Origin of the sequence: Larkinella punicea (genome assembly GCF_003334855.1) — a bacterium.
In the GTDB taxonomy this organism is placed as follows: Bacteria; Bacteroidota; Bacteroidia; order Cytophagales; family Spirosomataceae; genus Larkinella; species Larkinella punicea.
Genome location: NZ_QOWE01000021.1, coordinates 1 through 115,343, shown reverse-complemented (window position 1 = coordinate 115,343; position 115,343 = coordinate 1). Strand labels below are relative to the sequence as shown.

At 52.8% G+C, this 115,343-nt stretch carries 84 protein-coding genes and 1 pseudogene (1 of these 85 running past the window's edge); 37 read left to right on the top strand and 48 right to left on the bottom strand.

All coding sequences use genetic code 11. The annotated features are described in order from the left end of the window. From DUE52_RS23145 to DUE52_RS23105, 9 genes are all read left to right on the top strand, one after another. Positions 1-1,034 carry the 3' portion of an alpha/beta hydrolase family protein gene (locus tag DUE52_RS23145; RefSeq protein ID WP_114408444.1) on the top strand. It extends 259 nt beyond the left edge of the window, so the window shows 1,034 of its 1,293 coding nt (coding positions 260-1,293); its start codon lies beyond the left edge, outside the window; its stop codon occupies positions 1,032-1,034. 109 nt (positions 1,035-1,143) lie between these two features. After that, on the top strand, positions 1,144-1,683 hold the full coding sequence (locus DUE52_RS23140) for an RNA polymerase sigma-70 factor (protein ID WP_114408443.1): 540 nt from the start codon (positions 1,144-1,146) through the stop codon (positions 1,681-1,683). A gap of 76 nt (positions 1,684-1,759) precedes the next feature. Beyond that, positions 1,760-2,431, top strand: coding sequence for a hypothetical protein (locus DUE52_RS23135; RefSeq protein ID WP_114408442.1), 672 nt, complete (start codon positions 1,760-1,762; stop codon positions 2,429-2,431). Between the two features lie 9 nt (positions 2,432-2,440). Next, positions 2,441-3,670: a DUF4374 domain-containing protein gene (locus DUE52_RS23130; protein WP_114408441.1), complete on the top strand. Its 1,230-nt coding sequence runs from the start codon at positions 2,441-2,443 to the stop codon at positions 3,668-3,670. 82 nt (positions 3,671-3,752) lie between these two features. Beyond that, positions 3,753-6,149 (top strand): TonB-dependent receptor, encoded by a 2,397-nt coding sequence (locus tag DUE52_RS23125; protein WP_114408440.1) that lies wholly within the window; start codon positions 3,753-3,755, stop codon positions 6,147-6,149. A gap of 29 nt (positions 6,150-6,178) precedes the next feature. Beyond that, positions 6,179-7,396 (top strand): DUF4374 domain-containing protein, encoded by a 1,218-nt coding sequence (locus DUE52_RS23120; protein ID WP_114408439.1) that lies wholly within the window; start codon positions 6,179-6,181, stop codon positions 7,394-7,396. A gap of 117 nt (positions 7,397-7,513) precedes the next feature. Then, positions 7,514-8,668 carry a PepSY-associated TM helix domain-containing protein gene (locus DUE52_RS23115; RefSeq protein ID WP_114408438.1) on the top strand — a complete coding sequence of 385 codons (1,155 nt, stop codon included), beginning with the start codon at positions 7,514-7,516 and terminating at the stop codon, positions 8,666-8,668. Continuing rightward, positions 8,658-11,096 (top strand): TonB-dependent receptor, encoded by a 2,439-nt coding sequence (locus DUE52_RS23110; protein WP_114408437.1) that lies wholly within the window; start codon positions 8,658-8,660, stop codon positions 11,094-11,096. The genes DUE52_RS23115 and DUE52_RS23110 overlap by 11 nt, the downstream gene beginning before the upstream one ends. Before the next feature lie 80 nt (positions 11,097-11,176). Beyond that, positions 11,177-12,253, top strand: a complete 1,077-nt coding sequence (locus tag DUE52_RS23105; protein WP_114408436.1) for an alpha/beta fold hydrolase — start codon at positions 11,177-11,179, stop codon at positions 12,251-12,253. A 36-nt stretch (positions 12,254-12,289) separates the two neighbouring features. Here DUE52_RS23105 and DUE52_RS23100 read toward each other — a convergent pair whose 3' ends face one another. Together DUE52_RS23100 and DUE52_RS23095 are read right to left on the bottom strand one after the other, a co-directional pair. Next, complete coding sequence (locus DUE52_RS23100; protein WP_114408435.1) at positions 12,290-15,400, bottom strand: ligand-binding sensor domain-containing protein; 3,111 nt, start codon at positions 15,398-15,400, stop codon at positions 12,290-12,292. Then, entirely contained in the window at positions 15,397-16,017 is a 621-nt protein-coding gene (locus DUE52_RS23095) for a response regulator (RefSeq protein WP_114408434.1), read from the bottom strand. Before DUE52_RS23095 ends, DUE52_RS23100 begins: the two co-directional genes overlap by 4 nt. Before the next feature lie 298 nt (positions 16,018-16,315). On the opposite strand from DUE52_RS23095, the gene DUE52_RS23090 reads away from it, so the two are divergent. The 5 genes from DUE52_RS23090 (at position 16,316) to DUE52_RS23070 (ending at position 26,647) form a co-directional block, all read left to right on the top strand. Continuing rightward, a complete protein-coding gene (locus DUE52_RS23090; RefSeq protein ID WP_114408433.1) occupies positions 16,316-16,933 on the top strand; it encodes an RNA polymerase sigma-70 factor in 618 nt (205 codons plus the stop codon). An 84-nt stretch (positions 16,934-17,017) separates the two neighbouring features. Then, the gene (locus DUE52_RS23085; protein ID WP_114408432.1) at positions 17,018-18,010 is read left to right on the top strand and encodes a FecR domain-containing protein; all 993 of its coding nucleotides are present in this window, start codon (positions 17,018-17,020) and stop codon (positions 18,008-18,010) included. An 11-nt stretch (positions 18,011-18,021) separates the two neighbouring features. Continuing rightward, a complete protein-coding gene (locus DUE52_RS23080) occupies positions 18,022-21,546 on the top strand; it encodes a SusC/RagA family TonB-linked outer membrane protein (RefSeq protein ID WP_114408431.1) in 3,525 nt (1,174 codons plus the stop codon). A 46-nt stretch (positions 21,547-21,592) separates the two neighbouring features. Continuing rightward, positions 21,593-23,113, top strand: a complete 1,521-nt coding sequence (locus DUE52_RS23075) for a RagB/SusD family nutrient uptake outer membrane protein (RefSeq protein WP_114408430.1) — start codon at positions 21,593-21,595, stop codon at positions 23,111-23,113. Positions 23,114-23,224: 111 nt separating this feature from the next. Beyond that, positions 23,225-26,647, top strand: coding sequence for a VCBS repeat-containing protein (locus DUE52_RS23070; RefSeq protein WP_114408429.1), 3,423 nt, complete (start codon positions 23,225-23,227; stop codon positions 26,645-26,647). A gap of 305 nt (positions 26,648-26,952) precedes the next feature. Here DUE52_RS23070 and DUE52_RS23065 read toward each other — a convergent pair whose 3' ends face one another. The 3 genes from DUE52_RS23065 to DUE52_RS23055 are packed head-to-tail and all read right to left on the bottom strand — an operon-like array spanning position 26,953 to position 30,759. Further along, a complete protein-coding gene (locus DUE52_RS23065) occupies positions 26,953-28,413 on the bottom strand; it encodes a TolC family protein (protein WP_114408428.1) in 1,461 nt (486 codons plus the stop codon). Further along, a complete protein-coding gene (locus DUE52_RS23060) occupies positions 28,410-29,762 on the bottom strand; it encodes an HlyD family secretion protein (RefSeq protein ID WP_114408427.1) in 1,353 nt (450 codons plus the stop codon). The genes DUE52_RS23065 and DUE52_RS23060 overlap by 4 nt, the downstream gene beginning before the upstream one ends. Then, entirely contained in the window at positions 29,755-30,759 is a 1,005-nt protein-coding gene (locus tag DUE52_RS23055) for an ABC transporter transmembrane domain-containing protein (protein WP_114408426.1), read from the bottom strand. Before DUE52_RS23055 ends, DUE52_RS23060 begins: the two co-directional genes overlap by 8 nt. A 116-nt stretch (positions 30,760-30,875) precedes the next feature. Here DUE52_RS23055 and DUE52_RS23050 point away from each other — a divergent pair, with 116 nt between their 5' ends. Further along, positions 30,876-31,586: a TetR/AcrR family transcriptional regulator gene (locus DUE52_RS23050; RefSeq protein WP_114408425.1), complete on the top strand. Its 711-nt coding sequence runs from the start codon at positions 30,876-30,878 to the stop codon at positions 31,584-31,586. Between the two features lie 13 nt (positions 31,587-31,599). Here DUE52_RS23050 and DUE52_RS23045 read toward each other — a convergent pair whose 3' ends face one another. Beyond that, positions 31,600-31,992: a YidH family protein gene (locus tag DUE52_RS23045; protein WP_114408424.1), complete on the bottom strand. Its 393-nt coding sequence runs from the start codon at positions 31,990-31,992 to the stop codon at positions 31,600-31,602. 118 nt (positions 31,993-32,110) lie between these two features. Here DUE52_RS23045 and DUE52_RS23040 point away from each other — a divergent pair, with 118 nt between their 5' ends. Beyond that, complete coding sequence (locus tag DUE52_RS23040) at positions 32,111-32,305, top strand: hypothetical protein (protein WP_114408423.1); 195 nt, start codon at positions 32,111-32,113, stop codon at positions 32,303-32,305. Positions 32,306-32,366: 61 nt separating this feature from the next. Here the strand turns inward: DUE52_RS23040 and DUE52_RS23035 are convergent, their stop codons facing one another. From DUE52_RS23035 to DUE52_RS23020, 4 genes are all read right to left on the bottom strand, one after another. Beyond that, positions 32,367-32,651, bottom strand: a complete 285-nt coding sequence (locus DUE52_RS23035) for a hypothetical protein (protein WP_133299922.1) — start codon at positions 32,649-32,651, stop codon at positions 32,367-32,369. Positions 32,652-32,722: 71 nt separating this feature from the next. After that, on the bottom strand, positions 32,723-33,829 hold the full coding sequence (locus tag DUE52_RS23030) for an efflux RND transporter periplasmic adaptor subunit (protein WP_165841010.1): 1,107 nt from the start codon (positions 33,827-33,829) through the stop codon (positions 32,723-32,725). A gap of 4 nt (positions 33,830-33,833) precedes the next feature. Next, a complete protein-coding gene (locus DUE52_RS23025; RefSeq protein WP_114408421.1) occupies positions 33,834-37,034 on the bottom strand; it encodes an efflux RND transporter permease subunit in 3,201 nt (1,066 codons plus the stop codon). 21 nt (positions 37,035-37,055) lie between these two features. Further along, a complete protein-coding gene (locus DUE52_RS23020) occupies positions 37,056-38,426 on the bottom strand; it encodes a TolC family protein (RefSeq protein ID WP_165841009.1) in 1,371 nt (456 codons plus the stop codon). Positions 38,427-38,604: 178 nt separating this feature from the next. On the opposite strand from DUE52_RS23020, the gene DUE52_RS23015 reads away from it, so the two are divergent. Both DUE52_RS23015 and DUE52_RS23010 read left to right on the top strand, forming a co-directional pair. Next, positions 38,605-39,282 (top strand): response regulator transcription factor, encoded by a 678-nt coding sequence (locus DUE52_RS23015; RefSeq protein ID WP_114408419.1) that lies wholly within the window; start codon positions 38,605-38,607, stop codon positions 39,280-39,282. Then, positions 39,279-40,646 carry a sensor histidine kinase gene (locus DUE52_RS23010; RefSeq protein WP_114408418.1) on the top strand — a complete coding sequence of 456 codons (1,368 nt, stop codon included), beginning with the start codon at positions 39,279-39,281 and terminating at the stop codon, positions 40,644-40,646. The genes DUE52_RS23015 and DUE52_RS23010 overlap by 4 nt, the downstream gene beginning before the upstream one ends. A gap of 184 nt (positions 40,647-40,830) precedes the next feature. Here the strand turns inward: DUE52_RS23010 and DUE52_RS23005 are convergent, their stop codons facing one another. The 16 genes from DUE52_RS23005 to DUE52_RS22935 form a co-directional block, all read right to left on the bottom strand. Next, the gene (locus tag DUE52_RS23005; protein ID WP_165841008.1) at positions 40,831-44,322 is read right to left on the bottom strand and encodes a T9SS type A sorting domain-containing protein; all 3,492 of its coding nucleotides are present in this window, start codon (positions 44,320-44,322) and stop codon (positions 40,831-40,833) included. Positions 44,323-44,552: 230 nt separating this feature from the next. Continuing rightward, complete coding sequence (locus DUE52_RS23000; protein WP_114408416.1) at positions 44,553-45,608, bottom strand: serine hydrolase domain-containing protein; 1,056 nt, start codon at positions 45,606-45,608, stop codon at positions 44,553-44,555. Between the two features lie 171 nt (positions 45,609-45,779). After that, complete coding sequence (locus DUE52_RS32180; protein WP_133299921.1) at positions 45,780-46,025, bottom strand: hypothetical protein; 246 nt, start codon at positions 46,023-46,025, stop codon at positions 45,780-45,782. A gap of 212 nt (positions 46,026-46,237) precedes the next feature. Next, entirely contained in the window at positions 46,238-48,496 is a 2,259-nt protein-coding gene (locus DUE52_RS22995; RefSeq protein ID WP_114408415.1) for a TonB-dependent receptor, read from the bottom strand. 193 nt (positions 48,497-48,689) lie between these two features. Then, positions 48,690-49,250, bottom strand: a complete 561-nt coding sequence (locus DUE52_RS22990; protein ID WP_229312276.1) for a Pycsar system effector family protein — start codon at positions 49,248-49,250, stop codon at positions 48,690-48,692. 10 nt (positions 49,251-49,260) lie between these two features. Further along, positions 49,261-51,600, bottom strand: coding sequence for a GAF domain-containing protein (locus DUE52_RS22985; protein WP_114408414.1), 2,340 nt, complete (start codon positions 51,598-51,600; stop codon positions 49,261-49,263). A gap of 137 nt (positions 51,601-51,737) precedes the next feature. Then, entirely contained in the window at positions 51,738-53,279 is a 1,542-nt protein-coding gene (locus DUE52_RS22980) for an ArnT family glycosyltransferase (RefSeq protein ID WP_114408413.1), read from the bottom strand. 26 nt (positions 53,280-53,305) lie between these two features. Then, entirely contained in the window at positions 53,306-54,274 is a 969-nt protein-coding gene (locus tag DUE52_RS22975; protein WP_114408412.1) for a GDP-mannose 4,6-dehydratase, read from the bottom strand. A 71-nt stretch (positions 54,275-54,345) separates the two neighbouring features. Then, on the bottom strand, positions 54,346-54,591 hold the full coding sequence (locus DUE52_RS22970; RefSeq protein WP_114408411.1) for an acyl carrier protein: 246 nt from the start codon (positions 54,589-54,591) through the stop codon (positions 54,346-54,348). Positions 54,592-54,881: 290 nt separating this feature from the next. Then, positions 54,882-58,028 (bottom strand): efflux RND transporter permease subunit, encoded by a 3,147-nt coding sequence (locus DUE52_RS22965; RefSeq protein WP_114408410.1) that lies wholly within the window; start codon positions 58,026-58,028, stop codon positions 54,882-54,884. 126 nt (positions 58,029-58,154) lie between these two features. Further along, positions 58,155-59,204 carry an efflux RND transporter periplasmic adaptor subunit gene (locus tag DUE52_RS22960; RefSeq protein WP_114408409.1) on the bottom strand — a complete coding sequence of 350 codons (1,050 nt, stop codon included), beginning with the start codon at positions 59,202-59,204 and terminating at the stop codon, positions 58,155-58,157. A gap of 21 nt (positions 59,205-59,225) precedes the next feature. Continuing rightward, the gene (locus DUE52_RS22955) at positions 59,226-60,545 is read right to left on the bottom strand and encodes a TolC family protein (RefSeq protein ID WP_114408408.1); all 1,320 of its coding nucleotides are present in this window, start codon (positions 60,543-60,545) and stop codon (positions 59,226-59,228) included. 101 nt (positions 60,546-60,646) lie between these two features. After that, positions 60,647-61,270 (bottom strand): TetR/AcrR family transcriptional regulator, encoded by a 624-nt coding sequence (locus tag DUE52_RS22950; RefSeq protein ID WP_114408407.1) that lies wholly within the window; start codon positions 61,268-61,270, stop codon positions 60,647-60,649. Positions 61,271-61,426: 156 nt separating this feature from the next. After that, on the bottom strand, positions 61,427-62,143 hold the full coding sequence (locus DUE52_RS22945) for a methyltransferase family protein (protein WP_114408406.1): 717 nt from the start codon (positions 62,141-62,143) through the stop codon (positions 61,427-61,429). Further along, complete coding sequence (gene cmoA / locus DUE52_RS22940) at positions 62,140-62,910, bottom strand: carboxy-S-adenosyl-L-methionine synthase CmoA (RefSeq protein WP_114408405.1); 771 nt, start codon at positions 62,908-62,910, stop codon at positions 62,140-62,142. Before cmoA ends, DUE52_RS22945 begins: the two co-directional genes overlap by 4 nt. Before the next feature lie 92 nt (positions 62,911-63,002). Then, the gene (locus DUE52_RS22935; RefSeq protein WP_114408404.1) at positions 63,003-63,626 is read right to left on the bottom strand and encodes a TetR/AcrR family transcriptional regulator; all 624 of its coding nucleotides are present in this window, start codon (positions 63,624-63,626) and stop codon (positions 63,003-63,005) included. Between the two features lie 246 nt (positions 63,627-63,872). Here DUE52_RS22935 and DUE52_RS22930 point away from each other — a divergent pair, with 246 nt between their 5' ends. The 6 genes from DUE52_RS22930 to kdpA all read left to right on the top strand — a co-directional run bounded on the left by DUE52_RS22930 (position 63,873) and on the right by kdpA (position 69,345). Continuing rightward, positions 63,873-64,829, top strand: a complete 957-nt coding sequence (locus DUE52_RS22930; RefSeq protein ID WP_114408403.1) for an aldo/keto reductase — start codon at positions 63,873-63,875, stop codon at positions 64,827-64,829. After that, entirely contained in the window at positions 64,822-65,859 is a 1,038-nt protein-coding gene (locus DUE52_RS22925) for a zinc-binding alcohol dehydrogenase family protein (RefSeq protein WP_114408402.1), read from the top strand. The genes DUE52_RS22930 and DUE52_RS22925 overlap by 8 nt, the downstream gene beginning before the upstream one ends. Further along, positions 65,859-66,671, top strand: a complete 813-nt coding sequence (locus DUE52_RS22920) for a sugar phosphate isomerase/epimerase family protein (protein WP_114408401.1) — start codon at positions 65,859-65,861, stop codon at positions 66,669-66,671. The genes DUE52_RS22925 and DUE52_RS22920 overlap by 1 nt, the downstream gene beginning before the upstream one ends. Before the next feature lie 86 nt (positions 66,672-66,757). Then, the gene (locus tag DUE52_RS22915) at positions 66,758-67,099 is read left to right on the top strand and encodes an L-rhamnose mutarotase (RefSeq protein WP_114408400.1); all 342 of its coding nucleotides are present in this window, start codon (positions 66,758-66,760) and stop codon (positions 67,097-67,099) included. Between the two features lie 438 nt (positions 67,100-67,537). Further along, positions 67,538-67,618 carry a potassium-transporting ATPase subunit F gene (locus tag DUE52_RS32970; RefSeq protein ID WP_114408399.1) on the top strand — a complete coding sequence of 27 codons (81 nt, stop codon included), beginning with the start codon at positions 67,538-67,540 and terminating at the stop codon, positions 67,616-67,618. 11 nt (positions 67,619-67,629) lie between these two features. Next, positions 67,630-69,345 carry a potassium-transporting ATPase subunit KdpA gene (gene kdpA / locus DUE52_RS22905; RefSeq protein WP_114408398.1) on the top strand — a complete coding sequence of 572 codons (1,716 nt, stop codon included), beginning with the start codon at positions 67,630-67,632 and terminating at the stop codon, positions 69,343-69,345. Here the strand turns inward: kdpA and DUE52_RS33220 are convergent. Both DUE52_RS33220 and DUE52_RS22900 read right to left on the bottom strand, forming a co-directional pair. Beyond that, positions 69,334-69,453: pseudogene (locus tag DUE52_RS33220) on the bottom strand (hypothetical protein); the annotation flags it as partial. The gene kdpA and the pseudogene DUE52_RS33220 sit on opposite strands and share 12 nt — an antisense overlap. An 82-nt stretch (positions 69,454-69,535) precedes the next feature. After that, the gene (locus DUE52_RS22900) at positions 69,536-69,832 is read right to left on the bottom strand and encodes a hypothetical protein (RefSeq protein WP_114408397.1); all 297 of its coding nucleotides are present in this window, start codon (positions 69,830-69,832) and stop codon (positions 69,536-69,538) included. A 31-nt stretch (positions 69,833-69,863) separates the two neighbouring features. On the opposite strand from DUE52_RS22900, the gene kdpB reads away from it, so the two are divergent. The 7 genes from kdpB to DUE52_RS22865 all read left to right on the top strand — a co-directional run bounded on the left by kdpB (position 69,864) and on the right by DUE52_RS22865 (position 78,245). Next, entirely contained in the window at positions 69,864-71,927 is a 2,064-nt protein-coding gene (gene kdpB / locus DUE52_RS22895; RefSeq protein ID WP_114408396.1) for a potassium-transporting ATPase subunit KdpB, read from the top strand. A gap of 12 nt (positions 71,928-71,939) precedes the next feature. Further along, positions 71,940-72,503 carry a K(+)-transporting ATPase subunit C gene (locus DUE52_RS22890; protein ID WP_114408395.1) on the top strand — a complete coding sequence of 188 codons (564 nt, stop codon included), beginning with the start codon at positions 71,940-71,942 and terminating at the stop codon, positions 72,501-72,503. Between the two features lie 226 nt (positions 72,504-72,729). Continuing rightward, the gene (locus tag DUE52_RS22885) at positions 72,730-73,827 is read left to right on the top strand and encodes a porin (protein WP_229312275.1); all 1,098 of its coding nucleotides are present in this window, start codon (positions 72,730-72,732) and stop codon (positions 73,825-73,827) included. Positions 73,828-73,927: 100 nt separating this feature from the next. After that, positions 73,928-75,055 carry a sensor protein KdpD gene (locus DUE52_RS22880; RefSeq protein ID WP_114408393.1) on the top strand — a complete coding sequence of 376 codons (1,128 nt, stop codon included), beginning with the start codon at positions 73,928-73,930 and terminating at the stop codon, positions 75,053-75,055. After that, positions 75,052-76,791 (top strand): sensor histidine kinase, encoded by a 1,740-nt coding sequence (locus DUE52_RS22875; RefSeq protein ID WP_114408392.1) that lies wholly within the window; start codon positions 75,052-75,054, stop codon positions 76,789-76,791. The genes DUE52_RS22880 and DUE52_RS22875 overlap by 4 nt, the downstream gene beginning before the upstream one ends. A 59-nt stretch (positions 76,792-76,850) precedes the next feature. Further along, positions 76,851-77,444, top strand: coding sequence for an SGNH/GDSL hydrolase family protein (locus DUE52_RS22870; RefSeq protein WP_114408391.1), 594 nt, complete (start codon positions 76,851-76,853; stop codon positions 77,442-77,444). A gap of 72 nt (positions 77,445-77,516) precedes the next feature. Further along, positions 77,517-78,245, top strand: coding sequence for an esterase family protein (locus DUE52_RS22865; RefSeq protein WP_114408390.1), 729 nt, complete (start codon positions 77,517-77,519; stop codon positions 78,243-78,245). On the opposite strand, the gene DUE52_RS22860 is transcribed toward DUE52_RS22865, so the two are convergent. Together DUE52_RS22860 and DUE52_RS22855 are read right to left on the bottom strand one after the other, a co-directional pair. Further along, positions 78,240-79,175, bottom strand: coding sequence for a ring-cleaving dioxygenase (locus DUE52_RS22860; protein ID WP_114408389.1), 936 nt, complete (start codon positions 79,173-79,175; stop codon positions 78,240-78,242). The genes DUE52_RS22865 and DUE52_RS22860 overlap by 6 nt on opposite strands. 74 nt (positions 79,176-79,249) lie before the next feature. Then, a complete protein-coding gene (locus DUE52_RS22855; protein ID WP_114408388.1) occupies positions 79,250-80,710 on the bottom strand; it encodes a serine hydrolase domain-containing protein in 1,461 nt (486 codons plus the stop codon). 202 nt (positions 80,711-80,912) lie between these two features. Here DUE52_RS22855 and DUE52_RS22850 point away from each other — a divergent pair, with 202 nt between their 5' ends. The 3 genes from DUE52_RS22850 to DUE52_RS22840 all read left to right on the top strand — a co-directional run bounded on the left by DUE52_RS22850 (position 80,913) and on the right by DUE52_RS22840 (position 84,218). Then, entirely contained in the window at positions 80,913-82,382 is a 1,470-nt protein-coding gene (locus DUE52_RS22850; RefSeq protein ID WP_229312274.1) for a serine hydrolase, read from the top strand. Between the two features lie 235 nt (positions 82,383-82,617). Further along, positions 82,618-83,181 carry a hypothetical protein gene (locus DUE52_RS22845; protein ID WP_133299920.1) on the top strand — a complete coding sequence of 188 codons (564 nt, stop codon included), beginning with the start codon at positions 82,618-82,620 and terminating at the stop codon, positions 83,179-83,181. Between the two features lie 152 nt (positions 83,182-83,333). Then, positions 83,334-84,218, top strand: coding sequence for a T9SS type B sorting domain-containing protein (locus tag DUE52_RS22840; RefSeq protein WP_165841007.1), 885 nt, complete (start codon positions 83,334-83,336; stop codon positions 84,216-84,218). A 116-nt stretch (positions 84,219-84,334) separates the two neighbouring features. Here DUE52_RS22840 and DUE52_RS22835 read toward each other — a convergent pair whose 3' ends face one another. Together DUE52_RS22835 and DUE52_RS22830 are read right to left on the bottom strand one after the other, a co-directional pair. Next, positions 84,335-86,389: a tetratricopeptide repeat-containing sensor histidine kinase gene (locus tag DUE52_RS22835; RefSeq protein WP_114408385.1), complete on the bottom strand. Its 2,055-nt coding sequence runs from the start codon at positions 86,387-86,389 to the stop codon at positions 84,335-84,337. Between the two features lie 226 nt (positions 86,390-86,615). Then, positions 86,616-87,602, bottom strand: coding sequence for a sensor histidine kinase (locus DUE52_RS22830; protein WP_165841006.1), 987 nt, complete (start codon positions 87,600-87,602; stop codon positions 86,616-86,618). 344 nt (positions 87,603-87,946) lie between these two features. Here DUE52_RS22830 and DUE52_RS22825 point away from each other — a divergent pair, with 344 nt between their 5' ends. Genes DUE52_RS22825 through DUE52_RS22815 form a run of 3 tightly spaced genes read left to right on the top strand, consistent with a single transcriptional unit; the run spans position 87,947 to position 93,369 of the window. Then, complete coding sequence (locus DUE52_RS22825) at positions 87,947-88,342, top strand: sugar 3,4-ketoisomerase (RefSeq protein WP_114408383.1); 396 nt, start codon at positions 87,947-87,949, stop codon at positions 88,340-88,342. Between the two features lie 56 nt (positions 88,343-88,398). Then, positions 88,399-91,758, top strand: coding sequence for a putative type IX secretion system sortase PorU2 (gene porU2 / locus DUE52_RS22820; protein ID WP_114408382.1), 3,360 nt, complete (start codon positions 88,399-88,401; stop codon positions 91,756-91,758). An 18-nt stretch (positions 91,759-91,776) separates the two neighbouring features. Next, positions 91,777-93,369 (top strand): capsule assembly Wzi family protein, encoded by a 1,593-nt coding sequence (locus DUE52_RS22815; protein ID WP_114408381.1) that lies wholly within the window; start codon positions 91,777-91,779, stop codon positions 93,367-93,369. On the opposite strand, the gene DUE52_RS22810 is transcribed toward DUE52_RS22815, so the two are convergent. The 16 genes from DUE52_RS22810 to DUE52_RS22740 form a co-directional block, all read right to left on the bottom strand. Further along, entirely contained in the window at positions 93,327-94,349 is a 1,023-nt protein-coding gene (locus tag DUE52_RS22810) for an MraY family glycosyltransferase (protein ID WP_114408380.1), read from the bottom strand. The two genes, DUE52_RS22815 and DUE52_RS22810, sit on opposite strands and share 43 nt — an antisense overlap. Further along, entirely contained in the window at positions 94,346-95,482 is a 1,137-nt protein-coding gene (locus DUE52_RS22805) for a glycosyltransferase (RefSeq protein ID WP_114408379.1), read from the bottom strand. Before DUE52_RS22805 ends, DUE52_RS22810 begins: the two co-directional genes overlap by 4 nt. Positions 95,483-95,491: 9 nt before the next feature. Continuing rightward, positions 95,492-96,487, bottom strand: coding sequence for an NAD-dependent epimerase/dehydratase family protein (locus tag DUE52_RS22800; RefSeq protein ID WP_114408378.1), 996 nt, complete (start codon positions 96,485-96,487; stop codon positions 95,492-95,494). Further along, complete coding sequence (locus DUE52_RS22795; RefSeq protein WP_114408377.1) at positions 96,420-97,667, bottom strand: glycosyltransferase family 4 protein; 1,248 nt, start codon at positions 97,665-97,667, stop codon at positions 96,420-96,422. The genes DUE52_RS22800 and DUE52_RS22795 overlap by 68 nt, the downstream gene beginning before the upstream one ends. Continuing rightward, entirely contained in the window at positions 97,664-99,223 is a 1,560-nt protein-coding gene (locus tag DUE52_RS22790; protein WP_114408376.1) for a heparinase II/III family protein, read from the bottom strand. Before DUE52_RS22790 ends, DUE52_RS22795 begins: the two co-directional genes overlap by 4 nt. Next, the gene (locus DUE52_RS22785; RefSeq protein WP_114408375.1) at positions 99,220-101,397 is read right to left on the bottom strand and encodes a bi-domain-containing oxidoreductase; all 2,178 of its coding nucleotides are present in this window, start codon (positions 101,395-101,397) and stop codon (positions 99,220-99,222) included. Before DUE52_RS22785 ends, DUE52_RS22790 begins: the two co-directional genes overlap by 4 nt. 3 nt (positions 101,398-101,400) lie before the next feature. Continuing rightward, the gene (gene asnB, locus DUE52_RS22780; protein WP_114408374.1) at positions 101,401-103,308 is read right to left on the bottom strand and encodes an asparagine synthase (glutamine-hydrolyzing); all 1,908 of its coding nucleotides are present in this window, start codon (positions 103,306-103,308) and stop codon (positions 101,401-101,403) included. Between the two features lie 116 nt (positions 103,309-103,424). Beyond that, positions 103,425-104,231: a class I SAM-dependent methyltransferase gene (locus tag DUE52_RS22775; RefSeq protein WP_114408373.1), complete on the bottom strand. Its 807-nt coding sequence runs from the start codon at positions 104,229-104,231 to the stop codon at positions 103,425-103,427. 112 nt (positions 104,232-104,343) lie between these two features. Beyond that, a complete protein-coding gene (locus DUE52_RS22770) occupies positions 104,344-105,078 on the bottom strand; it encodes a hypothetical protein (RefSeq protein WP_133299919.1) in 735 nt (244 codons plus the stop codon). A gap of 32 nt (positions 105,079-105,110) precedes the next feature. Continuing rightward, positions 105,111-106,265: a glycosyltransferase gene (locus DUE52_RS22765; protein ID WP_165841005.1), complete on the bottom strand. Its 1,155-nt coding sequence runs from the start codon at positions 106,263-106,265 to the stop codon at positions 105,111-105,113. Further along, positions 106,262-107,164: a hypothetical protein gene (locus tag DUE52_RS32475; RefSeq protein ID WP_165841004.1), complete on the bottom strand. Its 903-nt coding sequence runs from the start codon at positions 107,162-107,164 to the stop codon at positions 106,262-106,264. The genes DUE52_RS22765 and DUE52_RS32475 overlap by 4 nt, the downstream gene beginning before the upstream one ends. A 419-nt stretch (positions 107,165-107,583) precedes the next feature. Further along, complete coding sequence (locus DUE52_RS22760) at positions 107,584-108,720, bottom strand: glycosyltransferase family 4 protein (protein WP_114408370.1); 1,137 nt, start codon at positions 108,718-108,720, stop codon at positions 107,584-107,586. 8 nt (positions 108,721-108,728) lie between these two features. Continuing rightward, the gene (locus tag DUE52_RS22755) at positions 108,729-109,940 is read right to left on the bottom strand and encodes a glycosyltransferase family 4 protein (protein WP_114408369.1); all 1,212 of its coding nucleotides are present in this window, start codon (positions 109,938-109,940) and stop codon (positions 108,729-108,731) included. After that, positions 109,937-111,286, bottom strand: a complete 1,350-nt coding sequence (locus DUE52_RS22750) for a lipopolysaccharide biosynthesis protein (protein WP_114408368.1) — start codon at positions 111,284-111,286, stop codon at positions 109,937-109,939. The genes DUE52_RS22755 and DUE52_RS22750 overlap by 4 nt, the downstream gene beginning before the upstream one ends. Before the next feature lie 60 nt (positions 111,287-111,346). Further along, positions 111,347-112,426, bottom strand: a complete 1,080-nt coding sequence (locus DUE52_RS22745; protein WP_229312273.1) for a Wzz/FepE/Etk N-terminal domain-containing protein — start codon at positions 112,424-112,426, stop codon at positions 111,347-111,349. A 12-nt stretch (positions 112,427-112,438) separates the two neighbouring features. Continuing rightward, entirely contained in the window at positions 112,439-114,745 is a 2,307-nt protein-coding gene (locus DUE52_RS22740; protein WP_114408367.1) for an SLBB domain-containing protein, read from the bottom strand. Between the last annotated feature and the right edge of the window lie 598 nt (positions 114,746-115,343).

Below are 115,343 nucleotides of genomic sequence, written 5' to 3'. Positions count from 1 at the left end.
CGCGCCCGAAGGCAATGCGGTTTCACGCAGTTGATCCGGGAACGTCGGTTTTCAATGGCAAGGCGATTCGGAAGCAGGTGGTCGTGTATTTTACCAGCGATACAGCCGACCACAAGATGAATCTGGTGATTTACCTGCCGAGCGCGGTCAAAAAACCGGTGCCTCTGTTGATGAATATTTCTTTTTCGGCTTACAATCAGATCATCGATGATCCGGGCTTGCGGGTTGGTACGATCTGGTCGAGAGAAGGCAAAAAGGTTCGGGCCGACAAACCGACTCCCTTTGGCAAACTAAATGTGGAGCAGTTTCTGGAGGCCGGAATGGGCTTTGCCACCGTGTATTACGGAGATATTGAACCGGATTTTAAGGAGGGGATTCAGTACGGTATTAGAAAAACGTATTTAAAACCGAATCAAACCGGACCGGCTGCCAATGAGTGGGGAGCGATTTCGGCCTGGGCCTGGGGACTTAGCCGGGCGATGGATTACTTTGAAACGGATAAACAGATTGATGCGACCCGCATTGCCCTTCAGGGCGCTTCCCGTTTGGGGAAGGCGGTTCTTTGGGCAGGCATTCATGACACCCGGTTTAAGGTGGTGGTCGCCAGCATTTCGGGCGAAGGAGGGGCGGCTTTGAGCCGACGCAATTTCGGAGAAACCATCGGGCATATTACCGATCCCTCGCGGTATCTGTACCAGTTTGCTGCCAACTACCATACCTACTCTGACAAGGTGAACAGCTTACCGATTGATGGGCATGTGCTGGTTGCTCTGATGGCTCCCCGGCCTTTACTCCTCCAAACCGGCAGCACGGATTACTGGTCGGACCCAAAAGGGGAATTTCTGTCGGCAGTGGCCGCGGCCCCGGTCTATAAGCTTTTCGGAAAAACCGCTCCGGAAACCACCGTCATGCCCCCGGCGGAGGATACGTCTTTGCTGATGAATCACCTGGGGTATTTTATGCACGAGGGAGGCCATGCCGTTCTGCCCACGGATTGGCCGCGTATCATTGCCTACCTGAAAAAGTACCTTTGAGTGGGTGAATGACCAATCATGCACTGAAAATCAAAAAGAAGTAAACTATTTAGAATTAATCTATATAAAAACAAAGTGAGGGCTTATATTTGCGCTTTCTCCGCATTCAATGCCCGAAGCGCAGCCGCATACCGCCCCTTTTAAAATCGACGAAAAATCGTTTCGGGAGGTGTATTTGCGGCATTGGGAGCAGGTTTTCGGGGTCTGTTACAACAACCTGCGCGATCGGGAGGTCGCCAAAGGAATGGTGCAAGACATTTTCAAGTCGCTCTGGGAACGGCGTGACGAACTGGAAATCACGGTTTCCATTGAACGGTATTTGCTCCGCTCGGCCAAATTCAAGGTTTTTGAGTACCTCAGAAACAGCAAGATCCGGCAGGAACACGCCCAGGAAGCTGTTGACTACGACTGTGCCGCGGCCAACTGCACCGAAAACGACGTGCTCTACAACAGCCTGAAAGAAAAGGTCATCGGTCTGGTCGACACCCTGCCTTGCCAGTGCCGGAATGTGTTTAAAATGAGCCGTGAGCAGGGTTTATCCAACAAAGAAATTGCATCTTCGCTACTGATTTCGGAACGGGCCGTCGAATACCACATCACCCGCGCGCTCTCAACCTTGAAAACAAATCTTTCCGAATACCTCACCTAGTTTTTTTCCCGGCTTACGGTATATCCTGATTTATGCTACTTTTACCAAAAGCAGTTCTTTTGCCGAAAGTGCATTCATGAAGATTAGTAAGGAACTTATCGAAAAATACCACAGCGGACACTGCACGCCCGACGAAAAAAAGGCGGTCGAAGCCTGGCTTTTCGATGATGAGGCTACCACAGAACCGACCCTGCCACTGCCCACCGGCGAAAGCAAGTTCGAGATCCGGGAGGAGATGTGGAACGAAATTGCGACGGTGCTTCCGTCCCGGCAAAAACCGGCGGTTCTGGCTTTTTTCAGGCCCTTCTGGCGACAGGCGGCTGCTGTCCTTCTGATTTGTCTGGCCGGTGTTGCGGTTTTTTATCTCAAAAACCGGGAGGCTGACAGCGGGGTGATTGTGGTCAATAACGTGTCCGATACCGCCAACCAAAACCTGCACGAAAGCGCATACTCGATCGCTATTGGTCCGAAAAGCAATGTGGAAATCAATCACGAAACCGGGCGAATCGATTTTTGCGGTGCGATGATGATCAACCCCAACCGCGACATCGAGTTGACGATCCAGGGGATTTGCGCCCGGCCTGACGAGAAAAGTGAGAAAAGGATCCTGAAAAAAGGCCAGAATTACATTGCCCTGAACTACGGCAATGCCGCCAATCCGAACGAGGTGATCATTCTTCCACAAGGCTCTCTCACGGGCCTGCCGCCTTTGATGCAGCGGCAACTGATGATGCAGTTTGATATTTGAGAACACGGTATGAAGGGAAACTCCTGGAACGGTTTGGGTGCGTGGTTGCTGCTGTTGGGGCTGGTTCAACTGGTCGGCTGTGCCCCTAAAAAAACCGGTAACGATCCGGGCGTCCAAAAAAAATACAGCCTGTATGTGATGATGAAAGACGGGACGGAGTATCTCGTTCAAACCGATCGCATCGACTCCGGCCACATCGACCCGCTGGTTCAGGGTGCCAAAGTAGTGCCTTCCCGGATTTTTTACGAATTGATCGTTCATCAGAATCACTATTACCGGCTCGACTGGAAAACCGGAAAGTTTCTGCGACATGTCGTTGAAAACAAGGCGTATACACAAACCGGTTCTCTGCCGCTCACTGGCAATTGGGCCGTTGATAATCACACCTGGCTCGGCGATACCCTGCTGATTCTGGGTCACGATTCTAAAAACACGAAGCTACGCTACGCCAAAATCACCCTCGACCCGATGAAGGCGATTGAGGGAATTCTTGACATCCCGGCACCGACGGGCGGTTTTAATAACATGACCATCGGCTTTTCCACGTTTTTGAAGGGCAATCTGTACCTGGGTTATACGTATCACAAGATCGGCCTGAACACCTACACCACCAGCGATACGATGTACATTACCGAGTTGACGTACCCCGGCCTGAAAACCGTCCGCACCTTCAAAGACACCCGCTCGGCGTATCCCGGCGGCATCAATACCCGGCAGTCGCATTCTTTTACCGACGAGAAAGGCGATTTCTATTTTATCTCGTGTCCGGGCATTGCGCTGGGTGATCATCCATCCAAACCGACCGGTATTTTCCGCATCAACAAAGCCGACGGCTCACTCGATCGGGATTATTTTTTCAACCTGTCGGCTTCGCCGATTCAGAACCACGGCTACGGTTTCTGGTCCATCGGCAACGGCAAAGCCATTGTCCGCACCGAGCGGAAGGGGCTTTTTAAGGGAATGCAGGACCATTACCTGATTCCCCATTTTGATTTTTACGTGCTGGATCTGGCTCGGCAAACCACATCGCGTCTGAACCTGCCACTCGATAAAGGAACCGCCCGCAACTGCATTCTGGTCGAAAACGGTCTGGTTTACATTACCGTCAATCCCAACACCGAAGGGAGCTACGTCTGGATTTACGACCCCCAAACCGGCTCACTCCGCAAGGGACTCCACTTCGACGCCCAGGTCGATTATGTTTTGCGGCTGGAACGGCTGAATTCTCTCTCCGACTAATTTTTACTTTTTTTCCAACCCAACCTTCGGGAATAGGCCGGTAACGCTACTGATTGATTGATACCCCATTTTAGATCAGTCAATGCAAGCTGGCAAACTTCTCCTGTACACATTCGTTACGGCTCTCTGGTTTCTTTCAATCCCGGTTGCTGCGCAAAAAACCGCCGTGATTTCGGGCTATGTCAAATCCGAATCGGGTGGCGCAATTCCCGGCGCAACGGTGGCCGTTAAAAACACCCCGCACGGCACCACCTGCGATGCCGACGGTTTCTATTCCTTTCCGGCCCCCAAACCCGGCAGCTACACGCTCACGATTTCCGCCGTAGGTTACCACCCGGTTTCCGAAAAAATCGTGATCAAAGCCGACAAACCGCTGGTTCTGACGGTTCGACTATCGGAAAACCGGGAGGAGTTGCAGGAAGTGAATGTGTTCGGAAAAACCGAAACCCAGCAGGTGAAGGAGCAGGCCTTTACGGTCAACGCGATTGAAACCAGACAATTTGCCAACACCACCGCCGACCTCAATCAGGTCCTCAACCGCAGCACCGGCGTGCGCATCCGGGAGCAGGGCGGTTTAGGCTCCAATTTTAATTTTTCGATCAACGGGCTGTCGGGCAAGGCGGTCAAATATTTTATCGACGGCGTCCCGCTGGAGTTGCTGGGCAGCGCGGTTTCGCTCAACACCATTCCCGTCAACCTGGCCGAACGCATCGAAGTCTATAAAGGCGTGGTTCCCGTCCAGTTGGGTTCCGACGCGATGGGCGGGGCCGTGAACGTAATCACCAACCAGAACCAGCGCAACTACCTGGACGTCAGCCATAGCTACGGCTCGTTCAATACGCACCGCTCGGCGCTGACGGGGCAATATGTGCACCAGCCGACCGGCATCACCGTCAAAGCCAGCGGTTTTTACAATTACTCGGACAACAACTACAAAATGAAAGGGGTGGAAATTCTCCGGGGCGGACAGCGCAACGGGAACGAAATCACCGACCTGACGGGTGCCAATTTCGTCGTGACCGATGTGCGCCGGTTTCACGACAACTACCAGTCGGCGATGGGGCAGGTGGAAGTCGGTATTTCCAACAAACGCTGGGCGGATGTCCTCTACGCCGGTTTTGGCTATTCGGAAGGGCGGCAGGATCTGCAAACCGGTTTCGAGCAGGCGATTGTCTACGGAAATGTGACCCGAAAAAGCACAGCTTCCAATGCGACGCTTCGGTATAAAAAGAATAATCTGTTCGTGAAAGGGCTGGATCTGAGCCTGTTTGCCTCGCGATCAAAGGATACCTACATTACCGCCGATACGCTGTTCCGGCAATACTACTGGGATGGTGCCTGGACGGCGAAAGGAGCCAGCGAAATGGGGTCGATCCGGTCGGTTTCGCACATCGTCCGCCCCCGGAGTTTTGTGCGCGCCAACCTCAGCTACGTGCTGAACGACCAGCATTCCTTTAACCTGAATTATACCCTCGACCACCTCAAAAACGAGAGTTTCAATGCCTTGCAGACTTCCGGGGATGATATGCCGGGCGCCATGAACAAGCAGATTCTCGGCTTTGCCTATCAGCAGGAGTTTCTGGACAAACGGTGGACCAACACCTTTTTTGCCAAATACTACGGGTTGGGGCTGGAGCGAAAGAAATGGGTCGACCTGGGCTATCAGACCCTGAACACCCAATTCAATAAATACGGTTATGGCCTTGCTTCCCGCTTCAAAGTGCTGCCGGATCTGGGCGTTAAACTATCGCTCGAACGGGCGTTCCGTTTGCAGGAAGTGGAGGAGGTTTTTGGTGATGGTCTGAACATCCAGCCGAACCCCGACCTCAAACCGGAAAGCAGCTACAATGCCAACCTGGGCGGTTACTACGGTTTTCGGATCAACAAAAACCGCTTTTTTGCGGAGGCTTCCGCGTTTTACCGCGATGCGCAGGATTTTATTTATCCCGTGCCGGATCAGCGGTCGAAGGCGTTGAAAAACGAAAACAAGTCGAGTGTGAAGGTCACCGGTTTTGAAGCCGAGTTGCGGTACGACTATGCCGATCTGCTTTCGGTCAATGTCAATGCGACCTACCAGAGTGCGGTCAACATGACCAAATTCGGCAATACCGCATCGACTACTTACGAGGCTACGTATAAAAACAAGATCCCGAACCAGCCCTGGCTTTTTGGCAATGCGAACCTGAGTATTGGCAAAAACAACGTGTTTGGAAACGATACCCGCCTGCAATTCAACTGGTACACCCAGTACGTACACTGGTTTTACCTGACCTGGGAAGCGTTCGGCAATGTGAACGGGAAATCGACCATTCCGAATCAACTGATCCACAACGCGACGCTGAGTTATTCGTTCAAAAACGGCCGCTACAACCTCTCCGCCGAGAGCCGCAACCTGACCGACGCCCTGGCCTTCGACAATTTCCGCCTGCAAAAACCGGGTCGTGCCTTCTCGGTGAAGCTCCGCTATTTTCTTAAATAAAACCGTCCAATTTTTCAATCACTACCTCAATGAGCCGATTACTCAATTACCCAGTCAAAACCATCCTGATTGCCTTGCTGGCCTTGACTCTGAACAGTTGCAGCAAGGATGACGTGACCGAACCCGTCGTCGAAGCGGGTCAATATTCCGCGATTCTGTGTGTGGGTTCGTGGCCCAATACCGCTTATTACATCGCCGATGTGCCTTCGCTGACCTCCGGCACCATCAGTCTGCAAGGCAACGGTGCGGAAATGACCGGCAAAGTGTATGCGCAGGACGTGATCCAGAAGGACGGTTTTTACTACCATGCCAATTTCGGCAGCGGCCGGTTGGGTAAATACCACGTCGAAAACGGTGCCCTGCTGGTTGATAAAGAGGTGCCGTTTACGTACCTCAACTGGAGTTCTTACGTTTGGGCCGACGCGCAGACGCTGGTGATTTTCGGCACCGGCGAAAACGCGGGCAAAACCGAAGGTCGCTACGCCATCATCAAAGTGACCGACATGACTGTCACGACTGGCAAACTCGATTTGCCGGCCTTCCCGACCGGTTTCGACCAATACGCCATGGGCTTTGCGGAATACCGCGCCGGTAAGATTTTTCTGGGCTATAGCGTCGCTTCGTCTGACTTTACGCTGTATCCGAATATGCCGGTCTATCAGCAGCTCAATGTGTCGGTGATCAACTATCCGGCGATGACCGTCGAAAGCACGATGACGGATGCCCGAACGACCAATCCGGGTGGCCCAACCGTCTACGCCCCGGCGTCGTTTCAGGATGAAACCGGTGACATTTACTTCATGACCGACCCGGTTTTTAACTACGATTACAAATCACCCTCGGCGATTTACCGGATCAAAAGCGGCACCACCACGCTGGACCCGTCGTATTACTTCAACTTTTCGTCCAAAGTCAACATGGAAATGGGGGCGGCCATGTGGTATGTCGGCAACGGCAAGGCCATCGTTCGCACCCGGGTTGCGGGCCAGTCCATCGACGCCGATCATTCGTTCTCGCTGATTGATGTCAAAACCGGAACCTTTATCAAAAAACTGGCGCTGCCTGCCGACAAGGGCGAGCGCATGGTGCAGGCCATTGTCATGGAAAATGGCAAAGCCTACATCGCCGTCAATGCGGCTGACAAAGACTACATCTGGGAGTATGACGTCGCGGCCGACAAGCTGACGCCCGGTGCCGAATTCGTAGGGGGTATCGACTACATTCTGCGACTCGAAAAAACGAAATAACAATTTTCTGCCCCCAACCCCCTAAAGGGGGCTAAATTATCCGGGTCTGAAAGCCCCCTTTAGGGGGTTGGGGGCAGAAAATGAAAAATTTAATCCATCGTTCAAGTCAACACTACCATGATATTGATCTTGAAAAAAATCAACGCCTGGCTCCATTTGTGGTTGGGGCTGGCATCGGGGATCGTGGTCGTCATCGTGGCCCTCACCGGCTGCATTCTCGTGTTCGAGCAGGAACTCAAGCCGTTGATCCAACCCTGGCAAAACGCGAAACGGCCCGCCGGGGCGGCCTACCTGCCGCCATCGGCGATTTACCGGAGTATGAAAACCGTGTTCCCTGATAAAAAGGTGTCCAGCATCTGGTATTATGGTCATGAACGGACGGCCAAAGTGACGATTGATGCCGATTCGCTGGTTTATGTCAATCCGTATACGGCGGAGGTGGCGGGTATTGTCGATCATGAAGATTTCTTTCACTTTATCCTGGACGGTCACGTCGGTCTCTGGATCGAAGGGGAAGTGGGGCATCAGATCGTGTCGTGGGCGACGCTGATTTTTTTCGTGTTGCTGATCACCGGGCTGATTTTGTGGTGGCCCCGAAAATGGAACCGCAGCAACCGGGATAAGAGCTTTAAAATCAAGTGGAAAGCGCGGTTTAAGCGGCTTAATTACGACCTGCATAATGTGTTGGGCTTTTACGCGCTGATCGTGGCCCTGATCATGACCATCACCGGGCTGGTGATGGGATTTGCCTGGTTCAACAAAGGCGTCTACTGGCTGACATCGGGCGGTGGTTCGCCAGCTCCCTATCAGCGGGGCGTGTCGGATACCACGCAGATGGCACCCCAAAACCGCCTGGTCAACGTGGATCGGGCGTTCAAAATGGGGATGGAAGAACTGGGCGTCTACAACAAAGATGCGATCATCATTTCGTTTCCGAGCAAACCCGCCGATGCGATTTACGTCTGTACCGACATGGACAAAGGCGCCTGGCGCGACATTTACCTCGACCAGTACACGCTCCGTGAATTACCCTCGACGGGCGTGCAGATCGACCAGCTTGGCTTTGCCGACTGGCTCCGGCGCACCAACTATGCGCTGCACGTGGGCGCAATCGGGAATTTGCCCACCAAGATAATCTACTTTATTGCCAGTCTGATCTGTGCCAGTTTGCCCATTACCGGTTTTTACATCTGGTGGGGCCGCCAGGGATTCGGCCTTCGGAAAAAAAACAAACCCGTTCCGCGTACCATTGCCATTCGTCATGAAGTATAACCCCCTCTTTTTTGTACTTGCCTTCTTCATCTATTTAACGTCTGCCAACGCCCAAAGTACCGCGCCTTATCTGGTCAAAGGTACGCTCATGGATTCGATCAGCCGGAAACCGATCGAGTTTGCGACCATCGGGATCCTGAATTCGGAGAAAAAGATTGTGGCGCTTACCTACTCCGACGAAAATGGGGTGTTCAAATCCGCCGACCTTTCGGCAGGCTCCTATTTCCTGAATCTGACCTTTTTGGGGTATGCGTCGAAAAATATTCCTTTTTCGGTTAGCCCGGAATCGCCCGTCGTTGAAACGGGTATGCTTTACCTCAAACCCGAAGCCCGGCAGTTGAATGCCGTCACCGTAACGGGCACGCGTCAACTGGTGGAGCAACAGCCGGGTATGCTGATCTACAATGCCGAAAAAGACATCAGCAACCAGGGCGGAACAGCCGCCGACGTGCTCAGGAAAGCTCCGATCCTGAACGTGGATGCTGCGGGTAATGTGACGATGCGGGGGAACTCCAATCTGCGCATCCTCATCAACGGGAAATATTCGGGACAAATGGCGCGGAGTGCGGCCGATGCGCTGAACATGATGCCCGCCAATTCGATCAAATCCGTGGAAGTGATCACCAGTCCATCGGCGCGGTATGATGCGGAGGGTGCTGCGGGTGTGATCAACATCATCACCAAAAAAGGACAGCAGAAGGTGAGCGGCACCGTGGAAGCCGTGGCCGGTAACCTGGAACAGGCCGTGAACCCGCGTATTTCGATCAACCGCGACCAATGGACCATCAGTTCGTACCTCCATATTCACCGGTTTCGAAACCGGGAGGAAGTGACCCTCGACCGGCTGACGTTTGAAAACGGGGCAAAAACCGGTCGGATTCAGCAGGATGTGGTGCGGGACAACGGAAAGCCCCACGGGTCTGGAGACCTGCAAATCGAGTTTACGCCCAATGCCGCCAACCTGTTTCACTTTTCGGCCAACGGCTGGCTGGGAAACTGGCCCGACAACAGCGAGCAGCACAACCGGCGGTTTGCGGCTGACGAAACCATCCTGGAAGATTTCCGCCAAAACGTGACTACGCAATCGCCCCATCGTGGTATTGACCTGAACCTGGGCTATACCCACAAATTCAAAAAACCGGGCGAGGAGTTATACCTGATGGCCCAGCATACCAACTCGGCGGATGACTACGATTATGATGCGCGTCAGACGAATGCCGACCGGACGCTGATGTACCGGGAAGTCAACGAAAACCGCAATGCAAACCGGGAGTGGACGTTTCAGACGGATTATATTCTTCCTTTTTCGGCCAGCGGCAAACACGCGCTGGAAAGCGGGGCCAAACTGATCCTGCGCGACAACCGCAGTACGTATCAGGTACAGGCCAGGAGCGATGCAAACCCGGCCCAGCTCGTGCCGGTCACTTCGCGCAGCGATCGCTTCCAGTATACCCAAAATGTGGCTGCGGCTTACAGCCAGGTTAAGTTCAAAGGACAGAACGGCTGGGCACTGCACGCGGGAATGCGGCTGGAAGGAACGTTCCTCAACGGTCGCCAGCAGAATCTTAACACCACGTTCAGCAACGACTTCTGGAACGTTGTTCCGAGCGCAACTTTATTTAAAAAGCTGAATGCCAGCAACAACGTGGCACTGAGTTACACCAAACGCATTTCACGGCCTTCGATCTGGGATCTGAATCCCAACCGGAATGCGCAGGACCCCAAAAACATCGTGATCGGTAATCCTTCGCTCAGGCCGGAGGAAGTCAACCAGGTGGAGTTGACTTATGCGCTGCAAACCGACGCGGATTTCTTTCTCAATGCGTCCCTGTTCGGTCGGGAAACCAACAATTCCATCGAAAGCGTGGTGCAGATCGACCCGGCGGGCATCGCTACGATCACCCGGCAGAACCTGGCGTCGAACCAACAATATGGGATCAACCTCTCCACATCGCTCTCGCTGCTGCCGGGCTGGAAAGTCAACAGCAATGCCAATGTTCGCTACGCCCGGTTCCGCAGTGGCGCCCTGGCGATCAGCAACGACGGACTGGCGTGGGGAATCAACGTCAACAGCAGTTGGAAACTGCCGAACCACTTCAGCGTCCAGGCTTACACCGACTATGATGCCCGAAGTGTGACCTTACAGGGGTATAAAGGCGACTGGTTTTATTACAGCTTTTCCGCCAAAAAAGAGCTGCCGACCCGCAAGTTGACCGTCACGCTCACGACCGTCAGCCCGTTCGGCAGCTATCGGGCCCAGACGGAATTCATGCGCGCGACCGACTTTGAAAGCACCGTTCGTAACCGGTATCTGATGCGCTCGGTCCGCCTTTCGCTGAACTGGGAATTCGGCAGCATTTTCAAAACCGGCAGCGGTCGGAAGATTACGAATGATGACCAGAAGAATACGAAGGGCGGGGGATCGTAGCGGTTTTTAAGGCCGATTGTGGCGGATTCTGGCGATTCCAGGCTTACTTTGTGCGGAATAGAATCGAAAATCCTGATGATATGCTGCTGAAGGCTTTCTCCATTATGGCTCTGCTGCTGATTGGCGGTGTTCATATCAGAGCGCAACAAACTCCTCTGACCGGTCGGCAAACGCCACTGGAACAGGCCTTTGCTGACGCCAAGCGAGAGTTTGTCAACTTTGAAAAAGCGCATGGCCATTTTGTTACGACTAAGAATGGTCGTATGCATTACCTGACCTGGGGAAACCCTGCTGCTCTTCCACTCGTCTGGTCGCACGGCAGTTTAACGAATGCACTGGAACTGTTGCCGCTGGCTGCGGGGCTGGTGAAAGCCGGTTATTATGTGATTGCCATTGATTATTATGGACATGGCCAAACCCCGATTCCGGCGCATGAAGTTTCGCTTCATCACGTGGCCGACGACATCAAAGTCATGCTGGATGAGCTGAAGATCAAAAAGGCCGTTATTGGCGGCTGGTCACGAGGGGGAATGATCAGTACGGCTTTCTATGATGCCTATCCTGATCGGGTTGCCGGGTTGATTCTGGAAGATGGCGGCTCTGTGTCTACCAATACGCATTATCATTCGATGAAACCCATTCAGCTCACCACGCGAATAGGGGCCATTTTTAAAGACCGATTGCCCGATACTACCTACAAGAGCGAGTTTGAAGCCTATCGCGCCTACTACGATACCACGCAGAAAGGGAATCAATTTGAGTTGCTGGCCTGGATAGCCCCCACCAAAGAGGGCCGATGGGCCATTAGCCCGGGCGTGTTGGAGTTGTTTAACATGCATACGCCGGAGCAATTCCTGGATAACATCCTATATCCCACCCGCGTACCGCTTTTTGCCGAATCGATGTCGATTCTGGAACCGAAAATTATCTTTCGAAATTTGTCGGTTCCGGTCCTAATTCTGGACCCGACCGGCCCCGATGATTTGTTTCCTTTCGAAACCCGTAACGCAGCCCTTCAGCAGGCACACCCTAGTCTCATTGATCACAAAGTATACCCCAACACGGGGCATAACATTCATTATGAACGTCCGGAGCAATTCCTGAAAGACGTCGCGACGTTCATGGCCAAAGTGAAATCGCATAACCGGCTAAAATAAGCGTAGACTACCCGGAAGCTGGTGGATCAGAAAGCATCAGGACGCAACCGGAACCGAAATCACGACGGTCGTTCCCTCATTTTCGGCCGAATGGACTGAAAATTCACCTTTGAGCAGTTCAATCCGCTGTTTGATATTGACCAGTCCGTTGCCCGACGGCTGGTGGGCCAGCGCCGGATCAAAACCCCGCCCGTTGTCGCGGTAGGTCAGGGTCAGCGTCCCGGTTTTGTAAAGAAGCTGGAGCCACACCTCGCGGGCGTTGGCGTGTTTCACGGCATTTTGCAGCAACTCCTGCACCACCCGCAACAGGTTGATTTCAACCGCCGAGGGTAGTTTTTGGGGCACATTCCGGGCTTCGAAGCTGACGGCCAGGTGGTTGCTTTCGTTGAGCAGAACGACCAGTTCATAAATCGTTTGTTCCAGTCCCGCTTCGGTCAGGCTGCGCGGATGCATGTTGCGGATGATGCTGCGGATGTCGTCGATGGACGATTTCAAAACCGCCATCGAGCGTATTTTCAATTCGTCAACGGAAATGGTGGGCGAGCCCAGCGAGGAGAGATACAGCTTCAAAACCGCCAGGTTGGCGCCCACGCCATCGTGCAGTTCTTTGGCAAACCGCTGTCGTTCCAGTTCCTGGGTTCGGATAGACACCGCCAGTTCGTGCGCCTGACGGCTTTTCAGATCCGTGATCCGGTAGCGGTACACCCCATATAGCCCCGCCAGCAGCAAAGCCATCAACCCCAGCCGAAACCACAGCGTGGCCCAGAAAGGCGGTTCGATCACGATGATGAGGGAGGCTCCCGTTTCGTTCCAGACGCCGTCGTCGTTGCTGCCCTTCACCCGAAACACGTAGTTGCCCGGTGGCAGATTGGTGTAGTGAGCCACCCGGCGATGCTGCGACAGCACCCAATCCGGGTCGATCCCATCCAGTTGGTACTGATACCGGTTTTTTTCGGTATTGGAATAATTCAGCGCGGCAAACTCAATGTCGATGAAGTTCTGGTTATACCGGAGCGTCAGTTTTTTTTGATTGGGCGGGTAGACGCTGTCCAGCACCATCACGTTTGTGATCCGGACAGATGGCACCACGGTGTTTTTCCGGAGTTGATCGGGCTTGAAAAAATTGATGCCGTTGATGCCCCCAAAAAACAACGTGCCGTCGGGGTGGCGGTAGCACACGTTGGTATTGAATTCGTTGCTCTGCAAACCGTCTTTCAGGTCATAGTTTTTGAGGACGCCCTGTGTGGGCGAAAACCGGGTCAGACCCAGGTTGCTGCTGAGCCACAAAAATCCCTGATTGTCTTTCAGAATCCCGTAAATGACATTGTTGGGCAGGCGGAACGAGACCGGATTCGTCTGGTCGGAAAAGTGCCGTTTGACGCGGAGGGTCAGCCGGTCGATGGCAAAAAGGCCGCAGTCGGTGCCTACCCAAATCGTGTTTCCATCCGCAAGCATCGATCGGATGTTGGCGCAGGTTAGCCCGTTTTTGTCGTCAAACGATACGGTTTTTTTTGTTTTTTCCTCATACCGGATCAACCCGTGTCCCAACGTTCCCAGCCACAAATTTTGCTGGGGATCAACGTACATCAGCCGGATGGTGTACGTTTCAATGGCCTTCAGGGCCGGCAGGTCGTCCCAGTTTTTCCACTGTTTCGTCGCGACCTCGAAACGCGCCAGGCCCGCACCCCCGCCGGTCCAGATTTCCCGGGTTCGTCCGGCCGAATCGGTCACCAGATGAGCGGCATAGACGTACAGTTGCTGCCGTTTTCCATCCGTTTTGTAGGTGTTGTAGGTTCGCCGGACCGGATCGAAATGGACAAGGCCGCGCGAGTTGGCGAGCCAGAGTTTTTTGTTACGGTCGGCAACAATAACCCGAACCTCATTGTTGACAATCGGATCGGGGTTGCGATCGGGAAGATTGGTTTTGCTCAATACCGGCGTAACCTGTTTGGTTGTCAGCGAGTACTGCGCCATTCCCCCGGTTCCGGTTCCAATAAAGACGGTTTCGTCCTGACCGAACAGCCTGAAAATCATGTTGTCGGGCAAGGACGAAAGGGGACGGTCGTTGTCACGCTGAATGAGCTGGAACGAAAACCGGTTGGGGTCATACTTGTCGATTCCGTGGCTGCTGAACCCAATCCAGACGATGCCGTTCCGGTCTTCAAACAAACTCCAGACGCTGTTTTCGGCCAGACTGTAGGTTTGGGCGGGGGAGTGGCGGAGATGGGAAAAAGAGCGTTTTTCCGGATTGTAAATGGAAATGCCGCCCGTACGCGATCCAATCCAGATGCGCCCCGAGCGGTCGCGCAACAAGGCCGTTGCTTCATTGCTGCTGAGCGAATGGTTGGTGGCGCCATGCTGGTAATGGATGATGTTTCGAAGGGCTGCATCCGGTTTCAAAACGAAGACGCCGTCTTCGCGGGTGCCGATCCACCCATTTCCCTGCCCGTCGAACAGAATGCTGCCGAGTGGGGACTGCGTACCCAACTGCTGCTGGTTGATCACTTCCCGAAACGTGTTTGCAGCCGGGTCAAACCGGTAGATGGCATGGTAGATGGAAAGCCAGAGCGCACCGCCCGCATCCAGGCAAAAACCGTAGAGCGAGTTGTCGTTCGGGAAATACCGGTCGATTTGATGGGTCGAACTGTTGACACAAAACAGCCCTTTTTCGTCGGTCATGACCCAGATATTTCCCGATTTATCTTCCAGCAACTTCTCAATCGAGACGCTGTCGAGCGTGTGTTCAAACCCGGATAAGGTACTGAACCGATTGAAGCGCTCGTTTTCTTTATCATACAGGTTTAAACCGCCCCCCGTTCCGACCCAAAACCGCCCGTGAGAATCGGGCAGGAGGGCCTGCACAATGCTGTTGTTCAAGCCGAATTGACCGCCTGGCCTGAACACCGTAAAGGCATACCCATCGAACCGGTTCAAACCGTCCTGGGTGGCAAACCACAGGAAGTCATCGTACTGCGCAATCGCGTAGCCTGTTCCCTGCGAAAGCCCTTTTTCCTGCGCATAATGCTCCAGCAGAATCGCATCGGTGAAGGCATCGGAAGGAGGAGTAAGCCCGGTTTTTTGTCCCCAGGCCACCGCCGTTGCTAACACCCATACGAAGATTGTGCCAAGTTTAATGCAGTAATTCATCCGATCATGCGATTGTTCCTGGCGTAGAGGGTCAGTTCAACGTTGGTGTGAACCCCTAGTTTACGGTAAATATTTTTCCGGTGGGTTTCCACCGTTCGTTCACTAAGATACAACTTTTCGGCAATTTGTCGGGTACTGATTCCATTGACAATGAGCTGGATAATCTCGGTTTCGCGCCCGGTAAGAACGGGGCGGTCGGCGCTGTTTTTGGACTCTCGGGATTGGGTGAAATACTCGACGGGCAGGGAGTGTCCACCGTCTCCCACGGCCTGAATGGCGGCAACCAATTCATCCCGGCTCACACTTTTGACGCAGTAGCCGGCAGCTCCGGCATCGATCATCCGGTCGATCGACTGATTATCGTTGAGCATCGACAGAGCCAGTATTTTGATTTCAGGATCGGTTTGCTGAATGGTTCTGGCCAGTTCAAACCCCGTGACATCCGGCAAATCGATGTCCAGCAGCACAATATGGACCCTGTGAAGGGCCAGAAACGGAAGGACTTCAGCACCCGTGTGCAACACGCCGACAACTTCGTAATCCGTTGTGTGCTCCAGTAGAAACCGGATGCTGTCGGCGAACAAACGATGGTCATCAACAATCAATAATTTTTTCATGGGAATTCCTTCATCAGGGCGTGGAAAGACTTGCTCCGTTCGTTTTCGGGAAGATCGCTAAACTATAAAAATAAGTAAGATTCGCTATGTATTTATAGACGCGTGTTTAAAAGAATTGCTGCTTATTCGATTAAGTAATTACCAATTGAATTATTCTTAAAAAAATAAGTGTTAAATTGACAGTAAACTTAGATTAAAGAGAATTTTTTATTGGAATAGTACGGTTTTAATGCCTACTTTAGCTATTTGTTACAAAGCATTCCGTCTCTTTCATCGAAAATAGCCAAAAGGTCAGTTCATGCGGATTCGAAAACTACCCATCCGGTTGGGTCAAGACGCTGAAAAGGAGATCACCCTGCGGTTGAAAGCGGGTGACGAAAACGCTTTTGAGGAAATTTTCTACCGCTACTACAAACACCTGCTTGCGATTGGTATCAAGTTTTTGAAAAACCCCGACTTGGCCGAAGATGCCGTTCAGGACATCTTTCTCAAACTCTGGGACCACCGGGACGCCCTGAATGAGTCGTATTCCATTAAAAACTTCCTGTCGGTTTCCATGAAGAACCACGTCCTGAACGTGATTCGCAACAACCACCAGTCGATCTGGGAATATCTTTCTGCCGAAATGGAAGAACTCAACGGGGAAGATACCACCAGCGACGCGTTTCAATTGCAGGAATATGGGACTATTCTGGAGCAAGGGATGCAGAAACTACCGCCCCAACGGGAAAAAGTGTTCCGGTTGCGGGTGTTCAGTGGCCTGGACAATGAGCAGGTTGCCAGACAATTATCCATCTCGGTCAATACCGTCAAGTCGCAATTCACGCAGGCTACCCGGTTTTTAAAAGACTACCTCAGCAAACACGCCGACCTGGAAGGTATTCTTCCGGTTCTCCTTTTTATTCTATTCCATTAATATTTTTTCTCCGATCAGTAATACTTCCGGTCTGCTTATGTGTATCTAATTAGGAATGAATAGAACATTTCCTAATCTCTATTAATGGATACACAACTTCTACAGAAGTACGTACGGAATGAGTGTACTCCGGAGGAGGCTCGGATCGTGTTGTTGCATCTGGCAACGGTTAACGGACAACGCCAGTTGCAGCAACTGCTCGATGCTGACCTGACCGAACCGGCAGCGATTCCGCTCAATGCCGCCGAGCGACTCGACGCCCAGCGGTTGTTTAGCCGAATCCAGTCGACCAAGCGCAACGCAGCCGGCACCCGGACCGAATCTCCCTTTCGCCGAATGAGACCGCGCTGGACCTGGATGGCTGCGGCTACCATTGGCGTGCTGCTGCTGGCCACCGGCTCGCTCTTCTTCTACCGCAAAACCGCCACGCCCGAACTGCTTTCCCTGCATACCGATTTCGGCCAGACCCGCCGGGTCGTGCTGCCTGATCAATCCATTGTAACGATGAACGGAAACTCCTCCATCCGGTTTGCCGACCACTGGCAGGCCGACCAGCCCCGCGAAGTGTGGGTGGAAGGGGAGGCTTTCTTCGAAGTCGTTCACACCAAAAACCACCAGCGGTTTCAGGTGCATCTGCCCAGCCAGATGAACGTCGAAGTGTTGGGAACGCGCTTCAATGTTTACACCCGCAAAACCCAGACGAAAGTGGTGCTCAACGAAGGCCGTATTGAGATGCGGGTTTCCGACAAGCCCGGCAACCACCTGGAAATGAAACCCGGTGAGATGTTTTACGCGGATACGCAAACGAAAAACTTTTATAAAAAGCCCGTCAATGCAGTGGCCCAGTCGTCCTGGCGCACGAACAAACTGATTTTTGACGGAACAACCCTGTCCGAAATTGCCCAGCTTCTGAAAGATACCTACGGTTTGGAGGTCGAAATCCGGGATCGGGACTTGCTGCAACAAAAGTTTTCCGGCACCATTCCGGGCCAAAATGCCGACACGATTCTGAAAGGGCTTTCCGGCCTCTTTGACTTAAAAATTACCCGAAAATCCAACTATATTTTAATTGAATAACCTATATACGCATGAAAAAAATAGTCTTGTTTCTGTGGGGAGTGTTAGTGGTCGGAACCCTGCCGACCTACGCTCAACTGATTGCATCGAACGGGCAGCGGGTAAGACAACAGGAGAAAGACATTGCCGCGCCGGTGGTTACACTCAAGGCGGCTTTGTCGGAACTGGAAAAACACTACCGGGTTTCGTTTATCTACCGGACGGATCTGGTCGATACGAAGGTGGTGATGACCGGACGGCGGGATCGGACGGTGGAGGAAGCGTTGACGAATTTGCTGTCGGACAAAGGGTTGACTTTCGAGAAAATTCAGTCCAACTTCTACGTCATTGTAGCCACGAAAGAAAAAGGTACCCGGTTTTTTCGAAAAATTAATCAGATCGAAAAGAAAGTCTTCGAACCCCAAACCGGCACAGAACCCGTAACGTCGGCCGACCTGAACATCACTAAACTTGAGCGAATCGGGTATTCGGTTCTTTCGGCGGAGCGGGCTTTGGAAGACATTCGCGGAAAAGTGACGGATGCCACCGGCGAAGGATTGCCGGGTGTGAGTGTGGTGATCAAAGGATCGACGCGGGGAACGACCACCAACGGACAGGGTGAGTTTTCCATCAATGCCCCCGCCAATGCCACGCTGGTTTTCAGCTTTGTCGGGTATGCGTCCAAAGAAATGCAGGTGAACGGACAGACCATGCTGAATGTATCGCTGGTGCAGGATGAGCGGGCACTGGAAGAGGTCGTCGTCGTGGGATACGGAACCCAGAAACGGGCTTCGGTAACAGGGGCGGTTTCGTCCGTAACGCCCAAAGAGCTAACGGCTTTGCCCGTTATCAGTGCCGAGTCGGCCATGCAGGGCCGGGTGCCGGGCGTTCGGGTTGTCAACAACGGTAGCCCCGGCCAGTCGCCGATCGTGCGCATCCGGGGGGTCGGTTCCATCAACTACGCATCCGGGCCACTCTATGTCATCGACGGTGTGCCATCGGGTGATCTGAACAACCTCGACCCGAAAGACATCGAATCGCTGGAAGTCCTGAAAGACGCCAGTGCTGCTGCCATCTACGGTTCGCGGGCGTCGAACGGGGTGGTGATCATTTCGACCAAAAAAGGCTCGAAAGACGGCAAACTGCACGTCAGTCTGGATACGTATTTTGGAACCCAGAGCGCCTGGAAGAAACTGGATCTGCTCAACACGCAGGAATACACCCAATATGCCACGGCGCTGCTGGGGAATGCCGGGATTGCGATGCCCAGCCGCCTGAGCAACCTGAACACGCCGATTTATGACGGTGCAACGCAGACCTTCGCCCAAACCGCTACCGACTGGCAGGACGTTTTGCTCCGCACGGCACCGATTCAGCAACACCAGCTTTCGGTTTCGGGTGGTAACAATGTATCCCGGTTTTTTACCTCCGCCGGGTATTTCGATCAGGAAGGTATTCTGATCGGAACCAACTACAAACGGGCCAACGTTCGGCTGAACTCGGATCACCAGGTGACTAAATTCCTGACGTTCGGTCAGACGTTGATGTTCTCGTATGACAAGATGCGCGGTGAGCAGGGCTTTGGGGGCGGTCGTACGGCGATCATGCAGGCCATCCGGAACTTGCCCTACTGGCCGGTTTCCGATCCGACCAAAGTGGGCGGTTATAGCTCGCCAACGGCAGCCGATGGTACGGACCCCGACAACCCGGTTCGGATCGCGTTGCAGGATAAAAGTTATACACAGCGCATCAAGTTGCTGGGTACGATTTTTACGGAAATCAAATTTACCAGCTTCCTGAAATACCGGTTCAGTTTTGGGGCCGATGTCGTTACCAATATCGGTTCCAACATCTTTCCGATTTATAATGATGGCTACAAAAGTCGGGTGCAAAATGAAGTTCAGGACAATCGCTCGTCGTACTATTCACCCATCCTGACCAACCAGTTGACCTTCGACAAGACGTTTGGCAAGCACTACGTCAACGTGACCGCCGTTGCTGAAAAACAGAACTTCCGGAGTTCCAATTTGAACGGAAACGGTTTCCGCCCGAACAACGACATCGACGTGTTGCAGGGTATTTCGAATCCGGGCGTGACGAGCACCCGCGACGAAAGCAGCCTGATTTCCTACATCGGTCGGGTCAACTACGATTTTGCCGGTAAATACCTGATCAGTGCCTCGGTTCGCCGGGATGGTTCGTCGCGGTTTGCACCGGGCAACAAATGGGGAACCTTCCCCTCGGCGTCATTGGGCTGGCGGGTGAGCGAAGAAGCATTCATGAAATCCGTTCCCGCCATCTCGGAACTGAAAATCCGGGGGAGTATCGGGCAGACCGGTTTCAATGGCATCGGTAGCTACGCCTGGCAATCGCTGATTCAGGCCGACAACACCAACTACGTCTTCGGTGCCAACAAAGTCCTGGGTTCTTATTTCAGTGCCCTGGGCAACACGGACCTGAAGTGGGAAACCACCACCATGACCAACGTCGGGGTCGATCTGGGTTTGTTGAGTAACAAACTGACTTTCACGGCGGAAGTATACAACCGCAAAACCGACGGCCTGTTGCTGAATGTCCCGATTCCGAATTCCATCGGGTATGCGTCTCCGCCACTGGCCAACATCGGGAGCATGAAAAACTGGGGCTACGAGTTCCAGGTGGGCTACAACCAGAACGAAGGCGATTTCCGCTGGAATGTGTCGGCCAATATGGACGTGACCCGCAACCAGATCACCAGTCTGGCCACGCCGAGTGCCACGCTCTACTCCGGATCGAATGCAGATTTTGGTGGCTCTGATATTACAAAAACAGAAGCCGGTCAGCCCATCCAGTCATTCTTTGGCTATCAGGTGGAAGGGATTTATCAATCGATCGATGAGGTCTATAACTCACCCAGACCCCAGTCCCGCCCCGAAAATCGCGAGGATCATGATCCAACCAAGAACACTTCGGCAGGTGATATCAAGTTTAAAGACGTCAATGGTGACGGGGTGATCGACGCCAATGACCGGGTCTACCTCGGCAGCTACATTCCAAAGTTTAGCTACGGCGTTAACTTGGGAGCCAACTATAAGAATTTTGACTTTACGGTTTATCTACAGGGGGTTTACGGCAATAAAATCTACAACGGCACGAAAGTGATCGAAGAAGGGATGCTGCGGTTGTTCAATGCCGGGAAAGGCGTTCTGGATGCCTGGACCCCAACCAACACCGGCACCGATATTCCGCGGGCCATCAGTGGCGATCCGAACAATAACAGCCGGACGTCCGATCGTTTTATCGAAAGCGGTTCATACATGCGGGTGAAAAACATCAGCATCGGTTATACCATTCCGGCGACGATCCTGGGTAAACTCACCATGAATACCTTGACGAAAGCACGGGTCTACGTTTCGTCGACCAACCTGCTGACCTTTACAAAATACACCGGTCTCGACCCGGAAATCGGGATCAACGGAACGGCGGGTGACAATACCAAATTGTTGACGAACGGGATCGACTACGGCCAGTATCCGCAGCCCCGGACGCTCCTGATCGGTTTGAATATCGGTTTCTGATCCAACCGGCGAAGTTTCAGTGAATAGATTTAAACGAAAGATTCTGATGAAAAATAAATTTCTTTTATCCGGGGTGCTTTTTCTGGGTCTGATGGTAGGCTGTCAGGAAAGTGATTTGGACAAACTAAACCCAAACGGTGTCACGGTCGACACCTTCTACAAAAACGGTGCGGAACTGAGCAGTGCGGTCAACGCCGTGTATGCCATGGCGAAGGCCAATACGCTCACCTCGCGGGAGTGGTTCTTTCTCCATGATTTACGCAGTGACGACGTTGCGGCTGGTGGTGGGCAACTCGAAACGCCCCGCAATCAGATCCTGATCGGGAGCTACACGACGGACAACGGTGTTGCGAGTGGGGTTTGGCAAGGGTTTTACCGCCTGATTCACCGGGCCAATGTCGTGCTGGATTTGTCGGAGAAAGTGACCGACATCCCGGCGGCCGACAAAGCCCGGCTGCTGGCCGAAGCCCGCTTTCTGCGTGCCTGGTCGTATTTTGATCTGGTGACGATGTGGGGCGGTGTTCCGCTGTACAAAAACTACGTAACATCGGTGGAAGGCTCTTTGCCCCGCTCGACCGAAAAAGAGGTGTATGATTTTATCATTGCCGATCTGAAAGCAGCCGCTGAAGCCCTGCCAGCCACCTACAATGCCGACAACCTGGGCCGGGCCACCAAAGGGGCCGCTCAGATGTTGCTGGCCCGGGTATATTTGCAACAGGCCGATTATACGAATGCGAAGGTGGAACTGCAAAAAGTAATCACCTCAGGTACGTATAGTCTGGTAGATGAGTTTTCGGATAATTTTATCGAAGAAACCGAGTTCAACAAGGAATCCATCTTCGAAATCAATTTCTTCCCGGCGGGTGGCAACTACAACTGGGATGCCGACGGAAACGGCGCAACCGCCGGCACCGAAACCGTGCGGACGCAGGAGTATTCGGCCATCGGCTGGCGGAACGTGATCCCGTCGAACGGTTTGCTGAATGAGTTTGAGAAAGGCGACCCCCGGTTTGCCAAATCGTTTTACGTAACCGGTGACAAGTATAACCTGGACAAAAACGTGCTGACGGATGCCGCCCAAAACGGTAACTCGTCGGTGGTCGACGGCAAAACGATGAAGGTAAGCTGGCGGAAATTCTCGCTGATGTATAAAACCGATCAGACGTTTCTGACCGGCGGCATCAACCAGCGGATCATGCGCTATGCCGAAACCCTGCTGGCGATGGCCGAGGTAGAAAACGAAATCGGTTCCATCACAGAAGCTGTCAAATACCTGAATATGGTTCGCGCCCGCAAGAGTGTCGCGATGCCGGCTTATCCGACGGCGGCCTATCCCGTTGGTACGAAAGATCAGGTTTTTGCGGCCATCATGCACGAACGACGCGTTGAACTGAGTGGCGAACAAATCCGCAACCGCGACATTCTGCGCTGGCGGAAAGCGGGTAAACTGAAAACCGAACCGTTTACGTATTTCCAGAAAAATAAGCACGAATTGCTGCCCATTCCGCAGCAGGAAGTGGACAATAACCCGAAAATTGAGCCAACTGATCAAAACCCGGGGTATTGATTTTTGATAGTTAACCTGATGAAGTAGTATAGAAGGCGGGGGGCAACGGTAAATAACCGCTTGCTCCTCGCTTTATTCGCTTTCAGCCAGTCGTTATTGCCCGTGAAATCCATGCGTTTTCCCTCTTTTTTATACCGGATTTTTCTTCTGTTGATGGTCGGATGTACGGCCTGTCGGCAGTCGGAGCCGACGCTTTTTGAACAGATACCGACCGGTCAGACCGGGATTTCCTTTGCCAATACCCTTAAACCGACCGATTCGTTAAACGCGTTTTCATTCACCAATTTCTACAACGGCGGGGGCGTCGGTGTCGGCGATGTCGATAACGACGGCAAACCGGATGTGTTTTTCGGCGGAAATCAGGTCAGTTGTAAGTTGTATCTGAACCGCATCGATTCCACGACGCACGACTGGAAATTTGAAGATGTTACCGAAGCCGCCGGATTAACCACCAACCGCTGGTGTACCGGTATTTCCATGGCCGACGTAAACGACGATGGCTGGCTGGATATCTACGTCAGCGTGGCCAAACACCCGGCCATGCCTCATTCGGAGAACCTGCTGTTCATCAATCAGGGTGTTCAGAATGGCCACCCGGTTTTCAGGGAAATGGCCGCAGCCTACGGTCTGGCGGATGCTAACTTTACAACCCAAACCGCCTTTTTTGATTACGACCTCGACGGCGATCTCGATGCCTATCTGCTCAATACCGGCCCTGATCTGCAAAATCCAAACTATTTGCGGCCCACCATCAACGACGGTTCATATCCCAGCACCGGCAAATTGTACCGCAACGACGGTGTGGGTCCGCAGGGCCACCCGGTCTTCAAGGATATTTCCCGAGAGGCCGGTATTGTCTACGAAGGACTGGGCTTGGGCCTGGCCATCAGCGATTTGAACAAAGACGGGTATCCCGACATTTATTGTTCGAACGACTTCATCAGCAGCGATATTCTGTATTTGAATACTGGAAAAACCGCCCCCCAGAATCCTGCGTTCACCAACGTAATCCGGCAAGCGACGGCGCACACGAGTCTGTACGGCATGGGTGTCGATGTGGCCGATTTTAACAACGACGGTTTGCCCGATATTTTCCAGCTTGACATGCTGCCGGAAGAAAACGCACGGCAGAAAACGATGCTGGCCGGGCAGGATTACGACCGTAAGGAATTGAGCATTTCGGAACCGTATCGCTACCAGATGCAGTACATGCGCAATTCGCTGCAACTGAATCTGGGGGTTGATGGGGGCGAAGCGGGGAAAAATACAGTGCCTCTGTTCAGTGAAATCGGGCTGTTGGCGGGCGTTGCCAAAACCGACTGGAGTTGGGCCGCGCTCCTGGCCGATTATGACAACGACGGTCGCAAGGATCTCTACATTACCAACGGCTACCGCCGGGATGTGACCGACCGCGATTTTATTCAGTTTACCGAGGAGTTTTCCGGTTTCGGTACGGCGGAGTTTCAGAAGGACAAACGCGAGGAATTGATCCAGAAAGTGCCGGAGGTGAAAGTGCCGAATTATGCCTACCAAAATGCTGGTGATCTGTCGTTTATGGATGTCTCGAAAGCCTGGGGCCTGGCCGATCTGTCGTATTCCAACGGCGCGGCTTATGCCGATCTGGACGGCGACGGCGATCTGGATCTGGTCGTCAATACGATTGATTCCGAAGCACTGGTGTACCAAAACCAGGCGCAGCAGCAGCAAAATCCGGCGCCGTATGTGTCCATCAAACTGGAGGGCCAGGCAGGAAACCGGCAGGGCATTGGTACCAAAGTGACGCTTTGGGCGGGCGGACAACCGCAATACGCCGAACTCTCGGTGGTGCGCGGTTTTCAGTCGTCCGTCGAGCCGCTGTTGCATTTTGGACTCGGAAAATCGGCGATGATCGATTCGTTGCTGGTGGAATGGCCGGGCGGCTTGTCCGAAAAGCAGTACCGGATTCCGGCGGACCAACGCCTGACGCTTCGGTTTAGTCAGGCCCAAAAAGGCGTCATTAAAGCTACTCCGAAAACCGACAACCCGTTTTTTGCAAATGTAACGGATGAGATTCCGATGGATTTTCAGCACCGTTCTTCGGGGTTTGTGGATTTCAAACAGACGGCGGCTTTGCACAAAATGCTGTCGCGCACCGGTTTTGCGCTGGCTTCCGGTGATGTCAACGGCGACGGTCTGGACGATTGCTTCGCGGGAGGAACCTACCGGGGCAGTGAAGCCTGTTTTCTGATCCGGACCAAAACCGGCGGTTTTACCAAAAAACCGTTCCCGATTCACCCCAACCACGACGATACGGCCGCCTTGCTGTTCGATGCCGACGGCGATAAAGACCTGGATTTGTACGTGGTTGGCGGGGGAGCCGAACGGCCTGCGTCCGACAAACTCTTTTACCAGGATCGGTTGTACGTGAACGACGGAAAGGGCAATTTTAGTCCGGCTCCGGCCAATGCCTTGCCGGATGTGTCGGGCAGCGGTTCCTGCGTGGTGGCGGCTGATTACGACCGTGATGGAGACCTTGATCTGTTCGTCGGCGGTCGGCAGATTCCCGGCCAGTATCCGCTTCCGGCCCGGAGTTATTTACTCCGCAACGACACCAAAAACGGTTCCGGCAAGTTTACGGACGTCACCGCCCAGCTTTGCCCATCGCTCCTGAAAGCCGGTCTGGTCTGCACCGCCCTCTGGACTGACACCAACAACGACCAGTGGCCCGACCTGCTAATCGCCGGCGAATGGATGCCCTTAACTCTGTTGCAAAACATGAGTGGCAAGCAACCTTCTACCCGTTTATTCACTCATTCGCTCATTCGCTCATTCGCTCATTCAAAAGGTTGGTGGAATTCCCTCGCGCAGGGCGATTTCGACAATGACGGCGATCTGGACTACATCGCCGGCAACGAAGGGCTGAACACGCTTTACCGGGCGTCGGAAAAAGAGCCGATCATAATGATTGCGAAAGACTTCAACAAAGATGGCACGTTCGATCCGCTGATGGGGTATTTCATCAAGGGTGTTCAATATCCGGCTATCCCCCGCGATGCGTTGAACCAGCAGGTGATTCAGTTCCGGCGCAAATACCAGCGGTATGCCGACTATGCGAAGGTGACGTTTGACGAACTACTGACGAAAGACGACCTCGACGGAGCTTATGAGGTTGAGGCCACGTACCTGGAAAGTGCCTACATCGAGAACCTGGGCAATGGTGAATTTAAAGTAACGCCCCTGCCGCGCCTGGCGCAGCAGTCACCGGTTTTTGAGATTATTCCGCAGGATGTGAACCACGATGGCAAGCTGGATGCGGTATTGACCGGCAATTTTTACCCGAACGAAGTCAACATGGGGCGCCAGGATGCTTCGTTCGGGCTGGTGTTGCTGGGCGACGGCCACGGCCATTTTAAACCGCTCATGCCCCGCGAAAGTGGCTTGCGCATTACCGGCGACGCCCGGAAGTCGCTGGTGGTTTCCGGCAAAGGCCTGGACCCATTGCTGGTCACGGCGGTGTATGGGCAGGGATTGCAGTTCAACCGGTATGTGCGGTAGGTTCACCTTTCAGGTCGAAACCGGGGGCTACAAGATGGGTCATCCCTACGGGATTGATTTTAAAACGACCTCGATCTTTACCCCCGGTTTCGACCGGGGGCTACAAGATGATTCATCCCTACGGGATTTTTGGATTGTCCAATCCCGTAGGGATGAATCATCTTGTAGCGGTGGGTTTTAACCCGCCGAAAGCGCAAGCCCACAAGCAATGAATCCCGTAGGGATGACTCATTTTGTAGGGCGGTTTAACCCCGCCGAAACGATCAACCCCGCAAGCAATGAATCCCGTCGGGATGACCCTATCATTACAACGATCCCGAGTTGGTTCCGGCTGCATACCAGAGCGCGGCAACGGCTTTCTGATATTTGGCCCGCAATTCTTCCAGTTTGACTTGTAAATCGATTAGTTTGGTTTCCCGGCTGTTGATCAGAAAGAGCGAACTTTCACCGATGTCGAACTTCTGCTGCTCGGCCCGTACCAACGTTTGCTGGTTGGCAACCGTCTGTTGTTGAACGGTAATCAGCCCCTCCAGCGTTTTTAGTTCGTTCCAGGCGGCCTGTACGTCGTTGGCAATGTCACGGCCGGTTTGCTGCCGTTCGAGGTTCAACTGCTGGCTTTTGATCTGCACCTGCCGGAGTTTGCCGCGCTCTTTGCGCAGGAAGAGCGGAAACGTCAAATCCAGACCGATTTTGTGGTTTTCGGGCCGAAACGCGTAGTAGCTGGGGCCATCGTAACCCAATCCCGGCAAAGGTGTACGACTCAATAGGCTGGCATTCAGCGTGATCTGGGGTTGCAGCAGCGACCGCCGAAACCGCTCTTCCACCGCCAGTTGTTGCCCTTTGGCCGCCAGACTCAACAATTCGGGGTGCTGTTCTGCCGCCCGACTCAGCAGATTTTGCAGTTGGGCTTCGGTGGTTCGATCAAGCGGAGCAGTCTGCGGCACCACCGCGAGGGGCAGGTCAACCGGTTTGGGCGGTGTATTCGCATCATCGCTGATCCACAGAAAAGCCGTCAGCCGCAAGCGGGCGTTCTGCCAGTCGACTTCCGCCTGTTGGAGTTGCACCAGCCGATCCTGCACCGTAATCAGGGCTTCGGTGGTATCGATGGGAGCCACATCGCCCAGGGCGGCCCGTTCCCGCATGGCCCGAAACCGGGTGTCGGCCAGTTGGTAGCCCTGCCGGATCAACTGATACTGCTGATAGGTCATATACCAGTCCCAATACGTTTTGGCCGCGTCGAACAGCGTTTTGTTGATCAGTTTCAACCGATCGGCATCCGCCAGATTGACCGCCAACTGCGCCTGACGCAAGGCATTGCGCCGAGCGTCGATCAACAAACCCTGCCCGATCGGGACGCTCAGACCCACAGCCGCCAGACCGGAAGACGGCACCCGGTATTCCGGATTCAGGTACTCGCCCCGGTTGCGGTCATAGGTCATCTTGACGTCGATGCCGCCGGGCAAAACCGGAATCGCCAACCCGGATTGCCACTTGTCGTAATACAGGTTATTGCCGAATTCCTTGCGGTCATAGGCCGAAAACAGCTTCGGGTCGAACGCACCCTGCGCCTGACGGATTTCCTGCCGGGCTTCCTCATTCAGCAAAGCAGCCTGCCGGACGATCGGGTGATGCTGGGCCACCACCCGATAGAAATCAGCCGCCGAAAAAACCGTCGTATCCGGGGAGGGCGTCGGAGTTTGCCCGAACGTTGTGCTGAACACCGCGCCACGCAGCAAGAGCCCGTAGAGTAGGATGAGACGTTTCATGCCTTCTTTTCCTCTTTAGGTTCTTCTTTCAAACTGGGCGGAAAACCGTTCAACTGCCGCCAGATCTCATACCAGATCGGTACGTCGTCGAGCATCACCCAGCCATACACCCCGGAGCCGACGCGCAACTGTTTGGGCCAGGGCTGGTCGCTGGGCCGGGCTTTGGGCCGCACCAGCAGGCGGTATTTCCCGTTGACACTGCTGACGGCATCGATAACGGCCACTTCGCCCCCGAACGTGCCGACGGCCACCGTCGGCCAGCCCGAAAACTGAATGGCCGGCCAGCCATCGAACTGAATCCGGACTTCGCGCCCGCGTTGAATCAGCGGCACGTCCATTGCCCGGACGTAGAGTTCGACGGCGATGGATGGGTTGGCGGGTTGCAGACTGGCGATGGATTCGCCTTCCTTGATGGTCTCGCCAATTCCGAATTTCAACGAGCGAACCACGTAGCCATCCTGCGGAGCGCGCACGACATACAACCCCCGCCGAACGTCCACACTGCTGATTTTATTCCGGATTTTGGAAATCTCGCCGTCGGCTTCGGCCCGGTACGAAACCGCCGAACTGCGATCCGAGAGGGCTTTGGCAATTTTTTCCTGGTAATCGGCCTGAATCGTGTTCAGGTCGAGCCGGGCGTTGACCAGTTCCTGCCGCGAGACGTTGAGCTTGTTCTCCCACGCAATCACCTTGGCATAGTCCTGCTGCACTTTCAGCCGCCGGGATTCGAGGTCGGTGAGTGAAAACAGACCGTTTTTGTAGCCTTTCTCGTAACGCTCCAGCCGGTCGAGGGCAATCTGGTAATTCTTCCGTTCGGCGAGCAGGTCTGTGCTGTCGCTGGTCACTTTGAATGCGCTCTGGCGAATCTTGTTCCGGGCCGACGCCAGTTTGACCTGCAAACCGGTTTTGAGGGCGGCAATCTGTCCGTCGAGGGCCGAGATTTTGGCATCGGTGGCTTCCAGGCTGCCTTGTTTGGCGTCGAGTTGTTCGTCGAGCCGCTGGGGAAGTCTGGGGTCGAAATATTCGTCTTTGATTTCGGAGATCACCAGCATCGTATCTCCTTTTTTGACGTACTGGCCTTCCTGAATTTTCCAGCGTTCAATCCGGCCGGCGATGGCGTTCTGGATGGTTTGCGGGCGATCCTGGGGCGTCAGGGCCGTGACGGTTCCTTCGCCGTTGAGGTTCTGCTGCCACGGCAGAAACATGACAATCAGGCCGATGAGCAGCATGACCAGCATCCAGCGACCCAACCGCCGACCGCTCTCGGGCTGGGGCAGGGTTCGGAGGGTTTTGAGCGGGTAATGGGTGAGTAGTGCCTCATCGACCCGTTGATTGGATATATTAAGCATGGGTTGCTGAGTCGGTTTCGAGTGGTAAATCCGTAACGTTGGCAATTTTTTCGACGGCGGTCAGCATATCGAAAACCGTGTCGATGCCCGAAATCAGTTTCTCCACCGATCCGGAAATCAGGACGATCACCAGTTCGGCCGCCACAAACTGTCCCAGCGTCATTTCCCGGCTGATGACCAGCGATGTACCCAGGATGAGCAAACCACCGGTGATCAGGGTCCGGAAGGCGATGGCGCTGTAAAAGAACCGTTTCAGGACGCTAAAGTGCGAATTTCGATTGGATACATAATTGGCCACCAATTCGTCGATCCGGTCGATCGGCTCCGGGTCGTTCTGGTGTCGGTAGCGGGGGAGATCATGGGCGAATTCTTCCAGGCAACTGACCACCTTGTATTTGTATTTGGATTCATCCAGGCTCGTACGAATGCCCCGCGGCCCGTAGAGCCAGCTAACGCCAAAAATGACCAGCAGGGTGAAAAAACCAAATCCGAGAAAAACCGGGTGGTAGAACGAGAGCAGGATGAGCCCAAACAGAATTTGTACTGCGGCCGCCGTCAGGTCGATCAATAATTTGGGTAATCCCTTCTGAATCGTCAGTACGTCGAAAAACCGGTTCATCAACTCGGGCGGGTAATACGCCGAGAGTGCTTCGGGCTGAATCCGGGGGAGCCGGTAGGCAAACTCAAAAGCTGCTTTGGCAAAAATGCGTTGTTGCAGCACTTCCACCAGCGTCATTTGACCCACCACCAGCAGCCCGGCCGCCAGCACACCCACCACGACCAGACCGATCAGGACATAGACCGAACTGAACACCAGCCCGCTGGACACCAGATTGAAAACCGCCTGAATACCGAGCGGCAGGGAAAGGCTGATTAAGCCCGTAATCAGCGCGTAGAGATAAATGTACCCAATGTCTTTTTTTTCGGTTCCGAGCAGCCGGAGAAGCCGTTGGGTGGGCGTTGGTGGGGGTTGTTGATATGAATTTATAGTTGCCATAAAATTGCTTTCTTAACTGATAGTAAAACTATCATTCTTGCAAACATAACTTTTATTCCTGAAAGTTTGTTTCTTTGTGGAGTTATTTTCTGTTACACAGTAAATAGACGCGCTAAATGGAATATACTGTAGTGGTTCGGATGAACGAGAAGCTTTTTCTGCGTGATCCGGAGGGCTCGGAACTGGGTCGCCGGATTGTTCGGCAGGGCATTCAGTTGATGGCCGAAATTGGGTTTGAAGAGATGACATTCCGTAAGCTGGCGGACCGGATCGGCACCAAAGAGTCCAGTATTTACCGGTATTTTGAAAACAAACACCGCTTGCTGGTATATCTGGTGGCCTGGTACTGGCAGTGGCTGGAATACCAGGTGTTGTTTCAGACCAACAACCTGACCGATTCGCGGGAAAAGCTGGAGCGGATTCTGAAGCTGCTGCTGCTGAAAGACCTGTCGCAACTCCATGTATCGACAGCGGTAGACGACATGGATATTCCGGCTTTGCACAGCATCGTGATTCAGGAAGCGAGCAAAGCGTATCTGACCCACCACGTTACGGAAGACAACCGGGAGCAACTCTTCAAACCGTACAAAGATTTATGCAGCCGCATTGCCGGCATCATTCTGGAATACCGTCCCGGCTATCCCTACGCCCGGTCGCGCGCCAGCTCCCTGATTGAAACCGCGCATTACCAGGCGTTTTTTATGCAACACCTGCCAGCGCTGACCGATTTCGGGGTTGAGTCGCCTGGCCGGATTGAAAGCAAAGATCCCTTGTTGACCTTTCTGCGCCACCTGTTGTTCTCGTCGCTGGACACCGCCCGGTTTTGAATGTCAGCGGGGATTAAATACCGGGTAAAAGATACAGAATCAGGAGAATAGCGCCGATCACGATGCTCAGGGTCAGCAGGAGTGAAAGCCGTTGAGAGGGGAAGAAAACGTTCTCGTTGAGTTGTTTTTCGACCGATCGGTACCGAAAAAAGGCCAGCAGTGCCAGAATCGCCCCCAAAGCCACCATCAGCACGCCGATGACCGCCGAATACCCTTTCGAGGGCAAAACCGTTCCTTCGCCGAGGGCGACACTGAGCTGGCGAATGAAAAGGGCAAATTTGACAATGACAAACCCGAAGCCCATCAGGGCTACGCTGGTCCGTATCCAGGCCAGAAAGGTTCGTTCGTTGGCCAGATAATCGGCTGGCCCCGGCGTTTTGGTGGGAAGTTTATTGGGTTGTTCCATCGTACTTCGTATAACCGGAGGGGTTCTTTAAAGTTTCGGTTCGAGCGGTTTCCCGGTCTGCCAGTGGTAGCGCAACATGCCCCCGGTCATCATCAGCACCGACAGAATAACGGTTAACATGAGCATTCCGGAAGGAAGCCCGTTGAGACGCAGCGACTCCGGAATGCTCACCCAGAACCGGGAGGAGCCGGTTTTGCAACGGGATCTGAAAACCAGTGTAGTCTGCCAGTTGGCGAAGCAGCATTCCGGTGCCGAGCAGCAACAGCACCGACGGAATCCGGTATCGGCGGCTCAGCAAGTCAAATACATATGAAAGCAGAACGGCTAAACATAGTAAAATGATTGCGCATAACGACTGGATTTTGAACGCCGTCTCACGGACGGCTGGACGTTGAACCGGCGTCCAGTAACCGGGCCAGTTCATCGATCAACGCATCCGTCTGAAGAAAATACGCTTCTTCCGACAGGGCGCCCTGTTTATAAAGCTGTAGCAATTGATCCAGCTCTTTCTTGATTCGGCGGTAACTGGCATCCATCCCGGTATTTTCTAGGTGGATTTTGTTTTTCAGGCGTTCCTCTTTTTTTTGTTCCCAATACTGCCCCACCATAAAGCAAAAAATGCCTACGGCCAGTGCGGTTAGAAGGATAAAAAGGATCATGGCCTGAAGAGGTTTACCAATACCGTATTCTCGGGCGTAGGTCGGTCCGGCAATTTGCCGGGCCACTCATTCTACTGAATCGCCGTTCCTTCTTTGATGGTTTCCCGGGCGTTGAAAATGACTTTGTCGTTGTCGCGTAAATCGCCGAAAATTTCAATCATGTCGCCGGATTTCTGGCCCCGCCGAATCGCCACACGCTTGGCCCGGCCGTCCTCGACTTTGATGACGTATTGGCCCTCCGTGGAGGCAATAACCGCCGACGTGGGAACCGCCAGCGCACCGGGCGTTCCGGTGGCCGACAGGCTGATGTCGGCAAACATGCCGGGCTGAAGCTGGCGGTTTTGGTTATCTACGTCGATTTCCACCGTTTCGGAGCGAAACTGTTGATTCATCGTGCCCGACCGGCGGCTAATTTTTCCTTTGAAGACTTTCCCCGGCATGGCACTGACCGTAAACGCCAGCGCTTCGCTTTTCCGAAGCTGGCTGCTGTAGGTCTCGGGAACATCGAAAACTAGCCGCAGGCGGTTTTGCTGTTGCAACACCAGCATGGGCCGGTCCTGCCGCGCACCGGTTCCGACCAAGGCCCCCGGGTGAACGTTCCGCTCGGTGATGAACCCATCGAACGGAGCCACAACGGTCAGGTAGGATTTGAGCTTGGCCATGGCGCGGTAATTGGCCTCCTCGCCCAGCAACGATGCGCTGTCGGCCTGCACCCGCGCCAAGGCGGTTTCCAGATCGAGGGCCGATACGGAGCCGGGGACCTTGTTACTGGCCAGCAACCGCCGGTAATGCTCACGACTCGCCACCAGCAGGGCCTGGGCTTTGAGCGAATTGGAACGGGTAGCCGCCAGCCGCTCTTCGGTTTCGGGCGCATCAATCGTCATCAGCACCTGACCCTTGCGAACCGCCGAACCCCGGTCGACCAGTACCCGATCCACAAAACCTGTAGCCCGGGGATAGATGGTAACTTCCTGGTAGGGGTGAAATTCGCCCGGCAATTGCACGGTTTGCCCCACCGGTTGCCGCGACACGGCGCCAATGCGGTATTTGGTTTCGGCCACCGGTTTGGTGGTCGACTTCTTTTTTAGAACCGTCTGCCCCGAGTCTGACGAGTTACAGCTACTCAGTGTACAAAGGCCCAGCAAGGCCAGCAAACGACTATATTCGATGATTTTCATACGCTTAAGGATGAACGGTTTGGGGTTCAAAATCAGGAGTTTCAACGTCCGGATGATCGGCAGTCGTGTCGTCGGGCAACAGGGATGGGTCAACATAATTCGTATTTCGCTGCAACCAGACGTAAACCTGCGGCACGATGTACAGTGCGGCCAGGGTAGAGGCAATCAGTCCGCCAATCACGGCACGGCCCAGTGGAGCCACCTGCTCCCCGGCTTCGCCCGTTCCCATCGCCATAGGAATCATCCCGGCCACCATCGCAAACGAGGTCATCAGAACCGGTCGGAGTCGCAGCCCCACACTGTCGATGGCGGCTCGCGGCACATTGCGGTATTCCCACCGCAACCGCTCCGCATTGGTAACAATCAGAATGGCATTGGCGACCGAAATACCGGTCGACATAATGATCCCCATGTACGATTGCAGGTTGAGCGTACTGCCCGTCAACAGCAGCAGCCCAATGGAACCCACGATGACGGCGGGTACGGTGCTAAGGACCACAAACGACAGCTTGAACGATTGGTAGTTGGCCGCCAGCAACAGGAAGATGACCAGCACCGCAATGCCCAGCCCCAGTTGCAGGCTGTCGAGCGTTTCAGTCAGCAGTGACGACATCCCTTTCACTTCCGTGATGAGTCCGTTTGGCGTTTCGCCCAGTTTGGCAATGGTGGCTTCCACAGCTTGGGTGGCCGTGCCCAGATCGCGGTGGTGGATATTGGCGGAAACCGTTACGAACCGGCGGGGGCCGATGCGGTCATATTCACCGGGCAGCGTGTCGATGGAAAACGTGGCGACATCACCCAGTACGGGCCGCGTCTGACCTGACACCAGCGGAATCGACTCCAGTTGTGTCATGTTGCGCATGTCATATTCCGGAATCTGCACCTGCACCTGGTACGTGTACGCCGACTGTTTATCGAGCCACTGGTTTTTTTCGGTATACCGGCTCGAAGATGTGGACGCGGTAATGGACCGGGCGGCTTGCTGGAGGTTCAGTCCCATCATGGCCAGTTTCTGCCGGTCGAGTGTGATGTTGATAACCGGAAATTTCAGCGGCTGAAGAATGCGGACGTCCCGCAGATACGGCACCTCGGCCAGGCTGTCGACCAGGCGGTTGGCATAGCCCGCAATCTGTTTCATATTTCGTCCGGCCACCATCACCTCGATGGGCGTGCTGGCCCCCCCGCTCATGAGCTTTTCGGTCAGGTCGGCGGGTTCGAACGAGAGTGTGAGGTCGGGAAGCTGGTCCTGAACCGCCAGCCGGATGCGTTCTTTCAGGTCCTGCATGTTGGTATGAAAACCCTTGGTCAGCCCTACTTTAATAACCGCATCGTTGGTTCCGCTGGTATTGACGTAGAGGTTGGAGGTGGCGTAGTTGGTCGGTACAACCCCAACGTAAGCCGACGAAACCGCCAGGTTCCCCCCCGACACCTCATCGACCAGTGCCAGGAGTTCGCCTACGCGTTCTTCGGTGCGTTCGAGCCGGGTGCCGTCGGGGGTTTTCATCCGGATCACCATCTGGCCGGAGTTGGTCACGGGTAGCATGTCTTTCCCGATCAATACGAAACCGACGCCGGCCAGGGCCAGAATACCCACGAAATACAGCGTAAGAATGAGCCCGTTGCGTTGAAGAAGTCGCCCCGTCTGCCCCACAAACCCGACGCGGACCCGCTCAAAAAAACCGGGTTTTTTTGCTTCGTGATCCGCTTTGTGAACGTGGTCTTTCATGAGCCAGTTGGCCAGTACCGGCACCAGACTCTGGGCCAGAAAATAGGAAACCGTCATGGCAAAACCGATCGACAGCGACAGGGGCAGAAACATGGCCCGGGGTACACCCGTCATGATGAACGAAGGCGCAAACACTGCCAGAATACACAGCAGGATCAGCAACAGCGGCAGGGCGACTTCCTTACAGGCATCGAAAATCGCCTGCTTCCGGGGTTTGGCTGACGTGCCCCGGCCCATTTCCAGGTGCTGGTGAATATTCTCAATCGTCACCGTGGCCTGATCCACCAGCACCCCGATGGCTAGCGCCAGTCCCGACAACGTCATGATGTTGATCGTTTGTCCGGCCAGACTTAATCCCAAAACGGCGGCAATGATGGAAACCGGAATCGTGATGATGACGATGACCGACGAGCGCCAGTCGCCCAGAAAGAGCAGCACCATCAGGCCCGTCAGAATAGCCCCCAGCCCGCCTTCAAACAGCAGGCTTTCAACGGCATTGATCACAAACACGGACTGATCGAATTCGTAATTGACCTCAATATCGTCCGGAAGCAGACCGCGCATTTCGGGCAGTTTGGCCTTCAGCCGCGTGACCACGTCCCAGGTCGAGGCATCGGCGGTTTTAACAACCGGGATGTAGGATGAACGGCTTCCGTTGACGAGCGCATAGCCTGCCGTTACGTCCGAACCGTCGAGGACAGTGGCCACGTCGCCCAGAAACACGGTGCGGTGTCCCTGCGTAACGACCGGAATCCGGCTAAAATCGGCCACCTGGTCTTCCAGCGAATTCAGCGTGGTGATGTAGGTGGTGTTGTCGATCCGGATGTTGCCGGAGGGCGTCATGGCATTGTTGGCGGCCAGCGCTTCCACCACTTCATCGGGCGAGAGGTTTAGGCTCCGGACTTTGTCGGGGTTCAGGTTGATGACAATCGTGCGGGAGTTGGTTCCAATCGGGGGCGGAGCTGTCAGGCCCGGCACGGTGGAAAACAGGGGCCGAATGCGCGTTACCGCCAGTTCGTGAATTTCCGCCAGCGAACGGGTTTTGCTCGAAAACACCAGATCACCGATCGGCACCGACGACGCATCGTAGCGCACCACCTGCGGGGGCAATGCGCCCGGCGGGAAAAATTTCATGGCCCGGTTTACCTGAATCGCCACTTCGGCGGCAGCCTGAGCCATGTCGGAACCTTCATAAAAAGCCAGCTTTACGATGGTGAGCCCCTGCACACTGCGGCTCTGAATTTCCCGAATACCGCCGATGTACAGAAACTGGTCCTGCATCCGGGTGGCAAAGAACCCTTCCATCTGCGCCGGCGACATCCCGCCATAGGGTTCGATCACGTAAATGGTCGGGGAGTTCAGGCGCGGGAAAATGTCGATGGGAATCCGCATTGCCGACATGATCGAAAACGCAACGACTCCGGTCACGAGTACCAAAACCGCAATGGGGCGTTTCAACGACGTTGCTAATAAAGACATAAGCAGGAAATTTAGGGTGGGTTAGCGCCGGAACAGCGAATAGAATTCCTCAAAATTGTCGGTTGCCTGAGCGCGTTGCAACCGGAGTTGAACGGCCTGAGCGCGGGTCTGCACGGCTTCTTTCTCCACCGCCGTGAGCAGCGTCAGGGCGTCGGTCAGGCTCAAAATCGTTTCCAGTCCGTTGTTGTAGAGTGAAAACCGCTGGTTGTACGCATCCTGGGCCGAGCGGAGGGTGTTCGGCAGTTCGCTTAGTTCGCTCTGAACGACGGAAAGCTGGGCGTCGGCAATCCCCACCGCATTCTGGAGTTGCAACTTGGCCACGGCCAACTGATTGCGGGCTTCCTCAATCCGGAATTGCTGGAGCTTAATGCGGTGAGAAGCCCGTCGAAAATCCATCAGATTGACCGTTCCGGCAATGCCGAGCAGGTAGTTTGTGCGGCTATAGGCCAGCCCTTTCGCCACCGGGCCGAAGTTGTTTTCGACATCCAGACTGGACCCCCGTGCCCAGGTGGCCGCCAGCAGCGAGACTCTCGGAAGCGCCGATTTTCGAATCAGATCAATTTCGGCGGTTTGCCGGGTGACCAGTCGTTCCTGAACCCGCAGGAGCGGATGCGTCGGTGGGGTGAGCGATGTCGAAAGCGGAACCAGCAAAGGCCCGACCCGGAAGGCGGTATCGATTTTTACCTCTTCGGCCGGGCGACCCGTCAGCGTGGCCAGTTGAACCCGCGCGCGCTGCCGTTCTTCCTGCATCCGGAGGTAGGCCAGCCGGGCGCGGGAAAGCGCGACGTTGGCGAGAGAAGAATCCAGGCCGGGCTTGACGCCGTTGCGAACCAGGTTGACGATGATCCGGCGCACGGTATCGACCCGGGCCAGGTTCTGCTCTTCGATGAGCAGATTCTGCTCCGTCCAGTATAAATCGAGGTAACTGCTAATCACCGTCTGGCGCAACCCGAACTGCTCGCGCTGGAGGTTCGCTTCGCTGACGGCGACATCGCTGCGAACGAGCTTGTCTTCCGCCGAAAACCGGCCAAAGTTGTAGATTTCCCAGTCGGCGGTCGCCAGCGCCACATTGCCCGATGCGAGATCCGGGCGGTTTTCGGCCCGGCGTCCACCCGAAGTCGGTACAATCAGGCCCAGTGAAAAATAAGAACCTGACAACCCGTTGGCCGTTCCGATGTTGATCTGATCGTGCAGCCTGACATTGGGCAGGCGGTTGTCGCGGACGACCCGGACGTTGGCGCGGATGGCATCCAGCGCCGACCGCTGAGCCGCCAGTGTGGGGTATTGGGCAAAGGAAGCTTCAACCGCTCCCTCCAGCGTTAGCGTCTGGGAAAACAACTGGGGTGAACTTCCCAGCAAAAATACAAAGGCAAGCAGATGACGTTGAATCATAGTGCGTTTCAAAATAAGAATCAGGCTGTACGGGTCGCAACAATTCCTTTTCAAAATAACCACCCCTTCCATTAAAGGCTGATTAGTGACTTATTAGAATTTGGTTAGAGTCCGGGCCAACCCCCCGAATTGGTTACTTTGTTGCTACATTTAGCCTAAAAAAGACGGTAGACAGCCTATGAATGTCTTACTTGTAGAAGATGATGTTGAACTGGCGCAGTTCATCCAGAAGGGACTGCAGTCCGAGGGGATTTCGGTTTCGACGGCGTTTGATGGCGTTATTGGCCGGAGTCTGGTCAACGAACACCGGTTCGATGTGGTCGTGCTGGACGTCAATATTCCCGGCATGAATGGCTACGATCTGTGCCGGTATATCAAGCAGAACTGGCCGGCCATTCCCGTCATTCTGCTGACGGCACTGGGGAGTCTGGACAACAAAGTGCTGGGCTTCGAATCCGGTGCCGACGATTACCTGACCAAACCGTTCGCTTTTAAAGAGTTGCTTTTTCGGCTGAAAGCCCTCGCCCGGCGGAATTCGCCCCGGCCGTTGCTACCCCAGCGGCTTCAACTTTTGGATCTGGAACTCGATACGCAGTCGCACCAGGTCTGGCGGGCCGGGCAGCGCATTAGCCTGACGGCGCGGGAATATGCCCTGCTGGAGTATCTGCTCGCCAATCAGGGGCGGGTGGTGAGCCGGGTGAGCATTCAGGAAAATGTCTGGGATGTGCATTTTAATACCAACACCAACGTTGTAGACGTGTACATCAACTACCTGCGCCGGAAAATTGATACCGTAGAACCGAAGCTGTTGCACACGGTCTTTGGAGTCGGGTATATGATCGGTGCCGAACCATGAGCATCAAGCAGAAGATAACCATTGCGTTTGGTCTGCTGGTAGCGGCTTTGCTCATTCTGTTCTCCGTGTTTATTTTTCAGGCCTACGAATCCTACCGCAGTTCGCTGATGAAGACCCGGTTGCAGCGCCGGGCCCTGGCGGCTCAAACTTATTTTCTGAACCGCAGCGAATTTCAGCAATCGACCTACCTGACCTTACCCGAGCAGCACGAAACGCTTTTTGACGACCAAAACCAGCGAATCTATGCCTCGACTGGCCCCGACGATTACCCGCCACCGCCCGAATTGCTTGAGGAGGCCCGTCGCGAAGAAGTGTATTTTACCTACCAGAGTCCGGAGTGGGAGGCCCCGAAGGAAGGTGTTGCGCTCTCGTTCCGGCATCAAAATCAGGTTTACGTTGCCATTGTGACGGCCTATGACCTGAGTGGGCGACAGACCAGCCGGAATCTGGTGGCCATCCTGATCGGCGGCAATTTTCTTTCGCTGGTGGTCATTGTTCTGGCCGGTTTTTTATTTGCCAGCCGGGCCATGTACCCGTTCGACCAGCTCATTCGCCAGATTAATGCCGCCACGGTCAATGATTTCTCGTTTCGGCTGATTCACGAACCCCAGCCCGACGAAGCCAGCTATCTGGCCGGATCGTTCAACGACCTGTTGAGCCAGTTGCAACAACTGGCACTGAGCCACGAGCATTTTATCGGCTATGCTTCCCACGAAATCCGGACGCCCCTGACGGTGGTCAAAGGCATGTTGGAAACGAGTTTGGCCTACGATCAGACGCTGGAAGCCACGCACCAGAGCATCGAGAAAGCCCTGTTTCGATTGGATGGTGCCATCGATTTGGCCAACTCCCTGCTGCGTTTAACCGAAGTGGAAGGGCTGAATCCGTCGCGGTTGCTGGAAGACATCAATCTGGTCGATACCATTCTGGATACGGTAACCTATTTTCAGGAAAAATACCCCGAACAGGCCATTGAACTCCAACTGACCGATATTTTTACGGAGAGCAGTTCGGTGATCAAGGTGGTTGGCAACAACAGCCTGCTGCGCACGGCCCTGATCAACATCATCGACAACGCCTGTAAATATTCCAGCCACCAGCCGGTGCAGGTTCAGGTGACCTACCAGCCTTCCTGGGTCGTTATCGATGTCGTCGATCAGGGCATCGGTATTCCCGAAGCGCAGTTGTCCGATGTGTTTCTGCCCATGATGCGGGCCGGTAACGTGGGCGGCATTCAGGGATTTGGTCTGGGGCTCACGCTGGCGGAAAAGATCATCAGCCTGCACCAGGGCGTTCTCCAGATTCAGTCCGTCCCGCATCTGGGAACCACGGTTTCCGTCCGTTTGCCTGCGCTGCCGTTTTAACCAGGCGTATAAATTATGTCAGATAATTCTAATTTCATCTTAAAAGTGCTTCTAAATCTTGCAATCTATCGAGACGTAGAAGCTCTGGGTTTTATTTTTAAAAGATCGAAAAAAACCTACCAAAAAGGCACTTGTCCGGCCGATGCTCTTTTGGTAGGTCGTTGATTTTATTTCATTGGCGGTTTTACTGTTTCAGGAATTTTAAGGCATGTCGGGGTTTGCCCGCACACTGCACCTGAATAAAGTATAGACCAGGTTTTAATGACCGCACATCAACCACTCGTCGAAGTCCCTGGTTTTCAACAAAAAGATTCATACCTGCTCCCGATGCCGTAGAAATCGTAATAACACTCTGTTCATAACCAACAGGAAGGTTCAGTTGCAATTGATCGGTGACCGGATTGGGATGTAATACCGGACGATTTTGATCTTCCTCAATAACCGTCTCCGTGGGAATTGAAACGGCCGATTGCCGTGCACCTGAACCTGACTCAAATGTCCAATCCTGATACGCTGTTCGATCCAGTGGTACTGACATGATTTTAGTGCCACTTTCCCAATAATTGGGATTGGTCGTCGCCGTCATCTGCAAAGGAGAATTGGAGCTTACCAGCGACCTGATTACATAATAACCAAACTTGGCGGGGGAGGGAATAATTTCCCACTTTTGGTTCAGCCCATCGTTGGGTCTATTTAACGTTAACTGGATACCGCTCGTGGTACTACTCCCCGGAATTTCAGCGACATAATAGGGGTTTAGCATGCGTTCGTAGATCGAATAACTGCCGTCGGCATTCAAACTGAAACGCCAATCATCAACATATCCGCTATTCCCCGGTCCTTGCGCCATCTGGAGTCCCGTATCACCACTTGGTTCAATATAACGACCCGTACCCCTATTTTTAATTTGATAGTACTTTCCGGGAACGATCGGAGACTCCGACTCGGCTATTGAAAGGTCGAAGTCCCACCCAATCGTGTTATCTAATTCAATTCGGTATTTAAAAGTCAGATAATCGCCCACATAACGTTTCATCAGGTATAAATTATAACCAACATAATCATTAGGTCGATTGGTCTCCTCTTCTGTCGAATGTTCATATCCTGGAGCATCTACTACGCAAGAAACTTGTTTAAGAGCGCGGGCTACCAGCAGAATTTCGGGACTTGCCATTTCGAATGAAACCATATTATTCCTTTGACCGAACGTCAAAGCCGGTTTTTCAGTCTGTGTTTTAATATAGTTATCAATATTGAATCCAGTTACAAATCCCTCACCAGGATTTGGTAATTTGGCTTGATCAAAAACATAATCATAGGTAATCATCTTGTTTTCACTTCCTGATCTGGACGCAACACTCCCTTTCTTTTGTAGTGTGATCGCATTGCGATTCAGGAAGTCCTGGAGATAGGGATGAATCGTAATTTGTCCAATATTGTCCAGGTTGATGGTTCCTGTCACTTTAAATCGGCTCGAATACCAGTTGCCTAAGGATACTTTTGTTTTCGACAGGCATGGAAAAGTAAAATATGATTCGTATTTCCCTTCGATGGCTTTGAGATTTGTGGAGAGTCCGGGTGAAATATACTGATAACCAAATGAGTTGGTCTGACTATAACTAAGATCCAGTTTTTGCCAGTTTAGGTCGGGGGTATAATTATTGATCGTAAAGTTGGCTTTATCGTTGAACGTCGAATAAGCCAGATTACCTACCTTACTTCCCACCACAGTTATAAAGCTTTTCGGATAATTAGCAGCTTTCAGCCGACTTAGATAATCTCGGATTTCATTTACTTTCTGAGTACAGTCGGTGACAAATGCCGTTGAATATGTGGTTTTATTCGTCTTGGCTTTCGCTATTTCTTCATCGATTTTACCGGCAATATACTCGGTAATAAGATACTCCTCTTCGTAAAAATTGGTCAGTAAGAACCGGTTGGAGTTGGTCTCCCGGTTGTTATAAAAATATTCTGCACCAAACAGAAAACTAAGATTGTTGTTTTGAAAATCAGAAGTTGATAAAAGGTAAGAGTTAACAGCCTGAATGGTTTCCAATACTTTCTGTTGAAGACTGACGACCTCGTTCGGCGCTTGTACTTGCGGGGGTTGACCCGTAATATCCCGCTTTGCTCGCTTGGGTGAAAAGATATTGTTTGCTAAAAACAGCATTCGATCTTGAACCGATGAAAGTCGTGTTTTAAGCGTTGGGATGGTAAGGGCTAAATTTGTATATACATAACGAGCATCTATCGGTTTGTCGAAGATCGGTCTGCTTACTGAATTCGATACCAATACCTCAAGTAAATACCTGCCCAGATAGGTCAAGGCATTAACCGCATTTGCCTGTACTGTTGAAGGATTTAAAGGAGTCAGAGAAGGTTTCAAGGTTAGCCGTTCTAATCTTGATTCTATTGCGGTCATTCGTAAATCAAGTTCCAGAACCTGTGACTGAATTTGTGCAGGTGCGCCGTTCGCTTTGATTAACTGCTTCAGTGCATTTGCTTTTTGTTTGTACGTGTCTAAAGCGGTAATTGCCTCAGCCGCTGACCCACTTCCTCCTAAATTTAGTGTAGTCAGGGAAGTTCCCTTCAAATAATCAATATCTTTATTAATGAAAGAAACTGCTTCATCCAATAAATCTTCGAGCGCTTTTGTATTCAGAGCAACCGGCTTGTTCTGACTTGTTTTATATTCGTCTTCTTTGAGATTACCCGTACAGTTTGCCAGGATATAGTTTTTTAACTCCGGAGTAGCTAATTGAACAAAGACAAAATCAGACGTATCAGTCGGTGAAATCATTGGAAAATAAGGGGGATCTATGTTGGCCGGTCGGCCAACATAGATCCCAATGGCTGGTGGGTCAATGAAGGTGCCACCTAAAGTCGGCAAAACCAGCGGAGCGCCGGAAGCACCAGGGCCTAACGCACCTGACCAGTTTGGCATTGCCCAGGCTGACGAATATTGCTTCGTGGGATTTGTGCCTGGCTGGACGTAAGCGCGCTTTTGAAGTGTTGAGATTTGTTGTGGTCGACCTTCTTTATGATGAATAACGTAGGCTGACTTCATCGCATCATCATTCAGCCGGGTTAAAGGGAGGGATTTATTTGCAAGAAATTGGAAACCATGCAATCGAAAAGGAATACCAGATACTTCTGATTTGGGGACTTTGACGAGGGCATAATCTTTCCAACTTAATGTTCCCTTGCCATTGACTTTCGCAACGACCACGGTTGTTGAAACCGGCACACCGGATGGGCGTCCTACAACGGCCTGGTAGGTGGCAGGATTTGATCTGGGGTTAATATAAACCGTCTGAAAAGCCATGTCCAATAACATGGTTCGATTTTTCTCCAGCACATCATTCCCGTCATATAGAACATGTCCGGCGGTTAGAAAGCAGTAATGATCCAGCTTGGGATCGGTCTGAATAAAATAGCCAGTACCAGAACCAGGAACTTGCATATACCGTTCAGGATGTCGTTTGAACCAAACGACGCTTTGACTGGTCTTTTTATGCATTTCTTTTACGCCGATTCCAACGGGAGAATAGGCCACATTGCCTGCAGGTAAAGGATCATCGTCAATGTCTTGTCCGTAGGAAAAGCCAGTCCAAATTGAAAAGACCAGAACTAGTTTTATGGCTCTGATGATAAGCCAGGTAGATGCCGTCTTCATAGTAGTTTTCTTTAGGTGGATAATTGACATTTAGCTTGTTAGACGGATATATCCACGTAAAGTCACTTATAGTCAATATAAAGCAGCGTAGTTTCAAGACATCTCACCTGGGTTTAGGAACTTGATTTAAGCCAAAACGGAACTTTCATGTCGAAGAAGTTGGCTATCTGTAAGCATTGACTAAAACAGAAACATAGCTTCTTCCGAAGATGTCCCGGTAAACCCAACCGCTATTTCTCAATGGTAGCCCGAATCATCTCCCTGATTTTCAAGCTCGTGGTGGCACTTTGCCGGGTTGTGGTGCGCGTAAAGATAATACCGGTCACGCTGTTTTTGGAATCCTGCCAGGGGTGCGCGCCAAACAGGCCGGGGCTGCTGGTTTCGAGGGCTTTTCCGGAAGCGTCCACCACATCCCGCCAGTTTCCGATGCCGTAGCGAACGCCGACCGTCGGATGGGGAGAGTACGGGTTGGTGGGGTAGGGCGTTCCCTGAATCGTGGCACCAGCGGTTTGGTCACTGAGCATCTCCGCGATGGCCTGCTCACTCAAAACCCGCTTGTCTTTAAACACACCTTTCTGGTTGATCATTTCCAGAAAATTCAGGTAATCGCGGGCGGAGGTACGGGCACCACCGGCCATCAAGGGGTTTTTCAGGCTGGTCAGCAGATACGTCGCCTGCATCCCGCAGGGAACCGCAATTTTCTCATTGAACAGCACCTGCCAGGATTTGCCGGAAACCAGTTCCGCAATCCGTCCGGCAACGTGCATGCTCGCACTGCCGTAATTGAAGGCTTTGCCGGGCGGGTTGGTCAGTTTGGTATACACCGCCAGCGAATCGACGGCTTGCGCCAGGGTCAGGTCACGCCGGTATTCAAACTTCTCGGGGGAGTCGCCCGGAAAACCGGAGGTGTGCGAAAACAACTGCCGGATCGTGATGTTGCCTTTTCCGTATCGGGTAAAAATGGGCAGGAATTTACCAACGGTGTCGGTCAACGCCAGCTTCTTTTCATCGACCAGACTCATGATCACCGCGCCCGACAGCCATTTGGAAGCCGATGCAATCAGCCGGTTTGTACCTGTGGTCAGGTTCACTTCTTTTTGGTAAATCACCTGCCCGTTCTGGGAAACCAGCACCAGTACGCTATCCTGATAGACGCCGAGGTTCTCCTCAAGGTATTTGTCTACAGCCGAAAAATCGTAGGTTTTGGGTGGGGTGTTGGGCGTAACGGAGTCGTTACAGGCCAGAAAGGCGATCAAAAATGCACTCAGCAGAAAGACGGTTTTCATGGTTTCGTTTTGATTGGATGAAGAGCCAGACGCCAGAAGGTCTGGTTGAACGAAACAAAGAAACCGCTTGCCGGACTGGCCGACCGAAAAAACGAAGTAAACCGTCCGGATTGCCGGGTGATTCAGTCAATCCGGACGGTCAATGAAATTCCGTAGTGTGTAATGAAAGGATTATTTATTGGAAATAGCCGGGGTATTCAGGGCCTTGATTTCGTCATCGAGCACGTCCTTCATGATGCTCAGAATATCGGCCGCGAGGAGCTTTTCACCGTCGTCGATAAAGCGGCTGTACGATTCGTACAGGATGTGGCATCTCCGCTCGAACCGGGTCGATGGCGTCATCGAGAAGAGGGTGGTCTGGCTTTTGAATTGACCCGCGATGACGGTTTCTCTCGTTTTACTGAATAAGCTAGTCATACACACAACTGTTTTTAAAGGTACATCTCACTTTTTACAAAAAAACACAATCGATAGATATGTTTGTGCAAGTATACTAAAAGTCAAAACAAAACCCGACTCGATTGGTCGGGCTGTATGTTAATTCTGTCTTACCCTTGCGGGTATGTCGAAAAAATAGCAAATATCAGGCCAGTTGGCGTAGATAAAGGGGGCTAGCGGAGTGATTTTTTTTACCAGAAAAAAGTCCAGCTCAGCCGGGCGAAAAAGGGCGTTCCGGGCGTAAAGTGAATTTCGTCGACCGGAGCGGTTTCGCTACGCAGGCGGCTTTCGGTGGCAAACTGCGTTTCTTTCCAGCGGGTGTTCAGCAGATTCTGCACCGACAACCCGAACTGGTAGCGGGGCCGCGTGTAATTGACCTGCAAATCCGTCACAAAATACGATTGGGCCACAATGGAATTGTCTTCGTTGGCCGGCCGGGTTCCCAGGTAGCGATACCGCAGTGAACCACTCCACCGCCCCGCATTTTGGAGCGTCAGGCCCCCGGTTGAGGTAAACGTCGGAGCCAGTGGCAGGTAGTTCTGCCCCGCTTCTGCCCCGATGGCGCGGGGTTTGGCGGTATTCAGATCCAGATCGGCGTACAGATGATGGGTCAACTGGTAGCGGACCGACAGATCGACCCCGTACCGGCGTGACTTTCCGCTTGGTTCCACCACGCCTTCGTCGCCGACATACACGAACTCCTGTTGCATCCACAAATACCAGCCTGCCGCGTTGATGAGCAAACGGGGAAACGGTTTGAAAATTACTCCTAAATCAGAACCGTAGGCCGGCGGTAAAATTTCCCTTCCGTTCCGGGGAACCACCACGCGGGTGTCGTTGGAGTGAAAGCCTTTTCCGGTGTTGAGGTACACCTGAAACCGGGGATTCACCGTGTAATACAGATTGAGTTTGGGCGAAACAAGGGCCGCATCCGCCCGCTTCAAACCGTCCGTCGGCTGAAGCAAATCGTCATACTGACTCCGGAAATAATCGAGCCGAATCCCGGCATTGAGCGAAAAATGGTCGGAAAACTGAATGAGTTCATCCACGTAGGCACTGGCGTTCCGTTCGTTGATGTTGCCAAATTGCCGACGTTCGAGTGTTTCGGTCCGGTTTCGGGTGTGCGACAGTTCGGTTTGGTGCGTCAGATCCTGACGGTATTGCAGGCCTGCCGTCGACACAAACCGGGTTTTGCCGACAAAATCCGTTCGTGATACACTGCCGTTGTAGCCAAACAGATTCCGGTGTTCTTTCTGCCGAATCTGGTCGCCGTTGAGCGAATCGTCCCGGAAAAAAGTGAAGTTGGAATACAGCTCGAAGTTGTAGTTGCTGTAGAAAACCTGGTTTTTAATGGTATAATTGCTGGGCGTCACCGTCACCAGTTCGGCATTGACGTTGGTGCGGCTCGTTTCGCCCCCTTCGGTTGGGTCGACGGAGCCGAAAAAACCGACTAAGCCCGATGCCACGGCCCGGTCGGGAATCTGGCCGGAATGGTTCCACTTACTCCAGAACGTCGACCCTGTCAGCGTCAGGTTGGTCTGCTCCGACAGGTGGCCGTGGTATTTGCCCATCCCATTCAGCCGCTTGAAATTTTGCGGATGGTCGAAGTACGAATCGGAATACGAATATTCGGAGGCCAGATAAGCCGACTGATTTTTGGCACGCCCCTTTTCGCCCAGCAGATCCAGTCCGGCCACGGCCCGGTAGGTGTTAAACTGCCCGACTTCCAACTTGGCAAAACTTTTGTCGAGAGTTGTCCGTGTACGAAAATCGGCCCAGCCCGCCGTCGTAAAATTGCCTTTTTCTGCGTTGTAAGGGCCTTTCCTAAAATCGACGCCTTCGATTAGTTCCGGAATGACAAAGTGCAAATCCGCGTAACCCTGTCCGTGGGCGTGCGAAACCATGTTAACCGGCATCCCGTCCACCGTCAGGCGAATGTCGGTGCCGTGGTCGATATCGAATCCCCGCAAAAAAATCTGCTCGGCTTTTCCGCCCCCTGCGTGCTGGCCGATGAATAAACCCGGCACCATCCGGAGAATTTCCTGCGAGTTGGTGATGGGCCGCATCCGGATGTCGAGGCTGCTGATGAGTTGCTGGTCGTGCGCCTGCTGGGACGAAACGACAATCTCCCGCAACTCAATGGGCGACCGGCTCAAAACCGTATTCAGCGTGATTGTTTCGTCATCGTTTATCGTTACGTTGATAATCAGCGACTTAAATCCAATGTGCGAAAGCTCGACTTTATAGGGAGCCGCCACCAGGCCGGTGAATCGGTATTGCCCCAACTCATTGGTCACTGTGCCTTTGCCCAAACCCGTGAGTTGCACGACCACCCCACGCAGGGGAAGCTGGGTTGTCTGGTCGAGGACGGTACCGGAAATGCCGCCGAGGTGAGCAAACGCCTGAAGGCTGAGGAAGGTCAACAGGAAAGCGTAAAGCGTTCGTTTCATGATGCAAAAGTAGCAATCAGATGTTTGGTGCGGTATTGTCGATGAAATTTAAAAGTCATCTTATGCCTTGTTCGGTTCTGCCCCCAACCCCCTGAAGGGGGCTTAAAAATGGCAGTACAAAGCCCCCTTCAGGGGGTTGGGGGCAAAACCGAACAGGACAAATGTTATTTTCAGACCGAATTTACCGCATGGATTAATAACTCAGGGCGGCAATGAGCATGGTGCGAAGAAAAACGATCAGAAACGCCAGAATTGAGATTCCGAAGCCAAACATAAAGATGTTGTAGGCAATCCACAACCGGCGGTATTTTTTAGCGAGCACGCGTCCGAGGTAATAAATGTCGCGGGTCATGGTGCCGTACAGGTAGGGACTGTCCTTCATCAGTTCGCTCATTCCCCACTCAAAGTCTTCCAGACTCATGCGGTGAAAATTACCGAAAAAGAGCAGGTTGCCCTTCTTCTTCTTCACATCGTCCCGCTTGAACGTGCCTTTGGTCACGTTGGGGCGGGTGGCCAGAATGGCGAAAACGATGGTCAGCAGCGAGGTGGTTAGAATCAGCACCATCGGCACCAGCAGCGTCGGGTTTTCGTCGATCTGGAGGGCCAGCACTGAAACGATAACGGAAACCATGATCGAGTTCACCGAAATGAGGATGTTGGCTTTGTTGTCGGCAATGTCGCTCAGGTAGACGTGGTTGGTCGAGGTGGTGCGGAACATGGTTTCAATGCCCCGCACCGGTTGGTTATCTTTCACGTTCGTAACGTTAACGGGCCGGTTCCGGGTAGTTGAGGTGCAGGCGGATGGCTTTCAGCCGGGCAACACCCTGCAACGGTTCGAGATCGAGGTATTCGATTTCGGGTGTCAGCTTCTTCTGCTCCTGCAAAGCCGTGATAAAAGGCAGATAATCCGCCACTTCCCGGCGGTTGGAATACACCAGCGCAATGGTATTCGGCTGCGTCAGCCGTTCATTGGTTCCGGCGATATACGCCTTGTCGATCCGCTTTTTCAATACTTCATACCGGATGCTGTAGGAGCCTTCCACGTCGAAACGGTGTTCGTCCTGCCGGAAACTGATGTCCACCGGCTGCGAATGGGCCAGAATCAGTTGGGTGGTTTGCAACGCCAGGGGCAGACGGGGCAGCAGCAGGTTCGTCAGGGAAGCCAGTTCCACCATCGACTTCAGTTGCCACGCGTACAGATGCCGCAGGAAATCCGGTTCAAAGGGTGTTTGGGGCGCAATGGACTGGCCGACGTAGATCGTATACTCCATTCCGTCGGTCCGGTAGCGTTCGAAATAATGCGGATAGATGGTCTGAAGCTGTTTTTCCTCTTTTTCGATGAACGTATTGACGGCCGTATTGAGCCATTCGACGCTTCGTTCGTAGACCTGCAACGCCTGATTGAATTGTCCGTTGGTGGCATTCGTTCGCTTGAAATACCGCTGAACCGGCGTTTCCAGTTGCGGATAATGTAACCGCAAGTGTTGGAAATACGGATTGACTTCCAGCGCCAGGAAGTCCGAAATCCCCAGTTCATCTTCCGGATTCAGCCCGGCGATGAGTTTGTTTTGCCAGGAATAGGCTGTGGTCATAAGCTGATTCGGCAGCGCCAGTTCGTCCGGCAAATCGGCCTGACCCAACAGGGTCTGGATGGCCGTCAACTGGTCGGCGAAATCCTGGCGCACGGCCTTGTAACGTTCGTTCGACGAATTGCGAATGTCGATCGCGCCATACAACGGATAGACCTGCGGAAACCGCACCTGCGTAGCTTCGCTGTTGAACGACTCCCTGTTGTCGAGCCGCAGGTATTCCCAGGCCACCTCATTGAACTTCCATTCAACGGCGGGTTGCAGGGGCGTAAACTTGGTTTTGATCAGCCGCTCCAGATTTTGTTTGAACTGATGCAGTTGATACCGCAGCAATTCCTGTACGAGCGGAATCACCCGCTGAATCGTCTCCAGAACGTCGTCTCCGAACGCCGTTGAATGCGGACTGGCCATTTCCAGCACGCCAAGCATTTCACTTCCGTTCACGACCGGATAAAAAGCGAAACTGCGAATTCCTTTTTTGCTCAAAAGCTGTTGCTCGTTGCCGGGCAATCCAATCAGGTTCGGAAACAGCATAGGAGCGGGATTCCGGATCAATTTGTGAATGATGGCCTGCGTGGCCGGATCGTAGCCGTCGATGACCGTGCTCGAATGCCGGAAGAAAACACTGCGCGCGCTCACCTCTGGTTGATGGACGTAAAAACCGTTCACCTGCGAAAACGGAACGATGCTGATCTGGAGGTCGGTCTGGCCAACCAGGTTGCGCAGGGCGGTTTCGAAACGGCGGTAAATAACCGGTTCGGCGTCTGAATGCAGATGGGTGAAAACCGCCTGCAACTGCTGAACGGTTTCGGCCTCCGTAATGTCTTCAACCACAAAAAAAGCAAAGCCTTCGGACGTAAATTCTCCCATCGGCAGTTGGTTTTCAGGCTCCGGCAATGGCCCGGTGCCATTGGCAAAATCAATCCAGGCGGGTTGCAAAGCGGGTGTCGGATGGTTCAGGCGGGGCTCAATGAACGTATCGTTTACGATGAGCCGAAAATACCGGGTTAGTCCGTTCACCTGTCTCTGAAACCGGAAGCTCGGATCGGCATTTTTGCCGGGGCGGATTTGGTAACATTTATCGAGAACCATCTGGTACAGAAAACGCAGTTTATCCTCTACACAGATTTCTTCGGGCAGTGTCGATAACAGGTTCTGAAATTGCTCCATCATCCGTTTAAATTCGGCAGACTGATAGAACATTTTCATCGGAACGGGTAGTCCAAAGGCATAAGCAACACCTTGACCCGTCGTGCTCATGGGCATAACCGCCAGCGACGCCAGTTGAAAAAGGCTGGCTAGCCGGTCCGGTCCGAGGATATCTTCGAGCGGCCTTTTATCTGCCGTGGGTAAGTTTTCAAATTGCTCAAGAATATGCGCATAGAGGCCAAACAGAGCCGCATTGGATTTATTTTTCTCCTGTTGTGCTTTCAAAAAGCTCACGAAGGGCTGAAACGACAACTTAACTTCGAACGGAAAAGAGACAGATGGGGAAACAGAAAGGGTCGTTTCCATGATTTTGTATAATTTTCAGCAAATAGCACGCTTAACGCTTGAGTTCGGATGGACACCAAGGGCAAAAGCAAGGTGGATGTTTTTGTTTATTGAACAACGAAGCCGGTCGGTGAGTTGCGTTGTAGCGGTATTAATTCTCAATACATTACCGGTTTTTTGACGGCTTTGGGACGATACCCCCGCGCGTGGTACAGATACATGGTTCGGACACGCACGTTTCGGTAATACACCGGCCAGACCTCCTGCCGCAACACCGGCCCCAACTGCGCCCGGGCTTCCGGCGACAAGGGATCTTCGCTGACATACACGATGTTCTGTCGCTGCGAAGCGGGGGGCGCTGGCCAGAAATCAAACTGGTTCATGCGCCGGTTGGCATTGGGCAGGCAGTACGTATCCGGATGCCCTCCGACGTAAAACGCCAGTTCGGACGCCGTGTGGTAACTGTCGCTCACAATCGCAAAATGACCCGGTGGCAGGTCTTTAACGAAGTCATCGACGGTTTGGCCGATCTGTCGCCAACCGGCCAGCCGGTACAGCGGATCGGCTTTGACCGGTAAAACCGGGCGTCCGGCAACGGCATCGAGCCAGCCGGGTTGCAGAATCAGCAGGAGAGTGGCCACCGACAGCCCCACGGGCCAGGCTACCCGGGGCGTTTCCGACCACCGGCGGTAGCGCAGGTGCAACAGGTACGAAACCACCAGCGGCCAGGCCACCAGCGTGGCCGACGGCCAGTTGACTTCCACGCGCTTGTGAACCGACAAAACCGCAAACCCCGCCAGAATCAGCGCCGGAGCCAGCCACAACGGCAAAAGCCGGGCGTGGTCGACCGTCGGAAGTTTCCAGGGGCGGGCCAGCAGCAGACCGACGACGATAAAAATTGAACCGTAGGCCAGTTGACCACCCACAAATTCCAGCAGTTGACCGAGGGCGTTGCGATGAAGGAGCGAAGACCCGGAACCGCCGGCCAGCGTGAAAATATGCCGGAACGTCACCCAATCGTGCTGGTAGTTCCAGATCAGGGAAGGCAACAGGCCTACCAAAACCGGTATTCCGAAAGCGAGTAACCGACGGGAAATCAAGGCGAAATTCCGGCCACTACCCGCCAGCACCACGAAGCCGAAAAGCACCATCGTCGGTTTGGCGAGCATCCCGAAAACCACGAAAGCGGCCGTTCGCCAGCCGTCGCCGGGCTGACCCGTATCGACGTAGCGCAGAAAATACCGCAAGGCACCGGCCCAGGCCAGCATCAGCAACGAATCCGTCGTGAAAAACAACGTTGCGGTTACAAAAAACGGGCTGACGTTCAGCAGCACCACGCCCAGCACCGCGACCCGGTGGCTGCGAAAATGCTCGACACCCAGCCGGAAAACGAAATAAGAAATTCCCAGTCCGCACAAAACCGCATTCAGCCGGACCACCGGGGCCGAGATCCCGAACAGCCCCGAACTGAGGGAATTAACGTAGGCAATCAGGGGCGGTTTGGAGTAATAGGCCCAGTCCAGGTGCCGCGACCAGAGCCAGTATTGGGCTTCTTCCGTGAACAGATCGGGACCGTAATAGACATAAACGCCTTTCACCAGCGTAATGATCCCCATCAGACTCCAGAACCGGGTGATGCCCAGCGAGCGGCTGTAGAGCGCGTGAAAGGGATTGGAATTGAAAACAGGCGCCGTTGACATGGCTATCGACTTGACGGTGTGGTACTTTACTTTTCTTCCAGCAACGACGTATGTTCCGCCTGGAACCAGTTCACCATGCGCTGCAAGCCCTCCTCCAGCGAAACGCGCGGCTGGTAGCCCAGCAGATGGGCGGCTTTGGTCAGATCGGCAGCGGTTTGGCTAACGTCGCCGGGCTGCTCGGGCCGGTAATCGAGCCGGGCTTTGCGGCCGGTATACTGTTCGAGTTTCCGAACCAGATCGATCAGGGCAACGGGGCGGGCACCGCCCAGGTTGATGATTTCAAACCCGTTGACCCGTTCGATGGCCCGGACAATACCGGCTACGATGTCGTTCACGTAAGTATAATCGCGCAGGCTTTGTCCGTTGCCAAAAAGCTGAATCCGTTCGCCATCGAACAACCGCTGGATGAAGCGGGAAATCGCCATATCGGGCCGCTGGTTGGGGCCATAAACCGTAAAAAAACGCAGACAATAGGCATTCAGGCCGAAAAGCTGGTGGTAATTCTGAAGGAGCATCTCGCCGGTCCGCTTGGAAATGGCGTAGGGGGAGGCCAGTTCTTCAATCCGATCCGTTTCCCGAAACGGGATCTCGTTGCGCTCGCCGTAGACCGACGACGAGGAGGCAAACACGATTTTGCTGACCTTGAAATCCCGCATCGTTTGCAGCAGCGTTACCGTCCCGGTTACGTTGGTATCGAAATAAGAAGCCGGTTGTTGCAGCGACGGGCGCACCCCGGCCAGTCCGGCCAGATGCACCACCACGTCGATGGCGTAGGTGCCGAATAGCAAATGCAGAAAACTGGACTCCCGGATATCGCCTTCAAACAGGTAATAGCCCGGTCGGCCTTCGAAAGGGGCCACGTTCCGGCGTTTCAAAGCCGGGTCGTAGTTGGAACCAAAGTTGTCGACCGCCAGGACAATGTGCCCTTCATCGAGCAGTTTTTTAGTGAGATGGGTTCCAATAAAACCCGCTCCACCGGTTAAGAGAATGTTCATAGGTTTTCATCGACAATGGTAGACGACGGTAAGGTCTATACGTAAATCAAAATGGTGTGGTCAAGCAGGGTCTAGTCAAACTGCGTTTCCTGAGCCAGGTATTCTTTCAATTGACCAAACGTTTCGAGCTTCCACCATTCCTGATCCGGAATGCGAATGCCGAAATTGATTTCGACCTGTAGCAACAGGTCGGTAATGTCCAGCGAATCCAGCCCCAGATCTTTGCTAAAGTTGGTGTGATCCGTCAGTGCGGTTTGGTTAATGCCCATGCCGACGAGCAGGTCGTGCAGGCGGTTGTCAATTTGTTCAGCGATCATAATAAAAGTAGTTGTTAGTATGGCTTTTGCTTTCTGCCCCTAATCCCCTAAAGGGGACTTGGACACAGCTTAATTCGGATTCAAAAGTCCCCTTTAGGGCAGGGCTGTTAAGTTCTGCCCCGCTTTTGCCCCCCAGCCCCCTAAAGGGGGAGTTTTCTCGCGCTCCACGCTCCCCCTTTAGGGGGCTGGGGGGCAAAATAGTCGGCTTGAGTCGATTCTAATTTAAGAACTAACAGCCCTGCCCTTTAGGGGATTAGGGGCAGAAAGCGAAAGCCCTAATCAGTTTATGGTTAGTAAACAGCGGTTTCGGCCACTTTTTCAGTCGATTTGGTTTTGCTGAAGCGGTTTGAAAACCACTCCTGCGTCCGGTCGACGAGGTAATAGACCATCGGAACCAGAAAAACCGTCAGGATCATCGAACTGGTCAGCCCACCGATCAACACCCAGGCCAGGGAGTTTTTCCATTCCGAACCGGCACCGCTGGCGATCGCAATCGGAATCATCCCGATCACCATGGCGATGGTCGTCATCAGAATCGGACGCAGCCGTTCTTCTCCCGCGTGCAGAATCGCTTCCCGGTACGGAACGCCTTGAGCCTTCTGCTGATTGGCAAAGTCGACGATCAGAATGGCGTTCTTCACCACCAGACCAATCAGCATCAGCATCCCCAACAGGGCAAAAATCCCGATGTCCGACGAACTCAGCGCCAGGGCCAGCAAGGCACCCACCACCGCAACGGGAACCGACGTCAACACCACCAGCGGGTAGATAAAGCTGTCGTAGAGCAGCACCATGATAAAATATACCAGCATCAAACCGGCCAGCATCGCGATTCCGAGCGAACCGAAGCCTTCGCTCTGGTTCTTGGCGTCGCCACCCCAGCTAACGGTTACGCCAGCCGGCAGCGGATTTTTCGCCAGATCGGCCTGAATGATTGCCGTCAGCGTTCCCGAACCGGTGCCTAACACGTTGGCCGTTACGGTCACGGACGACCGGCGGTTTTTGCGTTCCAGCAGCGAAGGCCCGTTGCTCAGGCTCACGTTGGCAAACTCCGCCAGCCGAACCGTACGACCGGCCAGTGGACTCACAAAGTTGATGTTCTTGACATCGTCCGGGTTTTTCCGGTCAAACGCATCAAGCATGATGCGGATGTCGTAATCCTCACCACCGTCGCGGAATTTGGAGTCGTCGTTTCCGGCGAAGGCGTTCTGTAAGGTGGCTCCAACGGTTTGAATATCAAGCCCTAATTTGGCCATTTTCTCGCGGTCGATTTCCACGCGCACTTCGGGATTACCCAATTCGATGGACACGTTGACGTCGTTGGCTCCCGGTGTTTTCCGAATGCGGTTTCCCAGGTCATTGGCCGAAGCCAGTAGTTGGTCTATGTTATCGCCACTGAGGAAAATCTCGATGGGAGCCGTACCGGAATTGACTATACCGACCACCGAAGATTTGAACTCGATAGCGGGAAAACGCTGCTCCAGTTCTTTCCGCAGCGAAATCATATACGCTTCCGTGGGCTGGTGACCAGGCCGTTCGCTGGCTTCGGCCAGTTCAATCGTCAATTCACTCCGGTTGGTTTCACCCTGTCCGGTGCTGTTCAAACCGGTACTGGCCCCGGCTACGTTTGTGAAAATGCTGCGGACTTCCGGTTTTTTACGCAGGTAATCCTCAATCTGGCGGGTGGTCAGGTTGTTGTGTTGCAGCGACGCGCTTTTGTCGACTTTCATCGTCAGCAGGAATTTTCCCTGATCGCCCTCTGCCACAAACTGTGATCCGATGATTCCCAGACTCATCACCCAGCCAGTGAACACGAAGAGCGCAATCAGAATACCGGTGAAGGCCAGCTTGTGGGTCAGCACCCATTTCAGGCTGCCGTGGTACCAGTTGGTCAAACCCGTCAACCCTTTTTCAAACCAAAGCAGAAACGCCTGGAACGGGTTTTTCGGGTTCAGATGCTCCAGTTTCGCCAGCCGGGATGTCATCCAGGGCGTCAGCGTGAAACTGGCGACCAGACTGGTCATGGTGGCAAAAGCAACGGTCAGCGAGAATTGACGCAGCAGGTCGGCGATGACCGAATCCACGAACGTAATCGGCACGAACACCACCACAATCACCAGCGTGATGGCAACGGCGGCAAAACCGATTTCCTTCATGCCGTCGAGCGTTGCCTGCCAGCGGTCTTTGCCCATTTCAAGGTGTCGCTGGATGTTTTCCAGAACCACAATCGAGTCATCGACCAGAATCCCGATCACCAGCGACAGAGCCAGCAACGTCATCAAATTGAGCGAATAACCCATCACGAACATGAAGAGGAAAGCCGAAACCAGCGAGGCCGGAACCGATACCATCACAATGAAGGCATTCCGGAAGCTGTGCAAAAAGAGCAGCATCACGACGGCCACCAGCCCCACGGCCAGAATCAAGTCGTGCGTTACGGCTTCCACGGATTCGAGCGTGAACACGCTGCTGTCGTAGGCAATCGCAAAGTGAACCTTGTCTTTGGCGTTGTCTTTTTCGATCTGCGTCAGTTTTTCCTGCATCAACCGGCTGATTTCGACCGCGTTGGCGTCGGATTGTTTCTTGATGAACAAACCAATCCCGTTCTGTCCGTTGTAGCGGCTGATGCTGGAGGTTTCGGTCAAACCGTCGGTCACATTGGCGACATCACCCACCCGAATCGGGCTGCCGTCTTTCGGCGTTACAATTACCAGTTTCCGGATGTCGTCCAGCGAATTGAATTTGCCCGCCAACCGCAGCGTCATGTTTTCCGCCGTGTTTTTTACTTTTCCGGTCGGGAAATCGAGGTTGGCCTGGTTGATGGCCTGCGTGACTTGCAGGAGCGATAAACCGTAGTAGTTCAGCTTGTCATCGTCGACGTTGACGCGGATTTCCCGTTTTTCGCCCCCCACCATCGTAATTTCAGCCACCCCTTTGATTTGCTGCATCACTGGCAGGTACTTGTCTTCCATCTGCTGGTAGAATACTTCGTTCGGCAGGGAAGAGGTCGCCAGTAATTGCATGATGGGCTGATCGCTGGGCGAGATTTTCGACAGCGATGGGGTTTCTACATCGTCGGGCAAGTCGCTCACCATTTTGTTGATGGCCCGCTGGGCGTCTTCCAGCGCCTTATCGACATCGGTACCCGGTTTAAAACCGACGATAATGACGGAGGCATTCTCGAACGAATTGGCCTTTATGTCGTCGAGGTTATCGAGTCCGGAAATGGCGTCTTCCAGCTTTTTGCTGACTTCCGTTTCGACTTCCGATGGAGCCGCTCCGGGATAAACCGTGGTGATGGTGATGGTTGGTACCGAAAATTCCGGCAACAACTCATAACTCAACATCTGGTAGGAAAATATGCCGCCGATGGTCAATATCGCGAAGAGCACGATAATCATCGAGGGGCGCTTGATGATGGTTTCGAAGAAGTTCATTGAAAAGGAATTTTGAATTTTGACCGGGTCGCCGGAGCGATGATAGAATGAGTGAATGGAGGAACTGTCGCAAAACCGAGTCTATTATTCACTCATTCGCTCATTCTATCATTCACTCATTGAATCTCATTGTGCATTGACCAAAGTGCCGTTCTGGAGGTTGATCTGACCGCTGGTGACGACCTGATCGCCCGCTTTCAGGCCTTTTGTGATTTCGTAGTACTGGTTGGTGGTCGCACCAATTTCTACCGTTTTGAGAACCGCTTTGCCGTTTTCAATGACGTACACCTGAGGGGCTTTGGCGGATCCCATGATGGCCTGACGCGGCACCGACAGCGTTTGGGTCTTCAGTTTGTTCATGTTGGCAATGGAACCGTACATACCGGCTTTCAGCGGATTGGCCCCGGAGTTGCTCACCGTAATCTGAACCGGGTAGTTGTGGGCGGCATCGCCTTCGGAACCGATCATCGTCACGCGTCCCGTAAACCGGACGTTGGGGTATACCTCGGTTTCAATCGGCAGCGACTGGCCAACGCGGAACTGGTTGATGGCTTTTTCCGGTACATCGACCACCAGTTTCAGCGACGAAATGTCGGTGATTTTGGCAATCGGCGAACCGACGGAAACGACGGAGCCTTTTTCCACCATTTTCTGGGTTACGATGCCCGAGAAAGGAGCGGTGACGGTGGTGTTGGCGATCTGCTTTTTGAGTTGTTTGATCTGTGCTTCGGTGGCCCGGATGTTCAGTTGGGCCCGTTCGAGGTTAATGGCCGGCGTAGCATCGCCTTTCACCAGCGCTTCATACCGCCGAACGTCGTTCTGGTAGCCTTCCAGGGTCACTTGCAGGGCTTCGATCTGGTAGTGAAGCTGTTCGTCGTCCAGCTTGGCAATCAGGCGGTTTGCGCCAACCAGTTGGCCTTCTTCAATCGGCAACTGCGTGATTTGGCCACCGGCCTGGGGCCGGATTTCGACTTCGCGGTTGGGCAAAAACGAACCCAGGAACAGGGTTTCTTCCGACAGGTTGCGGAGTTCGGCGGATGCCGTCCGCACGCCCACTTTCAGGTCGGCGTCGGGTTTATAGACTTTGGCTTCTACTTTTTCTTTGTTGTCGAGGAGCGTCCAGGCAGTCAGGCCGAGGGTGCCAACGAGAACGAGTACAATGATGATGCGTTTCATGGTGTTAATAGGTTGTGTATGTTATGGATTGACAATGAGGTTTCCGGTTGCTTTTTTCCAGTCGAGTTCGGCCGACCGAAAGGCGACCAACGTGCTGAGGTAGGTGTTCTGGGCGTTGCGCAGCTCGTCTTCCGTCTGAATCACTTCGCTGATGCCGACCGTACCCTCCTTAAATTGAAGTTGTGTTTGGGTGTAGATTTTTTCGGCGAGTGTCACCTGCGCGCGGTTGGTGGTGAGGTTCCGTTGTTCCACCAGCAGTTTGTTTTGGGCGTTGGTCACGTCCATCGTAATCGACTCGCGGGTTTGCTGGAGCTGGGTTTCGAGCTTCTGGTTATCAAGTTTTTTCTGTGTCACTCTGGATTTGCGGGCCAGCCCGTCGAACACGTTCCAGTTCAGTTGCAGACCCACCCAATACCCCGGCACATTCTTGAGGTAGGAATTATCCCCGCCGATGGCATACACCGTACTGTTCGCAACGCCATAAGCCGAAACCGTGGGTAAAAAACCGGCTTTGATGTTTTGGAGATCCAGGGCGTTGAGGGCTTTCTGGCGGTCGAGCAGCAGCAGATCCGTGCGGTTGATGGCGGGGGCTTCGAAAGTCACTGTCGGCGTTGTTTCATCGATCTGGGTCAACACCGCCAGCGGCTCGCTTTGCGGGGTACCGGTCAGGTATTTCAGCAGGTTCAGCAGTTGGTTGTAGGTTGCCTGCAATGATTCGATCTGCGTTTCCGATGCGGTTTTGCTCAACCGCAGCCGGTCGACATCCACGCCTTTCGCCAGTTGGTTCTGCCGCTGCAGATCCGTAATCTGGATCATCTTGTCGGACGAAACGATGTTCCGGCGCAGAAAAGCCATTTGCTGGGCCGTCGTTTGCAGGTTGTAATAGGTGGCGGCTACGTTGTAGGCGACATCTTCTTTCACCTGCCGGGTTTGCAGTGCCGACACTTCGCGGCTGGTTTTGGCGGCCTTCAACCCGATCATGACCGACGGATTATACAACGCCTGGGAAGCCTGCACCGAAGTGGAAAGATTGTAGGGAAGTCCGAAAGCCAACACGGAATAGGTGCCTTCAGGGCCACCGAATGCCGAAGTGGGAACAACCTGTCCCGGAATTTTCAGATACCGTTTGTAATCACCGGTCAGGTTGACGGAGGGTCTTGCCCCGGCTTTTACTTCGGCAATGCGGGCTTCCGTTTTGGTTTCGTCAAACTGGGCCGACTGCACGCTGAGGTTGCTGGTGAGGGCCTTGTCGATCAGTTGTTGGAGCGTAAGGTCTTGAGCCTGAGTGAGCGTGCTGGTGAAAGCGAGTATCAGGCCGAGATACCATGGTGTACGTTTCATGTCAAAAATTGTAAGTAAAGCGGATTGTGGACTAAAAACAGGATTTTCGGACGATTAAATTGTTTGATTTAATCAGTTGATTAAATTTGGTGCAAAAAAAATCAGGTAACCGATTCAGGCTTAAAAAGATACTCGCAGATCATGTCTTTGACGTATTCCATGTGGCGGGTGGCAAAGGCGTTAAAACCCGCTTCGTCCAGTCCCTGGGCCAGCATCGTCATCGGTTTGGACACAAACAGAAACTGGATGTTGGCAATGATCATCGTCAGGATATGATCCGAATCGATCGGGGTAATGATCCCCTGCGCAATGGCATCTTCGATCTGCTGGTGAAAAATCGATTCCGGAACCTGTTTGGCCATCCCGAGCGTTCCGTACAGCCTTTCCGGATTCAGGCGTAGCTCGTTCATGATGAAAATGGTCAGATTCGGATTCTGCATCATCATCTGAAACTGGTGATCCATCAGTTTCGATATTTTATCGCGCAGACTGATGGGCTGGTTGATCAGTTCGAGCATGCCCTCGAACATCAGCGTGCAAACGTCATTGAAAATCGACTGAAACAGCTTCTCTTTGCTGCGGAAATAATAGTTCATCAGCGCACTGTTGATGCCGGCTGCACTGGCAATATCCCGCGTCGTCGTACCATCAAAGCCCTTTTCAAGAAACACGGTTTTGGCCGCTTCCTTGATGCGTTCTTCGGTTGTGTCAGTGAGGCATTTCATGGTGTTGGTAGAATGACGGGTCAAAGGTAAAATCCCGAAATCGAATAAGCAAACATTTTAATCAAAAAATTTAATCAATTGATCAAAACGATTGATTAGCGGTTTTTGATCTCCTTAAGCGGTTTTTTAACAGGTTTGAATCGTACCCATAGCGGGCTAGGCCTGCATCCGGCCGGATTTTTTCAAATACCGCACAAACAGATACAGCACCAGCCATAGGGCCAAAAGAAAACCCAACAGGGTATACCGGTGATCGGACTGGAATAAAACGGGGTACCTCAGAAACAGAATGAGGGTGATACCGGTGAGCCAGACATACTGGGTATTGTATTCTTTCAGCACCCACCGCACCCAGTTGAATTGCATACTGGAAAAGGTTTGTCCGATGCCGCGCAGATCCGGAATCCAGCGGTTGACCTGGTGCGAATATTGATCGAATGCGGTGCCAAATTTGTTGCGCAGAAAAGTCTCTTCGGCAATGACGATGGCCTGGTAGATGAACAGAAAAAGCGGCATGAAAACACCCGTGAACAGCAGCGAATTGGCCAGAATGCCAACGCCCAGCAACATCAGGACATTGCCCACATAGAGCGGATTCCGGCAGTGGTTGAAGATCCCCTGCGTCACCAGCGTTTCGGCGTAGACCTTTTTGTCCTTTCCACCCCGGACGATGTACGCCAGCCCGATGGTGGCCCCCCGGATGAGCTGACCACTGACCGTAATCAACAGACCCAAACCGATGGGCCAGACATAAAACGAGGGGCCGAAAACCGCCGGCGAAAAAATCGGGGGCGACGGAATAAACAGGGCTAAATACAGAAAAATAAAAATCAGATTCCGGTATTTGAAGAAGAAGTTTCCGATTCCAATCATGATGCTGCCTGGTTTTTTACCGCGATGATGCCGGCGAAATTATACCATTGAAAAAAAGTTTCGACGTGTGAAAAGCCCGTTTCCTGCAACAGAAGGCGGTTTTCCGACAGTTTGTAAGGAATCAGAACGTTTTCCAGGGCTTCCCGTTTCTGGGCAATTTCCAGGTCGCTGTAGTGTTGTCGGCGTTTGTAGTCGTAGTAATAGGTGATGTAGTCGCGGTTAAACTGGTGGTCTTCCGTGAGGATTTTTTCCACCAGGATCAGCGCACCCCCCGGCACGAGACCGTCGAATATTTTCTTCAGAACCTTCTGCCGGTGAATCGGGCGGATGAACTGGAGCGTCAGACACAGCACCACCACCGACGCATTGCCGATGGCAACATCCTGCTGAATATCACCCGCCAGAAGCTCATAAGGACGGGAAATGCCGAGTTCCTGGAGTTTTACCTCACATTTTTTCAGCATTTCCGCCGAATCATCGATGCCGATGAAGCGAATGTCGTTGGGAATCCGGCGGTTCATGTTGATGAGCGTCGTGCCGGTCGAACAGCCCAGGTCGTAGACATCGGTGCCGGGCTGGGTATAATCGACCGCCAGTTCACCGATCATCCGCTGAATTTCTTCGTAGAACGGAACCGACCGGTTGACCATGTCGTCGAAAACATTCGCAACGGTTTGTCCAAACTTAAAATCGGATACTTTACTGATTTCTTCCTTAAAAACGGTGTCGTGCCTGAACGCCTGTAGATGAGTATTGGCCTGTGTCATGTCATTGGGTAATTAAGCCATTGATTGAAGAAAATTTCATGAGTGATTAAATCGACCGGTTTAATCATCTGATTAAGGCGCGAACAAAAAAATTACGAACTCAGTTCGGGTTTGAAAAGATAATCGCAGATCATGTCCTTGACGTATTCCATGTGGCGGGTGGCAAAGGCATTGAAACCCGCTTCGTCCAGCCCCTGGGCCAGCATCGTCATCGGTTTGGACACAAACAGAAACTGGATGTTGGCAATGATCATCGTCATGATGTGGTGCGAATCGATCGGGGTGATGATCCCCTGCGCAATGGCGTCTTCAATCTGCTGGTGGAAAATCGATTCCGGTATCTTTTTAGCCATGCCAACGGTGGCATACAGCCGTTCCGGATTCCGGTGCAGTTCATTCATGATGAAGATGGTCAGATTCGGATTCTGCATCATCATCTGAAACTGGTGATCCATCAGTTTCGATATTTTATCGCGCAGACTGATGGGCCGATTGACCAGATCGAGCATACCCTCGAACATCAGCGTACACATGTCATTGAAAATCGACTGAAACAGCTTCTCTTTGCTGCGGAAATAATAGTTCATCAGCGCACTGTTGATGCCAGCCACCTTGGCAATATCCCGCGTCGTCGTACCATCAAAGCCCTTTTCAAGAAACACGGTTTTGGCCGCTTCCTTGATGCGTTCTTCGGTTGATTCTGAGATGCACTTCATTGTCCTGTTGATTAGTGGTTCAAATGTAGACTCTGTAAAACTAACAAACAAATACGTTAATCAAAAAGTTTAATCAATTGATTAAAAAAAGGGTGCTCAAATGAAAACCGCCTGACCAGGGGCTATTTCGGGGAATATAAAAGTAGAAATAGGGCCTTCAGGACTTAAAGAAGCTGGATTCGAATCGTTTTGAACGGTTTTAAGAACAAGTACCCATTTTGGGAAGAGTGGTTCGTAAAAGTAACTATGGAATATCGTAAACTGGGTAAAACTGATTTAACCGTCTCGCTTCTGAGTTTCGGGGCGTCGCCATTGGGCAATGTTTTTGATGAAACAAACGAGGAAGAGGGATTTCGGGCCGTTCACGCGGCCATCGACCACGGGATTAATTTTTTCGACGTTGCCCCGTTTTACGGCGACACCCTGGCCGAAACCCGCCTGGGAAAAGCCCTGAAAATGAAACGGAATTCGGTTTTTCTGGCCACAAAATGCGGTCGCTACGGCAATGGCGTGTTCGATTTTTCGTACGACCGCATCCTGCGCAGCATCGATGAATCGCTGGAACGGCTGCAAACGGATTACGTCGATTTGCTGACGGTTCACGACATTGAGTTTGGCGACCACGATCAGGTGATCCGGGAAGCGTTTCCGGCGGTGCAGAAAATAAAGGAGAGCGGGAAAGCCCGGCACATCGGATTTTCGGGTCTGCCGGTTCGATATCTGGCAAAAGTCGCCCGCGAGGTCGAGGTTGATACGGTCTTGTCGTGGGGCCATTACACGCTGCTTGCCGACGAAATCAACGACGAACTGGTGCCGCTTTCGCAGGAAAAAGGATTTGGTTTGCTGAATGCGGCCCCGCTCATGCAGCGGATTCTGTCGGATGCGCCGATTCCGGCCTGGCAAAGCTCCCCGCAAGCCGTGAAAGATTTGCAGCCGAAACTCCTGGCCCTTTGCCGGGAATACGGTTTGGCACTGAGCGATGTAGCCTTGAAATACGCGGTCAGCCATCCGGTGATTGCCACGACCATCGTGGGCATGTCGGAGCAGCGGCAACTGGAACAGAACATCCGGGCACTCGGGTTGACGATTCCCGATGAACTCCTGCACAAGATCGAAACGCTGGTAGCACCGGTTAAAAATCAGCTATGGTTTGAGGGAAAACCGGAAAACAACCTTCCAAAGCCCACTTTTCAACATGACTAATCAACGCGCCTTGGTGCTGGTCGAGCCCGGAAAAACGGAAGTTCGGGCCATTGAAATACCGGATTTTGGGCCGGAAGACGTTCTGTTACAGGTCAATATGGTCGGCTTCTGCGGGGGCGACCTGAACGGTTTTCGCGGGTTGTTCGAGTTGCAGGAATACCCGAATGTGCTGGGCCATGAAGTGGGAGCCACCATTCTGGAAACCGGCCACCAGGTTCCCGACGCATTCAAACCAGGCATGAAAGTGACGCTCAATCCCTATTTGAACTGCGGCCATTGCGTTTCGTGCCGGAAAGGCCGACCGAATGCCTGTCAGGATAACAAGACGATGGGCGTCCGTCGTCCGGGGGCCATGACCCGGTTTATCAGCGTGCCATATCAGAAATTACATTCGTCTTCGGCCTTGTCGGTCAGGGAGTTGGCGTTGGTGGAACCGCTGACGGTCGGTTTTCACGCGGCTGCGCGGGGGCGGGTTTCGGCGGGTGAGAAAGTGGCCGTGATCGGTTGCGGAATCGTCGGGATGGGCGCTATTGCGGCTTCGGTTCACCGGGGAGCCGAGGTGATTGCCATCGACATCGACGATTCCAAAATGCGGATTGCCAAACTGGCCGGTGCGGCCCATACCATCAACACCACGAAAGTCGATTTGCACGAAGCTCTGATGGAAATCACCGACGGCGATGGCCCGGATGTGATCATCGAAGCGGTGGGCAATGCGATGACGTATCGCGCGGCCGTGGAAGAGGTGGCCTATACCGGACGAGTCGTGTACATCGGCTACGCCAAAAAACCGGTCGATTACAATACCGGTACGTTTGTCCGGAAAGAAATTGAGATTCTGGGTTCCCGCAACTGCCTCGGCGATTTTCCGGATGTGATTGCGTACCTGGAAGCGGGTAAATTTCCGGTCGATGCCGTCGTTAGCCGGGTGGTGTCGCTGGACGAAGCCGGTGCTGCCCTGGCCGACTGGTCGGAAAATCCGGGGCCGATTACGAAAATTATGGTTGATTTTGATAACAGTGTGAATTGATGAAATCCTGCGTCACCATTGCCCTGGTTCCAACGATCAAAACCGGCCCCTGGATTTACTGGCACGATCTGCCAACGAGCATGGCCAAAGCCGCGGATCTGGGATTCGATGCCGTCGAACTGTTCACGCCTTCGGCAGATGCGATCCATCCGGACCGGCTGGCGGCTTTGGCCGCTGAGTTCGGACTGGACATTGCCGCCGTCGGCACCGGGGCCGGGAAAGTGCTGCACGGCCTGACGCTGACCGACCCCGATCCGGCGGTTCGATCAAAAGCCGTCGCGTTCATTTCGGACATGATGGCCTTTGGTGCCCGCTTTAACGCTCCGGCCATTATCGGGTCGATGCAGGGCAACGCGGTTCCGGGTGTTGAAAAAGAACAGGCACTGGCCTGGCTGGCCGAAGGGTTGAACGTGCTGGGGAAACGAGCGGAGGAGCAAGATGTCAACTTGATTTACGAACCGCTAAACCGCTACGAAACCAACCTGATCAACCAGCTTGAAACCGGCGTTACCTTCCTGAAATCGCTGGAAACCCAGCGTGTGGTGCTGCTGGCCGATTTATTCCACATGAACATCGAAGAAGTGTCGCTGGCGGACAGCATCCGGTCGGCTGGTTCATACATCGGCCACGTCCATTTTGCCGACAGCAACCGCCGACCGATCGGCGGGGGGCATACCAGCATGAGAGAGGTAGCTGCGGCTTTAAAAGAAATTGATTACCAGGGATATATCTCCGCCGAAGCGTTTCCCTGGCCCGATCCCGATGAGGCCGCAAAGCAAACGATGACGGCTTTTAAACAGTATTTTACTTAGTATACGGTTTACGGTTTTTGGTTTACGGTAGTCGGCATGCGTCAGCTACCGTAAACCAAAAACCGTAAACTGAAAACCATAGAACCATGCAACGATTTTGCCTCGCCCTCGACCTGAAAGATGACCCCGAATTGATCGCCGAATACGAACAGTGGCACGCCAAAGGCAGCGGCTGGGCGGAAGTCCGGGCGAATGACCTGGCATCCGGCATTCTGGATCTGCAAATTTACCGCACCGGAAACCGCATGGTCATGATTCTGGAAACAGACGATGATTTTACCTTCGAAAAGAAAGCCGCGCTGGATGCGGTCAACCCGCACGTTCAGCGGTGGGAGGAACTGATGTGGAAATTTCAGGAGCCGCTGCCCTGGGCCAAAGAAGGCCAGAAGTGGATTTTAATGGATCAGATTTTCCAGTTTGAGAAATAAGCACATCAGTTGACACTTGCTTTTATTCAGGTAAATCTTTCTCTCGTTGAAAGATTTACCTGAATAAAAGCAAGTATTGATTCCTACCCACTGTCAATTCCTCTCACCAATTTTAGGTTCATTGGATCATACAACTTCCCTGATCCCGCAGCCTATTAATCCTTCCCGTTCTGAAAAATAATCACACCATTTTGGTAGGGTTTGTTTTTCTGTGTTCTACCCTACAAAACTATTTATAGGGGTTAAGTATTTGTATATCAGGTGTTTGATTTGTGATAGTTTGCTTGTTAAACCCCCGGACTCCTTTTTGCCAACGGATTAGCAACACTAACTAATCAACGCATGGCCACGCTTCTTCTGCTCGTCGTTACCGCACTCCTGAGCTTCGTCCTATTTTACAAAACCATCGAATGGTTTGAGAAAATCTAATCGTACCCCATGATCACGCTTGTTTTTATTGCCGCACTGCTGGTTTTCGCGTACATGCTGTACGTGCTGATTAAACCGGAAAAATTTTAACCCATACAACCATGTTAACGGAATGGATCGGTGTAGTGGTCATGTACGGACTGACGGTCCTGCTGGCCATCCCGCTCGGCAAGTATCTTGCTAAGGTTTTTAAAGGAGCGCCTAATGCGCTTGATTTTATGGCTCCGCTGGAGCGATTGATTTACCGGTTGGGCGGCATTGACCCCAATCGGGATATGCACTGGAAAGAAAACCTGGTGGCCCTGCTGACGATCAACGCCGTCTGGCTGGTGTACGCATTCGTGATGTTGCTGAACCAGGGGAGCCTTCCGCTCAATCCCGACGGCAACCCGTCGCAAACCCCGGATCTGGCGTTCAATACCGCCATTAGTTTTTTGGTGAATTGTGACTTGCAACATTATTCGGGGGAGACGGGCCTGACCTACCTGACTCAGATCGGTGTCATCCTGTTCCTGATGTTCGTTTCGGCGGCCACCGGAATTGCCGCAGCGGTTTTGCTGTTTCGCTCCTTCATGCCCCAAAGCGTTGAAACCGTCGGCAACTTTTACGTGCTTTTTACCAAGGCCATCACCCGGGTATTGTTACCGGGATCGCTGATTGTCGCCCTGATTCTGGCGTTCAACGGCACCCCGGCTTCGTTCGATGGCAAAGACACAATTGTTACCTTGCAGGGCGATACCGTGGGTGTTTCGCGGGGTCCGGCGGCTGCTGTGATCGCCATTAAACACTTGGGAACCAACGGGGGCGGTTATTTCGGCGCGAACTCGGCGCACCCGCTGGAAAACCCCAACTACCTGACCAACATGGTCGAAATGATCGCGCAGGTGCTGATTCCGATCGCGATGATTTTTGCGATGGGGTTCTACATCAACCGCCGGAAATTCGCCTGGGTTGTCTATAGCGTCATGACGATCGGGATGCTTTGTCTGCTTATTCCCACGATTAGTTCGGAACTGGGCGGCAACCCGGCCATTGCCCGGATGGGCATATCGCAACTGACGGGCGCGATGGAAGGCAAGGAAGTTCGGTTTGGTGCCCTGGCGTCAGGCTACTGGAGCATTGTAACCACGATCATTTCCACCGGTTCGGTCAATTCGATGCACGACAGTTCGATGGCGCTTTCGGGCGCGATGCAACTGCTGGGCATGATGGTCAACGCATTCTACGGCGGGGTCGGCGCGGGTTTGCTCAACTTTTACTACTTCCTGATCATTACGGTTTTTGTGTCGGGGCTGATGGTGGGCCGGACGCCCGAACTGTTTGGCCGGAAGGTCGAAGCGCGGGAGATCAAGATTGCCTCCATCGTGGCCCTGATGAGCGCACTGCTGGTCAAAGGCGGAACGGCGTTGGGCGCCTGGATTTTTATGAAGTACGGCGCGGCTGAATGGGCCGTTCAGCCCTCGGCCTGGCTCAACAACCCCGGTTTTCACGGTTTTTCGGAGATTCTCTACGAATTCACATCGGCCAACGCCAACAACGGGTCGGGTTTCGAAGGGCTGGGTGACAACAATTTCTTCTGGAATTATTCAACGGGTATTGTGCTGTTGCTGGGGCGGTTTTTGCCGATCATTGGCCCGGTTGCAATTGCCGGTTTGCTGGCGAAGAAGAAATACGTCCCCGAATCGTCGGGAACCCTGCCGGTCGATACGCCCACGTTCGGACTGATGATTTTCGCCGTCATTTTCATCATCACCGCGCTGTCGTTCTTCCCGGCCTTGGCGCTGGGGCCGCTGGCGGAGTATTTTTCACTGCGATGACAATTGATCGGCGATGTGCTGAAGCACTTTCTCCAACGTCATCGGTTCCGAAGGTTGAATGTTTTCTTCAGAACCAACATGTTGGTGATGGGGAGAAGTTGCCAGATCGGGGTAATTGTCGTCTGTCGTTGGAAAATTCTGTTTTCGTCGACGGAGGCAATCAGTTTGTCAAAAGGAGAGAGATCGATGGTCATGCCGTAAGCCGGGCAAGTCGTTTTTCAACGACACGAATCACTTCAAGTTCGGCACGCCAGTCCATTATATCATCTTCGCGTTCAAACAAACCAAATTGAGTGAGGTCATGAAAACGTTTGTCAAACTCCAGGTAAGTCATACTGTATTTAGTCTCGAACTGAGCTACCTCATCCAAACTTTTTTTTAACTCCTGAAGCAATTCTTCACGAGCCTTCTGAATCGCATAATCAGCCATTGAGGTATAACCCATTTCCTGAAATGTATTTTCTAAGGTGGCTTGTTGAACAGTCATAACACAAGACATTTTTTTCAAAGATAACATTATGGCACAGCCAAAACAATCCTCCCTCTTTCAACGCGAACTCGTTGGAAAAGCCATTCGGGAGTCGTTTATTAAATTAAATCCGGCGGTTCTGGTGAAGAACCCGGTCATGTTCACGGTCGAAATCGGCACGCTGATTATGGTGCTGGTCACGGCTTACATCGCTCTGTCGGGCGATACGTCGCAGGGAACACTGGGCTACAACCTGGTCATCACCCTGATTCTGCTGATCACCGTCCTCTTTGCCAACTTCGCCGAAGCCATTGCCGAAGCGCGGGGGAAAGCGCAGGCCGAATCGCTGCGGAAAACCCGGCAGGAAACCCCCGCCAAAGTGATTCGCGCCGTGGGGAATAGGCAGGTCAATGAAGTTCAGACCATTCCGTCGTCACAACTGGTGAAGGGCGATGTGTTCGTCTGCGAAACCGGCGACATCATTCCGTCCGACGGTGAGATCATCGAGGGGCTGGCAACCATTGACGAGTCGGCCATTACGGGCGAATCGGCCCCGGTGATTCGCGAAGCCGGTGGGGATAAATCATCCGTAACCGGTGGTACGAAAGTATTGTCTGACCGGATTAAAGTGCAGGTGACCACCCAGCCCGGCGAATCGTTTCTGGACAAAATGATTGCACTCGTGGAAGGAGCCAGTCGCCAGAAAACACCGAACGAAATTGCGCTGACGATTCTGCTGGCCGGTTTTACGCTGATTTTCATCATCGTCTGCGTCGCCCTGAAACCGTTTGCCGATTACGCCAATACGCCGATCACGATTGCGGCCTTGATTTCGCTGTTTGTCTGTCTGATTCCAACCACCATTGGCGGTTTGCTGTCGGCCATCGGAATTGCCGGGATGGACCGGGCGCTGCGGGCCAACGTGATTGCCAAGTCGGGCCGGGCTGTCGAAACGGCGGGCGACATCGATACACTGCTGCTCGACAAAACCGGAACAATTACGATTGGAAACCGGAAAGCCACCCATTTTTATCCCGCGCCGGGCGTCTCCAAAACCGACATGATCCGATCCAGCGCACTGAGTTCCCTGGCCGACGAAACGCCGGAAGGCAAGTCGATTGTGGAACTGGCGGGAACGGAGGTCACACGAAACCTGAGCACGACCGGCGCGACGCTGATCAAGTTCACGGCCGAAACCCGTTCGTCGGGGATCGACCTGCCGGATCGCAGCAACGGTCTGGTTCGGATTCGCAAAGGCGCGACTGATTCCATTCGGAACATGGTCACGCGGGCCGGTCATGCCTTTCCGGCCGAAACCGAAGAGCAGGCCAAGAAGATTGCCGCAAACGGTGGAACGCCTTTGGTCGTGTCACAAAACGAAACCGTCATGGGGGTGATCGAACTACAGGACATTATCAAACCGGGTATTGCCGAACGCTTCGACCGGCTGCGGAAAATGGGCGTCAAAACCGTGATGGTGACGGGTGATAATCCGCTGACAGCCAAGTTTATCGCCGAAAAGGCGGGTGTCGATGACTACATCGCCGAAGCTAAACCGGAAGATAAAATGAACTATATCCGCAACGAGCAAACCGGCGGTAAGCTGGTGGCGATGATGGGCGACGGCACCAACGATGCCCCCGCCCTGGCCCAGGCCGACGTGGGTGTGGCCATGAACAGCGGCACCCAAGCCGCCAAAGAAGCCGGCAATATGGTCGATCTGGACAACGACCCGACGAAGCTGATCGAGGTCGTGGAGATTGGCAAACAGTTGCTCATCACCCGCGGAACGTTGACGACGTTTTCGATTGCCAACGACGTCGCCAAGTATTTTGCCATCGTTCCGGCGCTTTTTACGGTTTCGATACCGGCCTTGCAGAGCCTGAATATCATGCGGCTGCACAGCGCGGAGTCGGCCATTCTGTCGGCGGTTATTTTCAACGCCATCATCATTCCGATGCTGATTCCGCTCGCGTTGCGGGGTGTTGAATACAAACCGATCGGTGCCAGTGCGTTGCTCCGCCGGAATCTGTTCATCTACGGTTTTGGCGGGCTCATCGCTCCGTTTATCGGCATCAAAGCTTTGGATTTAGTAGTCGGTTTATTCGTCTAATCAAACACAATCATGAAAACTCATCTCTCCCCGGCCCTACGACTGACCCTCGTCATGCTGGTTTTGTTAGCGATCATTTATCCCTTGCTCGTGGCCGGTATTTCCCGGTTGGCACCGGGCGGTGGCCAGGGTGAAACCGTTGTTGTCAACGGGAAAGTGGTTGGGTACTCCCGGATCGGTCAGGCGTTTACCGAAGACCGGTATTTCAACAGCCGTCCGTCGGCGGTGGAGTATAATGCCGCCGGTTCGGCGGGTTCCAACAAAGGCCCGAGTAATCCGGATTATCTGACAACCGTTCAGGCGCGGATCGATACGTTTCTGGTGCATAATCCGGGTGTTCAGAAAGCCGACATTCCGGCCGAACTGGTGACGGCTTCCGGCTCCGGTCTTGATCCGGATCTGTCGCCTGTAGCGGCCAGAATTCAGGTGGCGCGCATTGCCAACGTGCGTGGGATTTCCGTTGAAAAGTTGAATCAACTGGTTGATAGTCACACCGAAGGCCCGTTGTTAGGATTATTCGGCCCCGCCAGAGTGAATGTATTGCGTCTGAATGTCAGTTTGGACGAATTGAAATAAATGTATCCACAGACTAAAGTTGTGGATACGACTGAGTACAACAAAACTGCGGTACGTATAAAAACCGCGAATAACCATGATACGACTTACGTCTAATAATTCTGTTATACTTTCGCTTTTGCCCCTAAATCCCCTGCAGGGGACTTGGACGCGCCCCCTCCAGATGCTAAAAGTCCCCTGCAGGGGATTTAGGGGCGAAAAGCGAAAGTCCTACCTGAAGAAAACTTTGATTAGTTTCGCCATTTTAATACAGGTACTGGTCGGTCCCTACGCATTTGCACAAACCAGTTCAACGCCGACGCCCAGCCTCACCCTGTCCGGGTACGCTGAACTGTATTACGTTCAGGATCTGAACCAGCCCAAGGCACAGGAACGACCCGGTTTTCTGTACAATCACAAGCGAAACCGGGAAGTCAATGTGAACCTGGCGTTCCTCAAGGCGGCTTATGCAAACGAGCGGGTTCGCGCTAATCTGGCCCTCCAGGTCGGGACGTATGCCCAGTATAATTATGCCGCCGAGCAGCCGCTGCTCCGCAACATTTACGAAGCCAACGCCGGGGTAAAGCTCAGCAAAAACCGCGATTTGTGGCTCGATGCCGGTGTTTTTTCGTCGCACATCGGTTTTGAAAGTGCGGTTTCCAAAGACTGCTGGACGCTGACACGCAGTATGTTAGCCGAAAATTCGCCGTATTACCTGGCCGGCGCCAAGCTGACGTATAACACGCCGAACGGAAAATGGACCTTGCTGGGATCGGTGCTCAACGGCTGGCAGCGCATCAACCGCTTGCCTGGGTATACCAAACCGGCTTTCAGTACGCAGGTACAGTTTAAACCCAGTTCAAAAGTGACCCTGAACTGGAGTAGTTTTCTGGGAGCCGATCATGCAGATTCATTGGACCAGCCCCGGTTTTTCAATAACTTTTATGCCATCATCAACCCAACCGGCAAGTTCGGACTTACGCTGGGCTTCGACATCGGAGCCGAGCGAAAACCGCTCGTTGATGAAGGAATTCTGAAGCGATACGTCTGGTATTCGCCGGTGATCCTTTTCCGGTATGCCACCAGTTCAAAAAGCTACGTTGCCGGGCGGGTTGAGTATTACAATGATCCGAATGGAGTGATTATCAATACGCTATCGGCGGAACGGCCCAACGGTTTTAAAACCTGGGGCTATTCCGTCAATTATGACTACACGATTCTGCCAAATGCCGTCTGGCGAATTGAATACCGGGGTTTCAACAGCAAGGATGCGATTTTTGCCGAGACCGGCCCCGCCAAACGAACCAACAACGCGCTGACAACCTCACTGGCGATCAGTTTTTAATTAGAAGGGAGAGGTTAGACAAGAGCGTAAAGACAAAAGTTCTTCGTGAGGAAATTGCGTCTTTACTCTCTTGTCTATCCTCTATCCTCTCAGAAAAACAATGGAAAACGACCGCGATCAATCCGCCGACCACTTTCTCCGGCTCATTCAGGCGTCGCGCCGGGGGAAATTCAAGATTTACATCGGGATGAGTGCGGGCGTGGGCAAAACCTACCGCATGTTGCAGGAAGCACACGCGTTGCTGCGGGGAGGAATCGACGTAAAGATCGGGTACGTGGAAACCCACAACCGGGCCGAAACCCAGGCACTGATCGCGGGTTTGCCGATGATTCCAAGACGGAAAGTGTTTTACAAAGGCCGCGAACTGGAAGAAATGGATCTGCAAACGATTCTGAACGGGCATCCCGAACTGGTCATCGTGGACGAACTGGCGCATACCAACATTCCCGGTTCGAAAAACGAAAAGCGGTGGCAGGATGTACTCGACATTCTCGACGCGGGCATCAACGTGGTGAGTGCCGTGAACATTCAGCACATCGAAAGTCTGTATGACGAGGTCCACGACATCACCGGAATCGAGGTCGCCGAGCGCGTTCCCGACCGGGTTTTGCAGGCAGCCGACGAAGTAGTGAACATCGATCTAACGGTAGATGAACTGATTGCGCGTCTGAAAGAAGGGAAAATCTACGATCCGGCGAAGGTAGAAACCGCCCTGCGCAACTTCTTTCAGGCCGAAAAAATCCTGCAACTCCGCGAACTGGCACTCAAGGAAGTGGTGACGGCGGTGGAACGGAAAGTGGAAACCACGCTGCCCGTCAACACCCAGTTTCGGCACGAACGGCTGATGGCGTCCATCAGTACCAACCACCTGGTGGCCCGGCGGGTGATCCGCAAAACCGCCCGGCTGGCGGCTTATTACCAGGCCCGGTGGTGTGTGCTCTATGTGCAGACGCCCGCCGAAGATCCCAACCGCATCAAGCTGGATGTGCAACGGCATTTGATCAATAATTTAAAACTGGCGACGGAATTGGGAGCCGAGGTGATCCGGGTAAAAAACACGAGTATCTTTAATGCGCTGGTCGAGGAGTGCGAAAAGCGTAAGATTACAACGGTCTGCATCGGCAAACCGCATTTCAACCTGTTTCAGGTAATTCTGCGGACCCATGCATTCAATCAGTTGCTCACTATGTTATCCGAATCGGACATTGATTTAGTCATCCTGTCATGACGATTAAACTAAAACTATCGCTGGCGCTGGCCTTCCTGTTTGCCGTCACGATGTTGCTGGGCGGGCTGGGAATCTATTACTTAAACCAGCTTGCGGATGATGCCCGGGCTATTCTGAAGGATAATTATACCTCCCTGCAGTTTGTGGGAAGTATGCAGAAGGCTTTGCTCACGCGGAATTCAGACCCCAATTCAATCAAAACTTTCGACACGTCACTGCGTCGGCAGGAAGCGAATTTGACGGAAGAAGGGGAGAAGGAACTGGTGGAAGCCGTGCGGGTGGATTTCGACCAGTTGAAATCGGGAAGTCGGAATGATTCCCTGACGGCGACCCGCATTCAGCAAAACCTGCTGCAACTGGGCGCGATCAACCAGCAGGCGATGTTTCGCAAAAACAACGTGGCCGAACAAACCGCCAAAGATGCCCTGATCTGGCTGGTGGTGATGGGGACCTTCAGTTTCCTGATTCTGTTTTCGTTCATCATCAATTTCCCCGGCTATATCGCCAATCCGCTGCGCGAACTGACGCGCAGTATTCAGGAAGTGGCCAGCCGAAATTTTGAGGAACGACTGCATTTTAAATCCAACGACGAATTTGGTGATCTGGCGCGGGCGTTCAACTCGATGGCACACAAGCTCGACGAATACGAACACACCAAACTGGCCGACGTACTGTTTGAAAAGAAGCGCATCGATACCCTCATTCAATTGATGGACAACGGGATTATCGGACTGGACGAGAAAAAGACAATCCGGTTTGTGAACCCTGTTGCCTGCCGGTTGCTGGGCGTTCAGGAAGCGGACCTGGTCGGGAAATACGCGCCGGATGCGGCCCTGACCAACGATTTGCTGCGGAACCTGCTCCAGAATCTGGTGGAACCGGCGAAAGAACCCCAGGTGGCGGGTGGTTTACTCAAAATTGTCGACGAAGGAAAAGAAAGCTATTTTAACCGACAAACGCACGTTGTCACCCTGACACGCACCGGCGAAGACCAGCCCATTGCCGCCGGTTGGGTGATTGTGCTGGAAAACATAACCGCTTACCAGGAGCGCGATCTGGCCAAAACGAATTTCATCGCAACGGTTTCCCACGAGTTGAAAACGCCGATTTCGGCCATCAAGATGAGTTTGAAACTGCTGGATGATCAGCGGGTGGGTGCGTTGAACGAAGAACAAAAGCAACTGGTCGATCACGTCCGCAACGACGCCGACCGGCTGCTGAACATCACCGGTGAGCTGTTGAATCTGGCGCAGGTGGAATCGGGTCAGATTCAACTGACCATCAAGGCCGTCGATCCGTCGGATCTGGTTCAGTATGCGACCCGCGCGCTGGAAGTGGCGGCCCAGCAGCGGCAGGTGCGGTTTGAGGTGTCGGGTTTTTCGGATTTGCCCGCGATCAAAGCCGATCCCGACAAAGCCACCTGGGTGTTGGTCAACCTGTTGTCGAATGCCATCCGGCACAGTCCCGAAGAAAATGTGGTTCATATTTCGGCCCAGCAGCTTGGCAATCAGGTGGAATTTGTGGTTCGGGATTACGGCCCCGGTTTGCGTCCCGAACACCGGGCGCGGGTTTTCGACCGGTATTTTCGCGCTCCCGGCCAGAACGGTTCGGTGAGCGGCACGGGCCTGGGCCTGGCCATTTCCCGGGAATTTATTCAGACGATGGGCGGAGAAATCGGGTTGAAGGACGGGATTGAACCGGGGGCGGCTTTTTACTTTCGGCTGGCTATTGCCTGAAGTCCGTAGGTACGTTCAGTTCAAAGCTGTATTTTTGCCTATCTATTCCCCAAACCCCTATGTTCTGGTACGAAGACGAAGTCCATCAACTTGAAAAAAAGGTTCGATCCACCGCAGAAGTTACCAACCGCACGGTTTTTTACGGCAGTTCTTCCATCCGCCTGTGGAAAACGCTGGACCACGATTTTTCCGAAGAACAGGTGTTGAATATCGGTTTTGGTGGCTCGACGCTGGCGGCCTGTGGCTGGTTTTTCGAACGGCTGGTACTACCGGTCCAACCGCGTTCCATCGTGTTTTATGCCGGCGATAACGACCTGGGCGACGGGCGTCATCCAGAGGAAGTGTATCTGTTCTTCTGCGCGCTGACCAGTAAAATGCAGCAATACATGCCGGAAACGCCGTTTACCTTTGTGGCCATCAAGCCCAGCCCCGCCCGCTGGCACATCATCGACCGCATCCGGTTTGCCAATCACCTGATTCAGCAGAAAATCGAAACCCTGCCCGGTTATCACTTTGTGGACGTCTTCACACCGATGCTCGATGGGGGAGGACGCCCGCGCTGGGAACTGTTCGATAGCGATGGCCTGCACCTGAACCGGACAGGCTATGCATTGTGGCAACAGACGTTGTTGCAGCATCCTGAGATTTTTTAACAAATTGTTTAACTAAAAAACTGTTCGGTAACTAAAAAAGGATGCATCTTGCCAGCCGAATAAAGGAGTTGTATGCATCGCGAATACCAAAAATGGTTTAGTCCCCGGCTGAACCGCGACATGGAGCTTTTAGTGTTTGGTCATGCCGGTGCGCGGGTACTGGTGTTTCCGACCCGGCGGGGGCGGTTTTACGAGTTTGAAAACATTGGTCTGGTCGACGCGCTGGCCGACAAACTCGAAAGTGGGAATCTGCAACTGTTTTGCGTCGATAGCATCGATGCCGAGAGTTTATACAGCAAATGGATTCCTCCGCACGAGCGTGTACAACGCCATCTGCACTACGAAAATTACATTCTGGAAGAAGTGTTGCCCTTCACCCGGATGAAAAATCCCCAGCCGTTCATGATCGCCCTGGGCTGTAGCTTTGGCGCTTTTCACGCGGTGAACATTGCACTTCGGCATCCTGCCTGGTTCGGGAAAGTGGTCGCCCTGAGCGGGCGGTATGACTTGTCGGCACCGGTGGAGAGCTTTCGCGGATTGTTCGATTCCTATTACGACGAAACCATTTACTTCAACACCCCCACGCATTTTCTGCCCAACCTCCACGACGAAGGCACGCTGGCGTTGCTGCGCCGGATGCATTTTCTGATCGCCATCGGTCAGCAAGATCCCTTCTTCGACAACAACCGGGCCTTGAGTTTTTCATTGGGCGAAAAGCAAATTCCGCACGATCTGTACGTCTGGGAAGGCCGGGCACACCGGGCCGAATACTGGCAGCAAATGGTGAGGGTGTATTTATAGCAAAACTGGTAACTGCCCCTCGATTTGCGCCCGGCGGGGTTCATACTGGGCGGGTAGTTGGAGGTGCGTCCCCAATTCGTTCAGCGGTTCGTCTACCGTAAAACCGGGGTTGTCGGTTGCGATTTCAAACAGCACACCGCCCGGTTCGCGGAAATAGACGGAATGGAAATAATTCCGGTCGATCTGATCGGTAACCTGCAAACCTTTGGCGGCAATTTTTTCCTGAAAGTGTTTCTCAACAGCTTCATCTTTAACCCGGAAAGCGACGTGGTGAATGGTGCCACCGGCCACATGCCCGCGCGCTTCGCCCGGAACCTCCACCAGATCCACCAGATTGGCATTGTCGACCGCGCTGGTGGCAAACCGGTAGCGATTAACGTGCTGGTCGATGAGTTGATAACCCAATATATCGGTTAAGATATCTGCGGTGCCTTTGATGTTTTCCAGCGTCAGCGTCACGTTGTGAAATCCTTTGGTGGCGACGGCTGCGGTGACGTCGTTCGTCTTCCAGGGCGTCCGGTCATCGGCGGTTTTGGAAACGATCAGTTCGAGTTTCAGGCCGTCTGGGTCGAGAAAGGGGAGATAGGTTTCGCCGAATCGCTGCGTCGGTTTGTTGTAAATCACGTTGTGATCCACGAAGCGTTTTTGCCAGAATTCCAGGCTTCCTTCTGGAACGGAATAGCCGATTTCGGTCGCCATTCCGGTGCCTCTGCGGCCCGGCTGAACGGTTCCCCACGGAAAGAACGTCAGGATGGTTCCCGGCGAACCACCTTCGTCGCCAAAGTAGAAATGATAGGTGTTCGGATCGTCGAAATTGACGGTTTTTTTGATAAACCGGAGTCCGAGTATTTTCGTATAAAAATTGAAATTCCGCTGGGCATTTCCGGCGATGGCGGTGATGTGGTGCAGGCCTAAGAGTTGGTCTTCCATGTGAATCGGGTCTTGAAAAGCACGAGCCGGGAAGTTAGGAAAAACTCGTTTGCCTGACACCTGCGTTGGCTCCTTTATTTCACTTTTTTGAAGGCATCTCCGAATACGCGGGCACTCGTAACGGTATGGGCTTCGTCGTATAGCAACTCCAGCCGATGCTGTCCGTCCCGGTCGATGAAAACCTCCCGACTTTCAGGAATCATTTCCATCGACGGTTTGTCCCAATGCGGTTTGAGATATAGTTTGCCGCTGGTCTGAACCACCTCAAACGAATAATCCGGTATGCTGTATGTTCCAACGATTCCGCCGATCTGCTCGGGACTCAGGGTGAATTTTTTGACTGGCATGGGGCGGTAGAAATTCCAGCCATACACTTTCGAGATGCTTCGCATCAGGTCGTAGATGATCGTAAAACCATTGTCCGAATTGGTCATGATAACAACGCCATTGCCGTGGTAAGCCTGTGCCACATACAAACTGCGAAAACCGTTGTTGGAACCGCCGTGAATGAAAAGCAGCGAATCACCCTCGTTTTGCATCATCGGCCCCAAGCCATACAAATCCAGATTTTTGGTTAGCATCAACTCTGTCATTGCTTTGGAAATCAACCGATTTGATTTTCCTTTCAGCGATTGCTGAACGTCGATGATGTACCGGGCCAGATCCGAAGGGCTGGTCCACAAACCGGCAGCCGCCATTTCAGGGTACGTATTGTAGCGGCCTTTGAGAGCCTTGCCGTTGATCTGATAACCGGTGGCGGCCAAAGCACGAAACCGCTCCGCCAGCGGCTGCTCGTAGCTGCTATGGTGCATCCCGAGTTTCGATAAAACCGTCTCGTGCATTAGCGTTGGAAACGGTTTTTTGAGCTGATCGACCAATGCTTTTTGCAGTACCGTATAACCTCCCCCCGAATACCGGAAGATGCGACCGGGAACCGTGTCCGGTAGAACAGCCGGTGAATTAGCCGGTTTTTCACCCTTCAGAATCTGAATGATGGACGGTATTTCTTCGTTGGCTGCGTACCCCCGGAAACCGTGTACGGTCAACCCGGCGGTGTGGCTCATAATTTGCCGGAGCGTTGCTTTTTCAGTCGTGGTATGCTTGGTGTCAGGAACTTGCCAGTTTTTCAGGTAGGCATTGATGTGCGTGTCCAGGGAGAACGTTCCTTTTTCAACCCAGTGCAGCGTCGCGAGGGCCGTTAGCGGTTTGCTGATCGAAGCCGCCTGAAACATCGTGTTTTCATTGACCGGCCGTTGCTCTTCCTGACTGGCAAACCCGTAGCCCTTTACCCATTCTATTTTTCCGTCTTTGATCACGGCAATGCTAAGTCCGGGGATTCTGAGTTGCTTCATCCGATCAGAAATGTTGAGCGGTTCGACCTCTTCGCCCTCCACGACGATGGCTGGTAAAAGATGATTTTCTATTTGCCGGATTTTTTCGGACGGATTGGATTGTGCCTGGGTCGTCGTGTACCAACCGGATAGGAGTAAGAGGAGATGGGCACGAATGCCTATAGAAAAAGTCGGGACAAGCATAGCTGGGGCGGTATTTTTCTGCAATATATAATTTAATTATATATACTTCTTTCGTCCTTGCCTTAAAACCGTTCGGTTGACATTAAAATTGACGTCTGCGTGTAACCTTTGGTTGTTCCGGGAGTTTCCCGCGCAACGTGGTGACGGATCCCTGGTCTTTACACCGTTGAACGATACTCCCCAAGAAAAGACAACAAAAACAATGAACTACAAACTTGATCCCTGGTTGCTACGGATGGCAGTCATGACCTTACTACTTATCGGCCTGCTCATCAACACGCCCTCGCTGGCCCAAACCGGCCAGGTGGAAACCCTGATCCGGCGCGAAATGCAGGAACGCCGGATTCCCGGCCTTCAGGTGGCGGTGGTTCAGCGGGGTAAACTCGTTCTGCTCAAATCGTACGGGATCGGTAATCTCCAGTATGGGACACCGGTGACCAGCCAGAGCATTTTTTCGATCAATTCCTGCACGAAAGCCTTCACCGGTGTTGCCATCATGCAGTTGGTGGAAGAAGGGAAAGTGGACCTGGCGGCACCGGTATCCCGCTACCTCGCCGACCTGCCGGCAAGCTGGCAACCCGTCACGATCCGGCAACTGCTGACGCACGTTTCCGGTTTGCCGGACATTCTCCGGGTGATCGACTCTGCGCCGATGGGCCGGGTAATGGATGAGGAAACGGCCTGGGCGAAAACGAAAGCCATGCCCATGGATTTTCCGACCGGAACACAATTTCTGTATAACCAGACGAACTACGCCTTACTGGGGAAGATCATCGATCAATTCCGGGAGAAACCATTCGCGGAGGTTTTCCGGGAGCGACAGTTTCAGGTGGCAGGGATGCCCAACACCGGTTTTGGCGACTCCCGCGATGTGATTCCCAACAAAACCCAATCCTACGGGTATGTGACCCGAATGGATGGGCAAGCCTTTCCGGAGGGCAAAGTCACCAATTCGTACGAAATTTTTCCGGCCTTTCGCCGGACGGCTTCGGGCATGAACAGCACGGCGGAAGATCTGGCCCATTGGGTCATGGCGCTGCAACAGGGCAAACTTTTTCGAACCAAAACCGCCCTCGCAACCCTCTGGACACCGGGAAACTACAATGACGGAACGCCGACGCAGTGGGCGATGGGCTGGGTAACCAAACCACGACCCCGCCACCGGGCCATGATTACCACCGGCGGTGGCCGCTCCGCTTTGTTTGTTTATCCCGAAGACGACCTGACCATCATCGTTTTAACCAATCTGGCTGGTTCTTTTCCGGAAGAATTCATTGACGAACTGGCGGGTTTTTACAACCCGGAAATCCCGAAATCCGATCCCATCATGACACTCCACATGCAGTTGCGGAAGCGCGGTTTTGAGCAGGCCCATGCGGTATTTCAGGAAGAAAAAGCAAAGAACGCGGCTTTCCAGCCATCCGAAGCCGATCTGAACGACTGGGCATATCGGATGATGAGCCGGAGACAACTAACCGAAGCCCTCAGCATTTTCAAACTCAATGTGACCTTGTTTCCGGCAAGCTGGAATGTGTATGACAGCTACGGCGAAGCGCTGTTCAGAAATGGCCGGAAAGAAGAAGCCATTGCGATGTACCGAAAATCAATTGAGCTGAATGCCGATAACCAGGGCGGAAAGCAGATGCTGGAGCGGATTTTGAAAACGCCGTAATCCGGAAAGCCATCGTATGTCTAATTTTAAGCTTAACAGATATGACGGTTTTTGGTCGAATAATATTTTGTACACACAAAAATATTAGTGTGACTTTTTTCGCAGTAGGAAGTCTACATTAACGAATGTTATTCCCGAAAGGGCCGGAAACGTGGCCGGAGCCGGTTTTTGATGAAATGCATTGTAAAAAACCAGTTGAAGTCATAGCACTTGTCGTAGTTAGTCGTTGATGAATATGAAAAAAAAAATCTACCTCCTTGCGGGTCTTTTTCTGTTAGCGGTGAGTGCCTCATTCGCTCAGAATGGAAAATTCGACGTCCGATTTTTGGTCAAAACCATCGACTGTACCACCGGCAAAGCCGTTATCAACGTGCAGGTGAAAGCCAGCAATACGCAGGGTATGTTTCTGATGGGCGATGCAAACTACCGATTCGATTATGACCCCCGAATCATCAACAATCCGGTCATTCTGACGCAGGAAAATTTTTCCAGTCAGGCTCCGGCGAGCGACGTCCGGTATGGAATCCAGAATCTGAACGGCAGTTCGTTCGGGCCCACCATAGGAACCGTTTCGCTCAACACCACCTACGGTGGTTCGGGAACCGGAGCCGCTTCCGTTGGCATCAACTGGATCACCGTTTCGACCATTCAGTTCGATATCGTCAATACGCAACTGATTCAAAACAACTGCTTTGCCATCGTCTGGCATACCGATACCATTTTTCCAAACTCTGGAAGGACGAGAGCGGTATTTTTGATCAGTATCGCTATGGCGACTTCAACATGGACGCCGATGTGAACTTTGTCGACAGCGTGTTGTGGAAGAAAAATAATGGACGCTATTCCAAAGTGCCGCATTGATATCGACAGAAGGCCCAGCGGTTTCGGCCACTGGACCTTCCTTGATCCAACTCTGAAGTTTGAATTCTATTTTCCGTAAAACCAATGGATATGAAACGGTTTTTCTTTCTTTTCGCGGTCTGCTCTTCGCTACTGGCTGAGGCCCAAAACGGTAAATTCGATGTGCGTTTACAACTCAAAAAAGCCGATTGTGCTCAAATGAAGCTGCTGGTAACGGTAGAAGTGAAGGCGCACGATGAAAACAGCTCGTTTTTGATGGGCAATGCAAACTTTCGTTTTTCATACGATGCTCACCTGATCAAAGCACCGGTTATTGCCGATCAGCAGAATTTTACCAGTCAGGGCGAAAATGCCAGCCTGAACTACAATCCCCTGTCGTTGAACGGTTCGGTCGAACGAAATGCCAACGGTATCGTTTCATTGAACATCATTTACAGTGGTTCGGAACAGAACGCGACGCCGGTTTCCACGAACTGGCTTCCCATCGCGACGCTGCAATTCGATCTCGTCAATCCGGATGAAAAAGCTGGAACTACGCTGGTTTGGAATGATGACAAAGCCTTTCCTGTTACCGGCTTAAGTGAAGTTGTGCTCAAAAAAACCACTCCTGAGTTTGACTACGATACCTACGTTGCCAAAGCGAGTGGGGTCTTTGAAAATCTGACCATCAAATCGCTTTCCAGCTTGTGTTCCGGTTCAAATCCGGATGCGGAAGGGGAGCTACGAATTCCGGAAGGGTTCTCACCCAATGGGGATGGTACCAATGACAAATTCACAATTGCCAACCTGGGAAAACTGGTTGCGGAAGTAACCATTTTTGATCGCAACGGAACCGTTATATACGAATCAAAAGACTACCAAAACGATTGGGACGGACGGGATCGCAGCAAAGACCTGCCTACCGGAACCTACTTCTACAGCATTCGGCTCAGTGACGGGCGGAAATTCACCCGCTCCCTGACTTTATCACGCTAGAATTTAACCTTTACATCTCGCAATAGTTCGAAAGCCTATGAAGATTCTTCGTAGGCTTTTTTTGCGGATTGGCCGTACGGTATCGGAAAAAGAGGGCGCCAAAACCGGCTCGGGTTTCACTTTGCCGGCAATTCGACGTAAAAGGTGGTTCCCTGATGCTCCTCACTTTCAAACCAAAGCTTCCCGCGATGGGCTTCAACGATTTGCCGGGAAATGGCGAGTCCCATCCCGAACGATTTTTCGCCGGCTGTACCGGGTCGGCGGGCCGCCGTAAATAAATCGAAAATAGAGGCTTTTAATGGAGCCGGAATACCGATTCCCTGATCTTTGACGGATATTTGAACCGTATCGTCCCGTTTTTCCAGCCCCACAGTGATGGTAGATTCAGGTGGGCTAAATTTGATGGCGTTGGTAATGAGGTTACTAATCACCCGCCACATTTTCTGACGGTCTACCAAAATCCGGGCCATATTGGTTTCGAGATGAATGGATTGCTTCTTTTCGAGTGCTTTTAATTCCAGCATATCGACACACGACGCCAGAAACTCCTGCAACTCGACCGGTTCCATCTTGTTGATGGTGGCGTTGGAATGCAGCAGGTTGTCGATGAGAACGAGGGAGTTAGCTGAAGACGATTTGATCATTTCCAGGAAGTACTGCGGTTTATGAACCCTCAACTGATCTTCCAGCAAGAGATCGACCGCCATGCTGATGGCGCCAATTGGCGTGCGTAAATCATGCGCAACAACCTGCAACAAACGGGCATTTTCCTGCTGGCTTCGCTCCAGTTCCGTCAATGTGGTTTGTAGCTGGGTATTTCGGCCAATAATTTGCCGGTTTAAGGCGGCAAGTTTTAAGAGGTTTTTCTGGGTTCGCTGCCAACTGTGCCAGATCAAATAGGCAATCACAAAGGCCATCAGCAGAATGGCAGCCGCACCCATCAGATAGAGTCGGTTCAACTCCTCTTTTTTATTTAACAATTCAATTTTGTGCTGACTATCCAGGTTCAGCAATGCCTGGTCCATGCCCTTAAAAACCGCCTTTTCCTGGTCGGAATAATCTCTCAGCGCGTGATAATTTTTAAGATGGTAGTGGGCCTGGCTGATTTGGTGAACCTTCTCGAAATATTGCGATTGGAGATGATGCCACCGCAAGAGGGCGTCCGGGTGTTGCAGGGTATCCAGCGATGTTTTCAGGGAAAGTAGTTCTTTGCGCGCCATTTCCAGCCGATTATTGGTCAGGTAGACTTCACAAAGTTTGGCCTGCGACAACTGCGCATCCCGGTTGTAATACCCGGTTTGCCGATTGATGCGGATACTTTCTTTCAGCAGGGTTTCGGCTTGAGGAAGGTCTCCCTGCTGGAGATAAATGGTGGCCTGATTGCCATAAATGACCGCCCGGGCCATTGCCATGAAATCTTTCTGATTCGGGAATTTGTGTTCATTCTGCCCGATAAACCGTAGCGCCTGGTCATAGTAATGCAACGCACTATCCGGTAATTCCAATTTTGAGTAGCATAAGCCGATATTGCTTAAATAACCCTGACGGCTCGCAAACAAATCATCAAAGTTTCCTCCGTTGGAACATGTCATTACTTCACGGAAGGCCTGTTTATAATACGTAGCGGCTTTGATGTAATTTTTTTCCTGGTAATTCATCCCGGCGATCCGGCTGGTATACTGACTGCTTTGGCAACTGTCGAAGGTCGATTCCATGAGGACCTTCCCCTGGAAAAACTGGCTATAGGCCTCTTCGTACCGTCTCTGATGATACAACAGACTACCGCGCAAAAGATAGATACGGGCATAATTCTTTTTGTATTTTTCCCGAAGAATTCCGGGTTCAAGAACCCAAAACATACTGTCAATATAGCTCTGAACCTTCTCATAGTCGGGTTTGAAACTGTCATCAAAGTAATTATCTCTCAGAAAATCATATTTGCGATAGTAATCCATAACACCCGCTTCGGGAAACCGGGCGTAAGCGGAATCCAGATACATCCGGGAACGTTCGATTCCCTTTGAAAACTTCAGAACCGTGGCCCGGTCGATCAGGCTGTCTACGTGAGCCTGGTGATCGGTATTGCGGATTGCGTAAAAATCACAACTGGAAAACCAGCAAATCAACAGAACCCAACTCAGACGACCGATTAAGGGATGCCCACTTTTCATGAAGGTGAATTTCTATAGGATGCCGTAAAATTGCACTGCCACGTGACAAGCGACCGTGAATGTTTGCACATGATACTGAAAGTGTTCCAAATGACGAACATACTATAAAAACAATTGATCTGAAGAACTGCCGACCGGGAAAGATCGGTCGTAGTACGGTTGGATGAGGAAGCCGGAAGGGCAGTCGAAGAGGTAAACGATGGGTTGCGAATGGCCGGTTTCTGAATCAATAGGGAAGTGTTAACGAAACCCGTAAGCCGCCACTTTCGGGGGTTTCGTAAAAAACGGTCGCATTGAGTAAGCGGGCAAAATCCCGGATAATTTCGTGGCCAAACTGCGTATTTAAACCCGGCATAGGTTCTGATGTACTAAAATAGCGGTTTATATCCCGCAGAAGGGTGGGCGAAACGCCAACGCCACTGTCCGATACCATAATGACCACTTTCTGATAGGCCTGCCGGGCTTCAATCCGGATGGTGCCGTCGTCCGTGTTTTTGTTCGCATTATCGATCAGATTTCGCAGGATGGTTTTCAGCAGCAATTTGTCCGTATTCACCTTCATCCGGGGTGGAATGTCGAGTTGAAGCATATTGCCGTGGTGAAGCATATTTTCCTTGTACAACTCTTCCAGTTCATGGATGAGTTCCGGCAATAAATACTCCCTGATCCGGACACCATACGCCTGATCCTGGGTCGAAATCCATTGCATTATTTCTTCCGTCAGAAAATGAATCTGCTTGGTCGAATTGTTGATTTCCGTAATCAGATCGTCCAGTTCGGCGTGAGAATCCCGCTTCCAGTTTCGGAATAAATAAGCTGTGTTTTTGTATAAATACCGCAAGGGAGATCGCAAATCGTGGATCAAAATCGCGATAAAACGGTCTTTTTCGGAGATAGACAGGTGTAGATTTTCCTTCGAAATTTTTAACTGGTCATTGTGTAGCCGCAACTCCGAGATTAATTTCTGCTGCTGCAAGATGCGATCCTGGGTTTCATGATTTAGTCTCAGGTGTTGCTGATGCCGGTTTCGGTAGCGCATTCGCAGGAAAAACCAGACCAGAATGGCCACAAGCAAGCTCGCCAGAACGGGTGGCAAAATTAGATTATTCCAACTTAAAAAAAAACCGATGGGTCGCCAAAACGGTTGGCCAATAGCCGGTTCAGCGAACGCCGGCGCGCTATCGGTCCAAAGGAAAAACGGTATAAAAGTCATCGTACCGGATCGTGGAGTAATCTGTTTACAGACCGTTTCGCTCCATTTTGGGGTAAACATAGATTGCGCAAAGCCGGGATAATCCTCCCAAACATAAGCAGGTTGTGGGTCGGCTTTTGTAGAAAAAAACGTATTTTGAACGACGCCTTTCTCCTGATTTTCGTCGCCCTGACGTCTTTTCCCAAAGAGCGGTTTCGCCGGCTTCTTGAAATGGATGATTTTCTACAGAATAAGACCGTCTCCTTCGATTGATTTGTATCTGTTCCGGGTGGAATGGTTATTCCGGTTTTCGTAACCTTTCAGGGTTTGAAACCGGGTGATTATCCGACACAAAAGCCGTTGTCATGGCCCTGTTATACACCTTAAAAACGTCTAAGAACCAGATCGCTGAACTGGAGGAGTTGACCGGGTTATCCTTTCTGCGGTCGTACCTTATTTATAAGGTGCCAGTGGGTCAGTGCCGGGGGCAACACCGCCACCAGCAGAATCACAGCATTTTGTTCTGCCTGACTGGATCGGTATCAATATTTATTCAATCGGAAGAGCATGATGCAGTTTATCAGTTGAATAGCCCGAACCAGGCCCTGCATCTACTCCCTTCCGACTGGCGGATATTGTACGATTTTTCGCCGGATTGCACGGTGCTGGCATTAGCGAGCGATCTGTTTTCCAAGCGGGATTATATTCCGGAACCTTATCGGCCGGTTTTGCTGCCAGTCAGAGAACAGGTGTGGCAGTAAGCCCGCTCTGCATCCGCCGATGCTGCGAAGTCAATGCTTTATTTTCAGACAATGTTATGCGGAAACTGATCGTTGGTTTGTTCGTATGGGTTTGTAGTGGTGGGGTGAATGCCCAAACGGGCCGCTTTGGAAACGAATGGATTAATCACAGCCAGTCCTATTTCCGAATCCCGGTCACGGAAAGGGCTGTTTACCGACTGACAACTTCAGACTTGGCAAAGGCCGGCATCCCGGTTACGTCCGTTAACCCCACTACCCTGCAACTGTTCCGGCGCGGAATCGAGCAGGCGATCCTGGTTTCCGGCGAATCGGATCAGAAACTCGACGCTGCGGATTACCTCGAATTTGTAGGCGAAGGCAATGACGGTTTGCAGGATACCTTGCTGTACCGACCGATGAGCGCCCAGCCGCATCCGTACTACAGCATGTATTCCGACACGGCGGCTTATTTTTTAACCTGGCGCTCCGACGGAAAACCGGGCAAACGGGTTGTCACCACGCAGGAAACCCGACCCGCCGGTTTGCTGCCGGAACCGTATCATATCGCCGAGCAACTGCAGGTGCTGAAGGATGAGATGTCTACCAACCCGAGTACGGGTCCGGTGCCTTTTATTACCCAGTATGAGGTGTATTTTGAAGCAGGAGAGGGCTGGACGGGGCCGATGCAACAGAAAAACAAACCACATACGCAGCTTTTCAACCTTCCTGGCTGGGTCAATTCGGCCGCCGAAAAACCGGAGCTGGAAATGCTGCTGAACGGCCGGGATACCTACCAACATCTGGTCGATTTCTCGGCCGGTGCGTCGGGCCGGACGTTGGGGAGCCTGAAATTCAGTGCGTTTCAGCCGAGACGGTTTTCAGCACCGCTTCAATCCACGGATTTTGCCGTAAAAAGTGATGCTTCGGCGGACCTGACGCTAACTACCGTATCGCGCGGGTCGGGTGAATTTGATCGTTATTCCGTGAGTACCGTGCGGATTCGGTATCCACAAACGATCAGCTTGAAAAATGGGCCGCAGCAAGTGCTGCGGCTACTACCAAAAGCCGGCGGACGTTCTTATCTCGAACTGCCGGATGCACCGGCCAGTACCGTCATCTATGACATCACCGAACCGGGCGCGGCCCGACGGCTAACCGGCACGCAGGAAGGCTCGACCCGGCAGGTGGTCGTTCCCAACACGACGTCTCCGCGTCAACTTCTGGTGACAACCCGGGTGATAACGCCCGTGCAGTTGGAGCGGGTGGTTTTTCGCAAATTTGATCCGGCCCAACCCAATTTCCTGATGGTTTCGCACGAACTTCTGATGAAACCGGTGGGGCAGGTGGCGGACCCGGTTCGGGCCTACGCAGCGTACCGGGCATCCGTGAAAGGTGGTCAGTACGATACGCTCGTGGTGACCATGAAGGAACTGTTCAACCAGTTCAGCTTTGGCGAACGCACTCCGCTGGCCATTCGGCGGTTTGCCGATTACATGCTAACGGGCGGCCCCGGCAAGTTCCTGTTTTTGATAGGCCGCTCGTCGGTCTATTTCCCGTTCCGCAAGAATGCCAATCAGTATTATCTGGATCTGGTTCCGACTATCGGCAACGTCCCCGGTTCGGATGTGCTGTTGACCGCCGGTTTGGCTGGTTTTCCGGAAAACGTGCCCGCTATGGCCACGGGACGGCTCAATACACTTTCGGCGCAGGAGGTGCTGAACTACGGAAACAAGGTGAAAGAGTTTGAAAACAACGCGGCCAATGTGCCATGGCGCAAGGAAATTCTGCACCTGAGTGGCGGTCGTTCGCAGTCGGAACTGGCTGGTTTCAAGGCCATTCTCAACGATGCGAAGGCACTCGTGCAAAATCAGTATTTGGGCTCGGAAGTCACCACGCGCTCCAAAACGACCGATGCTCCCGTCGAGCGCATCGACATCAGTGACAAGGTCAACAAAGGGGTTGCGATGATCACTTTTTTTGGCCATTCATCGCCAACCGTCGCCGACCTCGACATCGGGTATGCTTCCGATCCGGTATATGGCTATAACAACAAAGGTCGATATCCACTCATGTTTTTCAATGGGTGCGGACTTGGAAATATTTTTTATGGTGGTAATGTGCTCAGTACCAACTGGCTGCTGACGCCGGACAAAGGAGCCATTGCCATTCTGGCGCACTGTTTCGAAGGATTTACCACGCCCCTCAACACGTTCACGCTGCAATTTTACAAGACGCTGTTTACGGACAGCACCTACTTCTCAAAACCGATTGGCGTTATTCACCAGGAAACCACCCGGCGGGTGTTGGCTACGACCAAAGATGCCCTGCAAATTGGCAATGCCAACCAGATGGTGTTGCAGGGTGACCCGGCTCTCCGGCTGTTTCCGTTGCCCCAAGCCGATTTTCAGGTGCAGTCTTCGGGGGTTTCCCGGACCGACAATGCCGTGGATTCCGTCCGTTTGCGGGTGGTTGTGGTCAATGCCGGACGCTATCATCCGCAGGAACGCCTGAGTCTGACGGTTCAGAAGCGGCTGTCCGACGGTTCGGTTCGGTCGTATAAAACCGTTTTGAAAGCCGCAGTAGCTTTTCGGGATACGGTTTATTACAGCTTTCGACCCGACCTGGATGCCGATGGCCCAACGCGGCACGAACTGGTGCTGGATGCTGAAAACCGGGTGGAGGAGTTAGACGAAACCAATAATGTGCTGGTGTTTACGGTTTCGAAATCCGGTGATCAGTACGCGGTCGTTTTGCCCGATTCGAGCCAGCGTTTTCCGCCCGATCGCTTCAATCCGTTGCTGGATGTAACCATCGACGGAGCCCGAATTGCCGATGGTGCGCTGGTTTCGCCCAATCCGGTCATTCAGGTTATGGTGCAGGATGAAGATCCATACCGCATTCGCCGGGACACGCTCGGCATTGATCTGCTGCTGCGTAAACCGTGCGAAACGTGCGTTTTTGAACGGGTGGTTCTTGGCAATTCCGACGTGAATTGGACCCCTGCCAGCGCCAATAACCGGTTTTTACTTCACTACCGACCTCAGAATCTGACCGAAGGCGTCTACACATTGCGAGTTCAGGCCACCGATGTCAGTGGTAACAAAGCCGGGTTGAGTCCGTATGAAATCAATTTTCGGGTAAAAACGGAGGATAGTCTGTCGGTCATCCGGCCCGTACCCAATCCATTTTGGGCGCATACCCGGTTTCAGTTTACCGTTACCGGGAAGGAGCTGCCGGGCAACGGGCAGTTGGTCATTCGGAACCTGAACGGGCAAGTGGTTCGAACGCTCCGGCAACCGCTTCGCATCGGTGAAAATGGATTTTACTGGGATGGTACAGATCAGGGGGGCGTGGCATTGCCCAATGGTTTGTATGTTTTCCGGTTTATTCGGGACGATGGGCGGCACCTGACCGGGCGGGTGATTATCAACCGGTAATGTTTAACTCAACAACCCATGATCGACTTCATCAGAGCCTGCCGAATCCCTTTCCTGCTGATGCTGCCCGGTCTGTTCCCATTCGATGCGCGGGCGCAAATGGTAGACTCAACGGCGCGTGGAGCTATTGCCGAGATTTTTCGTCAGGATTTAGAAAAGAAAGAGCTTTGCTTGTTTGCCGAAACCGCCTTTTCGGCCAGCACCGCGCAGCAAACACCGTTCTGGCTGCGCACCAACCAGTACGGAACCGTGCCAACGACTTCGCCATTCGGAACCCTGCGGGGCGGAATTTCGGCCAACTATCTGCGCGATATTACCAAGCCGGTTAACTTAATCGAAAACAAACGAAAGCTGGTTGGCTGGGGCTATGGGCTGGAGGTGGTGGGAAATGCGAGCCGGAAGTCGGCCGTTCTGATTCCGGAAGCCTACGTGAAAGGGCGGCTCTGGGGGTTGGAATTACTGGTGGGGCGCCGGAAAGAAGTCATTGGGCTGGCCGATTCTACGTTGGGAACGGGGCCTTACATCTGGTCCGGCAACGCGATGCCGATCCCTAAAATTCAGCTTTCCCTGGCAGAATACACCCCAATCGGTATTACCAAAGGAGTGGTTTCCTTTCGCGGCCTGTATGCCCACGGCTGGTTTGGCAACCAGGGTGCCGTCACGCATTCCTATTTACACCAGAAAGCCCTGTATGGTCGGCTGGGAAAGCCGGGTTGGCCGGTTCGGTTCTACGCTGGTTTCAACCATCAGGTGCAGTGGGCAGGCAGGAGCGAGGTGATTACGAATGAAAACCAGATCAAAAACGGGCGGTTTCCAGCGGGTTTTAGTAACTATCTTAATGCAATAACAGGTACCTCGCTGGCTGCGCGGGGCGACAACATCGATACCACACTCTTCAGCAAAGCCGATCGCGGAAACCGCCTGGGCAATCACCTCGGGACGCTCGACATCGGGGTAGAAATCAACGCCAAACGGTTTTCCCTGCTATTGTACCGCCAGAGTATTTACGACGACGGCTCGTTGTTTTACCTGACCAACATTACGGACGGTTTGCACGGCATCCGGTTCAAGAACAATCGCCCGGCGAGCTACCGGTTTCAGATTCAGACCGTTCTGGTGGAGTTGCTCCATACCCAAAGCCAGGGGGGCGCCAAATTCGGAGATCTTGATAGGGAACGCGGTGCGGATAATTACTTCAATCATTCACAATACATCGATGGCTGGTCGTATAGGGGGCATACCATCGGCACGCCGTTTATTCCGCCTACCGACCGTACCCGCTCCGGTTTGCCGCGCGCGCAAAGAGTTGAAAATTACTTTTTTAGCAACAACAACCGGGTGAAAGTTTTTCATTTGGGCGTGTCCGGTAACTGGTCGCAGCGGTATCTATTTCAGTTGAAATGCTCGATAAGTCAGAATCTGGGCACCTACGGGCATCCGTTTCCTACCACCATCGGGCAGTTTTCGTCCCTGTTGCTGCTGGGTTTCCCAGCTTTCGCGCATGGGATGCAGGCCAGAATGTCAGTTGCCCTCGACCACGGGGCCTTGTATCCCAACAGCACCGGGTTTCAGCTTAGTCTCCGAAAAACCTGGGACGTTTCCCGCCCCTGACCGGGTTTATGGCGTGTTGCTACCAACCGGTTTAACCGGTTTTTGATGACAATGTAAGCCAGCGTCAACCCCATCAGCAGGGAAAAACCGCCCCAAAACTGCATTTGAGCATCCCGGCGGGTGAGCCAGATCACATACCCATTGATGAATGCCTGCGTCAGGGCATACAGACCGGCAACCCGTAAGTGCGGCCATTGTAGCTGATGCACCAGTAACTGAAAAAGGTGCAGTTTGTGGGGCTGAAAAATGTTTTCACCCCGCCATAAACGGTACAAAATAGTCATGACACTATCGATGCCGTAAACCGTCAGCAGCAATGCGTACGTTAATTGCCCGCTTTCGCGCATCAAGCTGACGAGCAGAAAAATCACAATGAACGCCATCGACACGCTGCCAACATCTCCCGCAAAACACAGAGCCTGTCGGCGGGCGTTGAAAAACGCAAAAATGACGAGCCCGATGAGTGAAAATACAAGCAGCAAAGACCCAGTGAACGGTATATAAAACTGATTGATAATCAGCAGGGTCGCTATGGTGATGGCACTGTAAAAAACCGTAATGCCGTTGATGCCATCCATGAAATTGTAGGCATTCAACACGCCACAGGCCAGGATGAGGCCCGGCACCATCCACCAGCTCAGTTCGGACCAGAGGCCGGTTTGTTGCAGCAACAGCCCCAGGCTGATCAGTTGAATCAGCAGCCGGATGCGGGTTGAAATGGAAGAGATGTCGTCCAGAAAACTGACCAGCGCCACCAGGGTCAGGCCCACAAAAAAGACCGGCGATGCGAAATCCGTGACCACAAAAGCCAAAAAAGCCGCCAGCCAGAAGATGATGCCGCCACCCCGCACCGTCAGTTGGGTGTGCGAGCTGCGGTGGTTGGGCGTATCGACAATGTGGTAATGGGTGGCCAGACGAAGGTACAGTACTTCGGCTCCAAACAATAAAAGGGCTACGCCAGCGTAAACAATTCCATTCATGATGCAGAAGGTGAAAGAACTAACTGGTACAGATTCAGTAATTTAGGTTGTTCAGTGGCCCAATTGTAGAATTTCTCCGCAGCTTGCCGTCCGCGTTTTCCCATTTCTTCGGCTTCCTTTGGATGATCGATCAGGTACCGCAGGTGCAGGGCCAAAGCCTCCGGATCGGACGGGTCCATGCAAAAACCGCACTGATTCCCTTCGACCACGGGGCGATACAGCGGAAAATTAGCGGTAATAACCGGTAGGCCAAGGGCCATGTATTCAAACATTTTGGTGGTATACGATTCCGTATAATCTCCGATCGGCTTCAACAGCGCCAGCCCGGCCACGGCCCTGGAAATCTGGGCAAACGCTTTGGCCTGATCAGTGTAGCCGTAAAAAATCAGGTTGTCTTTCACGATGGAATAGGCAGGTAGGGCTTCCAGATCCTGATCGGTGAAAGAACGATGGCCAAACAAGTGTACTTTAAAATGAGGATGCGTGGCCTTTACCATAGCCAGGCCGTCCAGCAGGGTAACAATCGACCGTTCGAAACTCAGCCAGCCGATGTAAAAGAACTCGACCGGGTCGGATGGCCGTCGATACGGCCGTCGGTAGGTGTCCAGGAAAGACAACAGCGGATAATTGTAGATCACGGCGTGCGGTTTCGCGAGATTGGTGTAGGTCGTCAGGTAGCCATGCTCCGTAAAAATCAGGGAAAAATGCCGACACGCCAGCCGGTCAAAAAGTGCAAAAGCTCCTTTCAGAAACCAGCCCCGGTTGTGGCGTTTCAAATGGATTTTTTTGTGCAAATTCTCCTGAACCTCGTAAATGACGCGGGTGCCGAGGATGCGGTACAGATAGGCAAATGGCAGAAATTCAGGCGAATAGACGTGAATCAGGGCCGGACGAAGCCAAATTGTTTTCCAGAGGATCAGTGGACAGGTAACCAAAAACCGCATGATGACGCGTTTGAAATAAGGCAACCTGATAAAATGCACCGCCGGGGCAACGGCCGGATCGGCGTTGGGAATGGCGCAAAAAACATCGTAATGGTCGGCTAAAACGGGCAAATATTTATACAGGATGCGCGGATCGTATGGAGGATGAGCCGTGCTGATGTGTAAAACCCGTGGTCGCTTTTGATTCATACGAAATGGTTAATAGGTCTGTCCCCGTTTATCAGAGGGCTGAATAAAATTACGGTCAATGTCCGAATCCGGAGCGAAAAAAGAGAGGACCGAACGCGGTTGCCAGCCTATTTTTTCCCGGGCCAACTGATCCGAAAAAGTGAGGGAGCCCGTCATTTTCTCTAAGGTAATCGAATCGAAGGGAAACTTTCGCCCGATCACCCCATTGATGCCATCGCCCAGCCGGGCCAGAATCCGGGCAAAACCGATTGGAACCGTCGGTATCATCCGTCGGCCGATTTGCCGGGCCAGGGCGTCCCCCAATTCCCTGACGGAGGGATGAATGCCGTCGGTCAGGTTATAAATTCCGCCGGTCTGGGCGGCTTTCGGAATCATTCGGGCCACATCGTCGGCGCGCACCATACTCCGTCGGGCCGAACCGGCACCGATGTGGACATAGCGCCCACGCCGAATGGCCTGCTCCATTTTTCCTAAATTACCAGGCGCATCGGCACCGACAATCAAGGGTAATCGCAGAATACAGCACCGGACGCCCTGCTGCGCGCACCAGGTTTGCACCAATGCTTCGGCCTGTATTTTACTTTCGGCATACGGTGTTTTTCCGCTCAAAGTGACTTCTTCGCTTATCTTTTCCCCCGTTTCGCACCCATAAACAGCCACGGTACTGATGAGAACGAGGGCGTCGGGCCGTTTTTTTAGCAGTTCAAGTGCTTGCAGCAACCGACGGGTGCCATCCCGGTTGACCTGAAAAAAAACCTGGGATTCTTCCGTACTGCGTGGTAGACTGTGGGCTTTTCCGGCCGCGTGAACCACCAGATTGATGACATTTCCAGACAAGTCCGGTTGTTGGGTTGCCAGATCGGTGCGAATATCGCCTTCGGTTCGCCCCAAGGTTAAAACCCGGTATCCGGTTTCGGTCAAACTTCGGGCCAGATATTTACCCAGAAATCCAGTGTGTCCGGTCAGTAAGGCGGTCGGTGGCTTGGGGCTTGGATTGGCAGACATTGGATAAAGCGGTTAAATAGTCGGTCGCTAACTGGTTCTTGTCAAACAGACGCCGGGCTACGGCCGATGCCCGCAGGCTCATGGCGGGACGCCAGGTGGGGTCGTCGGCCAATGAAATGAGCAATGTCGCGAGGGCTGCCGGATCATCCGAACTGAACGTAAAACCGCACTGATGTTCTTCCAGAAAGGTTCTTATCCAGCCATCGGTGGTCTGAATGACCGGTGTTCCGGCGGCCAGGGCTTCCATCAGTTTGTTCGGCGATGAGGTGTCGAGCAGGGGCGCGCGTTTGAGGGGAACAATGGCTAACCAGGCTTGCTGGACGTAGGCAACCAATTCATTTTTAGGCATTAAATCATAAATAAAGAAATTGGGTAAAGCGTCCTGTTGCTGTTTTGTCAGGAGTTCCTGCTTCAATTGTCCGTCGCCAATGAGCAATATCGCGATGTCGTTTCGCTGGCGCAGGGCTTTGGCCGTTTCGAACAGCAGGGTGGAATTATTGACGGCGCCGATGTTTCCCGTGTAAATAACGACTTTTTTACCGGACAACGAAGCGGGCAGCGGAACGTTGGCGACGGGTGTGCCGAAAAGATCCAGGTTGGTTGCGTTGGGGATGGAAATGCTGTGGTTGAAACCGCAGCGCCGGGCAATGTTCTGCTGAATACCGGGCGACAGGGCAACGATCAGGTGTGCGGCCCGGTAGCAGAGCCGCTCAAACCGGTACGCCAGTTTCTGGAGAACCGGATTGGGCAACGCGCCCATCAGAATGGCCGTGTCGGGCCACAGATCCCGGGCTTCGAAAACCAGCTTCCGGCCCCGCAAATACCGGGCGACCAAACCGGGAATGCCCACCGTAATGGGACCGGAAGAAGCCACGACGACATCAGCGGGCAACGTGAGAGCATACCAGCTCGACCAGATCGAGAAGGCGAAAAAGGTCCAGATTCGCCGAAGCGGTGATTGTTTGTTGTCGATGCGGAGGTTCAGGATTTTCACCCGGATGCCGTCGATAATTTGTTCCTCGGTCCAGCGGCTGGCCTTCAGATCCGACTTCGCGTAAATGCTGGTGACAACGGTGACCGAATGGCCTTTTTCAGTCCATTGTTTGGCAAAATCGTACACGCGGGTTCCCCAGGAACCCTTTGGCGTTGAGAAGTACTGATAAAAATAGACAATTTTCATTCCACACAGGTAATTATCGTCCGTACTGTTTTTTTGAACTGAACCTCGATCACCAGCGTCGGCAGAAGCTGGTTGAACTGCCGGGCAACCTGAACGGCTTTCTGGCTGACTTCGAGCGCATTTTGCCATTCCATGTTGCCCCAGGAGAAGCGCAGACAATTCGGATTCACCACCAGCGGGCGAACTCCAGGCGCCAGATAAAAGCGGGCTACGGCGGTTGGCCCGTCGTCGATCCGGTCCATGATCGTCAATCGGTCGGGAGCCACGACCCACTGGCGTTCGTGACGGAGGCCGAGATGCTGAAAACCATCGTGTTGCGCCCGGATGAGGGTGGGCGTTTCTTCCAGCAGCGTGACCGTTGCCCGGCGTCCCACGCGAAAACCGCCCCATACGTCCGACGAATTGGCATCGAAAACCTGCACGGTATTGTGGGCTGCCGTGCTGCGTTCCCATTGCCGCCGGGCGTTGATCTCGTAGGTGGAAGTGCCGCTATCCACCAGAACCGGCTGACCGTGGACGTGAAGTTCAAAATGAAAGGCATCGGCATGTGCGTGACCCGGCTGATGAGCCGGTCCGATGGTGCCAACGTTGGCCAGGGCTTCATACTTCGGCGTCAGGAAATGGCGAAAACCGCTGTCTGATAAACTAGTGCGTTGTGGTTTGATCCCGATTCGTTCGGCTTTGGCGCGAAGCTGGGCGGTGGTGGGTGCCATTTCGTCGGCGGCATCGTTCATCAGCGGGATTGTTCCCTTCGAAAAGGTGATCGTCACCAGCCAGTTCAGCATCCGCCGGGCCTGTTCCAGCAGAAAACCGTCGGCGTCGCGATCATCATGCCAATCGTCTTTTTTCAGGGTCTGGCAGGTGTCGAGCAGCCGGTCCAGGATAATCTGGTGGTACATCGGGCTGCGTTCGTAATGTCCGCCATCCCGCAGCAACTGTTCAGTCAGTTGCGACCGGACGAGGTGAATGGCTTTCCGGTACAAGTGCCGATCTTGAAAATACATCGATCCCAGCAGCAAAGCGAACCCATTTTCCAGCAAATGATTTCCCGAAAGATGGTATTCCAGTCGGCCTTGCAGCAGCCGAACCTGGGCCTGAAGATGAATGTCGATGTCGGCTAACCGGAGTTGGTGATGCGACAGGAAACGAATCCAGTTGATGATGCGCAACGAAACCGGGTAGGGGTCCAGACCGCCGTTCAACTCTGCCGACTGGCGCATAAACTGCCGGATCAAACCGATACCCTGCTCAAGGTCCAGACCGGGTTGATTCAGAAAATCGAAGTAATTGAGGTTATACAGCCAGAGCTTTCCGTTTTTTGCATAATTCCAGTCGACCTCCGTTGGAAACGAGACGGACTGATTCAGAAATGTGAACGTTTGTCCAGTCACACGCTGCGGTTTATCGGGGGCTGTAAATGCCAGAAAATTAGTGACGGGCGGAACGGTTTTTAGGGTCAATGACGGTTTTGAACGCAAGCGGTTTACCAACTGATACAGCAGTTGCCGCGTCCGCAAATACCGGATGGTGTTCCAATAAAGCCGCCAGTTTTTCATAGAATAGGAGACGGTTCTGTCGATTGAGTCACGCTAATGCCGGTGGCGACTTCCACCCACCGTCTGGTTTTTAAACTTTGGAGGGCGGCCAGCATCGTGCGGGTGGTATTGACCAGTTCATTGAAAGGAATCAGCGGTTCTCCGCCGGTGCGCACCTGCGCCACCAGCCGCTGAAACTGCGCTTTATGGCCTTTGTCCTGTTGCGTCGACAGGTCGGAAAAGCCTTTGAAACCGTAGCCTTTCAGCGTTCGGAAGTTGTCCAGGACCAGGGTTCGTTCCTGCGAATACACCTCAAATCGCTCTTTGGCGTACGCTTTGCTGCCATTGGCGAAGTAGTTGACGACGCCCGTCGAACCATTTTCGTACCGCAGCAGGAGGGATGCCGAATCGCTCGTTTCGGAGGTTTGCCGCCCCATCGCATTCATGCAAACCGCCACCACCCGGCTGCCGGTCAGAAACGTGATCAGATCGACGTAATGGCAGGCTTCGCCCGGGATTCGTCCTCCGCCCACGGCCCGGTCGTGTACCCAGGAAGTGGCCGGAATAAAACCCGCGTTCATCGTAGCGATGACGTTCATTGGAACATCGCCGGACGCCGAACCACCCAGGAGTGCTTTCATTTTCTGAACGTGGGGCGAAAACCGGCGGTTGAAACCCACCAGAACCGTTTTGTCGGTTTGCTGATGCACCTCCACCAGTTGCTGCAGTTCGTCTTCGTAGATGGCGAGCGGTTTTTCGACAAAAACGTGTTTGCCCGCCAGCAGAGCCTCGCGGGTCATCCGGGCGTGCTGCTGGTGGCGGGTGGTGATGACCACCAGATTGATTTCCGGATCGTTCAGCACTTCCCGGTAGTCGGTGGTACTGAGCGCAATATCGTATTTTTGGGCCAGCAAGGTTCCGTTCAATCCGTTGGCGCTGGCAATGGTTTTTAAGGCGATACCGGTTTGTTTTAGAGCGGGTAACAGGACGGCACTCGTGAAATTGCCGGCACCAATCAGGCCCGCGACCGCCGTTCCAACGCTTTCGTACCGGCTTTCGCGCAAGCGGACTACCGGTTTTAAATCCCGTTTTTCCGGGTAACTCAGCAGCGATGCAATCGACGCTGAATGGGAGATTTCGCGGTAAATCCGGTCGAAATTTTCGAACGGCACCACTTCCGTTATCAACGGTTTGACGTCCAGTTGACCCGTTTCCAGCAGTTGCAGGATGGTTTGAAAATTGCGGTTTTGCGTCCAGCGAACGAACGGAAGCGGATAATCGGCCCCCTGTTGTTCGTATAGGTCGTCGTAGCGGCCGGGGCCGTAGGAGCAGGAAACCTGAAATGTCAATTCTTTCTCGTAAAACTCGGCACGGCTCAGGTTGAGGCCGATAACACCCACGAGTACAATGCGTCCGCGTTTGCGGCTCATGCGGGCGGCCTGCGAAATCAGTTCGTCACTTTTGGCCGAGGCTGTGATCACGACACCATCTGCGCCAACGCCCTGGGTGAGCACCAGAACGGCTTTTACGGCATCGCTACCCCCCGCCGGATTCAGGGCAATCACCCCCCGGCTGCGGGCCAGTTCCAGCTTTTTCTCGTCTACATCCAGTCCGATCACCCGGCATCCGTTCAGCCGGAGCAGTTCGGCCGTGAGCAGCCCGATAAGCCCCAGGCCAACAACCACCACAGTTTCGCCCAGCGTCGGATTCAACAGCCGGACGCCCTGCAAACCGATGGAGCCAATGACGGTAAAAACCGCTTCGTCGTCGCTGACACGGTCGGGTACGCGCGCCACCAGATTCCGCGGAACGCAAACCACTTCGGCATGGTGGCCGTTGGAAGCAACGCGGTCGCCAACGGCTAAATCGGTGACGCCATCCCCCACTGCCACCACCTCGCCAACGTTGCAATAGCCGAGCGGCAGCGGTTGATCCAGTTTATTAAAAACCGTTTCCAGCGTTGGAATCAGGCCATCCGTCCGGATTTTTTCCAGCACCTGCTTCACCCGGTCGGGTTGCTGGCGGGCTTTCGAAATCAGGCTGCCCCGGCTAAATTCCACTAACATGCGCTCGGTGCCGAGCGAAACCAGCGTCCGGCGCGTTTGAATGAGAACCTGCCCGCGCCGGACCTGCGGAGCGGGTATGTCTTCCAGTATGGTGTTTCCTGTTTTCAGGTGAAGAATAAGTTGTTTCATAAGTCACGGATGGTCGGAATCGACAAACTGGCGGAACCACGACTCAATGGCCATCAATCCCCAGATGGAATAGGACGCATCGAGCTTTCCGTTTTGATTATCCCGAATTAACTGGTGTACGGCTACCGGATCGAAAATGCCCCGTTTCCGCAGACTTTCTTCGGAGAGATACCGCTGGAGCATTTCGTTCAACTGGCCGGTGCGGAGCCAGTCGCGCAGGGGCGTTCCGAAGCCGGTTTTGGGTCGGTAGATGACAGATTGGGGTAAATACCGCTCGGCCACTTTTCGGAGCAGGTATTTGGTGGTTCGCCCGTGCATTTTCAGGGATGGCGGCAGTTTGGTACTGAATTCTACCAACTCGGTATCCAGAAAAGGTACGCGGGTTTCGATACCAACCGCCATGCTCATTTTGTCGGTATAGTTCAGGTTGTGATCCGGCAGAAAATACGATAACTCCCAGAACAATAATTGGTTGAGCAGGTTTTTTTCGTCAGGAATCCGCTCAAGGGCCGTCAGCAACTGGTGGCTGGGCTGGTGGCCGTGCAGCGTTTTTCCGATGGTGCTTTCGAATAAGTTATGGTTGGTGGCAAGGGGCAGACGGGCAAAATAATCGGCCATTCGTTCATGTTGGGGCTGGCCCATACCAGCGGTCAATTTCCGAAGCCGCCGAAGCAAGGGCGCATCGTTGGTGCCGAGGTTAATGGTGCGGTTCAGCAAGCGGCCCACGGCGGGCGGAATCCGGTTCAGAAACGGTTCCATACTGAGGGCCTGATGACGCCGGTAACCCGAAAAAACATCGTCTCCGGCTGTTCCGCCCAGCAAAACCGTATGCCCGTTTTTGCGGGCTTCCCGGCAGATATTCAGGACGTTAAAAGGGGCGGTGTCGGCCTGCGGTTCGTCAAGGTGGTAAATCATGTGGTCGAAATCGCGGACGATGTCTACATTGGCATCCACTTCCACCAGATCGACGTTTAAATGGGCAGCCACCTGCCGGGCATATGGCAAATCGTTTTCAAAGCCCTCGAATGTTCCATTCCGGAACGCCGTGCGAATGGTGTAACCGGTCAGCCGCTCGTTGGGATGCGCCCGTTTGGCCATCGCCATGACCAGACTGGAATCCAGGCCACCGGACAGAAAAAAAGCCAGGGGAACATCGGATTGCAACTGGCGTTTTACGGCACAGAAAAGCCGCTCGTCAAGTTCTTCCAGCAACTGGGATTCGGATTGTTCGGAATAGGTGCCCCGGAAAGGCAGGTCGTAATACCGTTTGAGGCAGATCGATGCGGGTTCGTCAATCGGCAACTGAATCAGATGACCCGGCAACAGCTTGCTGACGTGCTGAAAAGGCGTCTGCATACCGGGCGAATACAGAAAATGGAGGTAGTTGACGAGCGCCGGATAGTCGATGCTTTTATCGACTCCCGGATAGGCGGCAATGGTTTTTAGCTCCGAACTGAAGAGGAACAACCCGTTTTTGTGGTAATAATACAGCGGTTTTACGCCAAACTGATCCCGGGCCAGCACCAGTTGGCGCGTGACGGTATCGAAAATGGCGCAGGCAAAAATCCCGTTCAGTTTTCTGAAAACCGCTGTTCCGTAGGCCGCAAAACCGTACAGCAGCGTTTCGGTGTCCGACGTCGAGCGAAAGAGATAGCGGTCGGTCAGGGCGGCACGCAGGGTGAGGTGGTTGTAGATCTCGCCGTTAAAGATAATCACATAGCGACCGTCGGCGGTTTGCATGGGCTGTCTGCCATTGAGCGATAGGTCCAGGATTGCCAGACGGGTATGGGCCAGTTGGATTCCCGGTGCATTGAAAATACCTTCCCCGTCCGGCCCACGGTGGCGGATGGTCGATTGGAGGTCGACGGACGGCGGAATGGAAGTACTGACGATGCCCGCAATGCCGCACATGCTAGGAGTAGACCGGTTTAAAGTTCATGGCTTATAGTTGAGTTTGATAATTCTTTATACCAATGTTTTAAATTGTAGCGATAAACCCGGACGATCAACGGACTTTACCTGAATGCTTATTTAATGGCGGAAATCATCATATACAGCCCGTGTCCCGGAAAAAACGTTTTGATCAGCCAGCGGGGATACAGCCGGCGGCTGATGGTGAGCAGCCAGCTCCGGTGCCGCTGACCGGCTTGTGAAGTCAGCAAATCGGCGTGGGTCAGGACGGTTTTGATGGAAACCTGCCGAAACTGGGCGAATAACCGCAGGGCTTCGGTCTTGCTGTAGGCTTTGGTTCCGGGGCTTTCCAGGTGATTGGCATAGATGGCTGCGAGATCGGTTGTGGGCTTCCCCCGGGCGAGTGCATACCGCAGCCAGAGCAGGTAGCCCACCCAACTGTGTTTGTGGTAGATCATGACTTTCGCCAGCCCTCCGGGTTTCAAAATCCGGAGTATTTCATCCGTAACCCGCTGGGTATCCGGGCTGTGGTGGATAACACCCCACGAATACACCAGGTCAAACGTATTGGATTCATACGGAAGGTTTTCGGCGTCAGCGACCCGTAGTTCCGAGCGCAAACTGAACAAGGCCAATCGTTCGCGGGTGTGCGCAATGGCACGTTCGGTCAGGTCGCAACCGTGCAGGTTAGCGTGGGCCTCCGCAAATTTCTGGTGATCCGCCCCCAAGCCTACCCCGATTTCTAAAACCTGTCGCTCGGCAAATGATTGAAAGTCAGCGAAGTCGGCAATATACGGCTCTAAACTGTATCGTTCTTTGGCCTGTTGATGGTATTTCTGACGAAGCGTTTCCCCCTTCAGGTATAAGTCTTCACCGCAGGAGGCCTCATTCCAGAAATCGTGAACTTGTTGTTTCGCATTCATCTTGACGCTTCTTGATCCGGTACCTAAACCAAATATCGTCAGAAGCAGAGGGGCGTTCCTGTAGAAAAACATCCATTCTATGGGCGAGAAACGAAACCGGGACGCGACGGTTTCATTTTCCGTAAGTTCGCAGGCGGAAATACTGCCGGATTCCGTAGTCGATTTGGGCTTTTCCAACACACGAAGGCGTTGAAGAGCAAAATTGCAATTGTACTTTTTCTTTATAGATCAAGCCAACCCCGCGCGCGTAGATTTCCAGTCGTTTGTCCTGCGACACCAGTGTCGAGTCATTTTGCTGAACAATGGTGGCGGTTTCAGGAAACGATTTGCTTAAAACGACGAACGGTTTGTCTGTATTTTTGAGTTGGTACAGGTCTTCTCCGGCCGTATTGAAAGCATTGCCATTCCACTGAAACTGGTCGATGAGCGGAAAAACCAGCTTGATATAAGAAAGGTTATTTTCGGTTTTAATCAATTGGTTATCAGTGATTCGGATGCTGTTTGCGGAGTCGGGTTGCCAGATCTGGCTGTCGTTGGCCCGGCGGTGACGTTCCACGCGAAAGGTGGCACTGCTGGTCGGGTCGATGGGTACCGCATCCGCGTAGGCGTGGGTGATGGTTTCCCGCAACTGATACGTTTGGGTCGTTGCGCTGCCGTTGAGGGCAAATTGCTGTTCTGTCACTTCATAAATCCAGTAATTGCCTTTTTCCAGGGGCTGGTAGTCGTAACCGGATGCAATGGGATCGGTGGTGGACGGCTGGCAGGCATCCAGAAAAAGAAAGGCGGTTATTCCGACGAAGGGCAGAATGAGCGGGCGAAGGCGCCGAAGGATTGTGATTAGAATCATGGTTTTCAAGAGGAGGACAGTTTGGATTCAGTTCATTGTTTTACGTTAATTTCTTTGTTTTCGGCCAGAGATACCAGTAATTCCCAACACGTTCGGCTGACCTCCGGCCAATCGGGTAAAGTCGTTGAGCGCAGGCGTCCTGCCGAAATTTTGTGTTGCCGGTTTGTCTCGTTCGAATAGCCGGCGTGAATCGTATCGACAATGCTTTGGGCTGAAAGCGGATCGAAATAATGCGCACTTTCACCACAGATTTCTTCGGCAAAATCACGTTGAGACGTGAAAATGGAAACACCAAAGTGCATGGCATCGACGTAGGTGGCCGTGAACGATTCCAGCAGGGTCGGCAAAATCAGCCCGTCAACCTGGTGATAAAGAGAGGCTACACAGTCGGCGGGGACATTTCCGATGGGAATCAGGAAATCCGCCAGCGATGCCTGCGCTATCGTTTCCAAAAGGCGTTTCGCCTTCGGATGTTGCCAAGCTTCGATGGTAATAAAAATCCGGTAGGGCATCTGCCGGGCTTTCATTAGCCGGGCCACCTCAACGAGGATCTCCAGATTTTTGTGTGGATAATAGCGTGACAAGCACATCAAATACGTCAGGTTGGGCTGCTTTTTGACGGGCAATTCATAGGTCGACTGGCTGTTTAATAACGTATAAGCATTCGGAAAAAGCTGTATTGAAGGAAGTTGGGGATACACCTGCAACAGTCGTTTCAGCATGGTATGGGTCTGCACCAGCAAAATGTCGACATGCGTTAACCGCCTTCTAAAAACCCAGTCGCGCAGTTTGATCTTGAAGATAATTTCAGGCCCCACCTGTTTCCAGAGGGCTTTGTCTTCCGGGTACGCCAGGTGTGGCAAATGCAGCAAAACGACCTGTTTGTAGGGGACCGGGGACGGAAAGTTGCCCATGGTAAAAATAATTTCCGGCTTGATTTCATTCAAAACCTTCGGATACCAGACATGGTCCATCAATGGACGGGTCATCCAGTGGTTCAACGCTTTGGGTAGGTAATGAATTTTAAAGCTATCCGATTCAAGTGCTTCATAACCACATGCTTGTGGGACAATTACATGAATGTGGTCGGCATCGCTTTTTAAATACGGGATGTTTTTCAGGAAATTCAGGGCTACGTTAAGCCCACCGGCCGAAGCCAGGTTAAAGGCGTTAATGAGTAGTTTCATGGTGTGCTGAGAACCGTCGACCGTTTGAGCAACCCGCTTAGCAGCCAAACCGGAAGAGAGATGTAAACAAAATGATCCACAAACTGCGGGAAATACCCCCGGGTTACAAACTGGAATATAGCTAGTGAAAAAACCACCTGTTTTAGAAAGCCGAGGGGGGTGAAAGCCGGGTTTCGACTGACGACGAAGCGGAGCCAAAAGCCCATCAAAAAGGGCATGATGACAAACCCTAACCCGCCGAATGCCCCATAAAAAGCGCCATAATGCAGCGTTGCTTCTCCGGTTCTCGCCCATTGTTTCGGTAATTCCAGGGAATTATCCAGAATGGTAAGCGCGGGAGGGGGGTAGGGCTTTACACCATTGGGAAAAACGAATTTTGGTAATGCTTTAATCAATACGTAGCCAAACATGGTCAGGCCATAATCATGGTGGATTTCCGGATTCGCTTCGTAATACCGGATCAAATTAAAATCGGCCAGAGAAGCCCGGGTTTGCTCGAAAAAAACGCCATATTCAAATTCAACCGGATTGTAGGATAAATCCGAAAACCGTCCCTGTATAAAATTCCAGCGATTATACGTAATAAAAAAAATGAAATAGATGAGAATAATGCTGGTTAAAAGAATCCGGCTGAATGGAATAATCGATTTGGTATCCAGGCCGTAAACTAGAATAAGGCCCAGAATCGTCAATATGATCCGGTAGCGAAATCCCATAATGGCAAATAAAATAAAAGCCATCAGGATCATGGCCGTTACTTTGTATTTGTTCCCTTTTAAATACGCAAAAAGCACAATGGTGGTGATGATACAATCGGCACAGTTTCGGAAATAATACGAATTGGTTATGCTCTCCTGTCCGAACAAACTTTCGTTCGCACTCCCCAGTAAGATATCCAACGGATTGATGCCGCTAATGGCAATATCAATGAATACAATACTGAAAAAAAGGCAATAAAGGAAAAGAGACCAGTTTTGAAGACGTGAAATGGCTTCTGATTTAATCGTATACCTGAACAAATGTATCGGATACCGTTTCCATATGAAACCAGCAATAAAAAGTGTATTGGCTATCATGTAAAAAAACATTCCTTTTTCATAATACCCTGTAATGTTTTTTCCGGTAAAAAGAAATAAACCATCGTCTCCCATTGAGGTCTGGCGATCAATAAGATAGAAATATGTCGGTGTAAAAAGGCAGTAAATGGACAATAAAATCAGGCAGATGGCAAAGGGCATCACCCGTCGGGTTCCCATTCGGTGAACGTACAGAAATCCGTTGATGAGAACGACCGCATTAAGGAATATGTAAAGCCAAATCATCCTCGTAAGTCTTGTTTAATTGCTTCATACATCAACCCGGCGTAATGCGTGGAGCTGGTTTTATCCCGAAAACTTCGGTTGTAAGCCGCCTGACTCTCCAGCAAATCGGGCGTGTTGACTAGCTTTTCGATAGATTGCCGGAACGCTTTGGTGTCATTTGGCGGACACACGAATCCATTGATGCCGTTGATTAGCCATTCCCGGGCTGCTCCCACGTTTTCGCTGCTGATGATGGGTAATCCGGCGGCAATCGCTTCATTGATTACAACGCCCCAGCCGTCATACCGGGAGGCAAAAACAAAAACGTCGGCCAGGTTATAGTAATAGGGCAATTCACTGGCCTGAACAAATCCTGCCAAATGAATGCGCTCATCATTCCCAATCAATTCTTCCAAATATCTTCGTTCATCCCCTTCTCCAATAATTACGAAGGAAATCGCTGTATTACTGTCTTTTACAGCCTTAATTAGCGTTGCCATATTCTTCCTTTTAATCAGCGAACCTGATGAAAGAAGCACAAGTTGACTGGTTAGTTTATAACGGGTTTGGATTTTATTGAATTTCTCCTGATTTAAATTGCTTTTATTAAAGCGGGTGATGTCAATATTGTAAGGAATAATTGAAATAGACGATGTGAAACCGTAAGATTGATAAGATTGAGCGGCTTCTTTTCCTCCGACAAATAAGTGTTGACAGGCCCACTTTGCCGGGATAAGACTCATTTTTTTTAAGTATTTTTTAAAGGGAGAACCTGGATCAGTTAGGCGCTCTCCAAAGAAGGCAATGGTCTTTTTTCTGATTTTTGAAATGATTATACCGGTCATTGTATTCGGGATCCAGTAAGCACCACTGAAAATGACATAATCGGCCTTGTCACGGGCCAACAATCGGATAATGGACCAGCTATAATGGTAGTCTTTCAGTCGTTTTTGAATCCATCGGGCAACAATTGTATCCGTTAAATAATGAATTTGATAGGGCCGGTTTTCGGTTTTGATCGACCATTGTCTGTCTATTTCCGTTTTAGCATAGTAAACCACCGTTAAATCAAAATAAACCGACAGCGCTTCAAAGAAGTCCTGTTGATAGGGGGTTGGAATATTGGTATAAAAACTCAGTCGAATTTTTGTCATAGCCGGTTTTAGTTCGTGCCAACGAGGTCCTGATATACCGCCCGAATTCCTTCCCGAAACCGCGCCCAGGTGAACGAGCGGGCTTGAACGGCGGCCAAACGGCCCATTTCAAACCAAGCGTTCTGTTCGGTAATGGCGGCATCGAGCAGAACCGCCAGCCGCTCCGGATTGCGGATGGGTACCAAATACCCGTGCTTTCCTTCCACGATGACATCCGGCCCGCAGGTGTTCTCCGTCGTGATGACGGGCAAACCGGTCGCCATAGCTTCCAGAATGACATGCGCGAAACCTTCCGCCAGCGAAGGCAGGACAAACACGTGACTCTGCTGAAGCTCCTGCACCAGCCGGCTCAATCCAATGGCTTCGTGTACTTTGATTTTCAGGTCTTTATATTCTTTTAAAATGTTGTGGTCGATGTAGCCGCGCCCACAAAGCACCACCTCGATGGTGTGGCTTTTCAGCAAACGGACGGCCTGCAAGAGATCCGCCAGCCCTTTGCGCTGGTTCATGCGGCCCACAAAAATGATTCGGAATGGATGGGCCGTAGGAACCTTCCGGCGTTGCGGAAAAGCCGCCGTGTCGACGCCATACGGTACGACCCGAATCTGCCCGGCGACCAGGCCATTCTCGATCAGCGTTTTTCGGGTAAACTGGCTCGCGACAACGCAGGAAGTAGCCAATTGCGGTTCGGCGATCAAGCCTTCCAGCCGCTGATCCGCCAGCGAAAACTCCATTTCCGCCCGAATCGACTGGCTGGCAAACGGCAAACGATTGATCTCCTCCGATAGAATCGTCCGTACTGAAAGCGGATGCGGATGCAATTGAAATAAAATCCGGTGCGAAATTCCAGCCTGTTCGGCCTGTTGAAAAGCCTGAAAAGCGTAGTAGCTGTAGAGAAATAGGTTGCTCCCGGCGGCTTCCGCAGTCCGTAAAGCGGTAAGACTGATTGCTTTATCGATGGCGAAGCTGTAATCGCGTTGCAGGGCGTGTGCTTTAGCGGTTTTCCAGGAAGCGGGCAAGGATAGGCTGATTTTAGCCGCCGGTAAACCGGGACAATACCGCTTTTTGGCGTAAGAGGGTAGGCTTTGGTACAGCCAGTCCGGGGCATAGGACTCGGTAATTAACTGATTCAGCCAGTTGGCTTCGTGCAGCGCCAGACTCAGTTGGTAGTGGTCGCGGGCACCGGCATGGGCGGTTACGGATTGGCGGAGTCTGCTCATTTGCGTAAGGGGTTTAGCCACGCGAAATCCGTGACAAGGGCCGGTACCAGTTTCCCGATGCGTTCCTCTGAAAGAATGCTGAGGCTGTTCTGAAAAACCCGGAACAGCATGAAACCGTCACCCAGCAAAAGCCCGATGGCCATGCCGGCCAGTCCATATGACGGAATCAGCCAGGTGGCAGCCAGTAAAGAGCCTAAGCTGCTGACCACGAATGCCAAAGCGATCGATTGGTGCCGGTTCACCGAGATGGCCGTGGTGGCACTGGTATTCCATAAACTGTAGGGGAGGGATGTGAGCAACAGCAGGGTGAAAACGGGTTGCTCGGGTTTTACGGCACCTTTGGTCCAAACGGAAAGTATCGATCCGCCTGTGATTTCCAGGGCAATCAGAAACAGCAGCGACGACCATAGCGCAATCTGGCAAACCCGCCGGTGGAGTAGAATGGCCGTGGCATAATCGTAGGCCACCAGCGCGCGAGTCAATTCCGGCCAGATGGCCGAGGTCAGGACGTTGATGATTTGCCGGATAAAATTGCTGAGGGTACGCAGTGTCGTGTAGACCACCACCTGAACCGGGGTCATGAAAGCGCCAATGAGCAGTGTGCTGCCTTGCAGGACGATGGAATTGGCCAGTGCAAATCCAAAAAAAGCCAGCGAAGGACTAAACAGGGGGCGGATTTCGGCCAGGGGAAAAAAGCTGGTTTTGACCTGACGAACCCAAGGGTAGCGGTGGCGATACCACAGGAACATCCCCGCCCAGCTACTGCCGCGCACCACCGAATAGGCCATTGCCACCGCAGCGGCCTGGCTACCGGTGCGAACCAGCACGATCACTACGGCAAATTCAAGCAGACGCGTAACGGTAATCCAAATCCGACCGCTGGCGTTGTCTCCTTCTGCCCGGGGAACGGTACTGAGGAGTTCCTGCTGAAGAGCCAGCACCACATACATCATCAGAAAGAGCAAAGTCTGCCAGGCGTCCGATTCGCTGATGTAGTTGATCTTTAGCCAGGTCGTAAAACCAGTGAGTTTCAATCCGAGCGCCAGAAGAACCGCGCCCAAACCCCCAAAACCAAGAATCGCGGTGATGCCATTCCCCAGGAGTCGGGCCGCTTTCGACTCGTCTTTTTTGCTGACCACAATCAGCAGTTCATTGGAGAGGGCCGAAGCGAGCCCGGCATCACTCAGACTCAGGTACGACGGTATTGTAAACAACAGCAACCACTCGCCGTAATACGTCAATCCCCAATACTGAATCAGCAGCGGCACACTGATCAACTGGATCAGGATTTGGCCGGCCTGACCCAATACGCTGGCCGCTATGGAATGTAAAACACGGCGAAACATTGTTTCCGGGATTAAAATGACTCGTTACGATTCCCGGCTTGCCACGCCGGCTCTGCGCGATTACTCGGCCAGGCTTTGGCGCAGCCGGCCGATCACATCGAACCCCACCGCCAGCGCCGTCACACTGCCTACCACAAACCCCACCAGCGTATACAGGATCACCAGCATCGTGCGTCGGGGCGACGATCGTTTCAGGGGAATTTTGGCGGGTTCCAATACCTTAAAAACGGGTGTTTGTTCCTGCACCTTAATTTTTGCCTGCTCAAATTGCTTGGCCAATTCCGTATAAACGACCTGAGAAATAGTCAATTCTGCTTCAATACGCTGTTTTTCCATGGTAGCGGCCTGCACCACCATGTATTTGTGCTGGTCGTTGTAGTGGAACATGCTGTATTGAGCAAGTTCGAAACGACGTTTCGCTTCTTTCAATCGGTTGGTATAGAATTCAAGGTCACGGCGAACTTTCTCCGTGCGATAATTCGATACGTAACGGGTCAAATAATCCAGGGCGATCTGCGTAACAGCCGCCACGGCCGTGGGATCGGGCATGCGGGCCGATACCGTAATGATGCCGGAGCGGGTATCCATTTTCGCCGAAACCCGCTGCTGAATGTCTTCCAGTAAATCCTGCTGCTCCTGCGTGAGTTGGAGGGTGTTCGGATTGGCATTGGGCCGGAGCGGAGCCGGCTTCTTTTTGGATGTGAGCCATGACCATGAATCTGGTGTCGTCAGCATGGCAGACACGCTTGTTTTGCCGCCGTCGCTGGTCGGAACCGGCTGTTCCAGCAGCGACAAAATAAAGGGCGTACTCTGCAAAACGTTGGGATACAGGTCGGGACGAATGGCTTCGACGCCACCGGTTTCGCCAAATTCCAACCCGGCAAAACCGGCCACGGAGGCCAGTTTCTGGAGTACGTCCCCCGTTCCCTGGCTGATTTCCGGCATAATTCGCGCTTCAGAGACGTATTCAGGCTGGGTTAGCAAAGAAACGACAACGCCGGTCACCGCAAAAAGAGCCGTGATGGACAGCACCCGGATCCGGCTGCGCCAGAGCACCTTTCCGATTCGTCCGGGCGATAAATCCATCCAATAGCCGGCTTGAAGAGACTGGGTGGAGGTCACATGGTTCGCCGTCGTCATCAGGGTCGCTCGTTAAAATAATCGGATAATGGTCAGGACAACAGCCGCCAGAGACGTGATTCCGGTCATGACGGCCACCCGCTCTGCGGGCGATAACTTGCTTTCCTCCCGTTTTGGTTTGGATGGAACGACCAGTTCCATCCCCGGATCGGGTTTGGGAAACGAGCGGAAAAACAGGAGCTGTTTCGTTCGTCGGATTTGCCCGTTGGCATAGATTGCGTATGATTTTCGGCGTTGGGCTTTTGAGGTAAAACCGCCGGATTCGTTGATGTAGGAACGAAACGATTTGGCCTGATTAAAATCTACCGTCGATGGGTTCAGGACTTCTCCGCGGATGCGGACTAATTCGACCTTCCGGGGAATAACAATGGAATCGCCAGCCAGCAGGAGCAGATTGCCACTGTCGGTTGGTCTTTGCAGAATTTGATGAATATCGATGGAGATTAATTCTTCTTTTCGGATAAACCGGGTGGCTTTCAAAAAGGCACTGGTCTGTAACCCGCCCGCCCGATCGATCAAATCCGAAATCCGTTCCGATTTGTCGCGGATGGCATACCGTCCCGGATAAGTGACTTCCCCCGTAATGGTCACCATTTTTTGCTGTTCGTACCGGGGCGACGTGCGCACAAACACTTCATCGAAGGGTTGGAGACTGAAATGGGCATCGGCTTCGTTGAGCCGGAGGTTCTCATCCAGATTAAACTGAAAGAGCCGCACGTTCTGATTGTTTGGTAAACCCGTAGAATCATTTCGGATCCGGCGGGCAATTTCGATGCGTGAGGCTGTGGCGCCTTCGGTAAATCCACCCGCCAAAACAATCAGGTTGGCCACGCTCATGCTGTCGGCATAGTCGAATGTTCCCGGTTTATTGACCGCTCCCTGTAGGGCAATGGTTCGCTTCTCCCGGAGGTCGCTATACGCCAGAACGGTAACATTGTCCTCGCGTTGCAGCGGAATATCGGTCGTTTCTCCCCGCATGAGTTTCCCCAGATCAACAGAAATCAATTCCGGATCGAGGTTTTTACGAAGCCGGCGGATGGTAGCCCGGTTCAGAAACGCGTCTTCCCGCAAGCCTTCCGCCGACGTAATGAGCTGTTTAAGGGTAGCATTGTTTTGCAGGGCGTATGTGCCGGGACGAAATACGGCCCCGCTGACCACCACCCGGTTGCTGAAGCGATCGGTAATGCTGCCGACCACATACTGATCTCCGCGCTGGGGTACAAAGGCATCGATGGCCGTTGCCGGAATGGTACCGATTTCAAGTTCTTTGGGCGTATTCCGGCGCAGGGTCAGCGAGGCTGTATACGCCCGATCGGTGAAACCACCGGCAAAAGCCAGCACGGTTTTCAACATTTCCCCCTTTTTGACTTCGTATAGACCGGGCTGTTTCACCTCGCCAGTCAACGCCACGCGGGTGTCATAATGGTTGACGAAAATGATGTCCTGATCCTGTAACCGAATGTTGTCTTTCTGGTCGGCTCCAAGCAGAAAGTCGTAGATGTCGAGTGTACGAATCTGGCGGTTGGCGCGGTATACCCGGATGTCGCGGAACGAACCGCGGCCGGGGTCCGGCCCGCCAGCGGCATAGAGGGCGTTAAAAACCGTCCCCAGTGACGACAGGGTATAGGTGCCGGGCTTGACGACCTGGCCAATCAGGGTGACTTTAATGCTGCGGATATTCCCCAGCGACACCTGCGCCTGAATGCCACTGCCAGGGGTGTTAAGGCCCGCATACAATTGCCGGAGCCGGGTAACGATGCGCTGTTCGGCCTGTTCCATCGTCAACCCATTGACGGATATGGGGCTGAGGTTTTCCAGACGGATCGTGCCCTCCGGATTGATCCTGGTGCGGTAGGTTTGCTGGGCGTTCCCGAAAATATCGACGATCAACTCATCATCCGGGCCAAGCTGGTAGTTTTTGGGCGTTGGAATCCGGAGATTGGGTTCGAAGGTCAGGTTCGCGTTGGTAAACAGAGAAGCACCAAAGACCGTCGGGGTGAGCAGGGTGGTTTCGCTGGTGGGTGGTGTTAGAACAGCAACCGGTGGAGGAACCGGAACCGGCGAGTCTTCCGACTGGGTGCGGCCGCCGGTTGGCTCGCGAACCGGTTCTGATTTGGGTACGGTGTTGAGGTCGGAAACCCGCTGACGCATTTTCGTGATATCGGCCTGGGTAAAGCCCCTTGACAAGGCCAGTTGTTCGATTTGTACCTCAGAAAGTCCACTCGATTTGGCTTGCTGAATAAATTGCTGAACCTGCTCTTCAGTTAAATCAGCCACTTTTTGCGCTACGGAAGAGGTCAATACTCCGAAAGCCATCATCAATACCAGGCCGGTCTGCCTGTGAGCTGTTTTGTAAGTTATTCTACCCCAAAAAATCACGATGAAAGTGCTATAGGTACGTGGAACCGGTTGGGACATTGCCCGGGCTCTGTGTTGTAAATATAGCCGGATGGCCAGGGGCAGCCGTGTAGAAAACTAGCCAAATGTGGGCAGGGGAGGGGTTGGTCTGCCCAAACGAACGAATGTTGATTTGTCTGTAAAATAGAAAATTTACTATAGTCCACGCAGTAGAAACCGCCTAGCTTGCAGCGTTATCCTATGGAGGTAGGGTAACTCTTTGAAACGTGGAACAACCCGGCCTGTTAGGGCCGGGTTTGTTTTTTTGCTTGACCGACTGTCTGGTTTTTAGGTCTGATGCGCTACCGCGAAAAGGGAATAATAAATGTAAAATGGCGAATGATGAATGTAAAAGTGCCGGGCTGGCTACTCCTTTTACATTCATCATTCGCCATCAGTACTGTACGAAGGATTTGGCCTTACGGGATAAAAAGTTAAAAGTTTGTTGTTCTTTGATCTACTGGATTTTCAAAAGCGATGGATAAACCAATTATTCAGAGTCAGTCGGTTTTAGCTTCGG

Bases quoted from the DNA above. Each gene is read 5' to 3' on its own strand.
- DUE52_RS23110 (WP_114408437.1), top strand. From the start codon at position 8,658: ATGAAGTATAACCCCCTCTTTTTTGTACTTGCCTTCTTCATCTATTTA.
- DUE52_RS22915 (WP_114408400.1), top strand. From the start codon at position 66,758: ATGCAACGATTTTGCCTCGCCCTCGACCTGAAAGATGACCCCGAATTG.
- DUE52_RS23000 (WP_114408416.1), bottom strand. From the start codon at position 45,608: ATGAAAACCGTCTTTCTGCTGAGTGCATTTTTGATCGCCTTTCTGGCC.
- DUE52_RS22840 (WP_165841007.1), top strand. From the start codon at position 83,334: ATGAAACGGTTTTTCTTTCTTTTCGCGGTCTGCTCTTCGCTACTGGCT.
- DUE52_RS22965 (WP_114408410.1), bottom strand. From the start codon at position 58,028: ATGAACTTCTTCGAAACCATCATCAAGCGCCCCTCGATGATTATCGTG.
- DUE52_RS22760 (WP_114408370.1), bottom strand. From the start codon at position 108,720: ATGACAAAAATTCGACTGAGTTTTTATACCAATATTCCAACCCCCTAT.
- DUE52_RS22785 (WP_114408375.1), bottom strand. From the start codon at position 101,397: ATGAAACAACTTATTCTTCACCTGAAAACAGGAAACACCATACTGGAA.
- DUE52_RS22925 (WP_114408402.1), top strand. From the start codon at position 64,822: ATGACTAATCAACGCGCCTTGGTGCTGGTCGAGCCCGGAAAAACGGAA.
- DUE52_RS22960 (WP_114408409.1), bottom strand. From the start codon at position 59,204: ATGAAACGCATCATCATTGTACTCGTTCTCGTTGGCACCCTCGGCCTG.
- DUE52_RS23080 (WP_114408431.1), top strand. From the start codon at position 18,022: ATGAAAAAAATAGTCTTGTTTCTGTGGGGAGTGTTAGTGGTCGGAACC.
- DUE52_RS23025 (WP_114408421.1), bottom strand. From the start codon at position 37,034: ATGTCTTTATTAGCAACGTCGTTGAAACGCCCCATTGCGGTTTTGGTA.
- DUE52_RS22945 (WP_114408406.1), bottom strand. From the start codon at position 62,143: ATGATTGGAATCGGAAACTTCTTCTTCAAATACCGGAATCTGATTTTT.
- DUE52_RS22860 (WP_114408389.1), bottom strand. From the start codon at position 79,175: ATGGAAGACCAACTCTTAGGCCTGCACCACATCACCGCCATCGCCGGA.
- DUE52_RS32970 (WP_114408399.1), top strand. From the start codon at position 67,538: ATGATCACGCTTGTTTTTATTGCCGCACTGCTGGTTTTCGCGTACATG.
- DUE52_RS22830 (WP_165841006.1), bottom strand. From the start codon at position 87,602: ATGACTTTTATACCGTTTTTCCTTTGGACCGATAGCGCGCCGGCGTTC.
- DUE52_RS22875 (WP_114408392.1), top strand. From the start codon at position 75,052: ATGACGATTAAACTAAAACTATCGCTGGCGCTGGCCTTCCTGTTTGCC.
- DUE52_RS23045 (WP_114408424.1), bottom strand. From the start codon at position 31,992: ATGGAACAACCCAATAAACTTCCCACCAAAACGCCGGGGCCAGCCGAT.
- asnB (WP_114408374.1), bottom strand. From the start codon at position 103,308: ATGTGCGGCATTGCGGGCATCGTCAGTACTTCCATTCCGCCGTCCGTC.
- DUE52_RS22845 (WP_133299920.1), top strand. From the start codon at position 82,618: ATGAAAAAAAAAATCTACCTCCTTGCGGGTCTTTTTCTGTTAGCGGTG.
- DUE52_RS22935 (WP_114408404.1), bottom strand. From the start codon at position 63,626: ATGAAGTGCATCTCAGAATCAACCGAAGAACGCATCAAGGAAGCGGCC.
- DUE52_RS22890 (WP_114408395.1), top strand. From the start codon at position 71,940: ATGAAAACTCATCTCTCCCCGGCCCTACGACTGACCCTCGTCATGCTG.
- DUE52_RS22815 (WP_114408381.1), top strand. From the start codon at position 91,777: ATGATCGACTTCATCAGAGCCTGCCGAATCCCTTTCCTGCTGATGCTG.
- DUE52_RS22950 (WP_114408407.1), bottom strand. From the start codon at position 61,270: ATGAAATGCCTCACTGACACAACCGAAGAACGCATCAAGGAAGCGGCC.
- DUE52_RS23055 (WP_114408426.1), bottom strand. From the start codon at position 30,759: ATGGCAACTATAAATTCATATCAACAACCCCCACCAACGCCCACCCAA.
- DUE52_RS23035 (WP_133299922.1), bottom strand. From the start codon at position 32,651: ATGATCCTTTTTATCCTTCTAACCGCACTGGCCGTAGGCATTTTTTGC.
- DUE52_RS22975 (WP_114408412.1), bottom strand. From the start codon at position 54,274: ATGAACATTCTCTTAACCGGTGGAGCGGGTTTTATTGGAACCCATCTC.
- DUE52_RS22835 (WP_114408385.1), bottom strand. From the start codon at position 86,389: ATGAAAAGTGGGCATCCCTTAATCGGTCGTCTGAGTTGGGTTCTGTTG.
- DUE52_RS22740 (WP_114408367.1), bottom strand. From the start codon at position 114,745: ATGATGGCTTTCGGAGTATTGACCTCTTCCGTAGCGCAAAAAGTGGCT.
- DUE52_RS23040 (WP_114408423.1), top strand. From the start codon at position 32,111: ATGAGCATTCCGGAAGGAAGCCCGTTGAGACGCAGCGACTCCGGAATG.
- DUE52_RS23075 (WP_114408430.1), top strand. From the start codon at position 21,593: ATGAAAAATAAATTTCTTTTATCCGGGGTGCTTTTTCTGGGTCTGATG.
- DUE52_RS22745 (WP_229312273.1), bottom strand. From the start codon at position 112,426: ATGACGACGGCGAACCATGTGACCTCCACCCAGTCTCTTCAAGCCGGC.
- DUE52_RS22900 (WP_114408397.1), bottom strand. From the start codon at position 69,832: ATGACTGTTCAACAAGCCACCTTAGAAAATACATTTCAGGAAATGGGT.
- DUE52_RS22880 (WP_114408393.1), top strand. From the start codon at position 73,928: ATGGAAAACGACCGCGATCAATCCGCCGACCACTTTCTCCGGCTCATT.
- DUE52_RS23005 (WP_165841008.1), bottom strand. From the start codon at position 44,322: ATGAAGACGGCATCTACCTGGCTTATCATCAGAGCCATAAAACTAGTT.
- DUE52_RS23015 (WP_114408419.1), top strand. From the start codon at position 38,605: ATGAATGTCTTACTTGTAGAAGATGATGTTGAACTGGCGCAGTTCATC.
- DUE52_RS23105 (WP_114408436.1), top strand. From the start codon at position 11,177: ATGCTGCTGAAGGCTTTCTCCATTATGGCTCTGCTGCTGATTGGCGGT.
- DUE52_RS22805 (WP_114408379.1), bottom strand. From the start codon at position 95,482: ATGAATCAAAAGCGACCACGGGTTTTACACATCAGCACGGCTCATCCT.
- DUE52_RS23100 (WP_114408435.1), bottom strand. From the start codon at position 15,400: ATGAATTACTGCATTAAACTTGGCACAATCTTCGTATGGGTGTTAGCA.
- DUE52_RS22825 (WP_114408383.1), top strand. From the start codon at position 87,947: ATGGCCCTGTTATACACCTTAAAAACGTCTAAGAACCAGATCGCTGAA.
- DUE52_RS22765 (WP_165841005.1), bottom strand. From the start codon at position 106,265: ATGAAACTACTCATTAACGCCTTTAACCTGGCTTCGGCCGGTGGGCTT.
- DUE52_RS23140 (WP_114408443.1), top strand. From the start codon at position 1,144: ATGCCCGAAGCGCAGCCGCATACCGCCCCTTTTAAAATCGACGAAAAA.
- kdpA (WP_114408398.1), top strand. From the start codon at position 67,630: ATGTTAACGGAATGGATCGGTGTAGTGGTCATGTACGGACTGACGGTC.
- cmoA (WP_114408405.1), bottom strand. From the start codon at position 62,910: ATGACACAGGCCAATACTCATCTACAGGCGTTCAGGCACGACACCGTT.
- DUE52_RS23085 (WP_114408432.1), top strand. From the start codon at position 17,018: ATGGATACACAACTTCTACAGAAGTACGTACGGAATGAGTGTACTCCG.
- DUE52_RS23060 (WP_114408427.1), bottom strand. From the start codon at position 29,762: ATGCTTAATATATCCAATCAACGGGTCGATGAGGCACTACTCACCCAT.
- DUE52_RS22985 (WP_114408414.1), bottom strand. From the start codon at position 51,600: ATGGAAACGACCCTTTCTGTTTCCCCATCTGTCTCTTTTCCGTTCGAA.
- DUE52_RS22755 (WP_114408369.1), bottom strand. From the start codon at position 109,940: ATGAGCAGACTCCGCCAATCCGTAACCGCCCATGCCGGTGCCCGCGAC.
- DUE52_RS22810 (WP_114408380.1), bottom strand. From the start codon at position 94,349: ATGAATGGAATTGTTTACGCTGGCGTAGCCCTTTTATTGTTTGGAGCC.
- DUE52_RS22775 (WP_114408373.1), bottom strand. From the start codon at position 104,231: ATGAATGCGAAACAACAAGTTCACGATTTCTGGAATGAGGCCTCCTGC.
- kdpB (WP_114408396.1), top strand. From the start codon at position 69,864: ATGGCACAGCCAAAACAATCCTCCCTCTTTCAACGCGAACTCGTTGGA.
- DUE52_RS23030 (WP_165841010.1), bottom strand. From the start codon at position 33,829: ATGAAAATCATCGAATATAGTCGTTTGCTGGCCTTGCTGGGCCTTTGT.
- DUE52_RS22850 (WP_229312274.1), top strand. From the start codon at position 80,913: ATGAACTACAAACTTGATCCCTGGTTGCTACGGATGGCAGTCATGACC.
- DUE52_RS22790 (WP_114408376.1), bottom strand. From the start codon at position 99,223: ATGAAAAACTGGCGGCTTTATTGGAACACCATCCGGTATTTGCGGACG.
- DUE52_RS23010 (WP_114408418.1), top strand. From the start codon at position 39,279: ATGAGCATCAAGCAGAAGATAACCATTGCGTTTGGTCTGCTGGTAGCG.
- DUE52_RS23070 (WP_114408429.1), top strand. From the start codon at position 23,225: ATGCGTTTTCCCTCTTTTTTATACCGGATTTTTCTTCTGTTGATGGTC.
- DUE52_RS32180 (WP_133299921.1), bottom strand. From the start codon at position 46,025: ATGACTAGCTTATTCAGTAAAACGAGAGAAACCGTCATCGCGGGTCAA.
- DUE52_RS22800 (WP_114408378.1), bottom strand. From the start codon at position 96,487: ATGTCTGCCAATCCAAGCCCCAAGCCACCGACCGCCTTACTGACCGGA.
- DUE52_RS22920 (WP_114408401.1), top strand. From the start codon at position 65,859: ATGAAATCCTGCGTCACCATTGCCCTGGTTCCAACGATCAAAACCGGC.
- DUE52_RS22955 (WP_114408408.1), bottom strand. From the start codon at position 60,545: ATGAAACGTACACCATGGTATCTCGGCCTGATACTCGCTTTCACCAGC.
- DUE52_RS23135 (WP_114408442.1), top strand. From the start codon at position 1,760: ATGAAGATTAGTAAGGAACTTATCGAAAAATACCACAGCGGACACTGC.
- DUE52_RS22865 (WP_114408390.1), top strand. From the start codon at position 77,517: ATGCATCGCGAATACCAAAAATGGTTTAGTCCCCGGCTGAACCGCGAC.
- DUE52_RS23020 (WP_165841009.1), bottom strand. From the start codon at position 38,426: ATGATTCAACGTCATCTGCTTGCCTTTGTATTTTTGCTGGGAAGTTCA.
- DUE52_RS23120 (WP_114408439.1), top strand. From the start codon at position 6,179: ATGAGCCGATTACTCAATTACCCAGTCAAAACCATCCTGATTGCCTTG.
- DUE52_RS23065 (WP_114408428.1), bottom strand. From the start codon at position 28,413: ATGAAACGTCTCATCCTACTCTACGGGCTCTTGCTGCGTGGCGCGGTG.
- DUE52_RS22750 (WP_114408368.1), bottom strand. From the start codon at position 111,286: ATGTTTCGCCGTGTTTTACATTCCATAGCGGCCAGCGTATTGGGTCAG.
- DUE52_RS22930 (WP_114408403.1), top strand. From the start codon at position 63,873: ATGGAATATCGTAAACTGGGTAAAACTGATTTAACCGTCTCGCTTCTG.
- porU2 (WP_114408382.1), top strand. From the start codon at position 88,399: ATGCGGAAACTGATCGTTGGTTTGTTCGTATGGGTTTGTAGTGGTGGG.
- DUE52_RS22970 (WP_114408411.1), bottom strand. From the start codon at position 54,591: ATGATCGCTGAACAAATTGACAACCGCCTGCACGACCTGCTCGTCGGC.
- DUE52_RS22980 (WP_114408413.1), bottom strand. From the start codon at position 53,279: ATGTCAACGGCGCCTGTTTTCAATTCCAATCCCTTTCACGCGCTCTAC.
- DUE52_RS22855 (WP_114408388.1), bottom strand. From the start codon at position 80,710: ATGCTTGTCCCGACTTTTTCTATAGGCATTCGTGCCCATCTCCTCTTA.
- DUE52_RS23090 (WP_114408433.1), top strand. From the start codon at position 16,316: ATGCGGATTCGAAAACTACCCATCCGGTTGGGTCAAGACGCTGAAAAG.
- DUE52_RS22995 (WP_114408415.1), bottom strand. From the start codon at position 48,496: ATGAAACGAACGCTTTACGCTTTCCTGTTGACCTTCCTCAGCCTTCAG.
- DUE52_RS23095 (WP_114408434.1), bottom strand. From the start codon at position 16,017: ATGAAAAAATTATTGATTGTTGATGACCATCGTTTGTTCGCCGACAGC.
- DUE52_RS23130 (WP_114408441.1), top strand. From the start codon at position 2,441: ATGAAGGGAAACTCCTGGAACGGTTTGGGTGCGTGGTTGCTGCTGTTG.
- DUE52_RS23050 (WP_114408425.1), top strand. From the start codon at position 30,876: ATGGAATATACTGTAGTGGTTCGGATGAACGAGAAGCTTTTTCTGCGT.
- DUE52_RS22870 (WP_114408391.1), top strand. From the start codon at position 76,851: ATGTTCTGGTACGAAGACGAAGTCCATCAACTTGAAAAAAAGGTTCGA.
- DUE52_RS22795 (WP_114408377.1), bottom strand. From the start codon at position 97,667: ATGAAAATTGTCTATTTTTATCAGTACTTCTCAACGCCAAAGGGTTCC.
- DUE52_RS23115 (WP_114408438.1), top strand. From the start codon at position 7,514: ATGATATTGATCTTGAAAAAAATCAACGCCTGGCTCCATTTGTGGTTG.
- DUE52_RS22770 (WP_133299919.1), bottom strand. From the start codon at position 105,078: ATGATTCTAATCACAATCCTTCGGCGCCTTCGCCCGCTCATTCTGCCC.
- DUE52_RS23125 (WP_114408440.1), top strand. From the start codon at position 3,753: ATGCAAGCTGGCAAACTTCTCCTGTACACATTCGTTACGGCTCTCTGG.